Source organism: Solibacillus cecembensis, from assembly GCF_050272495.1.
GTDB lineage: Bacteria > Bacillota > Bacilli > Bacillales_A > Planococcaceae > Solibacillus > Solibacillus cecembensis.
The window spans coordinates 1-115,343 of record NZ_JBNNMF010000011.1 but is presented as its reverse complement, the minus strand read 5'-3'; the positions used below and the strand labels follow the sequence as shown (position 1 = coordinate 115,343).

110 protein-coding genes and 3 riboswitches (1 of these 113 running past the window's edge) are annotated in these 115,343 nt (G+C 36.6%); of the genes, 34 read left to right on the top strand and 76 right to left on the bottom strand.

All coding sequences use genetic code 11. The features are described 5' to 3' along the window. A protein-coding gene (gene motB, locus ACQKIH_RS11615; RefSeq protein ID WP_057984616.1) for a flagellar motor protein MotB crosses the window boundary here: on the bottom strand, positions 1 to 696 show its 5' portion. 69 nt of this gene lie to the left of the window's left edge; the window shows 696 of its 765 coding nt (coding positions 1–696); it begins with the start codon at positions 694 to 696; the stop codon falls past the left edge of the window. After that, entirely contained in the window at positions 680 to 1,480 is an 801-nt protein-coding gene (gene motA, locus ACQKIH_RS11610) for a flagellar motor stator protein MotA (RefSeq protein ID WP_057984617.1), read from the bottom strand. Before motA ends, motB begins: the two co-directional genes overlap by 17 nt. A 198-nt stretch (positions 1,481 to 1,678) precedes the next feature. Between motA and ACQKIH_RS11605 the strand changes: the two genes are divergently transcribed. The 3 genes from ACQKIH_RS11605 (at position 1,679) to ACQKIH_RS11595 (ending at position 3,989) form a co-directional block, all read left to right on the top strand. Then, positions 1,679 to 2,914, top strand: a complete 1,236-nt coding sequence (locus ACQKIH_RS11605) for an aminopeptidase (RefSeq protein ID WP_427766126.1) — start codon at positions 1,679 to 1,681, stop codon at positions 2,912 to 2,914. Positions 2,915 to 3,058: 144 nt separating this feature from the next. Beyond that, positions 3,059 to 3,256, top strand: coding sequence for a hypothetical protein (locus ACQKIH_RS11600; protein WP_057984621.1), 198 nt, complete (start codon positions 3,059 to 3,061; stop codon positions 3,254 to 3,256). A 160-nt stretch (positions 3,257 to 3,416) separates the two neighbouring features. Beyond that, positions 3,417 to 3,989, top strand: coding sequence for a beta-class carbonic anhydrase (locus ACQKIH_RS11595; protein WP_057984623.1), 573 nt, complete (start codon positions 3,417 to 3,419; stop codon positions 3,987 to 3,989). Positions 3,990 to 4,074: 85 nt separating this feature from the next. On the opposite strand, the gene ACQKIH_RS11590 is transcribed toward ACQKIH_RS11595, so the two are convergent. From ACQKIH_RS11590 to thiT, 6 genes are all read right to left on the bottom strand, one after another. Next, positions 4,075 to 5,007 (bottom strand): ABC transporter permease, encoded by a 933-nt coding sequence (locus tag ACQKIH_RS11590; RefSeq protein WP_427766123.1) that lies wholly within the window; start codon positions 5,005 to 5,007, stop codon positions 4,075 to 4,077. Beyond that, the gene (locus ACQKIH_RS11585; protein WP_427766178.1) at positions 4,991 to 5,899 is read right to left on the bottom strand and encodes an ABC transporter ATP-binding protein; all 909 of its coding nucleotides are present in this window, start codon (positions 5,897 to 5,899) and stop codon (positions 4,991 to 4,993) included. Before ACQKIH_RS11585 ends, ACQKIH_RS11590 begins: the two co-directional genes overlap by 17 nt. A gap of 92 nt (positions 5,900 to 5,991) precedes the next feature. Then, the gene (locus ACQKIH_RS11580; protein WP_057984899.1) at positions 5,992 to 6,546 is read right to left on the bottom strand and encodes a GNAT family N-acetyltransferase; all 555 of its coding nucleotides are present in this window, start codon (positions 6,544 to 6,546) and stop codon (positions 5,992 to 5,994) included. Positions 6,547 to 6,639: 93 nt separating this feature from the next. After that, positions 6,640 to 7,470 (bottom strand): polyphosphate kinase 2 family protein, encoded by an 831-nt coding sequence (locus ACQKIH_RS11575; protein WP_427766121.1) that lies wholly within the window; start codon positions 7,468 to 7,470, stop codon positions 6,640 to 6,642. A 345-nt stretch (positions 7,471 to 7,815) separates the two neighbouring features. Continuing rightward, entirely contained in the window at positions 7,816 to 8,568 is a 753-nt protein-coding gene (gene map / locus ACQKIH_RS11570) for a type I methionyl aminopeptidase (protein ID WP_057984633.1), read from the bottom strand. 388 nt (positions 8,569 to 8,956) lie between these two features. Continuing rightward, positions 8,957 to 9,568: an energy-coupled thiamine transporter ThiT gene (thiT, locus tag ACQKIH_RS11565; RefSeq protein WP_057984635.1), complete on the bottom strand. Its 612-nt coding sequence runs from the start codon at positions 9,566 to 9,568 to the stop codon at positions 8,957 to 8,959. Positions 9,569 to 9,653: 85 nt separating this feature from the next. Continuing rightward, a riboswitch (TPP riboswitch) is annotated at positions 9,654 to 9,761 on the bottom strand. Positions 9,762 to 9,862: 101 nt separating this feature from the next. Here thiT and ACQKIH_RS11560 point away from each other — a divergent pair. Further along, positions 9,863 to 10,189, top strand: coding sequence for a magnetosome magnetite crystal formation protein family (locus ACQKIH_RS11560; RefSeq protein ID WP_427766118.1), 327 nt, complete (start codon positions 9,863 to 9,865; stop codon positions 10,187 to 10,189). 62 nt (positions 10,190 to 10,251) lie between these two features. Then, positions 10,252 to 10,368, top strand: coding sequence for a hypothetical protein (locus tag ACQKIH_RS11555; RefSeq protein ID WP_427766116.1), 117 nt, complete (start codon positions 10,252 to 10,254; stop codon positions 10,366 to 10,368). Between the two features lie 69 nt (positions 10,369 to 10,437). On the opposite strand, the gene ACQKIH_RS11550 is transcribed toward ACQKIH_RS11555, so the two are convergent. The 6 genes from ACQKIH_RS11550 to nikC all read right to left on the bottom strand — a co-directional run bounded on the left by ACQKIH_RS11550 (position 10,438) and on the right by nikC (position 18,692). Next, positions 10,438 to 13,494, bottom strand: a complete 3,057-nt coding sequence (locus tag ACQKIH_RS11550; protein ID WP_427766114.1) for an AAA family ATPase — start codon at positions 13,492 to 13,494, stop codon at positions 10,438 to 10,440. After that, complete coding sequence (locus tag ACQKIH_RS11545; RefSeq protein WP_427766111.1) at positions 13,495 to 14,658, bottom strand: exonuclease SbcCD subunit D; 1,164 nt, start codon at positions 14,656 to 14,658, stop codon at positions 13,495 to 13,497. 132 nt (positions 14,659 to 14,790) lie between these two features. Beyond that, complete coding sequence (locus ACQKIH_RS11540) at positions 14,791 to 15,801, bottom strand: ABC transporter ATP-binding protein (RefSeq protein WP_427766108.1); 1,011 nt, start codon at positions 15,799 to 15,801, stop codon at positions 14,791 to 14,793. Continuing rightward, positions 15,773 to 16,810, bottom strand: coding sequence for an ABC transporter ATP-binding protein (locus ACQKIH_RS11535; protein WP_057984644.1), 1,038 nt, complete (start codon positions 16,808 to 16,810; stop codon positions 15,773 to 15,775). The genes ACQKIH_RS11540 and ACQKIH_RS11535 overlap by 29 nt, the downstream gene beginning before the upstream one ends. Positions 16,811 to 16,832: 22 nt before the next feature. Continuing rightward, positions 16,833 to 17,786 carry an ABC transporter permease gene (locus tag ACQKIH_RS11530; RefSeq protein ID WP_057984646.1) on the bottom strand — a complete coding sequence of 318 codons (954 nt, stop codon included), beginning with the start codon at positions 17,784 to 17,786 and terminating at the stop codon, positions 16,833 to 16,835. A 12-nt stretch (positions 17,787 to 17,798) separates the two neighbouring features. Then, entirely contained in the window at positions 17,799 to 18,692 is an 894-nt protein-coding gene (gene nikC, locus ACQKIH_RS11525) for a nickel transporter permease (RefSeq protein WP_057984648.1), read from the bottom strand. Positions 18,693 to 19,087: 395 nt separating this feature from the next. On the opposite strand from nikC, the gene ACQKIH_RS11520 reads away from it, so the two are divergent. Further along, positions 19,088 to 20,725 (top strand): glutathione ABC transporter substrate-binding protein, encoded by a 1,638-nt coding sequence (locus tag ACQKIH_RS11520; protein ID WP_427766104.1) that lies wholly within the window; start codon positions 19,088 to 19,090, stop codon positions 20,723 to 20,725. Between the two features lie 55 nt (positions 20,726 to 20,780). Here ACQKIH_RS11520 and ACQKIH_RS11515 read toward each other — a convergent pair whose 3' ends face one another. From ACQKIH_RS11515 to ACQKIH_RS11475, 9 genes are all read right to left on the bottom strand, one after another. Next, a complete protein-coding gene (locus ACQKIH_RS11515) occupies positions 20,781 to 21,662 on the bottom strand; it encodes an SGNH/GDSL hydrolase family protein (RefSeq protein ID WP_427766101.1) in 882 nt (293 codons plus the stop codon). A 24-nt stretch (positions 21,663 to 21,686) separates the two neighbouring features. Further along, positions 21,687 to 22,916 (bottom strand): aminopeptidase, encoded by a 1,230-nt coding sequence (locus ACQKIH_RS11510; RefSeq protein ID WP_427766099.1) that lies wholly within the window; start codon positions 22,914 to 22,916, stop codon positions 21,687 to 21,689. A gap of 3 nt (positions 22,917 to 22,919) precedes the next feature. Then, complete coding sequence (locus tag ACQKIH_RS11505) at positions 22,920 to 24,152, bottom strand: DEAD/DEAH box helicase (RefSeq protein ID WP_057984904.1); 1,233 nt, start codon at positions 24,150 to 24,152, stop codon at positions 22,920 to 22,922. A gap of 186 nt (positions 24,153 to 24,338) precedes the next feature. Beyond that, complete coding sequence (gene murQ / locus ACQKIH_RS11500) at positions 24,339 to 25,241, bottom strand: N-acetylmuramic acid 6-phosphate etherase (protein WP_427766096.1); 903 nt, start codon at positions 25,239 to 25,241, stop codon at positions 24,339 to 24,341. A gap of 1 nt (position 25,242) precedes the next feature. Continuing rightward, positions 25,243 to 26,223 carry an N-acetylglucosamine kinase gene (locus ACQKIH_RS11495; RefSeq protein WP_427766094.1) on the bottom strand — a complete coding sequence of 327 codons (981 nt, stop codon included), beginning with the start codon at positions 26,221 to 26,223 and terminating at the stop codon, positions 25,243 to 25,245. Between the two features lie 4 nt (positions 26,224 to 26,227). Further along, positions 26,228 to 27,271, bottom strand: coding sequence for a serine hydrolase domain-containing protein (locus ACQKIH_RS11490; RefSeq protein ID WP_427766091.1), 1,044 nt, complete (start codon positions 27,269 to 27,271; stop codon positions 26,228 to 26,230). Between the two features lie 10 nt (positions 27,272 to 27,281). Next, positions 27,282 to 28,106: a carbohydrate ABC transporter permease gene (locus ACQKIH_RS11485; protein ID WP_427766088.1), complete on the bottom strand. Its 825-nt coding sequence runs from the start codon at positions 28,104 to 28,106 to the stop codon at positions 27,282 to 27,284. A gap of 12 nt (positions 28,107 to 28,118) precedes the next feature. Next, positions 28,119 to 29,012: a carbohydrate ABC transporter permease gene (locus tag ACQKIH_RS11480; protein ID WP_057984664.1), complete on the bottom strand. Its 894-nt coding sequence runs from the start codon at positions 29,010 to 29,012 to the stop codon at positions 28,119 to 28,121. A 90-nt stretch (positions 29,013 to 29,102) separates the two neighbouring features. Beyond that, positions 29,103 to 30,494 carry an ABC transporter substrate-binding protein gene (locus tag ACQKIH_RS11475; protein ID WP_057984666.1) on the bottom strand — a complete coding sequence of 464 codons (1,392 nt, stop codon included), beginning with the start codon at positions 30,492 to 30,494 and terminating at the stop codon, positions 29,103 to 29,105. A gap of 468 nt (positions 30,495 to 30,962) precedes the next feature. Between ACQKIH_RS11475 and ACQKIH_RS11470 the strand changes: the two genes are divergently transcribed. Beyond that, the gene (locus tag ACQKIH_RS11470; RefSeq protein WP_057984668.1) at positions 30,963 to 31,535 is read left to right on the top strand and encodes a metallophosphoesterase family protein; all 573 of its coding nucleotides are present in this window, start codon (positions 30,963 to 30,965) and stop codon (positions 31,533 to 31,535) included. 52 nt (positions 31,536 to 31,587) lie between these two features. On the opposite strand, the gene ACQKIH_RS11465 is transcribed toward ACQKIH_RS11470, so the two are convergent. From ACQKIH_RS11465 to ACQKIH_RS11435, 7 genes are all read right to left on the bottom strand, one after another. Further along, positions 31,588 to 33,333: a methyl-accepting chemotaxis protein gene (locus ACQKIH_RS11465; protein WP_427766085.1), complete on the bottom strand. Its 1,746-nt coding sequence runs from the start codon at positions 33,331 to 33,333 to the stop codon at positions 31,588 to 31,590. 188 nt (positions 33,334 to 33,521) lie between these two features. Beyond that, entirely contained in the window at positions 33,522 to 34,418 is an 897-nt protein-coding gene (locus tag ACQKIH_RS11460) for a radical SAM/SPASM domain-containing protein (protein WP_057984672.1), read from the bottom strand. Between the two features lie 77 nt (positions 34,419 to 34,495). After that, the gene (locus tag ACQKIH_RS11455) at positions 34,496 to 35,545 is read right to left on the bottom strand and encodes an LLM class flavin-dependent oxidoreductase (protein WP_057984674.1); all 1,050 of its coding nucleotides are present in this window, start codon (positions 35,543 to 35,545) and stop codon (positions 34,496 to 34,498) included. 129 nt (positions 35,546 to 35,674) lie between these two features. Beyond that, positions 35,675 to 36,181, bottom strand: coding sequence for a YehS family protein (locus ACQKIH_RS11450; RefSeq protein ID WP_057984676.1), 507 nt, complete (start codon positions 36,179 to 36,181; stop codon positions 35,675 to 35,677). A gap of 78 nt (positions 36,182 to 36,259) precedes the next feature. Next, a complete protein-coding gene (locus ACQKIH_RS11445) occupies positions 36,260 to 37,804 on the bottom strand; it encodes a catalase (protein ID WP_427766080.1) in 1,545 nt (514 codons plus the stop codon). A gap of 84 nt (positions 37,805 to 37,888) precedes the next feature. Then, positions 37,889 to 39,166 (bottom strand): MFS transporter, encoded by a 1,278-nt coding sequence (locus tag ACQKIH_RS11440; RefSeq protein WP_057984681.1) that lies wholly within the window; start codon positions 39,164 to 39,166, stop codon positions 37,889 to 37,891. Between the two features lie 141 nt (positions 39,167 to 39,307). Continuing rightward, positions 39,308 to 39,874 (bottom strand): DUF4256 domain-containing protein, encoded by a 567-nt coding sequence (locus ACQKIH_RS11435; protein ID WP_057984684.1) that lies wholly within the window; start codon positions 39,872 to 39,874, stop codon positions 39,308 to 39,310. Positions 39,875 to 40,330: 456 nt separating this feature from the next. Here ACQKIH_RS11435 and hpaB point away from each other — a divergent pair, with 456 nt between their 5' ends. Next, positions 40,331 to 41,782, top strand: a complete 1,452-nt coding sequence (gene hpaB, locus ACQKIH_RS11430) for a 4-hydroxyphenylacetate 3-monooxygenase, oxygenase component (protein WP_427766077.1) — start codon at positions 40,331 to 40,333, stop codon at positions 41,780 to 41,782. A gap of 500 nt (positions 41,783 to 42,282) precedes the next feature. Here hpaB and ACQKIH_RS11425 read toward each other — a convergent pair whose 3' ends face one another. The 4 genes from ACQKIH_RS11425 to ACQKIH_RS11410 all read right to left on the bottom strand — a co-directional run bounded on the left by ACQKIH_RS11425 (position 42,283) and on the right by ACQKIH_RS11410 (position 45,933). Then, positions 42,283 to 43,335 (bottom strand): methyl-accepting chemotaxis protein, encoded by a 1,053-nt coding sequence (locus tag ACQKIH_RS11425; protein WP_427766074.1) that lies wholly within the window; start codon positions 43,333 to 43,335, stop codon positions 42,283 to 42,285. 41 nt (positions 43,336 to 43,376) lie between these two features. After that, the gene (locus tag ACQKIH_RS11420) at positions 43,377 to 44,090 is read right to left on the bottom strand and encodes a hypothetical protein (protein WP_427766071.1); all 714 of its coding nucleotides are present in this window, start codon (positions 44,088 to 44,090) and stop codon (positions 43,377 to 43,379) included. Between the two features lie 43 nt (positions 44,091 to 44,133). Further along, positions 44,134 to 44,508, bottom strand: a complete 375-nt coding sequence (locus ACQKIH_RS11415) for a hypothetical protein (RefSeq protein ID WP_427766069.1) — start codon at positions 44,506 to 44,508, stop codon at positions 44,134 to 44,136. A 129-nt stretch (positions 44,509 to 44,637) separates the two neighbouring features. Then, positions 44,638 to 44,724: riboswitch (cyclic di-GMP riboswitch) on the bottom strand. 621 nt (positions 44,725 to 45,345) lie between these two features. Further along, on the bottom strand, positions 45,346 to 45,933 hold the full coding sequence (locus ACQKIH_RS11410) for an NAD(P)H-dependent oxidoreductase (protein ID WP_427766067.1): 588 nt from the start codon (positions 45,931 to 45,933) through the stop codon (positions 45,346 to 45,348). Between the two features lie 119 nt (positions 45,934 to 46,052). Between ACQKIH_RS11410 and ACQKIH_RS11405 the strand changes: the two genes are divergently transcribed. Both ACQKIH_RS11405 and ACQKIH_RS11400 read left to right on the top strand, forming a co-directional pair. Next, positions 46,053 to 46,481 (top strand): MarR family winged helix-turn-helix transcriptional regulator, encoded by a 429-nt coding sequence (locus ACQKIH_RS11405; RefSeq protein ID WP_427766064.1) that lies wholly within the window; start codon positions 46,053 to 46,055, stop codon positions 46,479 to 46,481. A gap of 179 nt (positions 46,482 to 46,660) precedes the next feature. After that, a complete protein-coding gene (locus ACQKIH_RS11400) occupies positions 46,661 to 47,545 on the top strand; it encodes a patatin-like phospholipase family protein (protein ID WP_427766062.1) in 885 nt (294 codons plus the stop codon). A gap of 156 nt (positions 47,546 to 47,701) precedes the next feature. Here the strand turns inward: ACQKIH_RS11400 and ACQKIH_RS11395 are convergent, their stop codons facing one another. Further along, positions 47,702 to 48,955, bottom strand: a complete 1,254-nt coding sequence (locus ACQKIH_RS11395; RefSeq protein WP_152982947.1) for an NRAMP family divalent metal transporter — start codon at positions 48,953 to 48,955, stop codon at positions 47,702 to 47,704. After that, entirely contained in the window at positions 48,945 to 49,721 is a 777-nt protein-coding gene (locus ACQKIH_RS11390) for a LamB/YcsF family protein (RefSeq protein WP_427766058.1), read from the bottom strand. The genes ACQKIH_RS11395 and ACQKIH_RS11390 overlap by 11 nt, the downstream gene beginning before the upstream one ends. A gap of 274 nt (positions 49,722 to 49,995) precedes the next feature. Between ACQKIH_RS11390 and pxpB the strand changes: the two genes are divergently transcribed. Together pxpB and ACQKIH_RS11380 are read left to right on the top strand one after the other, a co-directional pair. Then, the gene (pxpB, locus tag ACQKIH_RS11385; protein ID WP_427766056.1) at positions 49,996 to 50,736 is read left to right on the top strand and encodes a 5-oxoprolinase subunit PxpB; all 741 of its coding nucleotides are present in this window, start codon (positions 49,996 to 49,998) and stop codon (positions 50,734 to 50,736) included. Beyond that, on the top strand, positions 50,727 to 51,725 hold the full coding sequence (locus tag ACQKIH_RS11380) for a 5-oxoprolinase subunit C family protein (RefSeq protein WP_427766054.1): 999 nt from the start codon (positions 50,727 to 50,729) through the stop codon (positions 51,723 to 51,725). Before pxpB ends, ACQKIH_RS11380 begins: the two co-directional genes overlap by 10 nt. A gap of 42 nt (positions 51,726 to 51,767) precedes the next feature. Here ACQKIH_RS11380 and ACQKIH_RS11375 read toward each other — a convergent pair whose 3' ends face one another. Then, complete coding sequence (locus ACQKIH_RS11375; protein ID WP_427766051.1) at positions 51,768 to 52,526, bottom strand: IclR family transcriptional regulator; 759 nt, start codon at positions 52,524 to 52,526, stop codon at positions 51,768 to 51,770. Between the two features lie 323 nt (positions 52,527 to 52,849). Here ACQKIH_RS11375 and ACQKIH_RS11370 point away from each other — a divergent pair, with 323 nt between their 5' ends. Together ACQKIH_RS11370 and ACQKIH_RS11365 are read left to right on the top strand one after the other, a co-directional pair. Next, a complete protein-coding gene (locus tag ACQKIH_RS11370; protein ID WP_427766048.1) occupies positions 52,850 to 53,338 on the top strand; it encodes a hypothetical protein in 489 nt (162 codons plus the stop codon). Between the two features lie 352 nt (positions 53,339 to 53,690). After that, positions 53,691 to 54,623: an urea transporter gene (locus ACQKIH_RS11365; RefSeq protein WP_427766046.1), complete on the top strand. Its 933-nt coding sequence runs from the start codon at positions 53,691 to 53,693 to the stop codon at positions 54,621 to 54,623. Between the two features lie 91 nt (positions 54,624 to 54,714). Here the strand turns inward: ACQKIH_RS11365 and ACQKIH_RS11360 are convergent, their stop codons facing one another. The 4 genes from ACQKIH_RS11360 to ACQKIH_RS11345 form a co-directional block, all read right to left on the bottom strand. After that, the gene (locus ACQKIH_RS11360) at positions 54,715 to 54,936 is read right to left on the bottom strand and encodes a hypothetical protein (RefSeq protein WP_427766043.1); all 222 of its coding nucleotides are present in this window, start codon (positions 54,934 to 54,936) and stop codon (positions 54,715 to 54,717) included. 335 nt (positions 54,937 to 55,271) lie between these two features. Further along, positions 55,272 to 55,877 (bottom strand): ABC-2 transporter permease, encoded by a 606-nt coding sequence (locus ACQKIH_RS11355; protein WP_427766040.1) that lies wholly within the window; start codon positions 55,875 to 55,877, stop codon positions 55,272 to 55,274. Further along, positions 55,870 to 56,739: an ABC transporter ATP-binding protein gene (locus ACQKIH_RS11350; RefSeq protein WP_427766037.1), complete on the bottom strand. Its 870-nt coding sequence runs from the start codon at positions 56,737 to 56,739 to the stop codon at positions 55,870 to 55,872. The genes ACQKIH_RS11355 and ACQKIH_RS11350 overlap by 8 nt, the downstream gene beginning before the upstream one ends. Next, positions 56,739 to 57,116 (bottom strand): GntR family transcriptional regulator, encoded by a 378-nt coding sequence (locus ACQKIH_RS11345; RefSeq protein ID WP_057984718.1) that lies wholly within the window; start codon positions 57,114 to 57,116, stop codon positions 56,739 to 56,741. The genes ACQKIH_RS11350 and ACQKIH_RS11345 overlap by 1 nt, the downstream gene beginning before the upstream one ends. 296 nt (positions 57,117 to 57,412) lie before the next feature. Between ACQKIH_RS11345 and ACQKIH_RS11340 the strand changes: the two genes are divergently transcribed. Genes ACQKIH_RS11340 through ACQKIH_RS11325 form a run of 4 tightly spaced genes read left to right on the top strand, consistent with a single transcriptional unit; the run spans position 57,413 to position 59,596 of the window. Beyond that, complete coding sequence (locus tag ACQKIH_RS11340; protein WP_057984720.1) at positions 57,413 to 57,631, top strand: helix-turn-helix transcriptional regulator; 219 nt, start codon at positions 57,413 to 57,415, stop codon at positions 57,629 to 57,631. Beyond that, positions 57,628 to 57,990, top strand: a complete 363-nt coding sequence (locus ACQKIH_RS11335; RefSeq protein ID WP_427766033.1) for a hypothetical protein — start codon at positions 57,628 to 57,630, stop codon at positions 57,988 to 57,990. Before ACQKIH_RS11340 ends, ACQKIH_RS11335 begins: the two co-directional genes overlap by 4 nt. Positions 57,991 to 58,003: 13 nt before the next feature. Next, on the top strand, positions 58,004 to 58,282 hold the full coding sequence (locus ACQKIH_RS11330) for a DUF3784 domain-containing protein (RefSeq protein WP_057984723.1): 279 nt from the start codon (positions 58,004 to 58,006) through the stop codon (positions 58,280 to 58,282). Between the two features lie 27 nt (positions 58,283 to 58,309). Further along, positions 58,310 to 59,596, top strand: a complete 1,287-nt coding sequence (locus ACQKIH_RS11325) for an alpha/beta fold hydrolase (RefSeq protein ID WP_427766030.1) — start codon at positions 58,310 to 58,312, stop codon at positions 59,594 to 59,596. A gap of 96 nt (positions 59,597 to 59,692) precedes the next feature. Here the strand turns inward: ACQKIH_RS11325 and ACQKIH_RS11320 are convergent, their stop codons facing one another. Beyond that, positions 59,693 to 60,679 (bottom strand): tRNA dihydrouridine synthase, encoded by a 987-nt coding sequence (locus tag ACQKIH_RS11320; protein ID WP_427766028.1) that lies wholly within the window; start codon positions 60,677 to 60,679, stop codon positions 59,693 to 59,695. A gap of 274 nt (positions 60,680 to 60,953) precedes the next feature. Continuing rightward, a complete protein-coding gene (locus ACQKIH_RS11315) occupies positions 60,954 to 61,580 on the bottom strand; it encodes a nitroreductase family protein (RefSeq protein ID WP_427766025.1) in 627 nt (208 codons plus the stop codon). A 133-nt stretch (positions 61,581 to 61,713) separates the two neighbouring features. Between ACQKIH_RS11315 and ACQKIH_RS11310 the strand changes: the two genes are divergently transcribed. Then, positions 61,714 to 62,046, top strand: a complete 333-nt coding sequence (locus ACQKIH_RS11310; RefSeq protein WP_427766022.1) for a winged helix-turn-helix transcriptional regulator — start codon at positions 61,714 to 61,716, stop codon at positions 62,044 to 62,046. Positions 62,047 to 62,108: 62 nt separating this feature from the next. Here the strand turns inward: ACQKIH_RS11310 and ACQKIH_RS11305 are convergent, their stop codons facing one another. Continuing rightward, a complete protein-coding gene (locus ACQKIH_RS11305; protein WP_427766175.1) occupies positions 62,109 to 63,443 on the bottom strand; it encodes a uracil-xanthine permease family protein in 1,335 nt (444 codons plus the stop codon). 48 nt (positions 63,444 to 63,491) lie between these two features. After that, the gene (gene guaD, locus ACQKIH_RS11300; protein WP_427766019.1) at positions 63,492 to 64,862 is read right to left on the bottom strand and encodes a guanine deaminase; all 1,371 of its coding nucleotides are present in this window, start codon (positions 64,860 to 64,862) and stop codon (positions 63,492 to 63,494) included. Positions 64,863 to 65,405: 543 nt separating this feature from the next. Further along, positions 65,406 to 65,497, top strand: a riboswitch (cyclic di-GMP riboswitch). Positions 65,498 to 65,630: 133 nt separating this feature from the next. Here guaD and ACQKIH_RS11295 point away from each other — a divergent pair. From ACQKIH_RS11295 to ACQKIH_RS11270, 6 genes are all read left to right on the top strand, one after another. Further along, positions 65,631 to 70,850, top strand: a complete 5,220-nt coding sequence (locus ACQKIH_RS11295; RefSeq protein WP_427766016.1) for an NPCBM/NEW2 domain-containing protein — start codon at positions 65,631 to 65,633, stop codon at positions 70,848 to 70,850. Between the two features lie 451 nt (positions 70,851 to 71,301). Further along, on the top strand, positions 71,302 to 72,903 hold the full coding sequence (locus ACQKIH_RS11290) for an ABC transporter substrate-binding protein (protein ID WP_427766013.1): 1,602 nt from the start codon (positions 71,302 to 71,304) through the stop codon (positions 72,901 to 72,903). Positions 72,904 to 72,962: 59 nt separating this feature from the next. Then, positions 72,963 to 73,904: an ABC transporter permease gene (locus tag ACQKIH_RS11285; protein ID WP_057984908.1), complete on the top strand. Its 942-nt coding sequence runs from the start codon at positions 72,963 to 72,965 to the stop codon at positions 73,902 to 73,904. Further along, positions 73,904 to 74,737, top strand: coding sequence for an ABC transporter permease (locus tag ACQKIH_RS11280; protein WP_427766010.1), 834 nt, complete (start codon positions 73,904 to 73,906; stop codon positions 74,735 to 74,737). The genes ACQKIH_RS11285 and ACQKIH_RS11280 overlap by 1 nt, the downstream gene beginning before the upstream one ends. A 29-nt stretch (positions 74,738 to 74,766) precedes the next feature. Further along, positions 74,767 to 75,690: an ABC transporter ATP-binding protein gene (locus tag ACQKIH_RS11275; protein WP_427766007.1), complete on the top strand. Its 924-nt coding sequence runs from the start codon at positions 74,767 to 74,769 to the stop codon at positions 75,688 to 75,690. Then, positions 75,680 to 76,324 carry an ABC transporter ATP-binding protein gene (locus ACQKIH_RS11270; RefSeq protein WP_427766004.1) on the top strand — a complete coding sequence of 215 codons (645 nt, stop codon included), beginning with the start codon at positions 75,680 to 75,682 and terminating at the stop codon, positions 76,322 to 76,324. The genes ACQKIH_RS11275 and ACQKIH_RS11270 overlap by 11 nt, the downstream gene beginning before the upstream one ends. 116 nt (positions 76,325 to 76,440) lie before the next feature. Here the strand turns inward: ACQKIH_RS11270 and ACQKIH_RS11265 are convergent, their stop codons facing one another. From ACQKIH_RS11265 to ACQKIH_RS11230, 8 genes are all read right to left on the bottom strand, one after another. Next, positions 76,441 to 76,920: a hypothetical protein gene (locus ACQKIH_RS11265; protein WP_427766001.1), complete on the bottom strand. Its 480-nt coding sequence runs from the start codon at positions 76,918 to 76,920 to the stop codon at positions 76,441 to 76,443. 67 nt (positions 76,921 to 76,987) lie between these two features. Next, positions 76,988 to 77,812, bottom strand: a complete 825-nt coding sequence (locus ACQKIH_RS11260; RefSeq protein WP_427765998.1) for an urease accessory protein UreD — start codon at positions 77,810 to 77,812, stop codon at positions 76,988 to 76,990. Between the two features lies 1 nt (position 77,813). Further along, positions 77,814 to 78,425, bottom strand: coding sequence for an urease accessory protein UreG (ureG, locus tag ACQKIH_RS11255; RefSeq protein ID WP_057984751.1), 612 nt, complete (start codon positions 78,423 to 78,425; stop codon positions 77,814 to 77,816). A gap of 32 nt (positions 78,426 to 78,457) precedes the next feature. Next, positions 78,458 to 79,144, bottom strand: a complete 687-nt coding sequence (locus tag ACQKIH_RS11250) for an urease accessory protein UreF (protein WP_427765994.1) — start codon at positions 79,142 to 79,144, stop codon at positions 78,458 to 78,460. Continuing rightward, the gene (gene ureE, locus ACQKIH_RS11245) at positions 79,137 to 79,592 is read right to left on the bottom strand and encodes an urease accessory protein UreE (protein ID WP_427765991.1); all 456 of its coding nucleotides are present in this window, start codon (positions 79,590 to 79,592) and stop codon (positions 79,137 to 79,139) included. Before ureE ends, ACQKIH_RS11250 begins: the two co-directional genes overlap by 8 nt. A gap of 10 nt (positions 79,593 to 79,602) precedes the next feature. Continuing rightward, positions 79,603 to 81,315 (bottom strand): urease subunit alpha, encoded by a 1,713-nt coding sequence (ureC, locus tag ACQKIH_RS11240; protein WP_427765988.1) that lies wholly within the window; start codon positions 81,313 to 81,315, stop codon positions 79,603 to 79,605. Further along, positions 81,312 to 81,635 (bottom strand): urease subunit beta, encoded by a 324-nt coding sequence (gene ureB / locus ACQKIH_RS11235; RefSeq protein WP_427765986.1) that lies wholly within the window; start codon positions 81,633 to 81,635, stop codon positions 81,312 to 81,314. The genes ureC and ureB overlap by 4 nt, the downstream gene beginning before the upstream one ends. A gap of 17 nt (positions 81,636 to 81,652) precedes the next feature. Then, a complete protein-coding gene (locus ACQKIH_RS11230; RefSeq protein WP_057984761.1) occupies positions 81,653 to 81,955 on the bottom strand; it encodes an urease subunit gamma in 303 nt (100 codons plus the stop codon). Between the two features lie 452 nt (positions 81,956 to 82,407). Here ACQKIH_RS11230 and ACQKIH_RS11225 point away from each other — a divergent pair, with 452 nt between their 5' ends. Further along, the gene (locus ACQKIH_RS11225) at positions 82,408 to 82,566 is read left to right on the top strand and encodes a DUF1540 domain-containing protein (protein WP_427765983.1); all 159 of its coding nucleotides are present in this window, start codon (positions 82,408 to 82,410) and stop codon (positions 82,564 to 82,566) included. A gap of 235 nt (positions 82,567 to 82,801) precedes the next feature. Here ACQKIH_RS11225 and ACQKIH_RS11220 read toward each other — a convergent pair whose 3' ends face one another. The 5 genes from ACQKIH_RS11220 to ACQKIH_RS11200 form a co-directional block, all read right to left on the bottom strand. Then, positions 82,802 to 83,308 carry a DUF2165 family protein gene (locus tag ACQKIH_RS11220; protein ID WP_427765981.1) on the bottom strand — a complete coding sequence of 169 codons (507 nt, stop codon included), beginning with the start codon at positions 83,306 to 83,308 and terminating at the stop codon, positions 82,802 to 82,804. Positions 83,309 to 83,711: 403 nt separating this feature from the next. Then, the gene (locus ACQKIH_RS11215; RefSeq protein ID WP_427765978.1) at positions 83,712 to 84,065 is read right to left on the bottom strand and encodes an ASCH domain-containing protein; all 354 of its coding nucleotides are present in this window, start codon (positions 84,063 to 84,065) and stop codon (positions 83,712 to 83,714) included. Further along, positions 84,062 to 84,631: a hypothetical protein gene (locus tag ACQKIH_RS11210; RefSeq protein ID WP_427765976.1), complete on the bottom strand. Its 570-nt coding sequence runs from the start codon at positions 84,629 to 84,631 to the stop codon at positions 84,062 to 84,064. Before ACQKIH_RS11210 ends, ACQKIH_RS11215 begins: the two co-directional genes overlap by 4 nt. A gap of 123 nt (positions 84,632 to 84,754) precedes the next feature. Further along, a complete protein-coding gene (locus ACQKIH_RS11205) occupies positions 84,755 to 85,540 on the bottom strand; it encodes a hypothetical protein (protein ID WP_427765973.1) in 786 nt (261 codons plus the stop codon). After that, positions 85,527 to 86,027, bottom strand: coding sequence for an RNA polymerase sigma factor (locus ACQKIH_RS11200; protein ID WP_057984772.1), 501 nt, complete (start codon positions 86,025 to 86,027; stop codon positions 85,527 to 85,529). Before ACQKIH_RS11200 ends, ACQKIH_RS11205 begins: the two co-directional genes overlap by 14 nt. 331 nt (positions 86,028 to 86,358) lie before the next feature. Here ACQKIH_RS11200 and ACQKIH_RS11195 point away from each other — a divergent pair, with 331 nt between their 5' ends. Both ACQKIH_RS11195 and ACQKIH_RS11190 read left to right on the top strand, forming a co-directional pair. After that, positions 86,359 to 86,904, top strand: coding sequence for a DUF6985 domain-containing protein (locus tag ACQKIH_RS11195; protein WP_427765970.1), 546 nt, complete (start codon positions 86,359 to 86,361; stop codon positions 86,902 to 86,904). A 15-nt stretch (positions 86,905 to 86,919) separates the two neighbouring features. Further along, complete coding sequence (locus tag ACQKIH_RS11190) at positions 86,920 to 88,260, top strand: DUF6138 family protein (protein WP_332464512.1); 1,341 nt, start codon at positions 86,920 to 86,922, stop codon at positions 88,258 to 88,260. Positions 88,261 to 88,354: 94 nt separating this feature from the next. On the opposite strand, the gene ACQKIH_RS11185 is transcribed toward ACQKIH_RS11190, so the two are convergent. The 10 genes from ACQKIH_RS11185 to ACQKIH_RS11140 form a co-directional block, all read right to left on the bottom strand. Further along, positions 88,355 to 89,077, bottom strand: coding sequence for a ferredoxin reductase domain-containing protein (locus ACQKIH_RS11185; RefSeq protein WP_057984776.1), 723 nt, complete (start codon positions 89,075 to 89,077; stop codon positions 88,355 to 88,357). 111 nt (positions 89,078 to 89,188) lie between these two features. Further along, the gene (locus ACQKIH_RS11180) at positions 89,189 to 89,941 is read right to left on the bottom strand and encodes an iron ABC transporter ATP-binding protein (protein ID WP_057984778.1); all 753 of its coding nucleotides are present in this window, start codon (positions 89,939 to 89,941) and stop codon (positions 89,189 to 89,191) included. Next, the gene (locus tag ACQKIH_RS11175; RefSeq protein ID WP_057984780.1) at positions 89,938 to 91,002 is read right to left on the bottom strand and encodes an iron chelate uptake ABC transporter family permease subunit; all 1,065 of its coding nucleotides are present in this window, start codon (positions 91,000 to 91,002) and stop codon (positions 89,938 to 89,940) included. The genes ACQKIH_RS11180 and ACQKIH_RS11175 overlap by 4 nt, the downstream gene beginning before the upstream one ends. Continuing rightward, positions 90,999 to 92,015 (bottom strand): ABC transporter permease, encoded by a 1,017-nt coding sequence (locus tag ACQKIH_RS11170; RefSeq protein ID WP_057984782.1) that lies wholly within the window; start codon positions 92,013 to 92,015, stop codon positions 90,999 to 91,001. Before ACQKIH_RS11170 ends, ACQKIH_RS11175 begins: the two co-directional genes overlap by 4 nt. Positions 92,016 to 92,034: 19 nt before the next feature. Then, positions 92,035 to 93,048: a siderophore ABC transporter substrate-binding protein gene (locus ACQKIH_RS11165; RefSeq protein WP_427765964.1), complete on the bottom strand. Its 1,014-nt coding sequence runs from the start codon at positions 93,046 to 93,048 to the stop codon at positions 92,035 to 92,037. 654 nt (positions 93,049 to 93,702) lie between these two features. Continuing rightward, positions 93,703 to 94,680, bottom strand: a complete 978-nt coding sequence (locus tag ACQKIH_RS11160; RefSeq protein ID WP_427765961.1) for an HD domain-containing protein — start codon at positions 94,678 to 94,680, stop codon at positions 93,703 to 93,705. An 87-nt stretch (positions 94,681 to 94,767) separates the two neighbouring features. Next, entirely contained in the window at positions 94,768 to 95,373 is a 606-nt protein-coding gene (locus tag ACQKIH_RS11155) for a hypothetical protein (protein WP_427765958.1), read from the bottom strand. 147 nt (positions 95,374 to 95,520) lie between these two features. Continuing rightward, positions 95,521 to 96,915 (bottom strand): glycoside hydrolase family 26 protein, encoded by a 1,395-nt coding sequence (locus ACQKIH_RS11150; RefSeq protein WP_427765955.1) that lies wholly within the window; start codon positions 96,913 to 96,915, stop codon positions 95,521 to 95,523. A 361-nt stretch (positions 96,916 to 97,276) separates the two neighbouring features. Next, positions 97,277 to 98,344, bottom strand: a complete 1,068-nt coding sequence (locus ACQKIH_RS11145) for a nucleotide kinase (protein ID WP_427765952.1) — start codon at positions 98,342 to 98,344, stop codon at positions 97,277 to 97,279. A 244-nt stretch (positions 98,345 to 98,588) separates the two neighbouring features. After that, positions 98,589 to 99,401: a MerR family DNA-binding transcriptional regulator gene (locus ACQKIH_RS11140; RefSeq protein ID WP_057984793.1), complete on the bottom strand. Its 813-nt coding sequence runs from the start codon at positions 99,399 to 99,401 to the stop codon at positions 98,589 to 98,591. Positions 99,402 to 99,515: 114 nt separating this feature from the next. On the opposite strand from ACQKIH_RS11140, the gene ACQKIH_RS11135 reads away from it, so the two are divergent. Then, positions 99,516 to 100,148, top strand: a complete 633-nt coding sequence (locus ACQKIH_RS11135; protein ID WP_057984794.1) for a GNAT family N-acetyltransferase — start codon at positions 99,516 to 99,518, stop codon at positions 100,146 to 100,148. 238 nt (positions 100,149 to 100,386) lie between these two features. Here the strand turns inward: ACQKIH_RS11135 and ACQKIH_RS11130 are convergent, their stop codons facing one another. The 8 genes from ACQKIH_RS11130 to ACQKIH_RS11095 all read right to left on the bottom strand — a co-directional run bounded on the left by ACQKIH_RS11130 (position 100,387) and on the right by ACQKIH_RS11095 (position 108,905). Beyond that, positions 100,387 to 101,982 (bottom strand): amidohydrolase, encoded by a 1,596-nt coding sequence (locus tag ACQKIH_RS11130; protein ID WP_427765948.1) that lies wholly within the window; start codon positions 101,980 to 101,982, stop codon positions 100,387 to 100,389. Between the two features lie 223 nt (positions 101,983 to 102,205). Further along, the gene (locus tag ACQKIH_RS11125) at positions 102,206 to 102,769 is read right to left on the bottom strand and encodes a TetR/AcrR family transcriptional regulator (protein WP_427765945.1); all 564 of its coding nucleotides are present in this window, start codon (positions 102,767 to 102,769) and stop codon (positions 102,206 to 102,208) included. Positions 102,770 to 103,071: 302 nt separating this feature from the next. Then, complete coding sequence (gene rlmD / locus ACQKIH_RS11120; RefSeq protein WP_427765943.1) at positions 103,072 to 104,436, bottom strand: 23S rRNA (uracil(1939)-C(5))-methyltransferase RlmD; 1,365 nt, start codon at positions 104,434 to 104,436, stop codon at positions 103,072 to 103,074. Between the two features lie 132 nt (positions 104,437 to 104,568). Further along, positions 104,569 to 104,673 carry a cytochrome bd oxidase small subunit CydS family protein gene (gene cydS / locus ACQKIH_RS11115; protein ID WP_427765940.1) on the bottom strand — a complete coding sequence of 35 codons (105 nt, stop codon included), beginning with the start codon at positions 104,671 to 104,673 and terminating at the stop codon, positions 104,569 to 104,571. A gap of 12 nt (positions 104,674 to 104,685) precedes the next feature. Then, complete coding sequence (locus ACQKIH_RS11110) at positions 104,686 to 105,711, bottom strand: cytochrome d ubiquinol oxidase subunit II (protein ID WP_427765937.1); 1,026 nt, start codon at positions 105,709 to 105,711, stop codon at positions 104,686 to 104,688. Continuing rightward, positions 105,708 to 107,045: a cytochrome ubiquinol oxidase subunit I gene (locus ACQKIH_RS11105; protein ID WP_427765935.1), complete on the bottom strand. Its 1,338-nt coding sequence runs from the start codon at positions 107,043 to 107,045 to the stop codon at positions 105,708 to 105,710. Before ACQKIH_RS11105 ends, ACQKIH_RS11110 begins: the two co-directional genes overlap by 4 nt. Before the next feature lie 193 nt (positions 107,046 to 107,238). Continuing rightward, positions 107,239 to 108,153 (bottom strand): diacylglycerol kinase, encoded by a 915-nt coding sequence (locus ACQKIH_RS11100; RefSeq protein ID WP_057984806.1) that lies wholly within the window; start codon positions 108,151 to 108,153, stop codon positions 107,239 to 107,241. Between the two features lie 194 nt (positions 108,154 to 108,347). Then, a complete protein-coding gene (locus tag ACQKIH_RS11095) occupies positions 108,348 to 108,905 on the bottom strand; it encodes a thioredoxin family protein (RefSeq protein ID WP_057984808.1) in 558 nt (185 codons plus the stop codon). Between the two features lie 419 nt (positions 108,906 to 109,324). Between ACQKIH_RS11095 and ACQKIH_RS11090 the strand changes: the two genes are divergently transcribed. The 5 genes from ACQKIH_RS11090 to ACQKIH_RS11070 all read left to right on the top strand — a co-directional run bounded on the left by ACQKIH_RS11090 (position 109,325) and on the right by ACQKIH_RS11070 (position 115,028). Continuing rightward, positions 109,325 to 110,971 (top strand): peptide ABC transporter substrate-binding protein, encoded by a 1,647-nt coding sequence (locus ACQKIH_RS11090; RefSeq protein WP_057984810.1) that lies wholly within the window; start codon positions 109,325 to 109,327, stop codon positions 110,969 to 110,971. A 223-nt stretch (positions 110,972 to 111,194) separates the two neighbouring features. After that, positions 111,195 to 112,124, top strand: a complete 930-nt coding sequence (locus ACQKIH_RS11085; protein WP_427765931.1) for an ABC transporter permease — start codon at positions 111,195 to 111,197, stop codon at positions 112,122 to 112,124. Beyond that, the gene (locus tag ACQKIH_RS11080) at positions 112,124 to 113,059 is read left to right on the top strand and encodes an ABC transporter permease (RefSeq protein WP_057984813.1); all 936 of its coding nucleotides are present in this window, start codon (positions 112,124 to 112,126) and stop codon (positions 113,057 to 113,059) included. The genes ACQKIH_RS11085 and ACQKIH_RS11080 overlap by 1 nt, the downstream gene beginning before the upstream one ends. Before the next feature lie 12 nt (positions 113,060 to 113,071). After that, complete coding sequence (locus ACQKIH_RS11075) at positions 113,072 to 114,130, top strand: ABC transporter ATP-binding protein (RefSeq protein ID WP_427765927.1); 1,059 nt, start codon at positions 113,072 to 113,074, stop codon at positions 114,128 to 114,130. After that, entirely contained in the window at positions 114,120 to 115,028 is a 909-nt protein-coding gene (locus tag ACQKIH_RS11070) for an ABC transporter ATP-binding protein (RefSeq protein WP_427765924.1), read from the top strand. The genes ACQKIH_RS11075 and ACQKIH_RS11070 overlap by 11 nt, the downstream gene beginning before the upstream one ends. Positions 115,029 to 115,343: the final 315 nt, after the last annotated feature.

Genomic DNA, 115,343 nt, shown 5'->3' with positions numbered 1-115,343 from the left:
TGCACGACCATCTTCTGTATCATTTGTAGCGATTGGTTTAAATTCACCATGGCCTTTTACACTGAAATAATTTGCATCCAGCTCTTCATTGCCACTTACTAATATTTTCATAAAGTTTACTGCACGCATTACTGATAATTCCCAGTTCGATGCAAATTCATTTGTTTGAATTGGTACATTATCTGTGTGCCCTGTTACAACGACGTTACGTGGTGGATCAAACATAATAATTTGTGATAAGTCAGTCGCAAGTGCCATATATTCGCTTTTTACTTCTGCTTTACCCATATCAAAAAGAATACTATCACGGATTGTTATTAGTAATCCTTCATCCGTCATTTTTGTTTCAAATAACTTCTCAAGCTCATTCACGGCAATAAATTCATCCATGCGCTCCTGAACTTCTTGTAAAGCTTTTTGATCTTCCAAATATTTCGTTGCACCCGATTGAACATCCGGTGACACGCTATCTGGTGCTTGAATAACTGCCGGGTAATCTAAAACACTAGTACCACTAGTGAACACGTCATTAAAAACAGCAGACATTTGTTCTAATTTCTTTTCATCGACTGTACTTGAAGCAAATAATACAATAAATAGGGCTAGAAGTAATGTCAAAATATCGGCATACGGTACTAGCCATGATTCGTCAACATGTTCTTCATGTTTTTTCTGTTTTTTATGCCTCTTTGCCAAGGCCACCCGCCCCGCTTTCCGTAATTTGCTTACGCTCTTCCATTGGTAAATATGAAGCTAGTTTTTGTTCAATTACACGAGGTGCTTCACCTTCTAAAACAGATAAAATCCCTTCAACCATCATGTATTTTTGCTTTACTTCCACTGCAGATTTACGCTTTAGCTTATTTGCAAATGGATGCCATAATACATAACCAGTAAAAATACCTAATAATGTTGCTACGAAGGCTGCTGAAATCGCAACACCTAACTTATCAATGTCAGTCATATCTTTTAACGCAGCAATAAGTCCTACTACTGCACCAAGTACCCCTAATGTAGGAGCATATGTACCGGCCTGCGTGAAAATGAGAGCACCACTAGTATGACGATCTTCCATTGCCTCTACTTCTTCTGTTAACACATCACGAATATAGTCCGCGTTTTGACCATCAATCGCTAATGTTAAACCATTTTTTAAGAAGGGATCTTCTACTTCTGATGCTTTACTCTCTAAAGCTAATAGACCTTCACGGCGAGCTAAATCCGCCCATTGGGAGAACATTTTAATCAATTCAATATCGCTCGCCAATTTTGTTTCTTTAAATAAAATCTTAAAAAGCTTTGGTACTCGCTTTAATTCCTTCATTGGGAATGCAATTGTTACTGCAGCAATTGTACCAAAAATGATAATTAAGATTGCAGCTGGGTTTAACAATGCGTCAGGTGTAACACCCTTCAGGAACATCCCTAGTAGCAGTGCAAAAAATGCGATAATTACTCCAACAAGTGATGAAATATCCATATGTAGTTCCTCCAATTACTTTGTCTATTTATTACTTCGGTCTATTTAACTTTTTATTAACTTCCTATACACTAGTATATAGGCAATTATTGTTTTTTTCGATGCAATTATACATTTTTCATCGTATTTTGCCATTTTTGATTACAATGTATCAAGGTTACCAAAATTTATAGGGAATAAATCGGAGGAATGATTCAAATGGACTTAGATTTTAAGAAAAATTTAACAAATTATGCTAGATTAGCAGTAAAAATAGGAGTTAATATTCAACCAAATCAATATTTATATATTGCAGCTTCTATTGATTCTGCAGCTTTTGTACAAATTGTTACAAAATTGGCCTATGAAATTGGTGCGAAACAAGTTTTTGTCGATTATACGGATGATCAAGTTGCTCGTCTTCGTTACGAATTAGCTCCTGAGGATTCATTTGACTTCTTCCCTCCATGGAAAATACAAGAGCGTGAATGGTTAGCTGAGCAAGGGGCAGCATTTATGCATATCGTTTCACAGAGCCCTGATTTACTAGCTGGTGTCGATTCAAAACGTATTGCCACATTCCAAAAGGCGTCAGGTACCGCTTTAAGTAAATATCGCCAATATGTACAATCTGATAAAATTAGCTGGACTGTTATTGCAGCCCCTTCCAAACAATGGGCGGCAAAAGTTTTCCCTGAATTAGCTGAAGATCAACAAGTTGATGCACTTTGGGATGCTATTTTTAAAGCAACACGTGCCGACTTAGAAAATCCAATCGATGCTTGGGCAAAACACAATGATACACTTCATGAAAAAGTAGATTATTTAAATGATAAAAACTATGCAAAATTACATTACACTGCTCCGGGGACAGATTTAACAATTGCCCTTCCAAAAGGACATTTATGGTGTGGTGCAGGCAGTGTCAATGAAAAAGGCGAGGAATTCATGGCCAATATTCCGACAGAGGAAGTATTTACAACGCCTCATAAAGATGGTGTCAACGGCTATGTTTCAAGTACAAAACCATTGAGTTATGGTGGCAATATTATCGATAACTTTAAACTGACATTTGAAAATGGACGTATAGTGAATGTAGAGGCAGAACAAGGTGAAGAAGTATTAAAAAACCTTGTCGCAACAGATGAAGGTTCTCATTATTTAGGGGAAGTAGCACTCGTTCCATTCCAATCACCTATTTCTCATTCAAATATTTTATTTTACAATACATTATTTGATGAAAATGCGTCGAATCACTTAGCCATTGGAAGTGCTTATGCCTTTTGTTTAGAAGGCGGTAAAACAATGTCACGTGAGGAATTATTAGAAAACGGGCTGAATCAAAGTATTACACATGTAGACTTTATGATCGGCTCTGCCCAAATGAACATTGATGGGATTACTGAAGATGGCAAACTAGAACCGGTATTCCGAAATGGCAACTGGGCCTTCTAAATTGTTCTGAAAATTTCAAGATGTTGTCAAACTTTCATTCTATTCTATAAAAATTACACAAATTCCCCTACAATGTTCTAATTGATTAGGTTATAATTGGGTGTAATCATTCTTAAATTATTGAATAGAGAGGAGTTTTCTACAATGTTTGATCACCATCATCCATTTTTATCTGATTACTATACAATAGTACTTGGATTCTCAGTTGTAATTCTTGTCTGTGTAGTATTATTCATCCAATATTTACGCATGGGATTACACTCACATGATTCTGTATTAGTAGATACAAAGGCAGGCGCTTTTGCTCCAAATGAAAAATCAAAAGATGGTCACCATCATTAATTTTTCGCAACCGCTTCTTCTAGCGGTTGTTTTTTTATGCTCATTTTCCACACAAGTTTCTCCTATTTTTAAAGTGTTTACTTTAGTTAACGCATTTATTATTTGAATTATCTAAATAAAAATATAAAATAATAACTGTAACGAAAGGGGTTTACAACATATGTCTTCATTAGGTGATATTTTAAATTTCAATGAAAAATTTGTCACAGAAAAACAATACGAACCGTTTATTACTACAAAATATCCAGATAAAAAAATTGTCGTTTTATCATGTATGGATACTCGTTTAGTTGAATTATTACCAAAAGCTATGAATTTACGGAATGGTGATGTAAAAATCGTCAAAAGTGCGGGTGCAATCGTCAATCATCCATTCGGTGGAATTATGCGTAGTTTACTTGTCGCAGTTTATGAATTACAAGCTGATGAAGTTTATATAATTGGACATTATGACTGCGGGATGAGTTCAGTTGACCCGAATGCAATGCTAGAGCATATGCGTGAACGTGGAATTAAACAAGAAATTATTGATCTTATTAATTACTCTGGTGTAGATTTAGAACAGTGGTTACGAGGCTTTGGTGATGTTACGACAAGCGTATTAAAAAGTGTCGATATAGTAAGAAGGCACCCATTAATGCCAGCTGGGGTTCCAATTCACGGATTAGTTATTGATCCAGGTACAGGTAAGCTCGATTTAGTTTCAGATGGCAATGCCTTTTCTATAAAATAACCACTTAATCAAAATAACCCCACCATTTTTGCATTTCTGTTAAAATGATGGGGTTTTATCTTTCGTACATCAAAAATACTTTTCCTTACGCAGTCACATCTCGTTTATTAAATACAATAAATGTAATGACTAAGAAAATAATGGCATAAACAAAATTAACTGTAAGACCTAATGTTAATGTTGTACCTGGTATCATCGGTGTATAGCCAGTTCCATACTGATTTAAGTTCACATGCGTAATCCATACATACTTAATAAATTCATAACGGCTTAGTAATAAAACAACCATATTGCTCATGAATGAAATAAATAATGTCAATCCAATAGCGAGTGAGCTTGATCTAAAAATAGTACCAATTAAAAAGGCAAAGAAAATAGACATGAAGAAGCTACCAAATGATAATAAGAACGTCTCAAAATAGCTTGACCATACATCCATTTGTACTACTTGTCCTTCAATGACTTCTAACGGCGTTGACATCGCTGTTCCCCATAATGAAGCACCGAGTATGGCAGACAATATAATTGCCGATAAATAAAGTGTTAATCCGAAAATAATGGTTGTCACTAATTTTGATAATAAAATTTTCCACCTTGCAACGGGTCTTGTTAACAGCATTTTAATTGTACCTGTCGAATACTCACTTGAAACAATTCCTGCTGCCACAGTAACGATAAAAATCGTAATAACCATTGATGCAACTTCTAACATATTTCCCATAAATTTATCCATTGTTGTTCCGTTTGGTGCGATATTATGTTCAAGACGATATTTCTCCATCATAATCCTTTCATAATAATAGCTACCTGTCGACTCGTCCAAATCGTCTTCTTCAATTATCTTCTCAAAGTCTTGAATCACTTGTTGTGAAGTTAGCTGCCAATTTTCACTGGATGATTCATCATAATATTTCATAACTCCTGCTGGAACAATGACTAAAAGTAACATCAATATAAGCATGACCCATGTGCTTTTTTTCGACCATAATTTAATCCATTCATTAACGACTAATTTCATCGATTGCACCTCCACCTGTCATTTCAAGGAATTGGTCCTCTAATGTTTTATTATTCGGTTGAACTGCATAAATCTCAACTTCACTAGCAAGTTTTTTCAATAATGCAGGGATTTGTTGCTTAGGGATTTCTACATTATAACCCTTGTCATAAGCTGATATTGTATAGCCGTCAAGCAATTGCATTAATTTTTCTTTTGGCTCTGCCTCGATATAATAAATGCTTGATTCGGATGCATTAATTTCTTTAATATCGATTAATTCCCCGTTTTGAATAATGGCCACACGATCACACATCAACTCTATTTCAGATAATAGGTGACTAGAAACAACAATTGAAACACCTTCTGTTTGGGCGATATGGCGTAAATGCATTCGAAATTCACGAATACCTGCTGGGTCCAAACCATTTGTCGGTTCATCTAAAATTAAAAATTTTGGTCGATGCAGAAGTGCCTGTGCTAGTCCTAAACGTTGACGCATCCCTAACGAATATGTGCCTACTTTTTCATGAATTCTTTTTTCTAGCCCTACTTGACGAATGACTTCATCGATACGCCCTTTTGTCACACCTTCATGCATGCGCGCAAAATGTTGTAAGTTTTTATAGCCGCTCATAAATTTATACATTTCTGGATTTTCGACAATTACCCCAACCTGAGTTATTGCAGCCTCATAATTTTTAGCCAATGACTTGCCATCAATAATAACTTCCCCTGCAGTTGGATGCATGAGTCCCGTCATCATACGAATTGTCGTCGTTTTCCCCGCGCCATTTGGTCCCAAAAAGCCTGTAATTTGCCCTGGGAAGAAATCAATACTCAAGTCTTTAATAATGCGCTTATTGTTAATCGTTTTTGATAAATTTTTCACTTGCACGATTGGTTTCACTATATAAAGCCACCCCTTCTAATAAATAGTAATTTTCAGGAAAATAAAACAACCCTTCTTAATCTACGTTCCAGATTAAGAAAGGTTGCATTTTTTTACTTTTTTTTGAAATCTTGTTGGAGCAATGCATACATATAATGGTCTTCCCATTTTCCATTAATAAATAGTAATTCCCTTAGCAGCCCTTCCTGTTCAAAGCCAGCTTTCTCTAATACACGAACAGATGCTACGTTTTGTGGAGAAACATATGCCTCCACGCGATGTAAATTAATCGTTTGAAAAGCAAATCTTAACACAATATTCAATGCCTCTGTCGCAATGCCCCTGCCTATAAAAGCTTTATCCATCGAATAGCCGATAAAACCACTTGAATAAGGTAGCCGTTTAATCGCATACAGCGAAATATGACCGATGAGCTGCTGTGATTGTAAATCATATATGCCGAATGAAAATTCTCTATTCGCTTGCAAAAGTTGGATACTTTCTAAAATTTTATTATACTGTGTGACCTCTGTATAATATTCGTCTCGATGTAGTGGCTCATAGATTGACCAAAAAAATTTATTATCTGAAAGCAATTTAGCAAGTGCCTTTGCATCGGATTCAATAAAGGTACGCAATAAACACTGCTGTCCAACAAGTCGAACCATTGGATCACCTTTCTTTTGAAATAAATTGAGTAAACTTTTCATCACAATTCACCTACATATTTACCAATATAAAGAGCGTTATTACTTTTTAACTTATTTCCTATTTTTATTTTTCTTTTGTTCCTTTGCATTTACTGGTAATTCAATCGTTGCCGCAGCTTCTTCCTCCGCTGCTCGTGTTTCAAATACATTTGTCATTTGCAAACCGCGGCGCGTAGCCTCTTTTTCAATATGCGCAATGATTTCTTTTAATACTTGAACACGCGCATGTAATTTATCATTTCCAGAAATTAAATGCCATGGTGCGTTTTCTGTATCCGTTTTTGCAAACATCTCATCTGCTGCTTCCCCATATAAATCGAATTTATCGCGGTTCCGCCAATCTTCATCCGTTAACTTCCATGATTTATACGGGTCTTCTGCACGGTCATTAAAGCGCTTTAACTGCTCTTCTGAATCAATGTGAATCCAGAATTTCATCACGATATAATCACCATCTGTTAATTGTGCTTCAAAACTATTTATTTCTTCATAAGCGCTTTTCCATTCATGCTCTGTCGCAAAATTTTCAATACGTTCCACGAGTACGCGGCCATACCAAGAGCGATCAAAAATTGCGATTTGACCGTGTTGTGGCAATTTACGCCAAAATCGGTGCATATAATGGTAACGATGTTCATGTGGCTGTGGCGCTGAAATTGGGTGTACAACTAAACCACGCGGATCAATACGCTCTGTTAAACGTTTAATCGCGCCCCCCTTACCAGCCGCGTCCATCCCTTCAAATGCTAAAATTAATCCAATTTTATTATTAAATAAAAATTGTTGGGCATTTAACATTTCATATTGTAGAACTTTTAACTTTTTCTTGTACATTTTTTTATCTAATTCTAATGACAAATCTAAATTCTTTAACTGCTTCATCCATTTCATCCTCCCCTAGTTCAACTACTATTAGTTTACTTGAAATAATCTGAATTTGGTATTTTTTGTTCGTTTGTGCTTTTTTGCACATATTTTTTTGATGAAAAGGGGATGCTTATGCTTTTTTTATATAAATGAAAATCGGAAAAAATTGCTATACATTGATTATCGGTCTTTTTTCACCTTCTAATTCCTTAAATTTTTTATAATTATTCTTCTTACCAATTTATGCTTTTAGCTTTTCAATTATTAGCATTTTCAATGTGCAATTCCCGATTAGAAATTTCTATAAAATAATAAATTGCAAAAAAATCGTAACAGCTAAAATTGCCGTTACGATTTTTATTAATCTTCTAACATTGTTAAAATAATTGGTTTATCTTTTGTTACAATAATTGAATGCTCAATTTGGGCAACTAATGATTTATCTGGTGTTACGAATGTCCAGCCGTCACCTGACTCTACAATATGCTCAGCTTTTGCCGAGATGAATGGCTCTACTGCAAGTACCATTCCCTCTTTCATAATTGTCGTATCCCATGCGTCGTAATAATTTAAAATATGATCCGGTGCTTCATGTAAAGATTTACCTAAGCCGTGACCTGTTAAATTCATAATAACAGTTAAACCGTGATCACGTGCTTCACGCTCTACCGCTTTACCAATTTGGTTTAATTTTGAACCAGCTTTTACTTTTGTAAACGCACGTTCAAGCGCTGATTTTGCTACTGCACATAACTTTTCTTTATCCTCATAGCCTTCACCAACTACGAAAGAAATCCCCGTATCTGCAAAATAGCCGTCTAAAGATCCTGAAACATCAATATTCACGATGTCACCTTCTTGGATTTGCTTTGAACCTGGAATACCATGTGCTACCTCATGATTGACACTAATACAAGTGTATCCTGGGAAATCATATTCTCCTTTTGGTCCTGAAATGGCTCCTGCTTCCGCAAACATGCGACCCGCAATCTCATCCAATTCCTTCGTAGTAACACCTGGAACTGTCGCAAGCTTCATTGCCTCACGAATTTCCGCGCAAATGCGACCAATCTTTTTAAACGCTTGGATTTCTTCTTTAGTTGTAACAATCATGTTAAACTTCCTTCCTCATATCAATATCTACCCTACACTATATCACACATCAATTACGCCATGGCATAATTAAGTCCAGATTTTTTTTCGAGCTTGCTCAAAAAAAACTGTGCCATCCGCTGGGGGATTTAACTTGATTTAGCCGGTGTTGGCCCCGGCTGAATCAAGTTAAAAAAGTTGTAAGTATTCAAATCCCACAACTTGCGGAGTCGCTATATTTCATTACTAAAAAAGCTGAACTAAAGAATTCCTTCTGCTATTGGAAGCTTTCTATTATGGATTCTAATAAAAGGAGTGTCCCATATTCGAGACACTCCTCTATTCTTAATTATTTAATTTATCAATTGCGTCTCAGCTGACATGATGTTGTCTCGCTGTCGTTATCCCATCAGCCAGACGTTGAACTTCCACTTTTAGAAGTAGAGGACATGTTCTGAAGCGAGTTAAATGTTTTTAATAATCTTGGTGCAGATGTGAATAATAATACTGCTATACCAGCTGTTATAATCGTCGCCGGTAGCATGTACGAAGCATTATAAAGGATTGAATATTTCCAGACATTTTCATCACCAGCATATTCCTTAAAGAATACAACACCTGCTAATAAGTGGGCACTGAATCGTAACAATCCACCGATGAAAATTCCAATGACAATATAAGTCGTCATTTTCGCTTTGTTTAATGCTTTTGTTGCTTCAAGTAATGGTTTACGTACAACAGCAGCTACTCCAACCGCTGTAAAGGCAATGCCGTAATCAAGAAGCGCCTGCACCCAGTGTAAAATATAGGCACCGAATACCATTTGTAAAACCCCAATTATTAATCCTGTTGCTAATCCCGCTGCTAAGCCCCAACGAATTGCCATTAATACGATAGGTAGCATAACAAAGCTGATGGATCCACCTTGTGCCCATAACTTAAATGCATATTGGTCTAGTACTAGCCCGATGGCAGCAAAGATTGCAATTTCCACCATCATTAATAATTTCTTTTTGTCCATAACAAATCTCCTCCATTTTCCGATGTAAAATGAGAAGGAATAGAAAAAAAACGATATCAGGACAGAGCCTGACTATCGTTTATTAGTCGGTTTCTATCCACATCCCTACGCAAGCATTAACTTACAGGTTCAAAGAGTCAGTACATTTCGTGCACAATCTCAGCCAACAAATTTGGCACCCCTTGTGGTTACATCTTTTTAATTGTTCTAACTATTCAATTATATCCAATTGTAGTAATATTATCAATATCCTAATTTATTGTCCCATATATAAAAGCAAAGGAGTTGACCATTTTGGATAATTCAAAAGGCTTGAGTGCAATTGGCTATTTAAGCATCTTCTTTGCACCATTCATTGTCCCACTACTTATATTTATAGTGAGTAAGGATACTGCTGTTCGCTTTCATGCCAAACGTGCATTTATTTCACATTTAGTCCCGTTCGTTTTAGGTATTTTATTTTTAGCATTCTTCGTTTCATCATCACTTTTCGTATCAAATGCTTTTTCTTTTAATGATAGCAGCATTTTAGTCCCGATTATTATCTTTATTTTATACTTACTTCTTTCTTTTACCATCTCCATTTGGAATTTAGTACAAGCCATTAAAGTAATGCGTTAATGTTTTGAAAAAGGGTATACTAATTTTACAAGCATTGATAGAAGTTAAAGGAGTGTTCTAGTATGAAGCTAAAGAATGTAATAAAAACTGCAATCAAATATGCGCCAATCGTTTATCCAATCGTCAAAAAATTAATTGATAATCGATTAAAATCAAAGCATGCCAAAATGTTAAAATAATTGCTGGATACAATTTATATATGCATTAAAAACCATTTTGCACGCAATCAAAATGTTTTTTTTATGTTTTTATTTTATAATAATTTCCGTACGGCTATGGCCTTCTTTTAGCTTTTGTACTTGTAATATGGCTGGCATTGCTGCTTTTAATTCTGCAACATGTGAAATGACACCAATTAAACGCCCAGTTTGTTGCAAATCGATTAAAATATCAATCGCTTTTCTCAGCGATTCCTCATCTAATGTACCGAAGCCTTCATCAATAAACATCGTATCAATATGGACACTGCCTTGCACACTTTGAATGACATCAGCCATTCCTAACGCAAGAGCAAGTGAAGCATTGAACTTTTCCCCACCTGAAAGTGTTTTCACATCGCGCGTTTGCCCTGTATTACTATCAAACACATCAATGCTTAACCCACTTTGTGCATTTCCTTCTTTACGTCCTGTAGACTTCAGGAAATATTGACCGTTCGATAAAATACGTAAGCGCTCGTTTGCCGCATGTGTCACTTTTTCTAAATAGCCAATTTGTGCAAAGCGTTCAAATGAAATTTTTGCTTCATTTTGACCACGTATGACATCATAAATTTGCTCAACTTGAATTAACTTCCCTTTAAATTGCTCAATTTCTGTTGCTACTTTTTGCAATCGAATTTTCGTTGATCGGCATTGCTCTACATAAGATTCAGCCTGTTTAAAATCGGCATATAGCTTCTCAAACTGGTCATTCAACTCATTCATTTGCTGCTCCCATGCCGTTAAATTGACCGATTCTTTTCCTGCTAATTGAGCAGAGTCCTCCGCAATTTGTACGGCAATTGTATGCATCTTTTGTCGGAACTGTTCAATTTCTTGACGCATTTGTTGCTGGACTTCAAGTACTAAAATCGATTTTTTATAGCTTGCCTCATCTATAAAATTAGCATTTTCAAGCGCTAATAAATAATCTGATTTCGCTTTTGATTCCTCTTGCAACTGGTCCATTTCTCGCTGTTTGGCATGTTCAAAATTAACCGCACACGTTTTTTCATTTAATTGTGCTTGCTGCAAATGTTGCGTAGCTCGGTCGATTTCCCCTTTTAACGATTCATACTTCAATTGCTCTTCCTGCAATGCCGCGTCCACTTGTTGCACCGTTGTAAATTGTGGAAGCATCGACTTTTCACTTTGCTCTAACTTGCCTTGCTCCTGCGCTAATTGCGTATTTACATTCGTTACATAAGTACGTCCTTTTTCTATGCGTGTTTGCAGTGCATCTAACTTTGTCATTAACTCTTCATTCATTTGCTTTTCTGTTACTAATTGTGCCTGCTGCTGTTTCATCTTTTGCAATGCTTGTGCTAACTCGCTAGTCGTTTGCTCATATTGCAATAGCGCATCAGTCGTAACTTGTTGCTCATCAAGATGTGTTTGCTTTAATTGTAAATTCCCTAACTCCATATCAAGCTTTGATTTTACTTCATAATATTGTTGCATCGCAATGTCAGCATTTTTTCGCAATTCATCTGCAACATGCTCTTCCACCGTGGCTGTTTGTTGATTATGCACAACTGGATGATCAACACTACCACAAACCGGGCAAGCCTCTCCAGCAATTAATGCAGACGCAATAAATGCAGCTTGGTTATGGCGAATTTGCTGCTCTACTTGCTTTACTCGCTGCTGTGCAGTATTAGCCACTTGTTGTTTTTGTGAAACGTCATCTTGCAAAGTTTGTACGCTATTCGTTAATTGAATTACTTCCTTTATATTGTGTATTTTCTGTACGTACTGAACATGCTCCTCAAATGTTTTCTGATAAGGAACAATATCGTCTTCTAACTGTTTAATGAGCACTTGTTGATGCGTTTTTCTTTCTAGTAAAATTTGCTGTTCAGCCGTTAATTCATTAAATAGCTTTTCTACTTTTCGCTTGTCCCCTTCCAGATTGCTGACAGCCAATTTAATTTCATCTATCGAACGATAAATCGGTAAAAGCTGCTCCAATTGTGAAATTGTTTTTGCGTACGTTGCAAGTAGGGGCTGCTGCTGTTGTTGCGCTTCATAGCTTTTGGAGGCATGTAATAATAGCTCCCCTGCATTCGTTTGGTCAGTTGTTGCGCGCATCAATAATTCCTTTGCCGTGGTCAATTGCGTTTTTGCTCGCTCATAATCACGTTCTAAAGGCATAATTTGACTCGCTTTTACTGCCAACTCAATTTGCTTAGCCTGCTCTTCAAAATGCGCTTCTTGCTGCTTCAATTGTGCTAGTTGTATTTGGCGTTGCTTAAATTTTTCAATGCGGTCATTTAAAATTTTCTGCTCGCCATATAGTTCATTTTGTTGTTTTAAATCATTTTTCAATGCCTCATAACGACTATTTAATTCAGCTGATAATGATACATAATGTTGCTCTTCCACTGCTAATGCACTTTCAACTTGATACATATTGATGGCATCACCGTTAATCATTGCAAAAAGCTCGGATTCACGCTCTGGCAGTCTATTTTTTATTTCGTAAATAGTCTGGTCCTGTTGCATTTTTGCCTGGTCGTACATGTTTTCTGCAAGCTTCTTTTTATCTTTTAGCAGCTCGACCATTTTTGTAAATCGCTCTGTTTTAAAAATTTTGCGAAAAATCTCTTCCTTGTGCTTCGATTCAGAAGTTAATAGCTTTTGAAACTCCCCTTGTGGCAACATGACAATTTGATTAAACTGTGATTGCGTTAATCCGATGAGTTCCTCTATCTTTGATTGAACAAGCTTCACTTGGAATTTCTCAACAGCTGGTACTTCTTTTCCATCGGTAATGTCATAGAACACCCTTTTTGCACTTGCTCCGTCATGTCCAAATTTACGCCAAATTCGATAAATTCGACTTCTCACTTCAAAAATAAGTTCAACTTCTGTATCCATCGTCTGTTCTGCAAAATCACTTCTTAAAAATAATGATTTCTCGCGATCCTCACCGCTCCCTGCATCGTAAAGGGCAAACGTAATCGCATCAAATATCGTCGTTTTCCCTGCACCCGTAGAACCAGAAACGACAAAGATGCCATGCTCATGAAGCTTTGTAAAATCAATGACTTCCTTTTCTTTATATGGTCCAAATGCACTCATAGACAGCTTTAGCGGCTTCATTTATTGAACCTCCTGTGATTCTCGTTCACCATCGAGTATTTGCTGCAACACTTCTGTATAAATTTCCTTCGCCTCATCACTTAACGGCTTCCCAGTCATTTCGTTATAAAATAATTCAAACAGCTCTGAGTCGTCCATTTCAACACGGCTCATTGTTGATGTTTGCTGTTCCATTTGGCGATAAACAGCTGTTCTTTCTATATGAAGGGCGTTCGGATACACAGTACGAACAAGCTCAGTTGCCCCTTTTACATAGCTTTCGTCTAATAATTTTACGAAAACATAATCCTCACTACGGGGATGCTGCAAAATAGCTTCTAACATACCTGTCACGATTTTCATTTCACGAATCGCTGTTAATGGGCGGCGTTGCAAAATTACTTCGCCATTTTCCTGTAAGTCGACAATCGTAAAGCCTTTTTTATGATTCACTTCTGATTCGGAATATTTAAGCGGGGAGCCGGCATATTGAATCGTTTCATTCGCAACGAAATGTGCCTGATGTAAGTGACCTAAAGCGGTATAACAAAACGGCTCAAATAATGCCGAGTTAATACACTCCGTCCCACCGATTGTTAGCTTACGTTCTGAATCGCTCGTGTTTGCTTCTGGTAAACCATCCTTCGTAATAAAAGCGTGGGCAACGATAATATTGCGCTTCGTAGGATCTAGTGTAAGTTTGATTTGCTCAATAATTTTAGCCATTGCTGCTTCATGCGTTGTAATCGTTTCATCCTCAAAAATAGCCCTTACTGTAGACGGCTCTGCAAAAGGTACTAAATAAAAATGAACATCCCCATAAGCATCCTGTAAGACGACTGGCTCTATTACTTTATCTAAATTGCCACTAATATGTAGTCCACTTGCCTTCATCAACTCGCTACCAAAGTTCAAACGTGTCGCGCTATCATGATTTCCAGCAATCGCGATAATCGGTGTTTTTTCTTCAATTAAAATTTGTTGCAATGTCGTATTTAACAATTGAATAGCATCCGTTGGGGGAACAGAACGGTCATATAAATCCCCTGCAATAATGATGACATCCGGTTTTTCTGTTCGAATTTCTTCAATAAATTGCTGCAAAATATGCTGTTGATCTGCAACCATTGATACACCTTGCACAAGCTTTCCTAAATGCCAATCTGCTGTGTGAAAAATTTTCATGAAATTACCCCCTCACTTCGTTATCCATAGTGTACACGACGTTATTGGCAACACACAACTCGCACAATAATAATGGAAGTTTTTTCGTAAAAAAATACACCAAACGAAATATTCATTCGTTTGGTGTGTTTCTTATTTTTCAGTCATAGTTCCAGCTGCAATTTCCTCTATATAGTGACATGCTGCTTCATGTTCACCTTTCATTGCGGATGTCGTGCGCAGTAGTGGTTCTTCCGTACGACATTTATCCGTTGCAAATGGACAACGCGTATGGAATCGACATCCTGCTGGCGGATCAATCGGTGATGGTACATCCCCTTTAAGGACAATACGATTTTTAACCGCATCTGGATCCGGCACTGGAATCGCTGATAATAATGCCTTTGTATATGGGTGCTGCGGATTTTCAAATAAGCTTGTTTTATCCGCTATTTCCACGATTTTCCCTAAATACATAACAATGATACGGTCTGAAATATGACGTACAACCCCTAAGTCATGTGAAATGAAAAGGTATGTTAGCCCATATTCATCTTGCAATTCTTCTAATAAGTTTAATACTTGTGCCTGAATCGATACATCCAGTGCGGATACCGCTTCATCACAAATAATGAGCTTTGGATCAACTGATAAAGCGCGTGCAATTCCAATACGCTGACGTTGACCACCTGAGAATTCATGCGGATAACGATCTGCTTGATACGGACGTAAGCCTACTGTTTCTAGTAACTCCTCAATGCGTGCACGGCGCTCATTTGCTGGCAATACATTTTGAATATGCATCGCTTCATTTAATAAACTTGCTACCGTTTGACGCGGGTTAATCGAAGCGTATGGATCTTGGAAAATAATTTGTAAATCTTTACGGAATTTACGCATTTCACGTGTAGAAATTTTCGTTAAATCTGTTCCTTGGAATGTAACAGACCCCTCTGTTGGTTCTTCTAAACGTAAAATCGCACGTCCGGTTGTAGACTTCCCACAACCAGATTCTCCTACAATACTGACCGTTTCACCTTCGTAAACTGTAAACGAGATGCCATCTAGCGCTTTTACGTGATTCACTGTACGGCCTAAAAAGCCACCTTTAATCGGGAAGTACTGCTTTAATCCCTCAACCTTTAATAGTTCTTTTTTCGCCATATAGCGTCACCTCCGAATCTCCATCCCACTCATCAGAGAACATCCAGCATCGGATTTGCTCTGCATTTGAATCATTTGTATTTAATAGTTGCGGCATTTTGTTATGACAAAGTTCTGTGGCAACCGGGCAACGCGGTGCAAAACGGCAACCAACAGGCATTTCATGCGGACTCGGCACCATCCCTTTAATCGGAATTAATTTCTCTTGCTCAATATCATGACGTGGCAATGAATTTAATAAGCCTAATGTATACGGATGCTTCGGATTTTTAAATAACGAACGCACATCTGAATACTCTACCACTTGGCCAGCATACATAACTGCTACATAATCACATGTTTCTGCAACGACTCCCAAATCATGGGTAATCATAATAACCGACATGCCTAAACGATTTTGTAAATCTTTAATTAACTCTAAAATTTGCGCTTGAATCGTTACGTCTAGTGCTGTCGTTGGTTCATCTGCAATTAAAATTTCTGGGTCACACGCAAGCGCCATTGCAATCATGACACGCTGTCTCATCCCCCCTGAAAGTTCATGTGGATATTGCTTCACACGCTTTTCAGGAGAAGGAATTCCTACAAGTTTCAGCATTTCAATTGATTGTTGGATCGCTTCTTTTTTGCCGACCTTTTTATGGATTTGAATCGTTTCTCCAATTTGCTGACCGACTGTATAAACAGGATTTAATGATGTCATCGGCTCTTGGAAAATCATCGAAATTTGATTTCCACGAATTTCTCGCATCGCTTTTTCGGGTAGTTTTAATAAATCTTTGCCCTTAAAAAGAACTTCCCCACCATTTACTCTACCGTTTGAAGCGAGTAAACGTAAAATTGTCAGTGACGTAATACTTTTTCCTGAACCAGACTCTCCTACAATTCCAATTGTTTTCCCTTTAGGAACCGTAAAGCTTACACCATCAACAGCACGTATGTCTCCTGCATCTGTTTTAAATGTTGTTTGTAAATTGTTGACGACTAAAATATTTTCCATTTCATTCATTTGCCACACCTCTTTTCTTCTACTAATTTAAGTCAATTCGTTTATTTAAGAACTTGTATGAAATATCTACGAGTAAGTTAACAACTACGAATAGCAGCGAAATGACGAGTACCGTTCCTTGAACAACCGGGAAATCTCGCTGTCGAATGGCATCAATCGTCAAACGTCCCATTCCGTTAATTGCAAAAATTGTTTCTGTTAAAACGGCACCACCTAGGAAGCCACCAAACTCTAACCCAATAATCGTAACAACTGGTATTAACGCATTTTTTAACGCATGGCGATAAATAACAACTCGCTCTGATACACCTTTAGCACGTGCAGTACGTATGTAATCTTGACCAATAACTTCAAGCATGGAAGAACGAGTCATACGCGCGATAATCGCTGCTCCCCCTGTACCGAGTGTAATAACTGGTAGCACCATTTGACGCCATGTATCTCCCCAACCCGATGGACGCATTTTTAAAAACTCTGGGAACGGGATGTCAAATGGCAAGTTACCAAGTGCAAACCACTGAATTAATAGTAGACCAAGCCAGAAGTTTGGCATTGATAAACCGAATAAGGCAATAATCATAATCGAAACATCTGTTAGCGTATAATGGCGTACAGCAGAGATAATCCCCGCAATCAACCCTATAAATACTGCTAAAATTGTCGAGTAAATAGCTACCTCGAGCGTTACCCAAAAGCGCGTTTGAATCTCTTCCATTACAGGACGACCACTACGAATAGAATTCCCTAAATCTCCTTGTAAGGCACTGCTTAAATACCGTCCATATTGTACATAGGCTGGATCATTTAAACCTAGCTTTTCACGTAAATTTTCAACAGTTTGTGCAGATGCACCTTCCCCGGCCATTACTTGCGCAGGGTCACCAGGAATAAGGAACATCAATGAAAATACTAAAATAGAAACTCCTAATAATACAGGGATCGTTTGTAGTAAACGACGGATAATATATTTAGTCATTCATCATTCCTCCTATTGCTTCATTTTTGGATCAAGTGCATCGCGTAATCCATCTCCGAATATATTAAATGCTAGTACAACAATGACAATCATCATCCCTGGGAACATAACCATATGGCTCGCATTATGCATGTAAGCGCGACCATCACTTAGCATTGCGCCCCACTCTGGCTCTGGTGGCTGTGCACCTAAACCTAGGAAAGCTAAACCAGATGCTGTTAAAATCGCTGTCGCAATACGCATCGTTGCTTGCACGATAATTGGAGACATAATATTCGGTAAAATGTGCTTAAAAATAATTCGTCCATCTGAAGCACCTAATGCCCTTACCGCATCAATGTACTCAAGTTTCTTCACTTGTAAGGTAGATCCCCGTACAATACGGGCAAATGCTGGAACTGAGAAAATACCTACTGCAATAATTACATTCGTTAAGCTACCGCCTAAAACCGAAACGATTGCTAAAGCTAGTAAAATACCAGGGAACGCTAATAATACGTCCATCACACGCATGATAAGCGTATCAATGATTCCACCGTAGTATCCTGAAACAATTCCTAATACAATTCCAACAACACCACCAATTAAAACAGATAAAAATCCAACTTTTAATGTCAGTTTCGTTCCAAACACGATACGTGTAAAGATATCTCGTCCAAAGTTATCCGTTCCAAACCAATGGTCTTTTGAAGGTGGTTGTAACTTGTTAAGAATATCCTGTGCATTAGGATCCGTTTTCGATAAGAAAGGACCGATTATTCCTACTAAAATAATGAACAGTATTACCAGACCGCCAATAACAGCTGCCTTATTTTTCAATAATCTCTTCATAAATGTTTTAAAAGCTTCCGAACGAGGACTACTTTTTTTCCCGATGACAGGACTTTTTTCTGTCTGTGTACTCAATATCAATCACCCTTTCTAATGTAACGTAAACTCAAAATTCTAATAATTTGTTATAGATTACAGTATATATAGTTAAAACATTATTTATCAACATAATATTTTTCTAATAAAATTCAGAAAATTTTATCATTTTTGTATTTTTAGACTTTTCATTATATTGAAATAACACATCCTCTCATATGAAATTCCAGCGAATATATATAAATCCTACGTTTCTGTGAACTTTCAGAATATAAAATTATTATATGATTATTCTATATAAAACTTATATTTTCTCTCTTAAATTTATTTTATCTATTTTATTATTGATGCCACTTAGGCGCTATGCTATTCTTTAAAAAGAGTTTACATTTTTGTAATATTCTAAAAAAAATTACATTAGGGGGATTTCCAACATGGCATTTTCAAAAAAATCTCTATGGATGATGCTACTTACATTCACATTAGTGCTAGTATTAGCAGCATGTGGAGGAGATGACAAAGACTCATCTACTAAAGATGCTGGTTCTGGTGACAAAACAGATTCTAGTAAAAAAGAAGACACTCCAGCAACTGCTGGTGGCGACTTAATTATCGCAGAATTATCAGATGCCAGCTCATTAGATCCACATGGTTCAAATGACGTATCTTCTTCAAACGTTCAATCAAATCTTTATGAGACTTTAGTTGTCCGTGATGCAAACGGTGACTTAGTTCCTGGTTTAGCAGAATCTTGGACGCAAGTTGATGATTTAACTTGGGAGTTCAAATTAAAACAAGGCGTAACGTTCCATGATGGTGAAGCGTTTAATGCTGAAGCTGTAAAAACTTCTTTCGACCGTATTTTGGATCCTAAAGTTGCCTCTCCTCGTGCATTCTTATTCGAGATGGTAACTGAAATTAAAGTAATTGATGATAGCACAGTACAATTCGTTACTGAATACCCATTCTCTCCATTACTTGCACACTTAACGCATAATGGTGGTGGCGTAATCAGTCCGAAATCAATCGCTGCTGACTATGCAGCAATGGAAGCAGATTCTGCTGTACTTGCTGGTTCAGTAATTTCAACAAATCCAGTAGGTACTGGTCCATTCAAATTTGTTTCATGGACTCCAGGTACTGAAATTAAATTAGAAAAATTTGCAGAATACGCTGGTACTCCAGCAAATCTTGATACTGTAACATTCAAAGTTGTTCCAGAAGGAGCTACTCGTGTTGCTGAATTACAATCTGGTTATGCAGATATTATTGGTACTGTAGAGCCAAGCCAAGTTGCAAACGTTAACTCTTTTGACGCAGCTGCTGTATTAGAAACAGCATCTTCATCTTTAACTTATATTGGTTTCAACACAAAAAAGAAACCATTCGATGATGCTAAAGTACGCCAAGCAATTTCTAAAACAATTGACCGTACAAAATTAATCGATGGGATTTATGAAGGTTATGGTGTTCCTGCAATCAGTCCACTATCACCTGGTATTTTCGGATATACAGAAGATGTAACTTCAATGGAATATAACGTTGAAGAAGCAAAAGCTTTACTTGCTGAAGCAGGTTATGCAGATGGCTTCACTACAACAATTTGGACGAATGATAATCCAGTTCGTCAACAAGTAGCAATCGTTTTACAAGAAGAATTAAAGAAATTAAACATCACAGCAAATATCGAAGTGTTAGAGTTTGGTGCGTACTTAGAGAAAACAGCTGCTGGTGAGCACGATATGTTCATCTTAGGTTGGTCTAACTCTACAGGTGATGCGGACTACGGTCTATATGCATTATTCCACTCTTCTCAACATGGTGACCCAGGTAACCGTTCATTCTACTCTAACGCAGAAGTAGATGCACTACTTGATAAAGGTCGTCGCGAAGCAGATCCAGCTGCTCGTGAAGCAATTTACAAAGATGCATTACAAAAAATCTCAGACGATTCTCCAATGGCATTCGTATTACACCCAGCTTACTTAACAGGTGTATCTGATAAAGTTACTGGCTTCAATGTAGGTGCAGACGGTATTTATCGTTTAGGCGATGTTAAAGTTAACAAATAATTAAAAGCAAAAAGACACATTCACTCCGATGTTATTCGGTAAGAATGTGTCTTTTTTATATCATTACAGGGTGGGGTTTATTATTATGCATATGAGGTGCTGTCACATACGGCTTGTACGCAGGCTCTTTCACCTCTACCTCATCATTTCTTAATAACAATATTTCCTCGAATGTTAAAGGATTTGGTGTTGGCATTGCACCCTCTCGCATCTCAAATGCATCATTACCACTATACTGCCCTAACATTTGATTGGCCATTAAGCGGTAGCCCTGTTGGATTGGATGTATGTCCTTGAGATTTGGTAAATACGACTGCGCATGTTCATTAAACGCATCATATACATCAACAAATTGCGCATTAGCTTGTTCTGCTTGTTGTTGTAAAATACGATTTAACAACTTTAACGATGTTATAGCCCCTTCCACTTGTTCTTCATGAACACTTACATATGGAAAGTAGTAGCCCATCACATAAACTTTCGCATTCGGTGCTTTTTCTCGTAATAGCTCCAGTAATTCTTTCATTTGAATACGCACTTCATTCAATGCAAAATTAGCGGATAACTGTGAAAAAGCGAGCGTCCCTGCATCGGCATTATACGTTAGGAGCGGTAATAAATTATTCGCCCCCGCTGAAATGGTAATGAGCGTGGCATCTTTTAATAGCGCATCTGCTTTTTCAGATTGCACACTTTCTAGCACGTTGCCAACTCGGTAGCCTGGGAAAGAAAGCTCTTTTGTAAAATGAGCTAACTTCCCATTTCGCTGGAGTTGCAGTGCAATAATGTCCGTATAACCTGCATCAATTTGTGAATATGGTGTTTGTCCTGCCGCTAAAGAATCACCAATGGCAATATATACTTCCTGTTCCTGAGCCTTGGTAGGAAAAGGCATAATGAATAAAAATACCGCTGTTAATAAGCAAAAACGACGCATGGACACACCTCCCGTATCACAAAATCAGAATGCCCAATTCCCTTTGCGGAAAATCGGTTCAACCGTTCCATCAGCTAAAACACCATCAATATCCATATTAGCGCTACCAATCATAAAGTCCTCATGCGTCAGTGATTGGTTAATGCCCAACGCTTCTAATTGGCCTGCTTCAAGTGCTTTTCCACCTTCATAGCAAGTTGGATACGCTTCACCAATCGCAAGGTGGTTCGATGCATTTTCATCAAACAATGTGTTGTAGTATAAAATATTCGAAGCTGAAATCGGTGACTCATGCGGCACTAACGCAACTTCCCCTAAATACGCTGAACCTTCATCCGTTGCAATCAGTTGTTGTAATAACGCATGTCCTACTTTTGCTTCGGCTTGAATAATTTTGCCGTTTTCAAATGTTAATGTGAAGTCATCAATAATATTGCCTTTATAAACAAGTGGCTTCGTATTCGAGACAACGCCATTGACACCAAATTTCGCTGGCAATGTATACACTTCTTCTGTCGGCATATTCGCGATAAACGTTGTGCCATCTGGAGATTTACTACTTCCGCTCACCCATAAATGCTTATCTGGAAGCGCAATTTTCAAGTCTGTACCTGGTGCTTTATAATGTAAAAACTGATATTTTTTCTTATTTAATTGGGCTGCACGGTTTTCTAAGCTTTCAATATGATGCTGCCATTTTGCAACAGCATCGCCTTCACCAATACGAACTGTTTTAAAGATGGCATCCCATAGTGCAGGTACTTGTTCTTCTGCTGGTAATTGCGGGAATACTTTTGCAGCCCATTTTGGTGACGGAACCGCAATAATTGACCAAGCAATATGATCATTCATGACAGCTTTTCGGTAATTAACAAGCGCTGTACCTGATGCTTTTTGCTGTGCACCGATTTTCTCGACATCAATACCAGCTAATGCATCTGGATTTTCCGCATCAATCCATAGAAGTGCTCCTTTACGCTCGATTAATTCCTCACGCTGCGTAACAACCCATTTCGGGAAATTCGCTGTTTCTTCTATTGATACATTTTCAAAATACGAACGCTCAAAGCTTGCATCCGTTAAGTTCACATGTACGCGACCCGCGCCCGCTTCATATGCCTTTTTCACAACAATTCTAGTAAAGTCTAACGTTTCAGTTGAAGTATTAATTAATACGTATTGCCCTTTTTGTACATTGATGCCGATACGTACAGCTAAATCTGCAAATTGCTCTAATTTTTCTGCAAATGTCATCGCTTATTTCCCCTTTTTCGTTTTACTGAATGTCATTCCCTTATTGCTTGATTTTGATTTGTAAGGCTTTTGCGTACTTTGGCTTTTAGGAGCCTCTTTTATTGCCGTCACGGTTTTTGAATTACCTTCAATAAATTCGCCCTTATGCCATACTTTTTGTACAGCTTTTTGTGATAAATCACGAACCCATTTTTTATACGTTTTCTCATCACGGTAAGATAATAATGTTAAAACTTCTCCATCTGCCCCTGCACGACCTGTACGTCCTGAACGATGCGTATATTGTTCAATCGTACGAGGTACATCAACATGGATAACATGTGTTAAGCCAGAAATATCTAAACCACGTGCTGCAATATCCGTTGCAATTAAAATGCGTGCCTCGCCTTTTCGGAAAGCATCTAATGCATTTTTACGTTCATCCTTTTTCATTTCTGAATGCAAAGCGACAATCGGTGCATCTCGGTACATTAATTTATTTTGCTTCATTAAAACTTGATCAATATTATTAACGAATGCTAGGCCACGAACACCTTCAATATTCGATAAACGGCGCAACATATCAGTTTTATCACGTTCTTCGATTTTTACAAAAGAATGCACAACTTTCCCAAACTTCACCATGTCTTCTGGTTTGATTTCAATTTCGATTGGTTCAAGCATGAAGCGCTCGGCAACCATTTTTATTTCCTCGGTAATTGTAGCTGAAACGACAACTACTTGGCGCCCGAAAGCAGCTCCTTCGATAAATGACTTCACAACTACTCGGTATTCACGACTTAATAATTGGTCACATTCATCTAATACAATTGTTTCAATTTCTTTTAATTTCAGCTTTCCTTGGCGCGCTAATTCATTTAGACGACCTGGTGTACCGACAACAATCGTTGGTTTTTTCTTCAGTTTTTCAATTTGACGTGCTGAGTTCGCTCCACCGATTAATTGTTGAACTGTAATATCTGTTCCCGCTGTCCACTCACGAATTACTTCGACAATTTGCATAGAAAGTTCTTGCGATGGTGCCACGATTAATGCTTGCGTTTGCTTTTTAGAGCCATCTACTTTATTTAAAATTGGCAATGTAAATGCAAGTGTTTTTCCTGATCCTGTTGGCGATTCTGCTACAACATCTTTTCCTTCAAGCATAGCAGGAATCATTTCTTCTTGGATTTTCATTGTTGTTTCAAACGACCATTTATTTTGTAATGTTTCATTTAATAAGTTAATTGCTGACATTTTTTTTACCACCTTAAGTTCATTGCGTTTAGTGTAACATATTCTATTGACTTTTAATGTGAATTTCGTATCACTTGCTTCATCTAATTTTTGAAAAACTGAAATTCCTGTGAATGAAACGAATCCATGCGAAATTTCCCACATCAAAAAGATGCTAGTACTACACGCTACTAACACCTCAGACAATTATGAACTTAGTTTAGCGATTGCCTTTTTCGTATTTCCGTTTACTTCTAATAAAGTTGCTTGAACCGTTTCAAAATCTGCGTTTGTTTTCAGCATGACAATCGCTGGTTTTACTGCAAAGTTCGTCGTGTTTAAAACTTGTTCTGCCTGTTCATAGTAGCAATTTGTGCCCATCATGACGATTCTTTTTGCGCGCTCCACTAACTTATTATTGCTTGCGTGAACATCGACCATTAAATTTTCATACACTTTCCCTAATTTCACCATAGTTGCTGTACTAATCATATTTAAAATCATTTTATGAGAGGTTGCTGCTTTTAAACGTGTTGAGCCCGTTAAAATTTCCGGACCGACATCTACTTCAATTGCTTGATCTGTATAACCGCTAATTTTTGAGCCTTTATTGCTCGTTAAACTGACAGTAAATGCCCCATTCAATCGCGCATACTTTACAGCACTAATTGTATAAGGTGTTGTACCACTTGCCGTAATCCCAATGACGGTATCCCATTTCGTAATCGCCTTTTCAGCTATATCTCGCTTTCCTGCCTCGGCATCATCTTCTGCATTTTCAACTGCTTGAAAAAATGCGGCATTTCCACCTGCCATAATTGTTTGGACTAAATTAGGATTTGTCATAAAAGTTGGGGGGCATTCAGATGCATCCATCATCGCTAAACGCCCACTTGAACCCGCACCTACATAAAAAAGGCGTCCACCATTTAAAAGGTTATCAACAATTTTCTCAATGACCTTTTCTAAAGATGGTAGCTCTTTAGCAACAGCTTGAATGACATGCTCATCTTGGCGGTTCATAATATTTAAAATTTCCACTACCGTTAATTCATCTAAATTCATCGTTTCAGAATTGCGTTTTTCAGTTGTTAATTGCTGGTCGTTCATATCATCCCTCCTTAATAGAATTCCATGAATTTTTAATATTTCCCTTTATCACTTCACCAATAAAAATTTGATTGGCATGCATGGCTAAAATATAGGCACCTACCTCACCAGGAACTTCTGGCTTCAAAAATTTCAACGTTGGAAATTGTTGTTTTAATTGTTTACAAAATGCTTCATAAAAAGGAACATTACTGAATAGTCCCCCATGTAAAACGAGTGGCTTTTCCATATCCATTTGGGACTGCGCTAAACGAATTAAACGAATTAATTCATTTAGGGTTAATTGAACAATTTCGCTTGCCAGTTCATCCCCTTTATCAAATGCCATCAGCACTTTGCTACAAATGGATGCAATAATTGAAACTGGCGCTTTTTGACTATAAATTTTCGATATGATGTCTGGCGGATGCTGTACATGAAAGTGCGCTAATATTTCTCGTTGGAACGGTCGCATTGGAAGCTTTGCATCATGGGATTCTAGAATAGAGCGCACAGCCAATTTTCCAAGATGAAAACCGCTTCCTTCATCACCTAATAAATAGCCCCAGCCGCCCACTCGAAAAGATTGCCCACCATTCCAGCCATAAACGATAGAACCTGTGCCCGCAATTAATAATGTACCTGAATCTCCCCATATCCCTGCTGCTAAAGCGGCATGCGCATCACTTTGAATCATTATTTTGTCAAACAACGCACTTCCCTCAAAGGATTGGTGGATTTTATCCTTTTCAGCTGAACGATCTGCACCAGCTAAACATATAAAAATTTTATGAATATCATGTAACGGAATTTTCGCCTTTGATAAAATCATTTCGATCATATTATTGAGCATATCATGTAACTGCGTTAGTGGAATCGCACTTATATTGCCAGAGGTACTTACTTTATAGCCAATGATATTCCCCTCTGCATCGCCAATAACACAGCGCGTTTTCGTTCCACCTCCGTCAATACCAATAAAATACTGTTTCGCTATGTCCATCACCTTATTTCCTACTGTTTTCTACTTCTAGCGCGATTAAATTATGAACAATCCTCCGAAATCTTTGAATATTACATTGTCTTCCAAAATGTACTCTGTTCGTTAGTAATATAATAGCAATTTCTTGTTCATCTGAAATCCACATTGACGTCCCAGTAAAACCCGTATGTCCAAAGCCATCCTGCAAATATTGCCCGGAAAATATCGGGGTGCTATACAATTGCCATCCTAAGCCTCGCTGTTCATCAAGACCACTCGTATACGTTTTTTTACTAATTCGTTTTGTTCCTTCTGTAATAATAGAAGGGTGCCCTTTCATAAAAGCCTGTGCGTAACATGCTAAATCTTCAGCCGTTGAAAATAGCCCCGCATGACCACTCACACCACCAAAATAATTGGCATTTTCATCATGAACGTCGCCCCACTGGTAATCTTGTAAATGATCGCGATATTCAGTGGCTGCTATTTTTGCTTGCAAATCGGGTGGAGGGTCAAATAATGTATGCTTCATTTTTAATGGTAGAAAGATATTTTTCTCTGCAAAAATGTGGAGTGATTCTTCAGTAATCTGTTCTACAAGCTTGCCAAGTAAAATATAATTCACATCACTGTAAATCACTTCTGAGCCAATTGCCTTACGATTTTGTATTTGTGCAATTACTTCTAATGGACTTTTTTGCACATTGGATTGTAAATAAAACCTCACTTCTGGTTGAAAGCCACTCGTATGCGTCAGTAAATGTTTAATTGTCACCTCTTCATGTTGTCCTTGTAACTCCGAAAAATAATGTGCGACGGAATCATCCAAATCGAGTAATCCTTGTTCTAAAAGTATTAAAATTGCTGGTGTTGTTACAACAACCTTCGTTAAAGAAGCAATATCAAATAACGTATTTTCCTTCATTACAATATCCTTTTTTACATGCGCCTTGCCAAAAGCCTTTTTAAATAAAATCTCCTTCTCATTGGCAATACAAAGAACCGCACCTGGCAATACATTTTGTTCTATAGACTGTTCTATAAATTTTTGAACCGCTCGGAACTCCATATGAATCCTCCTATTTGATCGCACCTTCTGTCATTCCCTTTGTAATGGAACGTTGGAAAATCGTATAGAAAATAATGACTGGAATAACTGCAATACATAAACCTGCAAATAATACACCCCACGCACTTTCGTATTGGGCTTTCGTTTTCAATAAGTTCATCGCAACTCCTAGCGTAGTATTACTTTCTGTTTGCAATAATATAAGAGCCATAAAAAACTCATTCCAATAAGAGATTGCATTTAAAATTGTGACCGTCATAATGCCCGATTTGATTAACGGTGTAATAATTTTAAACAAAATACCATATTGACTCATTCCATCTACGGTTGCTGCCTCTTCAAGCTCTTTTGGTATATTGCCAATAAAGCCGATTAATATGAAAATCGTAAAAGGGACATGTGAAATGGCGTATATAAGAGATAACGCCCATAAATTATCTAGTAAATTAAGCTTCATTAATAAGAAAAATAGCGGAATCCATCCTAAAACAGCTGGTATCATCATCGAAGCTAAATAAACATTGATAAGCACCTCGCCCATTTTTGAGCGAATTCTTTCTAATGCGTAAGCCGTTGGGATTGATAGTGCTAACGTTAAGATAGAACCTAAAGCGGTAACGAAAAAGCTATTCAAAAAGGCACGACCAATATTAAAGTCATTCCATGCACGTGCAAAGTTTGAGAAGTTAAAATTTTGTGGGAGTGCCCATGGAGAAGTGAAAATTTCAGCGTTCGTTTTAAAAGCGCCCATAAACATCCAAACGAGTGGGAAAATTACGATTATAGCCCATAGTATAAGCGGAATTCGCACCATAATTTGTGAAAAAGCTTTCATCATAACCCCCCTTTAATATTCAACTTTTTCCTTTTTCAAAATTAATTGCGAAATTAAAACAGTTATTAGTGACACGACTAAAATTAATACGCCAATCGCCGCACCATAACCAAATTGAAAGTCTTCAAATGCGCGTTGGTATAAGTATGAGCCCATTACTTCTGACGCGCTCCCTGGACCACCGCCCGTCATTACTTGAACTAACACGAATGAGCCATTTAATGACGTAATAATAATATATAAAATCGATGTTTTTATTTGAGGCCAAATTAACGGAACCGTGATTCGCCAAAATTGTTGCCATTCTGAAGCACCATCTATATCTGCTGCTTCATATAAACTTTTAGGTACATTCGAAATACCTCCCATAAGCAATAGCATGAATAGACCAATCCCCGCCCAAATTGCAGGAATCGCAATACTTGGTAGAACCCATGTCATATCCCCTAGCCATGGACGTGCCCATTCTGATAACCCAACTTTTGTTAAAAGACTATTGACAAGTCCGATACTTGGATCATAAATAAATTGCCAAAGGATACCTATTACTACAACAGACATAATGTTTGGAAAGAAAAATACGATGCGATAAAACGGTGCCTCTTTAATACGAAGCTGCGTTAGCGCTACCGCAAAAAATAAGGAAAGTATCATAATACCGATTACTTTTACAAATACGAAGAAGAAGTCATTAAATATCGCCTGTTTAATAATCGAATCATTCCAAAGCTTTATATAATTATCTAAGCCGATAAATGTTTTTACTGAGCTCGTACCTGACCATTCAAAAAAGGAATAATATAAACCGCCGAGCATTGGATATATAGTAAAAACGAGAAATAATAAAAACGTTGGAAGTAAACAAAAGGCTAAAAATAAATAACGTTGTTTTGCAGTTTGCGCCATTCTATTCCTCCCCCTCCCATTTAAATGATTATAGAAAGGAAGGGTTGCCTAGAAAATTTTCTTCCTAGTCAACCCCATCCTTTTGCTTACTTATTTCCGTAATTCTTGTGATTTTTTCGTCATGATGTCGATAAATTGCTCTGCCGTTTTCTTACCTAATAAAACTTCAATCAGTTGTAGTTTTATTTCATTTGTAATTTCAACAGCAATTTTTTGTTCCTCTGCATTTGGTGTATGGTGTTTATAAAGTTTGACCGCGCTTGGATTATTAATCATGTCATTAATACCTGTTAAGAACTCTGGCACATTCGTATTTGCTGACAGATCTACATTTTTCAAGTTCATAATAGCACCTGTTGATGCTGCAAAGTCTTGTGCGTATTTCTCAGTGAAAATGAACGCAAGAAACGCTTTTGCTGCTTCTGGATTTTTTGCTTTTTCAGCAACGGCAATTGTACGAATATCTGGTACTAACGCCAAAGGCTCCCCTGGATTATTCATCGGTGTTGGCGTGAATCCGAATTCAAGGTCACTTGGTGTGTCATTTTTCATTTCATTAGGTAACCAGAAGCCTACTGGAATGTATGCATTTTTATGCAGTAGGAAATTCATTTGTGATTGCGTATGGTTATATGCCGCAAATCCAGGATCCACGACTTTAGCATCGGCCATTTTTTGAACTTTTGTCATTACTTCTAATGCTTCTGGTCTTTGCCATGCTTCTACTACACCATTTCTTAAATCATTTAAAAATTCTTCCCCACCAGCTGCTGCAAAGGCAGGATTTAATACACCACGTTCAAAGTATTGTGGGTGTTGACCCGTCGTAATAAATGGTGAAATATTTGTTTCTTCTTTAATTTTCTCCATTGAACTTAACCAAGTGTCAAAGTCCGTTGGTGGAGCCCAATTATTATCTTTAAACCATTTTGCATCATACCAAATGCCCCATGTATCAAATACAAGTGGTAACGAGTAAATTTTCCCACCATCAATTTCTTCAGCTGGTGAAATGAAACTGTCCAATAATGGTGTGTCATCTTCCATTTTTAAATCTTTTACAAAACTACTAATATCCATTAATTGACCTTCTGCAATCATTTGCGTTTCATTTGCGCCAGCCCCATCGATATAAACAACATCTGGTGGATCATTTGAAATCCAACGCGTATTCATTTCTGTATTAATATTTGGACCCGCATGTTCAACAATTTCTAAATTCGGGTTCTCTTTTTTGAAATCGCCAATTACTTGTTTCCACCATTCATCTCCGTAGCCACCTACGAAATATTGAATTTCTAATTTTCCTGATAACCCGTCCTCTGTTGCTGGTTCTGTCGTTGGACTATCTGTTTTCGTACTTTCATCTGTTGTTGCTACGTCCTCTGTCGTATCATCACCTGAACAAGCTGCTAACAACATTAATAATCCCACTAATGTGAATAATAGCCAAAATTGCTTTATACCTTTTTTGTGGTTCATTAGTAAAACACCCCTTATTGATATTTATGTAAACTAAATAATTAGTTTCCACCACATAATCAATTACGCCTCGGCGTAATTGCGTCCAGATTTTTTCGAGCCCGCTCGAAAATATTCCTTTAAAAATCTGTGACATCCGCCGGGGGCATTAACTTGTTTCAGCCGGGGAACGGATCCCAAATTAATTAAGGAAATACTTGCAGTTCTCTTCCCACTTATAGAAGTGGAGGACTTCTGCTGAAACAGGTTAATGAAAATAGGTTGCGATTGTTTTCCTCGTACTGTCTAGCACTTCAATTAATCTTTGAATTATTATGTTCAATATATATAGTATGCCTAGCAAGCAAAGTTTAGTATTCTCTCTACCAAATTTCATTAAACTATAGTAACAAGAAAATCTCCCTCTACTTTTTCCCGTTAATTCTGCTATACTTCAAATTAGATTTTCTAACAATGGTGGTGACAATTATGCAATATGCATTATTAGGTGATTTACATTCACATTATAAACGTACAAAATCGGTGCTCGAACATATAAAAGAAGTAGCTCCTCAGGCGAAAATAATCGGGTTAGGTGACTTATTTGAATGCACAATTGGCAAAAAGAAAGCACAAGTAATCCGTAATGTACAAATAGAGGATGCTGCGATTATCGAAAAAAAATTCCTTAGTTTATTAACGTTTCCTTCGATTATTGGGAATCAGGAAGAGCGCATCGCCCTTGTCACAGGAGATGCGCGTTTTTTACAATATGAAGAAGTGCGTAATATCGAACATGCCACATTAATGCATGGACATCAATTCGAATGGGATGAAGACTTCAACCCAACATTTCCAACAATCCATACACCGCTATTGTTTTTCGGTCATAGCCACAGTGCAGCGATTTATGTCAATGGGCAAAGACAAACAGTGCCTTATAATACGCCACTGGTAGTCGATGATAAATGCTATCAAATTAATGTTGGTGCTGTTGTTGAAAACAAAGAATGGTGCCTTTATGATAGCGAGGCAATGACTGTTACTTTTATGCAAGCGTAAAAAAGCGAGCAATACGTAGTCCCATTGACTATGTATTGCCCGCTAATAATGATTATATATATTGTGCTTTGTTCTTTATTAAAGTTTGTTGCAGTAGCTGCAGTTGATCAATGACAATTCGTGAAGTAATCGTCAAATCTTCTAAATAGGTTTCTGCCAGTTCATTTTTGTTTTGAACATGTGCTTGAACTGCTTTTTTCGCGATTTCATATACTTCTAAAAATGGCGCTTCTAATTCTCTGTATGCTTTTTCATCCCCTAGAAGTTCGCGTCCTATTCCGTAATACCATTGTCCTAAATTGGATTCGCTCGGTGATCCCAAATTTAAGTTATCCATTTCTTCAAAACCTAATAATAAATTGTAGATTTTCCAGCGCCATAATAGGTGATCTGTAATCGCAACTTCGATAATATCCTCTTGGCTAATGATTAAGTTTTTCGAAATCGTTTGCGAACGATAGTCATCAATCATTTTACTTAAACGGTAAATAGCCGTCCCTGTCTCAAAAGCGATATCTTTACTGCGAATCGTACTTTCTGACATGCTACGATTGCGTTCTGAAATTTCACTTGCTGATTGAGCTTGATGCCTCGTTGTTGCAGCAATTTCTTCAAATCTAGCACCCTGTGTTTGTAATGTTTGGTTGAGCTCCGAAAGTGTTCCTGTAATTTGAATGACATCGGTAACACCTATATGTAACTCTTCTGTAGATTTTTTCGTCAGCTCATCAATATTCCCTGTAATATTCAGTAATTCTTGAATATCTGTATGAATCGATTGTACAGAACGTTTCGTATCATCTGCTAATTTACGAACTTCCTCGGCTACTACTGCGAAACCTTTCCCTGACTCTCCTGCACGAGCAGCTTCAATCGACGCATTTAACGCAAGAAGATTCGTTTGATCGGCAATCCCCTGGATAAGGCCCATTACTTTTGATACACTATGCACACGATCTACTAAATTAGCGACGTTTTGGCGAACAGACTTCTGGCCCTCATCTGTATTTTGTAGAATAGTCGATACTTTTTGTAAAGACACTAAATCATCATTTAATTCAGTTAATGAAACTTGTGTATGTGTCGAAATGTCTCCAACTGATGCGGCGATTTCCTCAATACCCGCATCTAGCTCTAACATTAAACCCGTTACTAACTTCACATCATCATGTTGAACTTCTTGGAATTGAATTAGCTCTTTAATTTGGTCTAGCTGTGTATTATAATGAATGATTTCGCCTAAACCATTTACAACCGAGCCACCTTGAATTTCGATATATGTCTCCACAATAATTTGTATATCAAGTGTCACCAAACTATCGTAAGCTAATAATGTATCTAATAGTTTTTTGCTATCTTTACCGCATTGTTTTGAGATTAACGGGATAATCAGCTGGTTAATTAATGTGTACGCTGAAATCATCCAGTTTGGAAGCACACCGATTCTTGCATGGGTATACGCAATTCGACGACGCTTAAATACATATTCAATCGTCAGTTCATCTGAAAATAAGCTTGTAAAATGTCGATCAAAAGATACTTTTAAACGTTCAACACTTGAGTTGTCCAGAATAATTTTTTTAAATTCTGGAATCGCTAATAAACGCGTATAAAAGCTATCCAAAATTTCATGGCGGTTTTCAACATAAATTTTATGTAGTAATGATACGGAATCTCGGCGCACTTTTGATAGTGCAAGGAAATCTAATTTTTCTTTAAAACGTTCATTTGTTTGAATATCTGATTCGGATTGTTCATTAAAGTATTCGTAATTATCATTTTTCTTCTTACCGAACATGATTTTCTCTCCCTCTAGTCTTCTATAAATAGCGCCATCTACTTATATAGAAGTGAAATATATAATATGAAGCATTTAATTTCAACTTACTGTTAATATAAACAATTATTAGAAAGTAATAAACATAATTTTCATTCTACTATATTCTCTTCATAAATAGATGGGCATACTCATAAAATTCACTAAATTTACATTTCCGGTAACTCATGATCTAATCCAAATTTTTGACGGAAGCCACATTTTTTACATAGTTCTTCCATTGCTTCTCGACGTGAAAAGCCTTCTACTAAATTTTGTGCACGTTCACTTTCAATAATGTCACCAAATTTTTGCTCATGAACATTTCCTAAATTAATAACCCCTTCACCATCCAAACAGCATGGGACTACTGAGCCATCTACTAAAATCGCGGCATGGGTACGCAATGCATGGCAAAATCCCTTTCCTTCATCTGCCTTTTCAAGCAAACTCGGCCAACGGAATTCATGATCCTGATTTAAATAAATATTTTTAGCAATTTTGACGCCTTTCCCCATCTCCACACGCTCTTGAATTTCGTAATCAAGACTATACTCCGTTTCTAGAATTTCAAGCGTTTCGCGATTTCTACGATTTGCTTCCTCTGAAAGGTGACTGCGCTGTAAATTCCACAGGCGATATGAAATAATGACGTTGTGTTCACGAACTTCACGAACGAATTGTAAAATATCATCCAAATATTTCTCCCGGTTTTCAGAGCCTTCATGTCCATCAAAGCTATGCAGTGAAAAATTAATTTGTCGCAGTGCGGGCTTTCCTAGTAATTTTTCACGATTTTTTTTAATTAATGTACCGTTCGTCGTAATATTCACTTTGAACCCTTTTTCATGCGCAATGTCCAATAATTGACCAATGCGTGGATGTAATAATGGTTCTCCTTTTACATGTAAATAAATATATTTCGTATAACCACTAATTTCATCCAATATATTAGCAAATTGGTCGACTTTTATTAAACCTTTTGCGCGCTCAGTTGGCGGACAAAAACTACATGCCAAGTTACAAACACTTGTGATTTCTATATAAACTTTTTTAAATGTTTTCAACGCTCGTTCACCAATCCTTTTTCTACTCAGTGCTCTTTATTGTATCAAATTTTTGATAAAAAAAGGACAGAAGCGACTTACTGTTCACGCTCTAATCTCGCTACTTCTTCACGGACAATAGGTGCAACCTCTTTTCCAAATAACTCGATTGCACGCATTACATCCTCATGTGGCATCGAACCAACTGGCATATGAATCATAAAACGATTAATGCCAACATGCTTTCTCAGGAAAATAATTTTTTCAGCTACTGTTTCCGGGTCTCCAACATAAAGTGCCCCTTCCAACTCAGCCATCGAATCGAATGTATGGCGGGTATACGGTCCCCAACCGCGCTCTTTTGCTAATTGATTCATAACGAGTGCAGTAGATGGATAAAATTTCTCTCTCGCCTGTTCATTTGTTGGCGCAATAAAGCCATGTGAATGAGAAGCGATTGTCAGCTTGCTTACATCATGTCCTGCCTTTGTTGCCGCGCGTTTATAGTATTCTACTAACGGTGCGAATTGCAGTGGACTTCCTCCGATAATTGCGAGTACAAGCGGCAACCCTAATAACCCTGCACGAACAACGGATTGAGGCGTCCCTCCACTTGCAATCGTCACAGGTAATGGATTTTGCACAGAGCGCGGGAACACTTGTAAATTTTCGATTGATGCTCGGTGCTTCCCTTGCCAGTTGACCACTTCATTTTGACAAAGTTGTAATAGCAACTCTAATTTTTCATCGAATAACTCATTATAATCGTCTAAATCATAGCCAAATAACGGGAAAGATTCGATAAATGAACCACGCCCAGCCATAATTTCTGCACGCCCATTTGAAATCGCATCTAACGTTGAAAAGTTTTGAAATACTCGTACAGGATCAGCAGATGATAAAACCGTTACAGCACTCGTTAAACGAATATTTTTCGTTTGAGATGCTGCCGCTGCTAAAATCATTTCTGGCGCAGATGCTGCAAAATCTTCACGATGATGTTCACCAACACCAAAAACATCAAGTCCTACTTGGTCTGCCAAAATGATTTCCTCGACGACTTCCCGAATACGAACATCATGCGGGATTGTCCCACCATTCACTGCATTTTTCGTTGTTTCGACAAATGTTGTAATTCCTAATTCCATCCTACATCACTCCTTTTATATACTTATCTTAAATGATATTTATCTCGAATTGAAAGCATTAGCTTATTTGATGCAAAAAAACCATCATTCCAACAAAAGTTGAAACAATGGAATATTTTTTTATGCTGTTTAATCGTTTTTACCGCGATATCGAATAGAGAGTCCTTTAATGAACTTGCGCGCAAAATTATCGCCACATTCTTTATAATTGCGATGACCAGGCTTACGCATAATCGCACCTAACTCTCCTTTTGAAACAGCGATGCCACCATCATCGAGAACATCAAGCATCTGTTCTGTTGTTAGCTGACACGCAACTTTTAGTTTTTTCAATACCATATTATTTATATGGTCGGGCTTTTCTTGAACAGGTGGCGCTTGCCCTTCTTTTACTGGCATTGGCCCCCGTTTCAGCGTAATAAGTCCATTGAAAAATGCTTCTAATGTTTTGTGATTCACCTTTATTTGCTCATAATCAGCCGGAATTTCCTCATCTTTTTCAAGTGATTTTATTAACATTTTAGGCATTTCTTCTGGTGTAACTTTTATTCCACCAAGTTTAAAAACTTCAACCATATCTCTATTTTTCAAATCCAATGCGTAACGCACGCGAATTAAAATATCATTATTATCCATTACAAACCTCCACAGTTCTACTAGCACATATTATAACAGAGGTTATGCTGTGAATGTTAGCTTGCACTATTGGATTTTTTACAGTGGGTCGGTTTCTTTACTTTCGTCAATTGCTTGCTGAACACCTTCATCACTTGTTGCATTGCCAAGTGGTCCTGCATTTTCACTACTTGTTTTCAAATTCTCTCGTAACCGTCTACCATACTCAGCATCTGCTTGCTCGGCATAACGAATCATTGTTTCTTGAATTGCTGGGGCACATTTTGCTAAATCGGTCGTTAAATTCAAAATTAAATCATCCTGCTCCCACTTTTCAAACTCTCGATACGTTTCTCCTGCTTGTTTCGTGTCATTCGTTCGGCCAAGTGGTGCACGTACGAGATTCCCTTCAACAAATGGTGTATATTCCTTGCCAGCTTGCTTTGCTTCTTTCAGTCCACCTAACAAAGATGGTTCATAATTAATATGTGGATTTCCGTTTTTTTGTATGTTGTATTGCATTTGTCCTCCACGTTGATTTGTCGCAACATGTTTTTTCGGTGCATTGATAGGTAATTGTAAATAATTCGTCCCTACGCGGTGTCGTTGCGTATCCGAATAACTAAATGTACGACCTTGTAACATTTTGTCATCGGAAAAGTCGAGCCCATCTACAAGAACCCCCGTCCCAAATGCCACTTGTTCTACTTCTGCAAAATAGTCTTCGGGATTTTTGTTTAAAGTCATTTTGCCAACTGCTTGCCAAGGAAATTGCTCTTTCGGCCAAAGTTTCGTATCATCAAGCGGATCAAAATCGAGCTCCGGATGCGGACCATCTTCCATTATCTGAACAAATAACTCCCACTCTGGATACTCCCCTTGTTCAATCGCATCAAATAAATCTTGCGTGGCATGATTAAAGTTTTTACCTTGAATTTCCTGTGCTTGTTGCTGCGTTAAATTGCGGATGCCCTGTTTTGGTTCCCAATGATATTTGACAAGTACCGCTTCTCCTTTAGCATTGACCCATTTATACGTATTCACTCCTGAACCTTGCATCATACGATAATTGGCAGGAATTCCCCATGGTGAATAAACGAGCGTCACCATATGGAAACTTTCTGGCGAGGCTGCACAAAAATCAAAAAAGCGTTCTGCATCTTGTCGGTTCGTAATTGGGTCTGGCTTAAACGCATGAATCATATCTGGAAACTTCATCGCATCTCGAATGAAAAAGATTTTTAAATTATTTCCGACTAAATCCCAGTTGCCATCTTCCGTATAAAACTTCACCGCAAAACCGCGCGGATCACGTAACGTTTCTGGTGAATGCCCACCATGTATCACACTTGAAAATCGTACAAAAACAGGCGTTTTCTTGCCTTTTTCTTGAAATAACTTAGCTCTCGTAAAGTTAGCAATTGGCTCGCCTTCAACTGCCCCATAAGCCTCAAAAAAACCATGGGCCCCCGCACCACGCGCATGAACAACACGCTCTGGGATACGCTCTCTGTCAAAGTGACTAATCTTTTCAATAAAATCGTAATTTTCTAGTGTAGCAGGACCTCTATCACCAACAGATCTAAGTTGCTGATTGTTTGTTATCGGATGTCCTTGCCCATTCGTTAAAATTTCCTCTTCCATGCTCACTCACTCCCTTTTTAGTTAGCATGGGCAATTTGGGAGGGGGCTATACAGTATGGCTTCATTTGTATTTTTAACCTATAACTATGAACTATGGATATTCGTATTCTCTTGTGCCCCTTGATGATTTTCTTTTATAAAAAATACACCAACTAAGCCTAAAACAGAAAAAATAACGGGTGCGATGAAACCATAGTAATAGCCATTTTCAACATTACCTGAAGTAGCTTGAAAATAATCTAATATATAGCCAAAAATAATCGGCAATAATACCGCACTTAAAAAGCCACCCGTATTGGCAAATCCTGAAACAATACCAGAATCTTTTAGCGGGAATGATTGACGTACAGCTGCAAAAGTTAGTGCACTCGCCCCGTAGCCAATACCAATAATGAAGAAAAGAGTAATGAGCAAGTAAAGCGAAGGCTGCCCTTTACATAACAGAAATGTAAACCACCCAATTAATACCGCAATTTGTACAACAATATACGGTCGCTTTATCATTTCTAATCGGCTAGAAATCCAGCTTGATAGGGGCGCTCCAATTAACGCGCCAATCAAACCGATCATAATGAGCTGACTGGCTTCCGAACGTGTCATGTCATACATATTCATCCCGTATGGTACTGCCCACGAACTAATAAACCCAACATAACCACCGACTACACCAAAATGACAAAAAAATAGAGCCCATGCTTGCCGACTCGAAAAAATTCTTCGGAGTATAACAGCCATTTTTTCGCGTTGAATATCTTCAACTATAATTACCGGTTCCTCTATAAAAATTTGCTTTGTTTTTTTGACAAGTACAAAATAGAGCAGCACGCCACATAAACATAATAATAAGCCCGCAGAGAAAAATGCCGTCCTCCAACCAAGCAACTGTATCCATGCAGAGAAAGGTACGGTTGCTAGTAAGAAACCAAGACTACCTGTCATACCTGCAAAACCAATTAATCGAACAAACTCCCTTTTATGAAACCAACTTGCCAAAATGAGCACCATATTCACCCAAATGGTAGCATCCCCAACAGCTGTAAGTATTCTAGCTAAAAACAAAACGATTTCATGTGTCCCTAAACTATAAATAATTGTTCCTAAACCTGTAAGTGTGGCTCCCACAATGAGAAATAAGTTTGGACCATAACGATCGGCCAAAATCCCCATCGGAATTTGCAAACTCGTATACACTAAAAATTGGATACTCGTCAATAGCCCAATCGTTGATGCTGTCACATGAAAATCTCGCATCAGCTGTTCTGTAATTAGTCCTGGAGCAGTTCGTTGGCTCGCCATTAACAAATAAGAAAATAAAACCGTGACAAATACAATCCATCTGTATTTGCTATTTCGTTTGTCCAATGTGCCCCACTCCCTATTAGCTTTTACAATATGTATATGAAGTTGCCCAGTAAATGTATACGAAAGGGGATGCCCAATTAATTTTTGGACACCCCCTTTTCAATATTGATGAACTTAACCGCCGACCATAAATGCAAATCTTTATACTTTTAGCGCTCCACGAAAGCCCCTCGCAGCATAGTAGGAATCTGCTCCATTATGGTATACAAAAACTTTGTCATAGCGACGGTCACAGAAGATTGCGCCACCTAGTTTTCTAATATCGGATGGTGTTTCTACCCAGCTTGATGTTTTCATATCAAAATTCCCGAGATTTTGTAACTCTCGGTATTGTTCTTCTGTTAACATCTTAATACCCATGTCCCTTGCCATATCGATAGCACTCGTTTGGGGTTTATGTTGTTTTCTTGATTCTAGCGCTTCTCGGTCATAACAAACACTTCTACGACCTTTAGGGCTTTCCTTTGAACAATCACAAAAAATATATTGACTTGTTTGTTCATCAAAAGAAACCACATCGGGTTCGCCTTCAGTTCTTTCCATCTCGAAAAGAGACCATAGTTTATCAGGATTCGCTTCTAGCTTTTCTTGAATGTTTGTCCATTCAAGCTCTGGATGACGATTCATATTTTTTTTAAAACGGTCTTTCAATAGGGTAAGTAATTCTTCCTGTTGCACCGGTGATAATGTCATCATATTGTTTTCCATACTAAACCTCCAAAAATATATATATAAATATTTTTTACTCCCTTGTCTGATCTTGCGTATTCAGTAATCCTATAACATACGTTTTCATCATATTCGCATAATGTTTCTTTCTAAGTGCAATTGAACTAGGTTCTGCTTATAAATACATTATCTTTTAACATCGATTTCATTCCGACTTTAACATTTTTAGCAAAGATAATCTAGAAAGTTTTATTATGTGTACGCAACAATTTAGTCTTATAAAGCTTAAATCAAAAATATAGTTGGAATAGGTGCACGAGGAATTAAACTACCGCCACCATCCAAATAACTGCGATTTAATTTCATACCATGTTAATTTAGTTACAATATTTGCATATATTGCGTATATATATGTAAATATGAGTAGTACTTTTTTTATTTGGAACTTACAGTTGCATATACCCGTTTTATACTAGTTCATAAAGGAGTCGACACATGGGGGCTATTAATGGGGAAGATTTTATTAACCGATTAAATCAGTTAAATAATGAAATTTGGTTTGACGGTAGCAAAGTTGAAGGTTTGCTGTCTGAACATCAAACTTTTAAAGGACTTATTCAGACAAAAGCTTCTCTTTATGATTTGCAACATGACCCAAACATAAAAGATGAAATGACTTTTATATCACCGTTATCAGGTGAACCAATTGGGCTTTCCTATTTACAACCAAAAACGAAAGAAGATTTATTGAAAAGACGAAAGATGATGGAACATTGGGCAAGGTATACTGGTGGTATTTTAGGAAGAAGCCCCGACTATTTAAACACTGTTTTAATGAGCTTTGCCTCTTCAGTATCCTTATTAAAGGATAAAGAGAACTGTTTCCCAGATAATCTGCAAGCATTTTTTGAATTGGCCAGAGAAAATGATTTATCGCTTACACATACATTTATAGCACCACAAGTGAATCGCTCTCAAATTTATATTGAAGATACGGAAGAGCCAATCGCAGCAAAGGTTATTGCTAAAAATGAAGAAGGAATCGTGATAAAAGGTGCACGTCTTCTAGCTACACAAGGTGGTTTAACCGATGAGTTATTTGTATTTAGTGTTGGTAGCTTTCTTTTTAATGAAGATGAAGCTTTTGCATTTGCCATCCCCTCGAATACGAAAGGGTTAAAATTCATTTGTAGGGATACATTTATTGGAGGAGATTCTTCCTTTAATCATCCGTTAAGCTCAAGGTACGAAGAGATAGATTCAATTGTCGTCTTTGACAATGTATTAGTTCCGTGGGAGCGAGTATTTTATTATAAAAACGATGAAGTAGCTGAAAAATTTCCAATTCAAAGCTCTTTTCACCATTTTGCTAAACATCAAGTATTGACTAGACAAATAGTAAAAACAGAATTTATTCTAGGTATTGCTGAGCTTCTTATAGAAACGATAAACGTTAGTGAGTATCAACATATACAAGAAAAGATGTCGGAAATCATCATTGGTTTAGAAACAATGAAGGCGCTGTTAGAAAAATCGGAGAATGACGCAGCTCTAGATGAATGGGGTTATATGCGTCCTGATATTTTATCACTGAAGGTTGCCGGTAACATTTTCCCGAAAATTTATCCACGTTTCATTGAAATTATCCAGTTAATTGGCGCCAGCGGTATGATAACATTGCCAACGGAAAAGGCATTTCAATCTGCTATTAGAGCAGATTTAGATCAATATCTTCAAGGAGCAAATAAAACAGCAGAGGAACGAATGAAAATATTCCGATTAGCCTGGGATTTAACGATGAGTTCATTCGGAACGAGACAAATGCAATATGAGAGGTATTTTTTTGGTGATCCAATTCGCTTATCCAGTGATTTATATAAAACTTACCCCAAAAAGGAATATGTCGAGGTAATTAATAATTTCTTAAATCTTAAAAAGAATGATTAATTGAAATCTAATATTTACACAATCTTGAGATGTACTCGAATAAAAAATAGTCTTTCCCTATAGCCCATGTGTAATTTTTTATTGCCATGGGCTACTCTTTTAGGTAAAGTACCTGGTATTCTTAAATTATTCGAGTAATCGTTCCTCTAGTTGTTCAAAATTAATGAATGACCTAAAGTCGCTAACCTATACTTTAAAGAAGAAAGCATAGCCCCAATTTCAAAAAAAAGTTCAAAAATAATTAGCACCAAATTCAGAAGAAGCTCATACTGAATTTGGTGCTATAAAAGTTTAAATTATTCCAATGTTAATTTAACAACTACTTCTTCGTGTGGTAAGTGTTGATGGAAAACAAATTTATAATATTTAGATGTAATAGCAATTCTCTGCTACTTCAATTTATGTTCATATATACTCTATCTTTAATGAAATTTTTAATTTCTGGATTCAGATTCATTATATGTACATCTATAAATTCTTGATAGTTTCAAAATCTTGAATCAATGAAAAAATTTTTTGTTGTTTTTTAATTCTGTAATACTTTTTGCTTCTCGAACTAAAGCTTCCATTGTTCTTAATTCATCATCGCTAATTCCAACTAGCTCTTCAAACATTTCAACTGATTCTCGAGATATGAAAGAAATCTCTTGCATTGCCGCTGAAATTTGCTGAGAGCCTGAAGATAATTCTTCTGTACTTGCAGATGAATTCGCATTATTTTCAGCAATTACTTTTGTAATTTCTACAATCTGTTCAAACATCGTCCCAATTTCTAAAATTGTTGTGTTCGTTTGTGCAAATTCTTCCGTACCTAGCTTCATTGAAATGACAACTTTATCTGTCTCTTCTTGAATGTTCCTTACAATATTCGATACTTCAGAAGATGATTGACGTGATTGTTCAGCTAATTTACGAACTTCACCAGCAACTACAGCAAACCCTTTACCGTGTTCACCTGCACGAGCCGCTTCAATCGCTGCGTTCAATGCTAATAAATTGATTTGCTCTGAAATCCCCGTAATTACTTTAACAATCTTGCCAATTTCGTGTGATCTTTCACCAAGAATATTAATCGCACCAGATGTTGTATTGATTGTTTGATTAAACTTCTCCATTTTAACCATCGAATCTTTTAACTTATCGTTACCATCTTGCGTCAATTCTAACGTCGTATTCGATTGTTCTGAAATTTGGTTTGACCTTATAGATAGCTCTTCAATGGCCACTGTCATATCCTCAATTGAAGTAGAACTTTCTTCAGTAGCGATTAATTGTTTTTTTAATCCTTTACCTACTTCATCTATTGCAGCCCTTACAATATCAGCCTTTTCAGCTGCGTATTCTCCTTGTTCAGTCAGCTTTTCGCCTTTTTCATTCATGATTTTGGCAAACAACTGAATTTGCTCTTTTACTTCACTTGAAGAATGTCCGGTCATTTCACTTGTAACCTCATTATTTATATGAGATTGGCGTTTAAGCGTAAAATATTGGTACGAAAAATACAGAGAGGTACACAATAAAATGATAATAATTCCTATCATTATAATTTCCATGATTAATCTCCTAATCTTCTAATTTATTTTATAATGAATTCTTATAAATCCTTTACAACTATATAAATTCCATCAGCTATAGTCGCTGGAATTTTGCTTAGTTTTTCATTGTCCTCATATTTATGAACAATATAATTCCCTTCAACATCTACATATTTCGTTAGGCCATGATACTTCTCCAGCACGCGAATTGATTTTGGATTTGTCGCTTCAGCTAGTACAAGTTTTAACCCTTCTTCTCTTGCCTTGTTTAATAAAACATCACCTAAGCTTTGTACAATTTCATGACGGCTATGTTCTGCAATGATGCCTAGTAAAAAGATATGTAATGCTTCCCCATCTTCCAAGTCTTTTCCGTTACGTTTTTTATAATCATCTAAGAAACGTTGATCGATATCCGCTAACACACGCATGACAACGTTCATATCAGCAAACGTGCCTTCAAAAATATCCTCTTCAATAATTTCAAAAGCATTTGTATCCCCAACTAGTGCACCTAGAACATTTTGTTCGTTATCTAACGCTACAGCACAGTAACCTTGGTGAGCATATGTCTCGATATATTCCTTCGTAAACTGATACCAATCTTCATAAGGTAATTGTAATGCGTATCCGATTATTGGCTCTTGTATCCACGTCCCACCAACTTCTACCCCAACAAAAGTCTTAGCTAAACATGCTGCGGCCTTTTCAATTAATTCTGGTTGATCTTTTGTAAGGATTTCAATTGTATATAAATCTGCTGTTGTTTGCATCGTGATATTATTCCTCTCTAATTTAAAGCTGTTTATTTTGAAATTAGCGTGAAGTTGTTTCAGAAACATGATTGACTAGTCTTCCAGGGAAATTAACTGTCTCTAGTGCATTTCGAATTTGTACTGCTGAAATTTTAGATTTAGAACTTACAATGGCAATATCATTAAATCCAAGAGACGCGTAAAACATGAATGTATCTCCTAGTCCTGCCGCAACTTTTGAAGGAAGCGGTGATTGGTGGGTTGCATCAACAACTAATCGATAATTCTTTTTCTGTACCATTCCACTTGTTTTGTCCAAATGATTTAAATAGCCTTCAACAAGATCATCTTTAATAAACCCAATTATTTGAACATGTACTTCTTTCTTTGCTTCATATATTGCCATTTTATATTTTGGCTCATCAACAACTATCATTTTAAATCTCCTTCTTCATAACCATATTTTAGCTACTAGATAATGTACACCTTTGTTCGTTACAGCATTTCTTTCAAATAAAAAACTACCCCAACGAAAAATTGGGGTAGCAAAATAACCACTTCTTTTCTTGGCAACCCGACTGTCTTGATCCAATGGGATTTTAGACTCGTAGCTTTGCGTCCTTACCTTTCGATAAGTTTGCCTTTTCATTTTAAGGGATTCTAAGCAAAACATCACATATTCATGTCACTATAACAGTATAAATTACTCGTTTGGTTTTTTCAACGATAGTACTTTTTTCTAAAAGATATTGTATTAACTCAAGTTCTTTTTGGAAATGATTAGAATTATTTGGTTAATCTGATTAGATTCATTCAGTATGTCTCCTTCTTTCGTATCAGCATTAAGCACTAGCTGAAAAAATAATTACTGACTCATGTATAAAAATTAAAAAATGCTCCATACTATTAAAGATTTCACTTCGAATCTAAATGACTAGGAGGGTTAACCCGATGAGTGCGAATGATCAATAACTCAGAAGGACCATCAATACTGAGTGCAGCTAAGCAACGTTTTCTTAGGACATTCTTAAGATTCAATGCGAAAGCGAGGCAGTGTGTCATGGAGTTTTCAATGTAAGTGCTAATCAAACCCGGAATTTAATTTCCGGGTCTTTTTTTGTGTATCATGAATAATTCAAGGTCTTTAACTCGAAAAAGAATTTTTATTTGACCACTTAAACAATTATTATTAGCTGCACTTATGATACAGTTCTCCGTAATTTAACTAAATACAGTTTCATTTTTAACCCTTTAAAAGTTGCAATCGCTTTACTTAATTACCCACTTTTTTAAAGTAATCATAAATTTTATCTAATTTCTTTATTTGGTTCCCCTTTGAACTTTCCATATTGCCAAATTCAAAGAACTTAATTTTCTTAATACCTACAAAATTAAATAAAGCTCTTTTCATCAAAACTTTATGCGCGTTATTCAACCAGAGAAACGGATAGTATGTGGGGCCCTTCATAGTCGATACACATACAACGGACTTGCCTTTCAAAAGCCCTTCTGGGAAAAGCCCTTTCTTATCCTTGTAAGCAAAATTAGAAGCAAATAATTGATCTATGTATCCCATAAGCATCGCTGGAGGTCTTCCCCACCAAATTGGGTAAATAAAAACAATTTTATCCGCCCATTTAATTTGATCTCTATACTTTTCAAGGTACGGATCTGTATGCATATCACGTCTTCGTTTATGTGCATTAAAGACGAGGACCGGATTAAAATCCTCCTCATATAAATCTAAAACTTGTAATTCCTTAATGTTAGGATTTTCATTACTCCCTTTAATGACTTGCTGTAAAAAAGTATAATTTAAGCTTTTATGATTTGGATATGTATAAACAACTAGCGTTTTCATAAAGCACCCCTTTAGTTATCATTTGATAACTAAAGTTTACCACTCTATATTTTTAGTTGTCAAATGATAATTGTATTCTGATAATATCTTTGCTATCTTGTCAGTAAGAGGTGAGAGAAATGGACGAAAATGCCCTTTTTACTAAACTTGTGTCATTTACAACTTCCGTTCATCGTGTGACACAGGAATTATCACAAAACGCCAAGGCGGATTCAATCACACCCATTCAATATAATATTCTTGAATATGTCACAGTCAGTCAGTCTGTGACACCAAGCGAGATTAGTGATTGTCTACATATGTCTATGCCTAATACTAGTCGTGAACTCCGAAAGCTAATTGAAAAAGGATTAATTGAGAAAATTGGGGATTTGGGGGATCGACGAAAGCACTATATACGTCTTTCTAATGAAGGTGAAACTATGATGAAAGAAGCCTTTGCAACTATAGAATATCGTTTCCAAGCTCGAATACAAAATGCATCGAAAGAAGATTTAAAGGAAATAGACCGAGCACTAGAAATTCTTCAGACAAAATTGTTTTATTAAAAGCAATAAATTCTAGAATAAATGCTCCATCAAATGAATGTTGATTATTTAAAACAAATTCACTTTTTAAATAACGGAGCATCGCGAGGATTATTTGATAGATGGAAACTTGTCGATTTTTAGTTCTAATTTCTCCCTTTTACTCTTACAGTGTATAAAAGCATTAAAGGAGAGAACAAATGATTGTTGATGGGGTGTTCTCTGGCGGTGGCATTAAAGGTTTTGCTTATGTAGGAGCAATACAAGTATTAGAGCAACGCGGAATACAATTTAGGCGTGTAGCTGGTACTAGTGCTGGCGCTATTTTGGCAGCTTTTATCGCAGCGGGTTTTAATGCCAAAGAGCTAGAGGAAATTTTTGATGAGCTCAACTTGAAAGTATTACTCGACCCACCAAAGTTTTGGATGAACATGCCGTTTTTAAAATGGATTAATTTATATATGCGACTTGGAATGTACCGAGGTAAGGCGTTAGAAAAATGGCTTTATCAAAAATTAGCAACTAAAGGGATACGATCCTTTGGTGATTTACCAAAAGGTTCATTAAAGCTCGTTGCTTCCGATTTAACAAACGGTAAAATTGTAGTCTTGCCAGATGATTTAAAGGATTATGGCATTGATGGCAGTACATTTCCGATTTCCCGTGCGTTACGCATGAGCTGTGGTATACCGTTTTTCTTTGAACCCGTTTATTTAAAAAATGGTAAGGAAAAATGCGTCATTGTGGACGGTGGAGTACTGAGCAACTTCCCACTTTGGCTTTATGATAATCACAAGCAAGTGCGACCTGTTCTCGGTATGAAATTAAGTAGTTCCAACGAAGAGATGGCACCACATAAAATCAATAATGCCATTCAGCTATTTGAAGCGCTGTTTTCAACAATGAAAGATGCACATGACAATCGCTATATTTCACGAAGGCATGAGAAGAATATTATTTTTATTCCGGTTGAAAATTATAGTGCCACGCAATTTGATATGGATGAAGAAACGAAGAAAAAATTAATTAGCATTGGTAGAGAACGGACCATTCAATTTTTAAAAACATGGTCACCAATTTGGTGAAGTTTGAGAATAATTGCAAAACGACGAGCAGCTATTATGAATAGTTACTCGTCGTTTTCATTTAGGATATTGTTGCAATTTCTAATTTGCAAGCCACAAATTAATTATACAGGCCAAACCAATCTATATTAAAGACGCTCACGGATGATAGTTTGATTAACCAAATAACTTCTGCATTTGTTCCATCAGTGTGATGACGCTTAAATAGCCCATAAGAACAATTACCATTACACCCGTCACAGTTAACCAGCGAGGGTGCTTATATGTACCCACAATGTCTTTTTTATGTGCCGCAATTAACATAATACTAAGTGCTAATGGTAAAATCATTGCATTTATTGCTCCAACGATAATTAACACATTAACAGGCTGTCCGATGAAGGCAAATGTTGTTGTTGAAACAAGGATAAATGTGATAATCACCCAATTATGATATTTTTCAATCTTTGGATGGAATGAACGAATAAAAGAAACCGATGTATAAGCAGCACCTACAATAGAAGTAATCGCTGCAGCCCACATTATCATACCAAACATGCGGTAACCAATATCACCAGCAGCAAGTTGGAATACAGATGCAGGTGGATTAGCAGGATCGATTGCTAAACCTTGTGAAACAACACCAAGAACTGCTAAGAATAATGCAATTCGCATCACACCTGTAATTACAATCCCAGTTACAGAACTTTTTGTTACTGCCGGTAAAGATTCTACTCCTTTAATGCCAGCATCTAAAAGACGGTGACCACCAGCAAATATGATATATCCGCCAACTGATCCACCAACCAAAGTTACAATTGCAAACAAGCTAATTTCTTGAGGCATAATAGTACTCACAATCGCTTCCCCTACAGGAGGTGACGTTTTAAAAGCAACAAATAGCATAAGTAAAATCATGATACCACCAGCCATTTGCGCTACCTTATCCATTATCTTCCCAGCTTCTTTATAGAGAAAGATAAAAACGGCAAATAGTGCACTTAAAATTGCGCCGGTAATTGGATCTAAACCAAGCATGGCATTTAAACCTAGACCTGCCCCAGCAACGTTCCCAATATTAAATGCTAAACCGCCAATAACGATCATGATGGCAAGAACAACACCTAACCCTGGCAATACCTTATTGGCAATCTCTTGCCCTCGTAACCCAGAAACAGCGATAATTCGCCATACATTTACTTGTGCGACAATATCTAAAATTAAAGAGATTAAAATAACAAATCCAAAACTAGCAGCTAATTGCTGTGTAAATATCGTTGTTTGTGTTAAAAATCCAGGTCCGATAGATGACGTAGCCATTAAGAACGCTGCACCTAGTAACACACTTTTACTAGCTGTTTTTTTCACAAACTTACTTTTATTCTTTTGCTCAAGTTCTTCTTTATTTACTTTGATTTTATTAGCTTCCATTTAGTTCCTCCTTGATTGCACATATTACAATTTGTTGTTCCATTAAATTTGCATGAATTTCTTTCGCAAACTGTACCGCATGTTTTCCGTCTCCATGAATACAAACCGTATCTGCTCGTAAGGAGAATTCAATTTGCTGCTGCGACAGTACTTTTCCTTCTTTCACCATTTTCACTACTTGCCCGACAGCTTGTTCGTTATCCGTAATCAATGCATCAAATTGTTTACGAGAAGTTAACGAACCATCTTGCTGATAAGTACGATCTGCAAACACTTCATGCGCTGTTTGAAGTCCAATCTTTTCACCAGCTTTCGTTAATTCGCTACCCGCTAGACCGAATAACACAATTGATGGTGAAATATCATACACAGCTTGTGCGATGGCGTCGGCAATTGCTGGATCTTTAGCCGCCATATTATAAAGTGCTCCATGTGGCTTCACATGCTGCATCGGTTCATTATGAATTGTTAAAAAACCTTGTAATGCGCCTACTTGATACACGACCATATCATAAGCTTCTTGCGGCGTAATATTCATCTCACGTCGCCCAAAGCCATTTAAATCTGGTAATCCTGGGTGTGCCCCAATCTTCACACCATATCCAATCGCTAACTTAACGGTTTCACGCATAACTGTTGGATCTCCACCGTGAAAACCGCAAGCAATATTAGCAGATGTTACATATTTTAAAATTTCCTCTTGCTCACCAAGCTGATAGCGACCAAAACTTTCTCCTAAATCACAGTTTAAATCAACACGAAACATCTTCTTGCCCCACTTTCTTTTCAGTTCCGCACGATAATGAATGCGTTTCCAATTATTTGGTACCGATATTCGGAACTTGAGTTTTGAAATGTAAAAAAATTTTAGCATATTTTATTATTGTAGGAAAGGAAAAATTTAAAATGTTAAGAAATAATGCAATTTTTTCACTTTTAATAACATTCCGCTTGTTTTTGCGCATTCTTAAAATATAATATGTATAATCCGTAATTTAAAACCTCGATACCGAATTACGAAACTAAAGGAGGTGGGTTTCATGCTAAATTTATTAGAAACTATTCAAATAAGACCTTTGAGCGATTCTACCGTTGTTATTCAAGTCGGCGAAGGAATCAATGAGGCAACCCATACAAAAGTAAAAACGATTTTAAATTTATTAGAAACAAATCCATTTAGCGGATTTATCGAGGCTGTGCCTGCCTATAACAGTTTGACGGTTTATTACAGCCCGATTGATGTATACTTTTCAAATTTAGATAAAGGTGTCCAAACGCCATACGAAATTGTAAAAGCAAAAATTCTTGCTTTAATGAATCAATCTAACATAACTGAAACAACAAATAATCGCATCGTAAAAATACCTGTAGTATATGGTGGTGACATGGGACCAGACTTAGAATTTGTAGCTTCTTATAACGGTTTAACACCTAGTGAAGTTATTAAAATTCACTCTTCTACTGAATATCTTGTCTATATGTTAGGCTTTGCTCCAGGCTTTCCTTTTATGGGCGGAATGGATGCTCAAATTGCAACGCCACGAAAAGAATCGCCACGTTTAGCAATTCCACCTGGATCGGTTGGAATTGCGGGTAGTCAAACAGGGATTTATCCATTAGAAACACCAGGGGGATGGCAAATAATCGGGCGCACACCCTCTCGTTTATTTCTACCTGAACAATCCCCTCCGACGTTATTACAACCAGGAGATCGCATTCAATTTGTTCCCATTTCATTGGATGACTATACAAAAGATTTTGGGGTGAAGACATGGGAGTAAGAGTATTGCAGCCGGGTATGCTGGCAACGATTCAAGACTTAGGAAGATATGGTCTACAAAAGTTTGGTGTTATCGTAGGAGGAGCGATGGATTCAAATTCCTTACGAATTGCCAATCTACTCGTTGGGAATGTGGAAGGAGAAGGCGCTCTTGAGGTGACACTTTTCGGCACTAGCTTGTTGTTTGAAAGTGATGAATTGATTGCGATTACGGGTGGAGATTTGAAGCCGACAATAGATGGAAAATCAGTTCCTATGTGGCAACCACTTGTTATTAGAAAAGGATCGGTTTTAAAATTTAACGCTGCGATTAGTGGTAGCCGCGCTTATGTATCATTTGGCGGTGGTGTTCAAGTACCTGAAGTGATGGGCAGTAAAAGCACTTACATACGTGCGGGCATTGGTGGGTTTCAAGGGAGAAAACTGCAAAAGAATGATGTTTTTGAATGCAATACTCGAACAGAATCAGGAGAGGACCTTTTTAATCAATTACAAAAGAAAACCTCATATCTTTCTTGGTCCGTTCATTACACACCTTTTGTTACATTTAAAAAAACACAAACAATCCGTATTATTAGAGGGTCTGAATATGAACGTTTTGATGAAGATAGTTTAAAAAAATTCTTTTCAACACCTTACACGATTTCAACACAGTCTGATCGAATGGGCTATCGGTTAGAAGGACAAAACATCCAATTAAAAGAGCCGTTTGAATTATTATCTGAAGGGGTTACTTTTGGTACAATTCAAGTCCCTTCTAATGGGCAGCCGATTATTTTAATGGCGGATCGTCAAACAACTGGCGGTTATCCAAAAATCGGGCAAGTCATTTCTGCCGATTTACCAGCCTTAGCACAAATGCAAGCAAGTGGTCAGGTATTTTTTAAAGAGGTCACACTTGAAGAAGCGCAGTGGGCATTAATTCATCAAGAAAAAGAAATGAATGAGTTGGCATTTGGGCTCCGAATTAAAAGATTGCATCAACTATAATGAAAATAGGGCGTCTCAATTGATTTTGAGATGCCCTATTTCTTAAAGCGGGTCAAAGCCCAATTGCTTAGAAATTTCTGCTGTAGCTTTCTTTAGTTCCTCAATAAAGACTTCCGCATTGCCCCCTAGGTAATTGGCTTCTAAACCTGCGATACTCATAGCCGCAATTACTTCACCTTTATGATCGAAAATCGGTGCTGCAATAGCCGATGTATAATTTTCCAATTCTGAATGGCTAATTGTATATCCATGCTCCCTTGCATGTACAATTGCTTCATAAAGCCCTTCCTTATCGGTAATTGTCCCCTTTGCAAATGATTTAAATTCGACCGATTCAAAGTATTCTTTTATTTCATAGTCTGGTAAAAAAGATAAAACAGCGCGAGGACATGCTCCTGCATAAAGTGGACTTTTTCGACCGATTGCTGTATAAAGTCGTACTTTTTGCTTCGAGTCCACTTTTTCGATATAAATGGCTTCGTCACCATCACGCACAATTAAATTAATCGCCTCTTTTGTATCATTATGTAAATCATTCATAATCGGATAAGCAATTTTTCGTATATCCAAACGCATAGAAACTAAGTGTCCAAATTTCAGAAACAGAATACCCAATCTATATTTTGCATCCGTCCCCTTTTCTAGTAACTCCATTTCCTCTAATGACTTTAACATGCGAAAGGCCGTCGTTTTAGGGATTCCTGATAACTCAATTACTTCTTGAAATGACAGTTCTGTATGATCGTTAAATAGATTTAAGATGTCCATTGAGCGGACAACTGTTTTATTTTTATTTGTCAATTCAGGTTTGTCTTCCTTTCGTTATAAGCTTTAATTTGTATAAATACCTATTCCACTTAACTTCCGTATTTATCCTTCTAGCCAAAACTGTTTTTATTATACCTAATAACTTACTGTTTTTGTATACCTTGTATATTGGACGTAATAAATAAATGGTTTGATTCGCACTGTTGGGAAAAGCCATTGTTAATCTTTCGGTTATCCAGTTATGGAGTCCTTTTACTTCTTCCCATCATATACTGTGGAGGAGCTAACTTATTGGGGCTTTCATGTGGATTTTCAACTTGATGGATCACATAATCTTTTAATTACGGAGGTATTATATGACAAATTTTCATTCGTTTCACGGAACGATAACGGAAATTACTGATTTTAATGCAGGGCAGAGCGGAAAAAAGGGATGTTATAAACTTTTTACAGTACGAAATAGTATGGGGGTAATTGTAAATTTCGTCATTTCACCTTCAACTTACTTCGTTGACCATGAAACGTTAGTGGTAGGAGATCGCGTGACGGGTTATTATGATGCAAATGCACCAACTGTCATGATTTATCCACCACAATACCAAGCGCTTGTTATGGTAAAAGATAACCCAAATCAAAATATAAAAGTGGACTTTTTTAATAACCAATTGCAAAGTAGTGATGGGCAATTACAGTTAAATATATCTACCAATACCCACATCATTTTAACAAATGGGCAATTCTTTTCAGGACATCCAGGAAATCGCGATTTAGTTGTGTACTACGGCCCTACGACAAGAAGTATTCCAGCTCAAACTACACCTTATCGCATTATTGTTTTGTGTTAAGGACAAAATTAATTAGCATTGAAACTCGTTTAATTTTTGACGAGTTTTTTATTTTTCATTTTACATAAGCTCGGAAAATCTTAACCACATCTCTTTTCACTAGTGCGTGCATGAGTACTGTTGTAAACTGATTTTAAGGGAAGGGCAAAACTAAAAATTCATGTGGTCCTGTAGCATGTTTCTGTTATTAAAATTTAATTAGTTGAAGTATTGTCTTAGTTTAGGGTGAAAATGGGAAATGTCTATTAAACGAAGCTATTTGTCTATTATCATTGAGCAAGTTCAAATCTCTAAAAATGAAAATTGATGCAAGGAGTATATATAATATCCAATCAAAGGAAGGGGTGAATTTATGGTTACTGTTAATAAAAAGATGAATTTGAAGCAAATTTTAGTTGCATCTTTTAAAGGGATTTCACAAGTGCTGTTTATTGAAAATACGATTACAGGCATTATATTTTTACTGGCAATTACGATTGCATCACCTCTAGTAGGTATTATTGCATGGTTATCTTCTTTAATTGCTGTACTGATCGGGATTGCTGGAAAAGCAGATGAAAAATTGATCCATCAAGGTTTACTAGGGTTTAGTCCCGTTTTAACTGGAATGGCACTGACGTTATTTTTAACAGGGCCGTACCACTGGGTGATTGCTCTTTTAGGAGCAGCTATAACTACACTGTTTGCCGCTGCTATGATGCACTTCATGAGAAATACCGAAATACCTGTGCTAACCTTTCCATTTATTATCGTAAGTTGGGTTATATTATTGGCATCCTATCAATTAGACTTCATTCAATTATCAACAAATTTAGCTCCTCAAGATTTAACACATTGGAGCTTAGAAGTTGAAGGTACAGTAAGCTGGTTACAAGCGACGTTGCATGGTTTAGGACAAGTTGTGTTCCTTCCAAACCATACTTCAGCTATTCTACTTTATATTGGATTATTCTTTGCAAGTTGGAAATTTGGCGTATTTGCGTTAATTGGAAATGCATTTGCCATTCTGACTGCTTTTTCTCTAGGTGCTGCACATGAATTAATCGATTCTGGACTATACGGATTTAATGCGATTTTAACAATTCTTGCTGTATCAGTTGTTTTTAAAGAATCTACTAATCGTTTCCGCTATGTAACAGGAATTGTCGGAGCGTGTTTAAGTGTACCGCTTACTGCCACTGTCACAACATGGCTAATACCATATGGACTGCCAACCTTCACTATGCCATTTGTCCTTTGTACATGGTTGCTATTAGGTGCTAGGAAAGTGTTTCCACGGTTTTAATGCTTTATAGTGGGATATAGAACTATTATGTACCATTTGATTATGGGTATACTATTATTCTACAAAAACCAAAATACGAGTTTATTATTTTTTAACACAATAAAAACTGTGGAAATCTCTCCACAGTTTTTATTGTGTTCGATATTCCAGCTAGCACTAATGCAAATACCAAAAATGCAAACATGAAGCTTCCTAATAATACCTGAACCGTAGTCTCCTTTTCTCCGTCTTTAACATCGCGAAGAATCCCGATGAAGTTCAGAAAAAATATAAAAGCAACAACTGGTGTCACATAAATTAGAAATGCGTTCATTACTATCCCCCTGTCTAAAATAACGTTTATTGTCACAACTTAATTCTTTTTCCCTATCTTAATATGCATTATTTAAATTGTTTCTCTAGTTTTTCTGAGTAAGTGGTAGTTTAAAGTTAACCTTCACAAGATAGATAAACCTCAAAGGGAATTTGATTTTCTGTACATTAATTTTTACTTTACATACATTTGAACATGCATTATCAATTGCCCCAATAATATGTCCTCATTGACTCACTTTAAACCTACTCATTTCTCAATTAAATGAGTAGGTTTATCTTCCTATATTGGTTGTACATCAATATGCAAACTTACAAATAATTTAATCGATACCTTTAAAAAATCTTTTTACTATAAATGCGAATCGACAGCAACCATGAGCAAACGTAAAGAGCAGTAACAATAAATCCAACTAACAAGTATAATTGAGAACTTTGTAAAGCTAATAGCATTCCCACAAATTCTCTAATTTTATCGTTTATATTTTGGAGGATAAAGCTTACAACTGTCAGATAAAGCACAAATAATACGAGCGTTCCGATCAGCAAATATTGACTTTTAAATTTATAAGAAAAAGGGAAAAATAATGAGATCGTTACCATAACTAGGCAAACAATAAATAGTATTTCTTTCCATATCGTTATTTCCTTATGAATAACTAAATTTCCAATGAAAATCGTAAAAACAACTAGAGAAAGAAAAATAAATGCGCCAATGTATTTTGAGCTGACAATTTCTTTGCGTGTATATGGCAAAGAATTTAGTAGCGTATTGATTGAGGTTTTTTCATCACTTGCAAAAGCACTCATTATAATCGCAATACTAAATAAAAAACCTATATAGATTGAAGGCCCTTGAAATAAAGACAAAACTAAAATCGGCAACATAATCATTAACGTTGGTTTTACTAAAACGATATCTTTACGTATTAAATTAAACATACTGCTCTGCCCCTTTCTTTGTATAGAACATGATATCTTCAAGTGTTGGCTTCTCAAGCATAACCATTTCTCCAAAAATATTTTCTATGCGCTTTTTATTAGCTGTTAATGCTTCAAATCCATGATTCGATTTGCGGATGGATACGAATTCTTGTTCAGTATCCCGATCCAATAACTCATTTCCACCTTTTACAATGGCATATTCTTCCTCAATTTTATAGAATTCCTTCGTAAACATATGCTCCCCTTTATGAATAAAAGTGATATAGTCCGCGATACGATCTAAGTCCGTTGTTATATGAGTAGAAAAGAAAATCGTTTTTTCCCCATCTTGCATTAAATCATGAAGTATATCTAACAGTTCCCGACGAAAAATGGGATCTAATCCTGACGTTGGTTCATCCATTATAATTAATTCTGCGTGATGCGATAAAGCCATTGTTAACGAAGCTTTCATCATCATCCCTTTCGAAAATGTCTTAATCTTTTTATTAAGAGGCAGTTCAAATGTTTTTACATATTGAGCGAATATATTATCATCCCAATTTTTATAAGCTGGTTTTATAATCTTTTTCATTTCTGCCAATGTCAAATTTTCATAAAAGATATTTTCATCGAATACAAAACCAATTCGCTGTTTGATTTCTTTTTCATGCTCTTTATAATTCAGGCCAAATATTGAAACTGTTCCATTATCAGGTTGTAATAAATTCATAATAAGTTTAATCGTTGTTGACTTCCCTACCCCATTTCCACCGATAAACCCCGTTACAAACCCTTTTTTAACAGTCAATGAAAGGTCCTTTAGTTGAAATCCATCAAATGACTTTTGAATATGTTGTAATTCAATTACGTTTTCCATCATGCTTCCTCCCTATATAACAATGTCAGCAATTCCTTTAATTCTGTAAGACTGATGCCAATTTCTTTACTATTTTGAATGGCTGTAAACAATTGTTCTTCAATTACTTTCATTTTTCTTTCTTTAATCATTTCATTATTTTGTTCAGATACAAAAGAGCCTTTCCCAACTACAGAATAAATGAATCCATTTTTCTCTAGTTCTTCATAGGCACGCTTGGTCGTAATCACACTTACGTCTAAATCCTTCGCTAACTGACGCATTGAAGGCAAAGAATGTCCCGCTTGAATTTCATTCGTCAAAATATGTTTCTTAATTTGGGCATAGATTTGCTCATAAATCGGCTCCTTTGAATTATTTGAAATTAAAATTTGCATGCAAAAACCTCTCTCGCGAAATATTGTATATATACTTTATATACAATATACACAAAGGGAAATAACTTTGCAACATTTTTCCATAAAAATTCGCTACTTGCCTTCCTTCAATAGAAGCGAGTAGCGATATAAGTTACACGATTAACTACAATTCAGCACAATTTTTCCATTAACCCCCTTCCTACCGCAGGAGCTATATTAGCCTTTTTCAAAACAAAAGTGTAATATATATATGACAAAGTTAATTTATATGTTACAATTCATTTGTAATTTGATTTTAGGAAAGGAGTCTTTCATTGAAAAATATCCAGGTAATAAACAGTGTCAAAGTCCGAAGAATTGAAATGGGGCACTTAACGCAAGGTGATTTAGCAAAAGTTGTTGGGGTTACAAGACAAACAATGAATTTAATTGAAGCCCAAAAATATAACCCAACAATTAAAGTTTGTTTATTAATTGCTGCAGCATTAGAAACATCAATTGATCAATTATTTTGGATGGAGGATGAGGAATGAGCAAATTATTTACTTATGTACCACTTGTCTGTCTTATAATCGTACTTTTCGTAATAGATAGCACCATGTTAAAGGGAATCTTACTCGGCATTATCGTTCCCTTATTGGTTTTAGCTAAATACAAGCGCGTACAAATGCAAAAAGAAGAAATTGAATTTGATGATCGCGTAAATGCAAATATTTCAAAGTGGTCACTTAGAATCTTATTTGGTTTGAATACTGCTATGTTGTTGCTCTTAGCTACTAGTCAACAAGGATTATTCGATTTCAAATTAAATCAGGAAATGTTATTGCTCTATTTAGCGCTAACATTATTTATTCCGTTTTATGTAGTACCAGCGATTGTAAAACAATATTAAGGGGGATGGTTATATGGATACGAATTTACTAATTATTGGTGGTATTTTTTTAGCTTTTGGTTATTTAGTTGGTGTAAAAAAGATGACTTGGTTATTAGCAGGTTTCAATGAAAAAAGAGTCACAGACAAAACGAAATTATCCCATTTAACAGGAAGTACTATGGCGATTTTAGGAGTCATTTTACTTAGTTGTGGATTTATTGGTATGCCCAATCCGGAGTATATCGTTATGGCTGTAACTGGTATTTTATTATTGGAAATCGTCTATGTGAATATGAAATTAGTCGAATAAATTTGGATAAACAAAGGGGTTTGTGAGATGAAACGATTGATTTGTATAAGTATCTTTGCGTTAAGTTTAGTAGCTTGCAATAATGAAGAATCAAAACAACCTTTAGATTTAGAGAATGAGATTATTAGTAGTGAAACAGCTGTGGATCCAACCTTATTTGGTGAGTGGAAAGGGAATATTGAAATTCCAAATAGTCCACTTGAAATCATTGTTTCATTAAATGAAAAAACAGGAGCATTATCAGTACCTATACAAAGTATTTCAGATTTACAAGCAGAGAGTCTTCAATTTAACGGGAATAAATTTGAGATGACCATTATGTTTAAAAATCAGAAAATCGAAATAGATGGAACCGTACAAAAAGGGCAGATAGAAGGAACATTCACACAAAATGGCAGTACATTTCCTATCTCTTTATCTCATGTTGAACAAGAACTAGTTGCTAAAGAAACATACGAAATGGTTGATGTAGCAGTAGAAGGTGGCAAATTGAAAGCAGCTTTGCAATTGCCTACTGATACGCCAAAAGCCCTTGCCATTATTGTCGCGGGATCAGGTCCTACAAATAAAGATGGCAACGCAATGGGTATGACAACGAATAGCTATAAAATGTTAGCAGAAGGGCTGGCTGAAAAAGGTATAGCGTCCCTTCGATATGACAAACGAGGAATAGGTGATAATACTTCGTTAATGAATGATCCAACTGCTCTTATTATCGATGACTTTGCCAATGATGTTGCGAGTATTGTCCAGTATGCGCATAATGACCTTCGCTTTTCAGAGGTACATATTATTGGTCATAGTGAAGGCGCATTATTAGCTTCGATTGCCGCTCAGCAACAGCCGGTCGAATCCATTATATTACTAGCAGGTGCTGGGCGTACAATTGATGAGGTCATACTTGAACAGCTAAGTGCTCAACTCCCCCCCTCTTTGTTAGAAGAAAGTCAGTCAATCTTTTCAACATTAAAATTAGGGCAAACTGTAGATTCGTTTAATGATGAATTACAGTCCCTATTTGCGAAAACAGCACAACCCTATTTAATTTCATGGTTAAAATATAATCCCGTAACTGAATTAGAAAATGCCAATACGAAAAAATATGTGTTACAAGGAACAACTGATTTGCAAGTATCTATCGCGGATGCAGAGAAGTTAGGAAACGTAGCTGATGAGGTCATATTAATCGAGGAAATGAATCATTTGTTGAAAAAGGCGCCATTAAATAGAGTAGAAAATTTGGCTACATACACCAATGCAGAGCTTTCTCTCCATCCAGATGTTTTGCCAATCATCGTGGGTTTAATTGAATAATTATTGAACGGCATTCTACAAACAAGCTGTACTGGGTGCAAAACAAAAAGAACGAATTCCCCCAATGGAAATTCGTTCTTTTCATATTTTAATTCCTCACAAATTATCGTTATCTTCGTCGATATGATTCGCTTCAAAAGCATCCAGTAATGCTCGTACTTCATCCGTCGTTTTTGTGTTCATCAATTGATTTCTTAATTCCCCTGCCCCGCGGAAACCTTTAACATAGATTTTGAAGAAGCGATGAAGCCCTGTAACTGAACGTGGCAATTCTTCTGCATATTGATCTTGGAGATCCAGCTGCAATCTTAGGAGATCAAGATATTCCTCACTACTATGCTCTTTCGGTTCTTTTTCAAAAGCAAACGGATTTTTAAAAATACCGCGCCCAATCATCACGCCATCAATACCGTATTTCTCTGCAAGCTCTAGACCCGTTTGACGATCAGGAATATCACCATTAATTGTTAGTAATGTATTTGGTGCGATGCGATCACGTAATTCTTTAATTTCCGGAATTAGCTCCCAATGTGCATCCACTTGGCTCATTTCTTTTCTTGTACGCAAATGAATAGAAAGATTCGCAATATCTTGTTTCAAAATATGCGTTAACCATTCTTCCATCTCATCTAAATCCGAGTAACCAAGTCTTGTTTTTACACTGACAGGCAGTCCTCCCGCTTTTGCTGCTTGGATAATTTCTGCAGCAACGTCTGGACGTAAAATAAGACCGCTCCCTTTTCCTCTCGTAGCGACATTTGGTACAGGGCATCCCATATTAATATCTACACCTTTAAATCCAAGCTCTGCCATACCAATACTCATTTGGCGGAAGTTTTCGGGTTTATCTCCCCATATATGCGCAACAATTGGCTGTTCATCTTTTGTAAAAATTAATCGTCCGCGTACACTTTTCATGCCCTCTGGATGACAATAACTTTCCGTGTTTGTAAACTCTGTAAAAAATACATCTGGGCTCCCTGCTTTACTTACGACATGACGAAAAACAACATCCGTCACATCTTCCATTGGAGCAAGTACAAAGAACGGTTTCGGTAAATCGTTCCAAAAGTTTTCTTTCATCTATATTCAAATCCTCTCATTATTGGTTCATAGTCAAACGCTCGTCCTATAATTGATAAATGAAGGCTGCGAGCTTAGGTTTTCAAATCATTTATAAATTATAACCTAGCTTTATTCATTTATGTTCACCAATGTCCTCGAAGGCGATATTTTTTGCTAAGGAATTGTAGAAAAATTACGTTTTCATTTTACACTCCCGATTAATTTATATGGAAATGAAATGCGAAAACAGCAGAATCATATAAGATTCTGCTGCTTTTTAGTGACCACTTATTTAGATAAAACGAGAAATATCTTCTAACGGTAAACGTGATGAACCGTATGCTGGAGCCGCTGCTTTACCAATTGCAATTAGTACGATAGGAAATTGATTTTCTGGTAATTCAAATCGCTCAGCAAATTTCACTTTATCAAAGCCACCCATTGTTACGGTATCAAAACCTTTTTCTTTCGCAATCAGCATAAGCTGCATTGATATTAGACCAGCGTCAAATGAAGCGATGTTTTGTCTTACTGCTAAAGGTAATGATGGGTATAACCGATGCGTATTGTTAATCGTTAAATCTTTTAGCGTATCATCCATATGACCTTCAGTTACGTTTTGCGTGTAGATTTTTTCTACGTTTTTGTACATTTCAGCATCACCTAAAACGGCAATAACTGCTGAAGATGTTTCAATTTGTTCTTGATTGTTAGCAATTGCACGAAGTTCCTTTTTCGTTTCTTCATCTTGAATGATAAGGAATCTCCATGGTTGTAAGTTACTTGAAGATGGTGAAGTAGTAGCTTCTGTAATGATTTCTTCAAGTTGTGCTTGCGTCATTTTAAAAGTAGGTTCGTATCTACGCACAGATTTTCTTTCCTGCATAATTGTATATAAATCTTTAGATGTTGTTGTCATTGTATTTCCTCCTAAAACTTACTTAAGGTAAGTTGATAAATAGAATCTTACCATTAGTAAGTTTAATCGTCAAATAAAAAATTTTCTGTGTTACAATGTAAGAAAATGAATTCACAGGCGGGAGGTTATTAGTATGACTCAACCGAATTGTACACATACATGCAGTAGCTATCATCAAGCGATTGAATTTATAGGGAAACGATGGATGGGTATGATTATTTATACCTTATTGCCAGGACCAAAAAGGTATCACGAAATTCACACGTCTATCCCAGGCATTTCTGATCGTTTATTAACAGAACGTTTAAATGAACTTGTCAACGCAGGTTTTATCAAGAAGAAATTCATTGATTCTTCTATAAAAAAAGTGGAATATGAATTAACACCAAATGGCATAGCATTTCAAGAAGTCATTAAGTCAATTCAAAAATGGATTGATTTATGTGATTTTGAAAAGACAACATAAGAATAACAACGAAAAAACTAGTTAGAATATTATTTCTAACTAGTTTTTTCACTAAATTAATATTATCTAGCACTCGGCAATATTTTATTCAACAAGATCGCTACAATCGCAGCTGTTGCTATTGGAGAGCCGAATAAATATTGTACAGTTGTTGGTAAAGTATATAAGAAATCCTTTGGAAGTAATGTTAGTGCTAGCGTTAAAATCATTGGAACTGCAATAACATACATTTCTTTTTCACCAATTCGTTCATTTTTGATGACTTGCAAACCGCTAATCGCGATAATGCCACAAACGATAACGAACACACCACCAATTACCGCTGATGGAATGGCTGAGATTAAGGCAGCTAGCTTACCAGAAAATCCGAATAATACAAACCAAATTCCTGCGGCTATAAAAACACGTCGACTTGCAATACCTGTAATTGAAATAACACCTGCATTTGTTGAGTATCCTGTTACTGGTGTAGATCCTATTAAAGAAGCCGTTAAGCAACCAATCCCTTCACCAATAACCCCACGATTAATTTGTTTGTCTGTTAATGGTTGATCAATGACATTACTAACAGCAAACCAAGTCCCTGTTGTTTCAGCCATCAGTACAATATAAATAATGACCATCGTGATGATAGCAGAAATATTAAAAGTGAAACCAAAATCAGCAAAAGGAATTTGCGGCATGCTAAACCATGTTGCTTGTGAAACAGCCGATAAATCTAATACACCCATAAATTTTGCTACAAAGCTCCCTACGATTAATGCAATAAGGACCGATCCAATACGGAATACGCGACCTTTTCGACCAAAGAAAGAACCTAGCATAACGCAAATGATTAATACAGTAGCTGTAATTAGCGCTAAATAGATGTTTTGGTTGATTGTAGCACCTGCACCGTTATAAATATTACTACTTAAACCGACCGGCATTAATGCAAGGCCAACGACAAAGATAATTGTACCTCCAACGATTGGCGGAATGAAAACTTTCACAATCTTATTGAAAAGACCTGTAAAGCCTAAAAGAATGACTAAAATAGCTCCTACTAAACTTGCTCCTAACACAGTACTCCAACCAAGGTCGCCCCCACCGCTAGCAGCATAAATACCGACGATGGCACCAATTGGTACGTAAGACGGGCCTTGCGCAATCGGTAATTTCATACAGAAGTAAGTTTGAATAATTGTTGCAACCCCCGCTGCAATAAATGTCGCTTGAATTAGTGCTGTTGATTGCTCTGATTGTAAACCGATTAACATCGCAATAAGGAAAGGTACTACATAGACGTCCATTGCCATTACATGTTGTAAACCTAGTAAGGCTGTTTGACCAAATGAAACTTTTTCATCGGGTAACACGGTTAATCTTTGGCTATTGCTTTTATCGTTAGCTTGCATGTTATTTTGCGTTTCCACTGAATTGCACACCTCTAAGTTGTAGTTTGTTTAATTAGTTCTGTTATGAACTTTATTTCCTTGCACCCATACTTCACGAATGTTTTCTGGTCGTACAAGATACATTACTTTTTGAAAAATATCACTTAAATCTTCATTCGCATCAAAGATCGGTAGTTTTGCAGATGGTATTTTTGTATCGATTATTTGGACATCCCATGTATAGTTTTCCTGTAAACGACCGATTGGCAAGCTTAAACTTTCCCCACCACCAGCAGTTGCTAAATAAAATGCTTCATTAATTGTCACACGTGAATTTGGTAAACCGCGCTTGTCAGCAGAAAGATTCGGGTCTACACCGTCCTCTAACATTCTAGATGACATGACCGTTTGGCGCGCATTATCGTAAAGGCTTGGTGAAAAACCACCTGAAACATCTGTGCCTAAACCAATATCGACACCTTTTTCATGTAGATGTGCAACCGGAAGAACACTGTTGGCAAAGTAAGCATTCGAAATCGGACAATGACCAATAGCCGTACCAGTTTCGGCAAAAAGTTGTGCATCCTCATCGTTTAAGAAATTACAATGTGCCATAACCGCTTTGTCGCCCAATAGACCGAAATCATTTAATGCAAACGCATCATTTTTATTGAAGCGCTCTTGTACGTAACTATGAGCCCAATCACTTTCACTGCAGTGAGACTGAATATGTGTATCGTACTTCGCAGCTAATTCCCCTAACCCTTTCAAAGCACCATCCGTACAACTTGGGATAAAGCGTGGTGTAACAACTGGATAAACCCCTTGTTTCGTCGATTTTGCTAATTCTTTAACAGCTATAATAAATTCCTCGGTATCCGCTAATGCCGTTTGCGTATTCGCATCACGGTAAAATTCTGGTGTTTGTTCAGGATCATCCATCACAACTTTCCCTACTAAACCACGTTGACCTTTTTCTGCACAAATTTCAGCTAATAATAAGCTCGCTTCTTTATGAACCGTTGCAAAATAAAGTGATGTCGTTGTGCCGTTTGCTAATAAAGTACTAACTAAGTCTTCATACACTTCCTTGGCAAAATCTAAATCTGAAAACTTAGATTCAATCGGGAACGTATACGTATTTAACCAATCATACAAAGGAATGTCTAATGCAGTTCCAGATTGTGCCCATTGTGGTGCATGGACATGTAAATCGATAAAGCCTGGTAAGAAATACTGTCCATCTGCTAATTGATGAAAGTTTTCTTTCTCTTGGTATCTATTTAATAAAGATTGATAGTCCACATGCTCTGGTGCAACGGCTTTTTCAATCATTCCGTCCGCATTAATACAAAACAGATAATCTTTTAAAACTAGTACTTCTTTAGGTGACTTACTTGAAAAAGCAGTCCCTCGGAAAATTTGCGTATATTCAGACATAAAATCCACCTTAATGTTCGTATTTAATGAATAATAGGGATTATTATAGGTCATAAAGATTATTAAGTCTATATAAAATACGAATATATTAATGAAATTATTAAAAATTTGCGCAAGGCATTGGCTTGTATTGATAGAAAATATATTTATTTGAAATAAAGTTGTAAAATTCCATTCGCAGGAGTGAGAATTCCCACCATTACATGTTTACAGTATTTATTAACCTAACTTTTATAATAATGACAAAAGAGGAGGTGTAATAATATGGCGCAAGAAATTCTTTGTGAAGTGAAGAAATAGATTGCAGAACATTTACTCCAACAGAGCACTAACTTTCTTAGGGGATTCTTATATTTATATATTAAAATAATATCCTTTTTTACTACCCTATAACTATTCGATGCCCTATAAACATAATTAACTAAAGCTTTTCGTATAATCCTTGTATGTAAAATTAGCTAATTTATCCTTATTGGAGGGGGATTTTTTAGTGCTAACTGTTCTTTGGAAATAATATTTATTATGCTATTCTTTAAGGTAGCATAATTGAATAGGCAAACCTAAAGAAATTTAGGGACGCAAAGCTATAGGGACTACCGTAATTGATTTATTTACTATGTCAGCCAGTTGCCGAAGAGTACAATCTACTTTTTGTTTTTAAATCTCCCATAAAGCTTTTTTATGGGCATTTTTTAGAGAAGATAAACACTCTTATTAGGGTGTTTTTTTTATGTTCTTTTTAGGAAAAATCAGTAGGAGGAATTGATTATGAAAGTAATAAAAATTGCAACAGCTGCTGCTATGGCTTTAAGTTTAGCTGGCGCACCAATCAATGTATTAGCAAGCCCATTTCAAGAAAAAAAGGTGATGACAGCTTCAGTTGGAAAAACAACTACACAAGCAAATATTGCTCATGTTCGTAAATTTAATTTATATGGGACTGACTTACTAAATACATATAATGAAGTTTTTAAAATGACAAACGCCAATATCGCATCCATTACAAACAACGGTGGCAACTACCCAGGCTCCCCTCTTGCACAGGCAATTGATGGCGATATGAACACGCATTGGGAAACGAACAGAGATAATAAAACAACATTCACGAATGAGGTAAACTTTACATTCAACGAAATAACTTCATTAGATCGAATTGTTTATGCCGCCCGTCAAATAAGCGCAAAAGGTAAAGGTTTTGCACAACAGTTTGAGATTTATAGCTCCAACACAGATGAAGGCGATAACTTTACACTCGTTTCGTCTGGTGAGTATACAGGTTCAACGGGAGATATTGTTGAAATCCAATTTACACCGACAGAATTTAAGCGTTTAAAATTTGTCTTTACAAAGGCAAACCAAAATTGGGCAAGTGCTGCAGAATTCCAATTTTATAAAGAAGACCAAGTTTCTAATAATATGAAAAACTTATTCACAGATGATACTTTTAGTTCGGTTAGTAAAGAATTTAATACAATCGAAGCATTACACCAATTAGAAACAGAAGTAAATGACCATCCACTATATCCCCTATTTAAAGATGATATAGAAAATGCAAAAGCCATTCTTAATCAAAATGAAGTTCAAACAACTACAGCTGCAACAAAAACATTTGATCTTTATTCAAATGAAAAGTATTCAAAATTATTTAAAATGGGTTCTGAAAATATCCTAAGTATCCGTAACAATGCAGGGCATTGGAGTTCTGCTGTAATTGGAAATGCCATTGATGGAAACTTAGATACTTATTGGGAAACGAATAAAGGAAACTCCTCTCAATTCACGAATGAAGTAGAACTTGAATTTAAAGATGCGGTCAAATTAAACCGAATTATATACGGGGCAAGGAATTCCGACCGCAAAGGGTTCGCTGAAGAGTTCGAAATCTATGGTTCTCAAACGTCTAAAGGTAATACTTATCAGCTTGTAGCTACTGGGAAACATAATGTTGTTACTGGATTAGTAGAGGCTAAATTTGAACCAACGACATTTAAACGAGTGAAATTCAAGTTCAATAAATCCACTCAAAACTGGGCATCTTTAGCGGAAATAGCCTTTTATAAAGAAGATACATTAACAGAGCAAATTAGCAATATTTTCACTGATGGAACAATGAGTGAGCTCGTACCACAATATAATCATGTACAAGCAATTAATGAACTCGATGCAAAAGCTAAAAATCACCCATTGTATTCAACATTAAAAGCTCAATTAGAGATAGCTAAAAACATAATCGCTAACCCAACAGATATAAAAAATAGCGTATGGTCATTAGAAAGCAGAGGCGATTCGATAAAAGAATCCCAAAAAAGACGTGTTTGGAACTTCCAAGATTGGCAACCTACTGGATTAGCCGTTAAGTCAGGACAAGAAATAAACGTTTTTGTTGATGTTGCTTCTGGTGAACCTACACCGAAATTAGTATTTAAACAAATGGAAAGCAAACACAATGGCAATATGGATATACCGTTAAGTCCGGGAATGAATAAAATCATTGTACCTGAACGACCTGATGATGAAATCAAACCAGGCGTTGCAAAAGCGGGCGTATTGTATACCGTTAATCCATATACATTTAATGAGCAAAGTAGAGCACCTAAAATCCGTGTAGAAGGGGCATTTTCATATCCACATTTCATTAAAGGTGTAGATAATGACGCGGAAGTATTAAAAGAACTAGAAGAATATGTTGAGCTACTAAAAGTGGATGCTTCATTACCTAACGTATTTGAAGTATTTAGTGATAAGGCTTTAGTCAACGTAGAAGCAACATATGCGCTTGATTGGTTTAAAGAAAATAACAAATTACCAAGTGAAACAGCGGATAAATCGGATGAAGTACTAAAAGAAACGATGAAATTCTGGGGCTTTGATAATTCTTCAGAAATAAATTCTGACTTCGATTATCGTTACGTTACAATGGTTAAGCATCTAACTGGTGGTGCATTTATGAATGCGAATAATGGGATTACAGGTATTCGCCCAGGTCAACAAGGTGGCGCACTGGATGTTAACATGGGTTGGGGATTTGCTCATGAAATGGGGCATAACTTCGACACAACAAATAGACGAATTGTAGAATCATCAAATAATATACTGCCATTACATTTCCAACGAATAAATGGGGTTGCAACGAAAATAACGGAGCAAAACGGTTGGGATGCGGCGATTCTTCCTAAAGTTGCGCTTGATGATTATTCACAGAATGAACTTTATCCAGGTGATGACTATATGCAGCTATCACATATCGCACCGTTATGGCAGTTACAACTATATGATGAAACGTTCTATCCAAGATTTGAACAAGGATTTAGAAGTACTTCATTTACTGGAGGTAGCCGAGAACAAATTCACCAAGAATGGGTGAAAGTCTCATCGGATGTATTACATTTTGACTTAACGGAATTCTTTGCAAGACATGGTATCCGTGCAAGTGATGAAGTGAAAGAATACACGTCTAAATACCCTAAACCTACTAAAAAATTATGGTATATGAATGATAAAGTATATTTAGATAACGGTGAGAAATTTACCGAAGATGTAAAATATTCAGCTACAGTAAGCAAAAATTCGAATCAAGTAACATTAAATTTTGAAATGAATAAAGAAAATATAAAAAACACATTAGGCTATGAAATTATAAGAGATGGTGAAACAATTGGATTTACTTCTGGAAATGTATTTGTAGATAAAAATGCAGATCCAGACATCAACTATTCTTATGAAATCAGTGCATATGATAAAAAACTAAATCCAGCAAAATCAGTGAAAACAAATGCCTTTACACCAGCAATATCTGTAGAAAATTATGTCACGTTAAAATTACATAGTGAGTTTAATCCAATGGACTATGTGAAAGCTTTTAGTTATAAAGGTGAAGATATAACACAGGACGTAAAAATTAAATCGAATACTGTTGACGTTACTAAAAAAGGAAACTATGAAGTCGTATATGAAGTAACAAATTCGGACTTAGTAGAATCAAAAACAATAAATGTTACGGTAACAAGTGATTTTGCATATATTTCTGATTTAACTGCTCAATCTGCAAAGGTTGGTTGGGGTTCATTCCAAAAAGATAAATCGGTATCTGGTGGAACAATCACTTTAATTAGACAAGGAATTGATGCAACTTACGCTAAAGGTATTGGTGTTCATGCGAATTCAGAAGTGGTATATGATATCGAAGGTAAAGACTTTAACTTCTTTGAAAGTTATATCGGCATTGACCAGGCGATGAAAGAAAAAGGCTCATCTGCAACATTTGAAGTGTGGGTAGATGGTGAGAAGAAATTCGAGAGTGGCGTATTCAGATCGGATACAGAACATGATTTTGTCAAAATTCCTGTAACTGGAGCAAAAGAAATAAAACTAATCACTACGGATGCAAACAACGGGAACGGATCGGACCATACCGTATGGGCCGATGCGAAGTTTACGCAAGATTCTAGTAACCCTACATTAACAATCACGAAATCAACGGCAACTAAAGTAGGAGTTCCTATTGACTTGACTGGGCAATATACTGCATTTGATGCAGAAGATGGCGATTTAACACATGCTGTACAAATGACAGGAGCCGATCAAGTAAACTTTGACCACGCTGGGAAATACGAACTTACTTATACTGTAACGGATAACGATGGAAACGAAACAACTGCGAAAAGAGCAATTTCTGTCGTAGATATGGATGATTTCAACTATTTATCTGATTTCGATTGGAAATCTACTCAAAACAGCTATGCCGCTCCTAAGAAAGATATCTCTATGAGCGCAAAAACTTTACGTTTAACAGCTGAAGATGGTAGCGAAGTCGCTTATGAAAAAGGGATTGGCGCACATGCTAATTCAACAATTGTCTATGATTTAACGGATAAAGATGTTGATTACTTTACTTCATTCGTTGGTGTAGATCGCCAAATGTATGGTACTGTTGGCTCCGTTATATTCCAAGTGTTTGTTGATGGAGAAATGCAATTCAACAGTGGCTTAATGAACTCTAGAGATCCTCAAAAGTTCGTGGAAGTTAATATTAGTGGTGCTCAAGAATTAAAGTTTGTCGTTACTGACGGTGGTAATGTAATTGGCTCTGACCACGCGGCTTGGGGAAATGCTAAATTGCATTTCGCTAACGCAGATAGAGTATTTATACAAGATTTAGTAGCGGCTATTGAAGAAGCGAAAACAATCAATTCTGAAGATTACACATCAGAGAGTGTAGCTGATTTACAAGTAAGCATTGCACAAGCAGAAGAAACGCTTGCTAATAAGCAAGCTACTCAAGCAGACATTGATCAGGCAGTAGAAATATTAACACAAGCAATCGACGCATTAGTAGCCATTGACTTCGATCAAGTTATTACGATTCAAGACAACACGCTAAAAATAGCGATCCAGCAAACGCTTGGACTTACAGATGAAATTACATTACGTGATATGCACAATCTTACAAGCTTAAGTAGTCCAGGCGCTCATATCACAAGTCTAGATGGCTTACAACACGCAAAAAATTTAGTTTCACTAGACATTTCAGGAAATTCAATTACTGATTTCTCGCCATTAAAAGAGCTAAGTAAATTAGATGACATAAACGCGCATCCACAAATTGTCGAAGTAACAAGTTTAACAGGACCTGTATTGACAGTGGAAAACTTAGTAAAAGGCTTAGACGGCAACTATTTAAACCCATATCAAATCGGTTTAAGACATATGAAAACAGGCAAAGAAATCTTTGTCGAAGTTGATCAGCTTGCACCAAATGCAGAACAGTTTACAATCGATCTTTCAGAAGAGGATTCTGGCATTTATATGCTTGTTATTGCCTATACATTAAAAGATGAGGACCTTATCCAATTAATGTATTTCGTAGACAATCCAACATTAATACAAGATGAACAGAGCAAATCATCTGAAGATATTTCTGAAGTTGTTCCTGAAGAAGTGATGGAGCAAGATGAGGAAGTTTATGAAAAATTGGATGAAAAAGAGTAAGAAATAAAGTATTACAATAGGCATGTTCTGTTCATATCGAACCGAACATGCCTTATTTTTTTTCTAAAATTAAAGCTATTAAACTACCAAGGCACACTATTAAAATATCCCCCTATTGTATTGTTTAAAGTTGCCAACTACTGGTCGAACACTTAAAATAGGATAGACACAAAATAATACGTAATCCATCGTGTATTCTACTTGTCAGAAACTAATTTATAGTCTCGCAATACTTACCCCCTACCTCGCTTGTCATCCTGTAAAAGTTTTAACTTCAATGTAGGAACAATTAATAAGACCTCTACTAACAACCTTTAAAATAAGAAAGTTGTTAGGGTCATTTTAGTTTTTTTACTTATTTATTGAGCGATATATAAATGCAAAGTTATTCCTTACAATGTGATATAAGTAAGGTTTTTTTGGGTAACAATTTTAATTATGAGGTGAAATGATGAAATTATTTAAAAAAATCGCGTTCATTACGCTTATTGCTTCTCTTTTGTTAGCGGGATGCAGTTCTTCTAAAGATAAGAGCAATAAACATAACGAAAGAAATAAGGAAGAACTTGTGTTAGCTTTTGACTCTGAGCCAGAAACTGGGTTTGATCCAACAACCGGTTGGGGACGTTATGGATCACCGTTATTCCAAAGTACGCTACTAAAAAGAGATGACAAACTTAACATTGTCAATGATCTTGCAACGAGCTATGAAGTTAGTGAAGACGGTAAGGTTTGGACGGTGAAACTACGTGAAGATGTAAAATTTTCTGATGGTGAACCATTAACGGCAAGCGATGTTGTATTTACATTTGAAACTGCTACAAACAATGGGTCAGTTGTAGACCTTAATGGTATGGAAAAAGTAGAAGCGGTGGATAACTACACCGTAAAATTTACACTTAAAAAAGCACAATCTACATTTGTTAATTCTTTAGCCGCAACAGGTATTGTCCCAAAACATGCCTATGGTGCTGACTATGCCGAGAAGCCTATAGGTTCAGGACCATTTGAACTTGTTCAATGGGACAAGGGACAGCAATTGATTGTAAAAGCTAATCCGGAATACTATGATAAACAGCCGAATTTTAAAAAGATAACACTCTTATTTTTAAATGAAGATGCAGCATTTGCAGCTGCACAAGCAGGCACCGTTGATCTTGCGTATATTCCAGCAGCATTTAGTAATCAGAAAATACCTGGAATGAAATTAGAATCAGTACAAACAGTAGATAATCGCGGAATTGTCTTCCCGTTTGTAAAATCTGGTGGCGCAACAGCAGATGGTTTACCTATTGGGAACGATGTAACAGCTGATCCGGCAATTCGTCATGCTATTAATATCGGTGTAGATCGTCAAGCATTAGTCGATGGCGTTTTAGAGGGCCACGGTACCCCAGCTTATACGTCGGTGGATGGCTTACCTTGGTGGAATCCCGATACAATCATTAAAGATGCTGATTTAGAAGGTGCAAAGACATTATTGAAAGAAGCTGGATGGAAAGATACAGATGGAGATGGCATCTTAAATAAAGGTTCTTTAAAGGCAGAGTTTACTCTTTATTACTTAGCTAATGACGCAATTAGACAATCTCTAGCTATTTCTGTTGTTGATATGATGAAACCATTAGGCATTAATATTAAGTTAGAAGGCGGAAGCTGGGATATGATTGCTAAAAAAATGTACTCAAATCCAGTTTTAATGGGATGGGGTAGTCATGACCCCCATGAAATGTACAATATTTATAGCGGGGAATCTGCAGGAATCGGATATTACAATACAGGGTTTTATGAAAACAAAACAGTAGATGACTATTTTACAAAAGCGCTTAGTGCTACTAGTGAACAAGATGCCATTGAGTTTTGGAAAAAGGCACAGTGGGATGGCACAACTGGTTTAAGTGCAAAAGGTGATGCTCCATGGGCTTGGTTAGTTAATATTGATCATTTGTACTTAGTGAAAGATGGACTTGATATCGGAGATCAAAGAATTCACGTTCACGGGCACGGTTGGCCAGCTACAGATAATATTGTGGAATGGAAATGGGCTAACTAACTGTGCGTAAATTTAATGGTGGCAAGCTTGGATTATTTATATTGATGAAAAGTGTAAGAATGGTCACGTTATTAGTGGCCATTTGTTTAATTTCCTTTCTATTAGTAAAAAACTCTCCGATTGATCCAATTCAAGCATATATTGGCGCAGACATGTTGAAGGTAGGTCCTGAACAACGGGAAAAGATAGCCGAGTATTGGGGATTGGATGAGCCAGTTATAGTGCAATTTTTTAACTGGGGTTCAGCTGTACTTGCAGGAGATTTAGGCACTTCGATGATCTATCGACAGCCAGTAATTGAAGTGATTGGCGAACGTTTTTTCAATTCCTTAGCACTTATGTTATCGGCATGGCTATTATCAGGTGTCGTTGGCTTTGTGATGGGTGTTGTAGCAGCGATGAAAAAAGGTACTTGGATTGACCGTATCATCAAGTGGTACTGTTTTACATTAGCTTCAACCCCCACTTTCTGGATGGGTCTCCTTGTTCTAATGGTTTTTGCTGTATGGCTAGGATGGTTCCCTATTGGAATGGGCGTTCCTGCTGGAGTCTTAGCAGAAGATGTTACCTTAATGGACCGCATTCAACATCTTATTTTACCAGTATTGACACTTAGTATATTAGGTGTTGCAAATGTAGCGCTACACACACGACAAAAATTGATTGATGTCATGGCGAGTGATTATGTGTTATTTGCTAGAGCAAGAGGCGAAAAGGGTTTTGTATTATTTTGGCGACATGGATTACGTAATGTTGCATTACCTGCGATCACATTACAATTTGCTGCTTTTAGTGAATTGTTTGGTGGTGCCGTGCTAGCTGAGCAAGTATTTTCTTATCCAGGTTTAGGACAAGCAACGGTAGAAGCAGGTCTTAGAGGGGACGTCCCCCTTTTATTAGGACTCGTAATATTTAGTACGATTTTTGTTTTTGTCGGCAATTTATTAGCGGATTTGAGCTATCGTGTATTAGATCCACGGACTAGAGAGGTGAGGAAATAATGATTAAGAAATTTCCTCTAAACCGAAAGCAACGAACTTTAGTGAAAATAATTATTTCAATTATTTTCTTAGTTACCGTTATATTGGGCGGTGTTCTATTAGATGAGGATAACATTGTAACAAATTTAAGCGAACGAAATTCCGCTCCATCGTTAGAGCATCTCTTTGGTACGGATTGGTTAGGACGAGATATGTTTACAAGAACCGTAATGGGGCTTTCTTTAAGTATCGGCGTAGGATTAATTGGAGCAATAGGTAGTGCTTCAATTGCTTTACTACTAGGTATGGCTGCAGCAACGATGGGGAAAATGGCTGACCGAATTATTTCGTGGGTCATTGATCTGTTTCTAAGTGTGCCACATCTTGTAACCCTCATTCTTATTGCTTTTACGCTTGGGGGAGGGTTTAAAGGCATTGTTATCGGACTTACCCTTACACATTGGCCGAGCCTTGCGCGTGTTATTCGGGCAGAGGTGATGCAAATTCGTTCAGCTGAATTTGTTCAAGTGTCGCAGAAAATGGGGAAATCTCGATGGTGGATTGCCGTACATCATATTCTTCCGCATATCGTTCCACAACTGCTCATTGGTTTTATGCTACTATTCCCTCATGTTATTTTACATGAAGCGGCAGTAACATTTTTAGGCTTAGGTTTATCACCACATGAGCCAGCAATCGGTATTATTTTATCGGAATCAATGAAATATTTATCTTCTGGTATGTGGTGGCTTGCTTTCTTCCCAGGGCTTTGTTTGTTAATCGTTGTGAGAACATTTGACCAGATTGGGGAAAATTTACGCGTGCTCATGGATCCTACTAGAAATCATGATTAGTCACGAATACTATTAGGAGGTGTGAACGAATGTCTATTCTTGAGGTAGAAAATCTATCTGTATCTTTTAAATCATATACAGATGGATTTAAAGAAATTAATCATAAAGTTATATCGAGTTTAAGAGTAGCGCTCGAAGCTGGTGAAATTCTAGCTGTTGTTGGTGCAAGTGGATCGGGGAAAAGTTTACTGGCACATGCCATACTAGGAATTCTTCCAAGCAACGCAAGTATAAGTGGCTCCATCAAGTATAAAGATGAAGAACTAACAGCTGCTCGTCTAGCTACATTAAGAGGTAAGGAGCTGGCCCTTGTTCCGCAATCCGTCAACTTTTTAGATCCATTAATGCGTGTCGGGAGCCAAGTTCGTACAGCTGCTAATGGCGGAGATGCTGTATCGGCGCAACGTAAAGTCTTTGAACGTTATCACCTTGGAAAAGAAGTGGAAAATATGTATCCATTTCAACTTTCAGGTGGGATGGCGAGAAGGACGCTTTTATCAACCGCTATGGTAAGTGGCGCAAAAGTAATTATTGCAGATGAGCCTACGCCAGGACTCGATCCGGTTGTAATCAAGGAAGCGTTAAGCAACTTTAGGGAATTTGCTGATAACGGATGCGCGGTTATGCTTATCACACATGATATTGAATCGGCTCTTCAAATTGCAGATAAAATCGCTGTATTTTATGCTGGAACGACGGTAGAAATCGCTTCTGTAAAAGACTTTGTAGGTAAAGGCGAGGCGATACGACATCCTTATACGAAAGCATTATGGAGAGCGTTACCTCAAAATGAATTTATACCAATTCCAGGATCGCAACCGCACCCAAGCTCATTGCCATCAGGATGTTTGTTTGCACCACGTTGTGAAATGGCAACACCGGAATGCGAGCAAGCACAACCTGAAATGCGAGAACTTAGAGATGGAATGGTGAGGTGTATTCATGCAACTTGAAGCAAAAGACATTGGGTTCCGATACGGTGACGGTCCATGGTTATTTCAAGGAGTCAATATAACGCTAGAGCCTGGAGAAATTGTTGGAATTACGGGTCCAAGTGGACGTGGGAAAACGACTTTTTGCCGGATATTAGCGGGTTTTGAATCACCGATTGAGGGAGCTGTGCATATGAATGGTGCTCCATTACAGAAAAATGGGTATCATCCTGTTCAAATGGTTCTTCAGCATCCTGAAAAAGCGATTAATCCAAGATGGAAGATGCACCAGATTCTTAATGAGGGATATCAACCTGATCAAGAATTATTAAACTTATTAGGGATTGAGCAAGAGTGGCTAACACGCTGGCCTCACGAGTTATCTGGGGGCGAATTACAGCGCTTTTGTGTCGCTAGAGCATTAGGACCGAATACGCGTTTTTTAATTGCAGATGAAATGACTACAATGCTCGATGCAAACACGCAGGCTCAAATTTGGCATGCCATCATGGAAATCGCCAAAAAGAGAGAAATGGGCATACTTGTTGTTACGCATGAATCGAAACTAATGCAAAGACTTTGTCATCGTGTGATCAACTTTGACTTGCTTCAGCAGAAGCAAGTCAAAGCCCCGGCGGATGTCACAGATTTTTAGAGGAGTTTTTCGAGCAAGCTCGAAAAAAATCTGGACGCAATTACGCCGAGGCGTAATTGAATAATTTCGATTAAAAAAGGAGGTTTCTTTAAATAGAAACCTCCTTTTTATATTATTTAGTTTTCGTCTTTACTATCCTGTTCTTGCTCTGCTACTTTTTCATGAATTTCAGATTCAATTGCTTGTACAAGTTCATCCTCTAGTTTTTGCTGAGGCTGTGGATGGAACCACTGGATTTCTCCCTCATGAACAAATCCATTGTACGACTCACCTTGTACTTGCAAAGAAAAATGATGACGTTCATGTATCCGGTCTTCGAAAGCTGGTTTTATTTCAAGATCTTTAATCTCTTTTGAAATACCATGAAGTATCATCGTAGATTGAATAGTAGCTTCAATTGAGTCCACTTTGCTTTCACCGATTAATTGTCTTGGATGAGGATGGAGCCAAAGAATTTCATCCTCATGAAAATGTCCCTTGAATTCGTCCCCATCAATCTTAAAAGTAAAGGCAAGTCGTTCATGAACACGATTTTCAAACACTGTTTCAACTTCAAAATCTTCAAGTTTGGGTTTTGCATTCTTATTATCAGGCATACTTTTTCCCCTCTCATGAAAGTTTTTATTTTTGGTTAACCATTTCAATGACCATCGTGCATGGGCATTAATATTTCCGTAAAGAATTTGGTGTACGATTTAGCCATTTTTCACTAATTAATTTATGACAATTATTTAAAATCCGCTCGATAACTTGGGTAGAGTTTGCTAGAATACGTATGCTAAACCCTGATACGGCTAGCTTCGAAATACCCGCTTTAAACTCGGCTTGTTCCAGTTGAATCGCTTCGTATAATTCATCAATAAACGCATTATTTGTATATTCACTAACTACAAGCATCGAACCTAAATGTGTATACCCTTCCATAAATCCTAGTCCAGACACTGATTGCTGTTTCGGCACTAACTTAATATGGTCAAACACACCAATTTGTCCGTCTACATAAATCTCACTAACTAACTGAATGGTATCATAACTGAATTTCCCACCACTTGGCGACCAACCAGGCGTAAGGATATCTGTAGAAAGAAACGTCGCGCCACGATCCATATGCACCACATTTTTCTGCTTGTAATGTGCATTTTCATAAGCAATGAGAGGATCTGGTAGGTATTCTAAATAGCTGTCTTTTTTTAAGTGAATCGTTGTTTCTTGATAGGCATGGCTTTTTGGTGTTTTATATACTTTTGTTGCAGATTGTGTAGTTAATGTAACTTTCGATCCTTCATCTGCTGTGAACTCCAGTTTGTATCGATCACCATCTAAATAGCCACCACCTGGATTTAGAAGATAATAGCAAACTTGTCCCGAATCATCCAAGTAAATCGGTCGCATCACTTTAAGTGCGCCTTGAAAATACACTCTTTTTGCAACGGTTTTTCCTTTTCGATCTTCGAGGTCCAAAGATAAAGAGCCAGTCCAATTGGTCATATTAATCTAATCCTTTTAGTAAAGCGTGCTGCTTAATCCATTCAATTACTTCTGGAAGACCATCATCATTTTTTAAGTTTGTAAACACGAAAGGTTTATTACCGCGGAATACTTTCGTATCCTCCGCCATTACTTCAAGGCTCGCACCAACATATGGAGCAAGGTCTGTCTTATTAATGATAAATAAGTCAGATTTAATCATCCCCTGTCCACCTTTACGAGGAATTTTTTCCCCTTGCGCAACGTCGATAATATAAATAGAAAAATCAACTAGCTCCGGGCTAAAAGTAGCTGCAAGATTGTCTCCACCACTCTCAACAAAGATTAGTTCCACATCAGGATGACGTTCTACTAATTCATCAATGGCAGCAAAGTTCATAGAAGCATCTTCACGAATAGCAGTGTGAGGGCAACCGCCTGTTTCAACACCGATAATTCGATCCTCAGGTAGAACACCATTTTGTATTAAAAACTTTGCGTCTTCTTTTGTATAAATATCATTTGTAACAACCGCCATTTTTATTTCATCTTGAAGATGGCGAGTTAGTTTTTCTACAAGCATTGTTTTACCTGCTCCAACAGGTCCTCCAACGCCAATTCTTATTGGTTCCATTAGAACACGTCCTTTTATAATAATCTTTTATGTTACGACATAAATATTCGAATATTTACACGTTCATGTTGCATTTGAGACAGCTCAATTCCTGGTGAAACAATACCGAAATCATCCTTCGATAGTTGCAGGATTTTGTCTACTGCCGCGTTTAATTCTGGTATAAAATTATGAGTAATCATTTGTCCAGCTGTTTGTCCAAGTGGAATTGCACGAACCGCATTTTGAATTTGACTAGAAATAGAAGAATACAAGTAGAAGCGGATCGTATCCTGTTTTTCCACCTCTAGCCCATGAGCTACCATTGTAAATACGATAGCTGGATGGCCAAATGCATTCTTTTTCTTAATTTCCGCTCTATATTGTGAGAGGATCGGTAGCTCGTATAGTGCTTCAGTAAGTTTTAGCATGCGATCACCGATCATTTGAGTGCCTTCTCGCGTCTCTCTCGGCAAGTTTTGGACAGTTAATAAACGATCCAAATGCCATATTTCTTGAATATTCCCTTCTGTAAGAGCTTCATAAACAAGGAGAGAAGCTAGCCCATCTGTGTAGATGAGCTGTTCATGTAAATAAACTTTAAGCCACTCAAAAAACGTCTCTTTGTCATGAACTTTATCTTCCTGTATATAACTTTCCAAGCCAAAAGAATGGCTGAAGGCTCCTGTAGGAAGATTTGAATCGCATAGTTGAAACAAAGAGAGAATGTTGTTAGTCATGACTATGGCCTATATGACGGAATGCTTGTTTTACTTTTCGATCTTCTCGTTTATATGGAATTTCCATTTGTTGCAGTAATTCTTCAACTAAATAGTCATACTGAACTAACATATCATTGTCCTCAAATTGGGCAGGAAGATGGCGGTTACCTAATTGGTGAGCGATTGTACCCATCTCCTTAATGTCTCTAGGACTGATTACAATTAAATCATCTGATAATACATCAATGACAATCATATTTTTTTCATCCATATATAAAACATCGCCTGCTACAAGGTCTATATGCTCTTTTAAGCGAATGCCTAGTTCATTGCCGTGATCCGTTTTAACACGTTGAATTCGCTTCATTAAATGGGCGCTTTCCAAATATACTTTTTCCATATGACGTTTTTTTATTTCATTTGAATCCATTTGCTCAATATTTGTAACGATTTTCTCTATTATCATAAAATTCACCTCAGAATAAGAAATAACGCTGACCCATTGGTACCGTATCCACCGGATCACATGTCAGCAATTCTCCGTTTATTTTCACTTCATACGTTTGCGGATCAACCGTAATATTAGGCGTTTCAGAATTTAACTTCATATCTTTTTTCGTTAGTGTTCGAATTCCGCCAACTGGTAAAACTATTTTTTGAAGTCCTAATTTTTCATGGACACCTGCATCATAAGCTGCTTGAGAAATAAATGTAGCTGAACTTTTTGCTAATGCTTTCCCAAATTGAACGTACATTGGGCGATAAATATAAGGCTGTGGTGTCGGGATAGACGCATTTGCATCACCCATTAATCCAGTAACTGCAAGACCGTTTTTAAGGACCATTTCTGGCTTCACTCCAAAGAACTTTGGATTCCAAAGAACTAAATCGGCCATTTTCCCAACTTCAATAGAACCCACATATTTCGAAATACCATGTGTAATAGCTGGGTTAATCGTGTATTTCGCAATATAGCGCTTAGCTCGGTTGTTATCAGCATGCTGACTATCACCTTCTAAGGAACCTCTTTGTTTCTTCATTTTATCGGCAACTTGCCATGTGCGTAATACGACTTCCCCAACACGACCCATTGCTTGGGAATCGGAGCTCACCATACTAAATACACCCATGTCATGAAGGATATCTTCAGCTGCAATTGTTTCTTTTCTAATTCTAGAATCGGCAAAAGCAATATCTTCCGGTACAGAAGGGTTTAAATGATGGCAAACCATAACCATATCAAGATGTTCGTCAATCGTATTTACCGTATAAGGAAGAGTAGGATTCGTTGATGAAGGTAAAATGTTAGAGTAACCTGCTGATTTGATTAAATCAGGTGCATGTCCCCCACCTGCCCCTTCAGTATGATACATATGAAGAACTCGATCTTTTACCGCAGCCATCGTAGTTTCCATAAAGCCGCTTTCATTTAATGTATCTGCGTGCAATGCAACTTGAATATCATATTCATCTGCAACTTGTAGTGCATAGTCAAGAGATGAACCAGTAGCTCCCCAGTCTTCGTGTACTTTTAAGCCGATGACACCTGCTTTTACTTGCTCGATTAAAGGTTCAACAGATGCTGCATGTCCTTTACCTGTAAAACCAATATTAATCGGAAGACCTTCAGCCGCTTCTAGCATGCGGTGAATATTCCACTCACCTGGTGTAACAGTAGTAGCCTTAGAACCAGCTGCTGGACCTGTACCACCACCGATTAGTGTTGTCGTACCAGCTGTTAGTGCTACCTGTACTTGTTCCGGGTTTATAAAATGAACATGTGTATCGATCGCTCCAGCAGTCACAATTAAACCTTCACCGGCAATTATTTCCGTTGATGTACCAATAATGAAATCTACATTATCTGTAATTAATGGATTACCGCCTTTACCAATGCCAAAAATCTTGCCATCGCGAAGAGCTAAATCGGCTTTACAAATGCCTGTATAATCTAAAATAATGACGTTTGTTATAACTGTATCGGGCACACCTTCATCGCGTGTAGCAAGCGGATGTTGACCCATACCATCACGAATAACTTTCCCGCCTCCAAAGACTACTTCTTCACCATATGAAGTGTAATCTTTTTCGATTTGAATAAATAACTCTGTATCTGCAAGACGGACAGAGTCACCAGTAGTTGGTCCGTACATTTCAGCGTATTGCTTTCGGGACATTCTAAAACTCATACTTCATCCCCACTTTCTAATTTGCCGTCAACTTTATTGTTGAATCCATAAATACGACGCTCTCCGGCAAAATCAATTAACTGTATTTCTTTTTCATCTCCAGGTTCAAAACGAACAGCTGCTCCAGCAGGCACATTTAAACGCTTCCCGTAAGCTTCTTTTCTATTAAATCGGAGTGCATCATTTACTTCATAAAAATGAAAATGTGATCCTACCTGAATTGGGCGGTCACCTGTATTTGTAACTGAAATAGTAGAAACAACGCTACCTTCGTTACAAATAATGTCTTCTTCTTTCAAAATATATTCACCTGGTAACACTTAGCAATCCCTCCTATTTATCGTATCGGGCTATGAACAGTCACTAATTTCGTCCCATCTCGGAAAGTCGCTTCAACCTGTATATCATTGATCATTGCAGGTATACCTTCCATCACATCATCTTGCGTCAAAATTGAAGCTCCATATTCCATTAGTTCGGCAACAGTTTTTCCGTCCCTTGCCCCTTCCATTACCTCATATGTGATGAGGGCGACAGCTTCTGGATGGTTTAACTTTAATCCTCTGTCTCTCCGGCGTCTTGCAAGGTCTGCTGCAACCACTATCATTAGCTTATCAATTTCTCGCGGCAATAAATGCATAGTTCATTCCTCCTAATAAAATTTCAAGTAACAATTCTTTACATTGGAAGAAAGGTTATTTTTATTAATCAAAACAAATAAAAATAACCTTTACTTATCCTCTTTAAAAGCCCAGTACTTTAACCTTCCTATAGAATTTTAACATAAATATACATGAAGCAAAAGTTTAACGCAATGCAGAGAATTTTAACATGAAATCCTTTATTATAGTCAGGAAGTTATATGTAACCCTTCATTTGAGGACTGTTTTTAAACTTCTAAAAATCTACTTACACATGTATGAAATCCACTTATTTTATACAGTTTTTACTATGGCCTTTTTTAGTGATATTCATAAAATAATGATGATTCCCTTGAATTTTTTTCTCCATACTAACATGCCCACTATTACATGTTTATAGTATTAACTCATCCAAATTTGTTAATAATAGCAAAAGAGGAGGTGATATAGCATGGCTCAAGAAATTCTTTGTGATGTTAATAACTGTACGTATTGGGGTTCTGGAAACAAATGCACCGCAGAAGCTATTTATGTTGTTAGTCAAAAAGGGGATCACGCATCAAATAGTGAAGAAACCGATTGTAAAACATTCACCCCAACACAGCACTAATTTTCTTAGGGTAATCATAATTATGGTTCCCCTCTTTTAACACTTTAATAACAAGTGAATCTTATGATAAAGAAGTTGGAAATAACCCGTTTTGGATGCAAAAACTATCCAGAACATTAACTGCAATTCAAAAAGCTGTGCTGAATAGTCCAATGAAAATTGGTTTTTCGGCACAGCTTTGTTTTTTCATTCATACGTAGTTAACAGTAGTTCATGAGTATTTTGGAACGAAGAATCATGTATCTAAATCTTCATCCTTTAATGCCAGTAAGATAGCAAATCCAATCCACACGATCGTAATATCCATAGCGGTCTCTTTCCCATTCCAAATTTGAGATTGCCACATTGCAAACCATTCGCTACCGATTACGATAAAGCCTAAATACCAAATAGCAAATCCAAGCATAAATGCATAAAATCCAAATGATTTAGCTTGGTTAAATTGACGTCCAGTTGCTCGAATATTTTTTAACATATGATATACACCGATGAAAGCAAGTAAACTAAAAGTTCCCTCTGCTATAATTAATCCCCAATAGGCAATCGTATATAAGATCGGACTTTCAATCGCACGCCACATCAAGGCATTCCCTTCAAAAGTTGTATCCATTGAAAGTACATGAAGAACGAATTCATAATTTGAATTATAATCCATTAAATTTCCTGCGAAAACAAATAGACCAAAGAGCCCTGCAAGTAATAATACAACTGTTTTTAACAATCTTAATGCAATTGTATTCATAATAATATCACCTTCCGTTATTTTTTATAAACTGAAGTAAGTTATCCATATGCCCAAATTTCCGATTTCCTAAAACATTACTTATGAAATGAACCAACTATTACAGCCCATTATGAACAAATAAAATTTTTTCTAATCATAAGTCAATCGTAATCGCAACAACATCTTCTTCCTGTAGCAAAGGCAATTTTCAAATTCATTTTTCTCAAAAATGCTACATCGTTTGTATGATTAAATGAGCTCCTTAACGTTTTCCATAAAACCTTTTCCTAAAGAATCGCTTCAGAGTATCATTTAGCTTTTTAATCCTTTAGTTAGTTTTACCTCTTATGCTTAGGAAATAAACCAACAAAAAAAAAACGAATTCCATCATTGGAAACTCACTCTTTTTTCATAATGCTATTTATTTCAAGTGTTTTATTGTAATAGCCAATGTGCCCCACCTATTTTCTTGTTCAGGTGTATAAATTTCATAGGTTCCTTCTACCATTTCCTTCATAGACCAACCTTCACAATCGAAATCTTGAAACGGAATATTTTCATACATCTCTTTAAATGTATCGTATTTCCTCAAATTAGTAACTTGCACTTGTAATGTTTCATTTTGTTCAGGTACTCTTATGAATTCAATTATATCCCCTATCTTAATTGTTCTCCTCTTCTCATCGTTTAAACGTACCTCAACCGTCTTTTTGCCTTCTTTAATTGCTGTGAAGTATTCTCCATATAGCCCCATTTGATGTACGATTATATTCACCACCTTCGCACAATAAGTGATTCTTTATTAATTTTTTTAAGAGATGAATAAATGAATTCCCCTGATTGAGAATATCCGCTAATATTGACTGGCATTACTAGCTTTCCCTCAGCTCTTTTTAGGAAAAAACGACTTCCCTCATAATTTATGAATGGAACATCTTCAAAAATCCCTTTCCCAGTCTCTATCGTTATTTTATGTATTTCAGAATCTGTCACCATTCCAAAATAATAAGCTTCATTCTCGCTTTTTCCCGAAGCGCTCCACGCAATTTGGTTTTCTAATACAGGAGGATACTCAATTGAGGATAAAGTAACATTATTTTTGAATTTCCATGTTCCAAGCCAATTTTGTTGTAATTCCGCAATTGATATAGCTTGCTGCATTCTAAATAGCGTTAACCACTTACCTTCAATTTCTCTAACAAAAAGGACTTCCTCTATTGATTCAGACCATTTTTCAGTAATTTTCAATACATCCTTTTCCGTTGGTTGTTGAAGACGATTGTAAGTTATCATAAAAAATATTATCGATATTAGAGCAATTCCTAGCGCTACTTTTTTCATATTAATCCCCTTTACCACGTACATTCATTCAATACATATCTTCCACAAAAATAGCAATAATCCTTTTTTAAAATAGCAAAAACGAACTCCCCATCGGAAATCCGTTCTTTTTTCGTCCATCATTTATTTAAGCGCAAGTGAAATAGAATCGGATTCTTGCATAACAATAATATCTTGTTGTTCAGAGTTTCCATCTGTATAGTTTACAATTGCGCTTAGGATTATATCATCTTCCACTACCCAATCATCATGAGGAATGGCAAGTGTGTATTCATATTGATCCTGTTCATTATACGGAACTGTGTAGGTATTTCCGATTTCCTTTATACCTTGATATATATCTGAACCAGGCTCACGAAGCATAATATATATCTTGTCTAATACTAACTGGTCTTTGTTGTTAGCTTCTTCAACTGTAAGTATAACATCCTCTATAAACTTTCCTTTGTTCATCGTATAAGTGATTGATTCAATCTCTTCTCCGGTTAGTTTTAGCTTAACATTTGTAAAAATATAATTAGGTCCGTCTCCACCTACACCACCTAAAGTATCCATTCTGTCTCTAGTTGCCACACCACCTATATTATCCAATCTGTCTTCAGTTCCTAATTCAAACGTAGCTTTTTCTGCTGAAAGATTTGTATGAAGCTGACTATCATCATTTAAGTCTGCATAAGCTGTAATCGTAAAATTTGCAACTTGCAGGTCCCCACCATTATTGAAATAAGGGATGCCGATTATCATTAACAGGACGATTCCAAATGCACATGCGACAGAAATCCAGCTTTTATAATGAATTTGTTTTGATTTTTTCATTCCCGCATTTTTGCAATTCGCTTTCACACGGTTTTCCATCTCTTTAGACATTTCAATCGATTTAACGGCATGTTTCATTTTATCGAAGTCCATATTCAGTCTCCTTTTCATATCGATTTCGAATCAGTTCTCTTCCACGTTGCAATCGTTTTTTTACTGCCGAAGAAGTAATGCTAAGAATTTTTGCTATTTCATCTACTTTATAACCCTCGACATAATGAAGTAATAGTACAAACTTATGTTTATCCGGCAATTTCATTAAATCGTCGAGCAAACCATAGTTTTCTTCATCTTGACAATATAGTTGCAAATTACTAATATCCATATGCTTTCGAATAAAATTGTACCTTCTCATATTTTTGCAGCGGTTCGTAGTAATTGTAATTAACCATGCTTTCTCATGTTCAGAATCATTAAAAGTTGGGGATTTCGTTAAATATTTTATAATCGTGTCTTGTACAACATCCTCTGCATCCTGCTCGTTGCATAATATGACGAGACATATTCTAAATAGCATATGGCCATATGTATCAACAACTCGTTCTATATCTCGCTCCGCCGACCAAACTAATTGTTGCACCTTCCATCAACTCCTTTCATTTATAACACACTTGAAATTACCATTTGGTGAAGTTTTATGTGAAATACATTTATTACACTAAAAACGATTGTCTATAGAAAATCAATTCAAAAAATATGGTCACGCTAAAATCATTTTGATAAACTTAACGTATAAAGCGAAAACTCTTATCATGACTTGTCTCAACAACAATTACGATATTTTGGTTTTCGCTTTTATTTTACACTTAAATGTAATATTATTGAATTTTCAATAAAATAAACCTAATTTAAAATAATTTAATTATGCTAGAAAAATAAAAGACTAATGGATGAAATGGAGTTGTTGTACTGTGGATAAAAGTAGATTTGAATCAATTCGTATAGAGGATTTTGACATGGATGAGGACTTTTTAGAAGGAGAAATTCTATTAGATGAATGGAATACTTTTTTTAATAAAGAGGATTCCATCTGTTTATCAATTGTACTTGAAGAAGATACTATTTTAGAAGAATTATTGCCAGAACATGTGAATGGTTATAACTATATCCTCCATAATCAATCAAAAATGTTACATGCCATTTTGAATGAACTTTTGAAACAATATCCTAAAATGCAGTTGCAATATGGTTATGACGAAGAAGAAAAAAACGAATATATGCATGATGTTTCACATATTCAAGACTTCTCATCATTACTTTCACCATTGACGATGTATATTTTGGATGTTTCAAGGGATGGTTTGCCGTATATCGGATGTATTTTTTCTTGCAAGTGGGATGATGAACATGCTTTTGGTGCAATGCTTCACAAAGACCGCGTTGTTGAAATCGGTGGAGCAGACACAGCTTTCTTATCTTGGATAGCACAAAATGATTTAGAAAAATATGAACAATAAAGGGCGGGGTAAAAAATGCAGTACTTAAAGTCTTCCAATTTCACTACACATGAAGCAACTTTCCAACAAGCAATTACTGAAATTCAAACAGATCGCTGTAAGTTTATTAAAGAGTACCCTACCACAATTACGTTATCTACAGGGGAAAGTATTTTAGCTGATGCTGCCTTAGAATTTTACTTAAATAATCAACTAAAGACGCCATTTAGTTATACCGATTCCAAAGCTTTTTGTGAAAAAATACGAAAGAAGATAGGATTCGAACCGATTCGTTATACTCTGCAAGTTTGGATTGAAAAAAATATTCAGCAGCCCAATTTCACTACCGAAAAGAAAAATTGGGAAACTACTTATACATTAATAGAAGGAATAGAGCTCTCATATATTCGTGAGGACTTGCTCGATTTTGTGTGCTATGTCGCTGTTTGTTACATGAAGTTTGGCGCTGATTTTGATTCTATTTCAGCAGAGCGACTTTTTAATTTGGTTGAAGCAACTGGATCAAACAAAGTCGCAAATCTTCGAGAAAATGGTTCGGGTGGTCTTTCTTTAAACGAATGTTCTTATCATGACATTGACGTTGATTGTTTTGCGAATGACGCTTTTGCCATTATTAATATTAAAATCAAGAACGAAAAATTGGATGCATATGAAAAGTCTTTAGATTTTATTAACCATTTACTAAATTTAGATTTTCCAAGAAGTTATCAAATTCAATTTTCAAGTTCTATAAATGAATGCTTACCAATTGAAAACTTACCACTTGCACCTGTTCATCACTTTTTTGCCAATGCCCTCACGTATCCTGAGCTACATCCGAAAATTAAAGTATACGCTGAAAAATCGATGAGAAGATACGCATGGTATACAGATTTAGAAGATGAGAATTGTGCAATGCCTTCCACATTTGCCGTGTTAGGTTTAGGTTTAGTTTCCTCAGAATACTGGCCATTAGTACAAACTTATATGGATACTTGCGATGATGAACATTCATCCATCCAAACAGCTTTCACAGCAGAATTCATAAAAAAATTCGGCATTACTTCTGAAACACTACCTATTTTCATTAGTTGTGTGCTTTCTGTTCAGGAACATGAACCTCATGCTATTTTTGAAGAAAAAATGAATGATAAATCCAATTTGGAACTGCTATTATCATGCAAAAACAATTTTGTGGACTATCTAAGTGAAAGCCAAAAAGAAGCGTGGAAAAATGACCTTGAGGGTATGATTGACTATGTCTGGCAAAACGTCATTTATGCCATTTGGGGCGTTTGTTTTAGTAAACCAGCTACCGAAGTAATTTACCGCGCACCAGAGGAATTAAAACAGCTTTACCGAGAGATATTGCAGTAAGCATATTTCTCTATCGGATGCAAACGATTCGAACAATTAAAAAGCTGTGCCGGAAATTCCATTAGAAATCAGAACTTTCGACACAGCTCTTTTTTTAATCAACCTTTGACATATCTAATGATAAAAACTCAGTCAATTGTTGTTCATGCTTATCGAGAATAATCTGTTCCGCTTTGATACCTTGCTCTAGAAGTACTTCAATATTCTGCACGATGAATTCGTCACTACCAACAACATAGAATAGCCCGTCCTTGTCACTAGCAAGATTTTTTACTTCTTCATAGTAGTCTTTACGGTTATCAACGAATTGTGATGTAAACTTCTTTTCTGGTGACGTTTCAAAAATATCGGTAAATAAGAAATCTTTTGATGAGTCGATGTTTAAGGAATGAATTCCATTGACGTTGTCAGCACGTTTAAAATAATCAAGTGCAAGTGATCTGAAAGTTGCTAGACCAACACCTGATGACAACAGGTAAATATTTTTCCCTTCTCTTTTCAGCGGTACATTTGTATGTGTTTTAAATATTGCAACTTTATTACCTACTTCTAGATTTTTTAAAATCGTTTTGAACTCCGAGCACTGTTCTTTGATGCGTGTTGTGATTCCAATCGCATCTTCATCCGGTACAGTGGAAATTGACATATGGCGAATCAGGCTACGGTTTGGTTTATCTCCTGCATTAAAACCCTCTAGTGCAAAGTGAGTGTGAGAACCTTCCTCCCATGTAAAGTCACTCGGACGGTCGAGTAGATACGTTTTAACTTCAGTCGTTTCTTCAATAATCTTATTTATTTTCAGCCAATATATTTGCATTATAAATCCTCCTTAATTATTTTTCTCTTCGTTATCTACTATATAATAATTGAAAACGTTTCTCATTTAAGTATATCAAGTAAGCCGATATTATTATTTGTAATATTTTGGCTAATATATCGCTATTGGCCCATATGGACCCTGGAGAATTTCTATTTTCGTTTCAAAAATATTTGTCAAAACTTCTGGGGCCATAATTTCTTCTACTGTTCCAAAAGCTGCAATTTGTCCATCTTTCATAGCACAAATTCTATCAGAATATTTGGCTGCGAAATTTATATCATGCATCACAGTCAAAATAGTTCTTCCAAATTCATTAGCAGCCTGTCTTAAGTGCTCCATCATTTGAACAGAACGAGCAATATCAAGATTGTTCAAAGGCTCGTCCAAAAGTACATATTCAGTCTCTTGGCACAAAACCATCGCAACATATGCCCTTTGCCTTTGACCACCTGAAAGCTCATCTAAATATCTATTTTCTAGATCAGTCAAATCTAAAAAATCAATATACTTAGAAATAATGGTCTCATCCTCTTTCGTTAATCTACCATTTGAATAAGGAAAACGCCCAAATCCAACTAGCTGCCTAACAGAGAGCCTCGTTACAAAATGATTTTCTTGTCGCAAAATAGTAATAATTTTCGCCAAGTCTTTTGACTTAGATTCAGACACATCCATATTCGCCACCATAATTTGACCTTCATCCAAATCCAAAAGTCTTCCAATCATCATAAGTGTCGTAGATTTCCCAGCACCATTTGGCCCAATTAATGAAGTAAAACCTGCTTTTGGTATTTCTATATTCAATGGTCCAATTTTTACGTTATCAGTATACAACTTTCTAGCATTATCAATCTTTATCATAGAGACCTCTTCCTTAATATTACAATTAAAAATAATATTCCACCAAACAATTCAATAATAACTGACACTACAGCTTGAGAATCGAATACATGATACATTAAAAAATATGCACTCGTAAGGATAAAGAACCCTATAGCAAGAGCCATTGGAAAAATATATCTGTGATCATAAGTTGGAGCCGCTTGGTAACTCAAAGTTGCAACTAAAAATCCATAGAAAGTAAGTGGTCCAATTAAAGACGTTGAAATTGCCATCAAAATAGCGACTAATATAAGGGTATAAATTATACTAGATTGATATTTAACGCCAAAAGTAGTAGACACATCTTTTCCAAGTGACAATACATTTAATTTCTTAGAGTAAGCAAAAATTAATATTGCTACAATTATTACCATTGGAATGACAATTGGAAAGTATTCCGCATCTGCATTATTGACAGATCCAAATAATCTTGCCTGTAAAAGATCAAACTCTGACGGCGCAAGAAGCCTTCTCATAAACGTTGATACAGAATTCAGCCCAGTACCAATAATAATTCCAACTAAAAGCATCAGTTGTAAATTCCCATACTTCCCTGAAAGCAACCACCCATAAAGGATCAAACTCATCATGACCATCGCAATAACTTGAAATAGAAATGATCCAATACCACTAAAGCCAATCAATGCACTAGCACCAAAGAAAAACATTGTACTAGTATGAATTGTTGAATAGAGTGATTCAAAACCTAACAGAGAAGGCGTTATAATCCTATTGTTCGTAATCGATTGAAAAGCAACGGTCGATAAACTGTGACAAATCGCTGCAATAATCATTGCCACAAGGGCTACTATCCTTCTCATAACAACTGGGATAAAAGAAGGCGAATCTACTGGAACTGGATTGTTATAAACTAAAAGTCCGTACGAAGAAAGAACACCTAAAGAAATTAATGTTATTAGCAAAATCCAATAACGTTTTTCCTCTTTTTTAGAACGAAAAGCTCTAGCTGATCTCTTTTCATTATGAAGGCTAGTCTCGATTTGGACATTTTCTTTATTTCTATATTCCAATGCGTTCATCTTAGCCTCCTTGGTTTTCTTTGTCTCAATAAAATAGTAGTAAATACGACTGCTCCCACTGTCCCAAGTATTAAAGAGACAGGTACTTCAAAAGGCATAATTATTGTTCGAGAAATTATGTCACAAAGAGTGATAGTACCCATTCCGATCACACAAACCCAAGGCAAATTACTTCTAAGATCATCCCCTCTAAACATTGAAACAATATTTGGGACGATTAAACCTAAAAAAGGTAGGTTTCCAATAACAGCGGCAACAATTCCAATTGCAACAGCAATAAGACCATTAGCCAAAAGAATGAGCCTGTTATAATTTACGCCAAGACTTGTTGCAACATCTTCCCCTAGTCCAGCTAAAGTCAATCGATTTGCATACATGAAAATAAGGATAGTAACAATAACAATGATCCATAAATATTCATATCTTCCAACTTGTACACCCGCAAAAGAACCAACAAACCAACTTTCAATAACTTGTGTCATTTGAAAAAAGAGTCCCATAAAAGTGGACACTGCAGAAATGACTGCTCCAAGCATCAGTCCAATGATCGGGACAATTAAAGACGAGCGAAGTTTTACTCTTCTTAAAAATAAAAAGAAAATCATAGTTCCTATAAAAGAAAAAATGATTGCACCCGTCATTCTAAGAACTAAAGTTGGGGCTGGAAATACTAAATACACAACGAGGAGTCCCAAGCCCGCCCATTCAATTGTTCCTGTTGTGGTAGGTTCTACAAAACGATTTTGTGTTATAAGTTGCATTACGAGTCCTGCCATTGCCATAGCAGCTCCTGTAAGCATTAGTGCAACCGTTCTTGGAACACGAGTGATGAAAAACATTTCCATTCCATCTTCTTGTCCACGTATATCATAAACCCCAGTAAACAGCGATATCGTCCCTAAAATAATTACGACGATAACTGCTAATATAAAAGGTTTTGTCCAAATTTTATTGTAGTTATAAAACTGGGGCTGAGAAAATTTCTCAACCCCGGTTATGACATTTTTCGGCACTATGTTATACTCCTTTACACTACTTAGCTAAAGATTCAGCAATGTTGTCAAATAACTCTATAAAAGTTTGCAGTGATTCATTTGTGTAAGTGTCATTTGGTGCATAAATGATTTTACCTTCAGTCACTGCCTTTGTATTTTGAAGAGCAGGTGAATTATCAACTACATCCTTAGCAGGAATTTTCTCGTCTGTAGAATTTATTGAAGCATCACGATCTAGTACAAATAGCCAATCAGGATTACTCTGTGCAATAGCTTCAACAGAAACTTCATCACCTTGGTGGTTTGTAGAAGAATCTTCAACTTCTAATGCAGGAGTCCATCCAAAAATGTCATACATTGGTCCCCAAACACGTCCAGAGTGTGGAGCTGAAAAACCAATATCCCCTCCAGAAACAATAATACTCATAACTTTATCTTTTCCATTATATGCAGACTTAGCTTTTTCGACAGCTTGATCAAAATCAGCCGTCATTTTTTTAGCCTCTTCATTTTTATCAAAAATTTGTCCCAAAGTAATTGTCGAATCTTTAAGTCCATTTACCAAATTTTCTCCAGGTGCACCAGCTTCCTTAGAAACATCAAAGCTTAGATCAATAACAGCTGCATTTGGTACTAGTTTTTTTATATCTTCATAATAACTACCAAATCTTTGACCAACAATTACAAGTTCAGGGTTTACAGCTGCAATAATTTCAAGTTTTGGTTCACCATGGTTCCCAATATCTTGAACTTTCTCATCAGCTACATATGGTGAATCTGCAGGCATTACACCCTTTGGAACAGCCGCTAACTCAATATCCCAATTAGCTAAAGTTTCAAACGTTCTATTATCTAAAGCAACTACATTTTTAGGATTTACAGGAACCGTAACAGTTCCATGTGCATCAGTGATTTCTACTGTTGTAACCTCTGTAGTTTCTTTTTCTTTCTCCTTAGCTTCAGTTTTAGCAGGTTCATTACTTGAATTTGAACAAGCTGCTAACACCAAAACAAACATTGCCGTGATGACAGTTAATTTAAACTTTCTCATATTCTTATACCTCTCTCCTTGTGTGTAAACTTTATAGATTATTGAGTTGATAAAAATACTATCTATGTTTTATTTTTTTGCGCAATTTAAATAATAAATTTTTTTTATTTCACATAGTGCACAGTGACGACACAAAAAAATAACAACAACACCTAAATGATAATGATTATCAATTTCAATAACCTACTTAAGAATACCGAATTTAAAAATATTGTCAACCCCTATAATTTTTACCAAATTATAATTCCATCATTTCAACTGATTTTAAAACAGTATTGCGCTCTCTAAATCCATTACTTCAATACAAGGTTCAAATCTTGCTACACCAACTGTCAAACAACTTTTATTACTATCTGCAATGAAAAAAGCTGTGTAGAAAATTCCAATGAAAATTGGAATTTTCTACACAGCTTTTTTATTTTTTAATCAAACCAATTTCAATCACGTGGCAGCTTCACAATGGTACATTATTCATTCTCTATATAAATTCGCAATACTCTTATCAAAAGAATGTCATTATCCCCTGAAGAATATTACCGTTCTCAAACATTTTAATTACATAAAACAATACGGAAATAGCAATGGAAAAAATTGATATCCAACTAGATTTCCTCACGTTTTATATATCCTTTTCGTTGAAGTAAAACATTTTAACTAATTTGTAATTATTTTTACATACATTCCTTTAGTAGCTTTTTCACATGCTGTTTGGTTCATTTTCCTAACTTCTTCTGAAAGTAAAGATGCTTTAATTAACTCTTTACCATTGAAAACAGCAGGGTCAATCAAACGAATTTTATTTTTTCGATGGAAATCGTAATTAGTTATATCCTCTTGTACTTTCACGTTTTGATTAAGTCTTCTAAAATGTTCTTGTATCTCTTTATCTTTTGATGATTTTATTACTTCAATCAGTTCATCATCTTCCCCAAGAAAGTCATCAAGCTTAATAACCTCTTTGTCTAAAGCTAATCTTAATGTCTTTGCTAAAGTGTCATTTCCATATATATTTAAAGGATCCATAAAGAAGCCAATCACTTCTTTATAATACGTTTCAACAAACCATTCCGCTATTTCAATACTTTGGACATACATTTTTCCTTCAATAACTGTTAAATCACTTAAAAATGTTTGAATATCTTTTAAAGAAATATGCCCATATTCATACATATCTCGCAAAGTAGAATCCACTCTATCTGCACATAATTCAGGGGCAGGCTGTTCAAGTAATGTCCACCTTGAATCATCAAATAATATATCCTCATATTTGTAATGATATTTCTCCAAAATAGTTGGTATTTCAGAGTTTATAATCACAGATTTATAAATTGTCTCATGATAATCCTCCTTTTTATTATCAAAAACAAAATCAACCACATGGGAAAAAGCGGTGTGCGATACATCATGGAGCAATCCAGCAATTTGCTCCTCAATTGATCCACCGAGTTTTTTAATAAGCAGCATTACGCCAACTGAATGATCAAACCGAGTTTCATTCCACTTTTCATTAACTAAATAACTTGCTCCTCCTTGATGAATCCCCTTTAACCTTTGCATAGGTTTACTTGCTATTAAATCTTCTAATACCTTTTCTATTTCAAATTTCCCGTAAATTTTATCTGTAATAATCACACCAATACTCCTTTTCAGTACAATAGCTTTTTATATTCCCTGATTAAATAAGTGAATGGCATCTGTAAGTACTTATCTATTTAATATTCATTCCAGCTGCAGGACAACCTCAAGACCTGTTGGCTTTTCTCTAAAGGTATCGTTATATTCTCTAAAAACTAATTCAAGTTCCGAAACATCATCTGGTAACGGTGGAGTAACTATAAATTTGTAGGCGTCCGTTCCTATTGAACCTTTTCTACCATCCGCGCGACAATCGTAGTCTCCTTTTAATAACAATTCAAATACATTTCGTTGACTATGTATGTCCATTGGCAATTCATCTGTACCATCCCAATCAACATTAAGACGGAGAACGCTGGCATTTTCATACTGTCGAATGAACATTACTGAGTAAAAACGGTCATTTATTTCAACAGACTTTAAAACGGGTATGTGCTTTCGAAAGCCGATTGGATCTACACGCGGTTTAAAGTAGTCCACTAACCTCACAGATCCAAATAATGAACTTAAATATTCTTCGTATAGGTCATATTTTTCAGCCCAATTTGCGATGACTTCTTTTGGTGGAAATCCTGAATAATTATTCGAAATGTCCTTACGTTTTTTTAGCATTTCACAAATTTGTTCATCTATAGAAAAAAGTCTTTCATCATATTTATCTGTTGGGCGTTCAAACGGTGATGGTTGCATTGTTTTCCTCCTCAAATTTCATATTCAAACTAAAACCATACGAAATTGCACCTTTCGTTCAATAACTTCAACAAAGATATCTTTAATCCTTTTTTGAACAACAAAAAAAAACGAATCCCTTAATGGAAATTCGTTTTTTAACTCAAGCTACAGCGATCCCTTTTTAAAAGTAATCGTTTTTCTTACTGCCTCTCGATTTTTGGAGTCAAATACAATTACATCTAATTTATTTTCCCCTTTTAACAGAGTTTGATGCTCTAGCTTAAATGAAAATGGGTATTGGGTACTTTCAGATAAAAATTTATTATTTAATTTATACACTACTTTGCTAATGTATGGGTCATATGTTTTTATAAAGCCTTGGCCCGTAACGGTTTGTTTCACACTTAAACCTTGCAATGAAACAGCGGTATTGCCTACATCTTCACCTTTCTTTACATAGGGTCCATTAACAATATCAGACTGGAAATAAGGATTTTGTACGATATTTTTATATGCTTGGAGAACGGCTGGTTTTTCCGTCAAACTAAAGTTGTTCAAGCGACGATCTGCCGCTACATATGGTGCTTGCAACGTATTCACATTGAACCAATGAACAGCTTTCACTCTTGGATACTTCATTCGTAAACCGTGATAGAACATATTCATTTTCGTAATTCCGAATTTTGTCTTATCATTATTGCCAACAGAAGTAAAATGACTCGCTCCGAATTCCCCAATCATGATTGGCTTGCGTTTGGCATACGTTTCATAAATCGGATCGAGTAAATTCAAAGGATTGACTTGCTCTGCTGGTTCACTAGATTTTCCATTGAAAAAAGGTACGCTGTATAAATTGACGCCAACCCAATCTACCCATGCATCGCCCGGATAGTAAATGTCAATCTTATCAGCAGGAACACTATTAGGAACCCAAGCCATTGCTACATTTTTGGCATCTTCCTTCATTATTTTTGAAACAAGTTGGAACTTTTGTTTATATAGCGTAGGATCACCATTCCATTTCACCCATGGCCCATTCATTTCTGAGGCAAACCGTAAAAAAATCGGTATGCCGGATTCATTTGCATCACGAGCAAATTTACGTAAATATGCATCATCCTTCACTGCATTCAAACCTGATCCTGGCTCTAAAGCTAGATGAATGGCACCACCAGCCTCTTTTACTGCCTTTGCAAATTCAGTTGGGAAGTCCTGACCGTATTTGTGATAATTATAGAAAATCGCATGTTTCTTGCCTGTTACATTGTTGAAATTGGTATATTTATTGCCACCCTTTTTCAGGCTTTCATCCTGCTCAACATAAGCACCAAAATACATCCCTGTTGCAGGCTCATATTTTGCCAATGCACTCGAAGGCGCTTTCGTCTTTGCGTCTATATAAATATTTATTTCAGAATTCAGAGCATCCGCTTTAGCCTTTACCGCTAAATAGGTTTGCGTATCACCGCGCTTTTTATGTATGTTTGCCTCTTGATAATAAGTATTTGCGGCTTTTTGGAATTCATTATTTTTCTCATATGCTTCGCCAAGTTTTCGCAATGTACTCGCTATCGGAGAAATTTTCGCGGCTTTTTCCAGCTTAACAATCGCTTCCTTGACCTTCCCTTTATTGAGTAAATCAACCCCCTGTTGGTAAAGTTTCCAGTCACTTGCCTCCGCATTTGAAGTGGGTATAAAACTGATAAATAAAACAATTGTTAAGATTAATGCACTATACTTTCTAATTGTAACGCACCCTTTCTTGAAAATATTTCAAATAATATGGTATCACAAAATAATTAGGTATGTTTCATAGTTCGGAAAATTTTCCACAAAAAAAAGACTGCACCAAAAACTCCGATGATAATCGAAATTTTTGGCACAGTGTAGCTAAATCAGCTATTTCACACTTTCAACCTTATTAATATTGAAATAACTCAGCCGTTCGTTTATTAAATTCATCTAAATTTAATGCAGCATCAATCGCTTCACGAACTTTTCTTTCTTCCTCGGTAAATAACTTGGCGAAATGTCTTGCCTCAGCGATTGCAGCTTTATATTTAATAGTAATGTCATTAATATTATTTTCTTCTGCTTCTGTTGGATGGCAATGCTTGGCGATATCAAAAATCTCATCGCCGGAACGTTTTTCTTCCGGGAAATATACATGCGGCTCTGTGCTATCAAATATACAGAAATTCAATTCAGGCAAAATCACCATATCAATGGAATTGGAGTCTAAACCACACCACACAAGCTGTGCGTCATACCCCCGCTGCAATGCTTCGTTCGCCAATTTTTTCATCATCGAAGACTTTCCTGTACCTGGATAGCCCTTGATGAACAATCGTTTTTCAAGATTTTGCGTGATACTTTGAAGTGTATCACGAGCCCCTTCTGGCGTTAATGTCCCAAGCAAGCGATGTGTTAACTTTGCGGACTTCCCTAATTGGGTCTCTCCAAAAAGCCGCTTTGTTAAATCCGCATACTGTTGATTTAATCCATTCCAATCCATACTTCTTCTCGTCTCTACTTCCCAATCATCATGAATGCGAATGGCTTTTGAAAGTGAGCTAAAACATTTCTCATAATGCGCTTGCTTTAATTTGGTGATCGAATGCAACTGTATATTTGAAGAAACCTTTTGCTCATCTAAACAATCATATAGGGAGACTACATGATCCCTATCACCAATAATTATTGGTTCAAGCGATGGATTTGATGCCGCAAGAAATAATATGGAAAAAGGCGCTTTTACAAAAGTCGCTTCAATGGACTGTTCAAATAAAGGGTCATGGAAATATTCGATTTCAGCACCCTTATCATGATAGTAGGACCCTAGTTTTTGGAGTAGCTCAGAAATTTTAAAGCCATGTGCACCTTTAAGAAGATACACTGTTTTTGCTTCATTCATAACTTCTTTATATACATTTTTTATTCCCTGCCCCGTCATCGCCTGCCCAAAGAAATGGGTAATTGTACTACTCAAAACTTCATCCTTCCATCATTGGCTTATACCTATTTTTATGTTAAGTACCTGAAAAAGGTGCCACGATGAGATTGTTGAATGGCTGCCTATGTTTTGTTCAGGTGCGGTTTTGATAATTTATTTTATTTTTCGTGCAAAATAAAGAAAGCTGATGTGCTCATCTATACGAGAATTTTTCTGTTCTGTACATTTTTAGTCTTACATAACACCTTTTCTTGATGTTCTATTAGTTCGATTAACTAAACTAGTTTTCTTCTATAAGCATTTGAAGCTGACAATTATAGTTTTCTGTATCAAAAAAATCATTAAATAACTCTACTTCAATACAGCTTTTAACATTTATATTTTTTGCTTTTATATACTTAATTATTTTGCTTATACTTTCCTTCTCATCGTCCTTACTATAGGCTATGGTTACATACTTCCCCTTAGGTATTATCATTACACTGTCATCGACTTCTATCCTTTGATTTTGCCTTAGTCCATTAAACACATATTTCGGTTCTGTATTCCCATTCATATCAAAACTATATATTATGCCTCGCTCCATCGTCATTTCTAAATTTTTCTCTGTTATAACTTTGTCTAAATCAGAATAAGAAAGTAACTCTTTTAAACTCCCTACTTCTTTACATGGAGAAAAAATTATGTACCGCTCTTCTAAAACTTCAATATTTACTTCATTATTATTTAATATATCCTTACAATGTTCTACAAAAACATTAATATCATCAATATTTGCAATTACTTCTTTCATCTTATTAATATTTTCTTGTGCTTCATGCTTCTTTATTTTTAGAAACTCTAATAATCCGTCCGTATTACATTTCCTAAAAACTTCTTGTAGTTCCGCAATGCTAACACCGATTACTCTGCACCCTTTAATAATATCAATCGTAATAAATTGGTCTATGGAATAATATCTAAAACCTGTAGTATCATCAATATATTTAGGTATAAGAATGCCCACCTTATGATAATATCGTAACGCTTTTATCGTAATTCCTTTGATTTTAGCAACTTCTCCAATAGAAAATAAATTTCCGATTACAAACATCTCCTCTCAAGTACTTTATTATAGACTCTCCCCTTAGAGTATATTTTATACTTTCTATTAGCTAGTAATGATAGCGTACAAAATTCTAATATTTGAAAAGGTCGTGTATATAACATGGATAATTTAACATATAGAGAGTTAGCAAATAAAGATCATGAACGTGTGAAAGAAATGATTCGTGATGCATTTGGATTTGGTGAGTTTATTGAGGATAAGAAGTTTTTGGATTCTATATTAAATATGTATCTCCATATGTGTATTTTAGATAGTTCCTTTAGTAAAGTTGCTGTAAAAGATAACAAGGTCATCGGTATTATTTTAGGTAGTGCAAAAAAGGATAAGATTCGCCTTCCTAAATCTCGTAGCCTTTTAATCATGGTCTCTACATTATTCAAAATAATGATCACAAGCAAAAAGAATAAAAAATTATTTAAAGCATTTTCAAAAATTCAAGGTATTTATAAAGAACTTATCCAAGGAAAACAGGATTCTTTTCAAGGATGTATTCAATTATTTATTGTATCTGAAGAATCTAGAGGGCTTGGGGTTGGTAAAAGTTTGATAGCGGATGTATCTTTTTATATGCAAAGTATGGACGTAGAATCTATGTATCTATATACAGATACTAATTGTAACTACGGGTTTTATGATAGCCAAAACTTTAAACGCTTAAATGAAAAGGAAATTTATATGGATGCAGCTAAAGAAAAATTTACTGTATTTTTATATGGCTACGACTTTAATTGATTTTAAATACAGTAATCTAACATTCGGCTACTATCAATGAAGAGGAACTTAATAGCCTGCACCAGATACAATTACTATTTAAAAAGCCGTGCCGAAAATCCTAATAAAAATCAGATTTTCGGCACAGCTACAACAATAAATTGTCTTATGAAAGATGTATAGATATCTATTGTAGTCTATCTAGCTAACATGAACTTTGTTACTGAAGAGAGCTCGCTAGCCCTTTCTCCGTTCCTAATTAAAACACCATATATTCTGTCAGTCTCGCCTTAAGTCCTCGTTCAAAGACAAGGTTTCCGTTCATATAGGTTTTCAATACTTTAGCCTTTAGTAATTCTTCTGGATTCAATTCGAACAAATTATCATCTAAAACAATAAAATCTGCTTTTTTCCCAACTTCGATGGATCCAACTTTCTCTTCCAGCCCAAGCTGATAAGCACCATTTATCGTATAGCCTTTAATTAACGTTTCAAGCGAAATTTTCTCCTCTACTGGAGGTAATACGTCCTTATCTTCGCTCCAAACATCTTGTCTCGTTAAACCAACTGCCATATTATTGAACGGATTAGCACCAGCGAAGAATGCACTAGCTGGAAAATCACTACCGAAACTTAGTGGGACGCCCGCACGATCAACACTATTCAAAAGCATTTGTTTTTCATATCGCTCTTCGCCCAATGTATCAAGCGTGCCTTCACTCGGAGTAGCCCAAATAGGTGTTGTTTGTACTACGACATCTTTCAAATTAGTTAATCTTTCTATCGCCTGATCTGAATAAATTTGCACATGGCCAATAGATTTTCTTGTTGGCGTATTCCCTTTATTTGATTGTAAATACTCAAAAGCCTCAAGCGAATTGTTCAGCGCCTTATCCCCTATGGCATGTATATGGGTGTTGAATCCAGCTTCGTCAATTTGCGTTACGAATGATTTTAACTCATCAACTGGGAATAGAACATGACCATTCGATCCATCACTGTATGGTTGCTCCATTGCAGCAGTTTTCCCCTCAATTGTCCCATCATAATGAATCTTCATCGTATTTACATCGACCAATTCCGAGTCGTACTTCTCTTGAAGCTTCTTTAATGATTCTACCGCAGTAGGGACAACGGTAGGCGATTGTACCATATAACTACCCGAGATACGAAACGGAAGTAGGCCCTTCTTCTCAAGCTGGCTAAGTCCCTCGAACCCTTCATTTTCTAATCCCATCATCCCTGCATCATAGACTGTTGTAATGCCGAGTTGAGAGATTACAGGGAATAAACTTTCTCCCCCGCTAACTACAGTATCCTCCGTGACCACTGACAGTTTTCTCAAAAGAGGGTTATATGCCTGGGATTCCATAAGCAACCCCGTTGGATTTCCGTTACTATCTCTTACAAAATAGTGGGCTCCCGGAATAGGGTCAGGTGTATCTTTATTAATACCACCGACCTCCAGTGCTTTACTATTGACCCAAGCCGTGTGACCTCCCTCATCGAGAATGAATATCGGACGTTCACTATCAATTTTATCTAAATCAGCAGCAGTGGGCTTATCATTTCCGAATACTAATAAATCGTATCCCATAGCTGTTATTACTGGCAAATCTTTGTTTTTGTCCGCATGTTTTTTGAGCGTCTCCAAGACATCTGCCTTCTTCATGCTAGGATCCACTTGTACGATATCCGATAGAGCAGCGGCTATCGTAGGATGCGCGTGAGAATCAATAAATCCAGGTAAAATCATCTTACCCTTTAGATTATGTACTTTCGTATCTTTATCAATGTACTCCTCAGCATCGGTTGTACTTCCTACGAATATGATATTATCTCTCTCGACTACCATCGCTTCCGCCCATGGTTGCTTGGAATCTACAGTATAAATTTTCGTATTGATAAAAGCTTCTTTCTCATGTTGTGCTGGCACCTTAAAATAAGAATAAGCAAGATACCCTACTACTGCAATTAGTAACAAAAGTACGGCAAGCGATACCTTTGTCATGGTCTTCATTGTTTTCATTACATCAAACTCCATTTCAAACACTTATTCGTAATTCTAAACAAGGTGTTTATTTGTTATTTTCTGATACAATACCGTTCATTATCGTATCAATTAATGACTGGATACCTTCATCTGTTGTAATTTGATTGGCAAGTAGAAATCGGTGGTCTAAAAGTTCACGCAATAAAACATTCATCATTTTGATCAAAAGCGTTACATTAATAGGACGGATACTTCCGTTTTCTATCCCTTCTTCCAAGACCTGCTTAACAAAATTCCATTCGTCATCAAGATACTCTGTGATTCTCTTCCATTCTTTGGGGTGATATCGTTTCAATTCTTCTAAAAATCTCGGATTAACAACAACACTTTTTTGAGGCATAATCGCTAATATCGCTTTTAATTTATCAACCGTAGCTAATGTTGTATCATGATAAATTTGCTCCTCTTTTACTGCTACCTCTTCCAAAATACGACTGACGATTGTAGCGACAATTTCCTCCTTTGAAGAAAAATGTTCATAGAGCGTTCGTTTACTTACTCCTAATGCGCGGGCCAAATCACTCATTGTAAACTTTAAGCCCTTTAAATTTATTTCTTCAATGGCTGCTTCCAAAATTCTTATGTACATACGGCCTCCGTCCCACTGGTACTCAAAAGGTTTTTCCGGTACCAGCAAATCGAATTATACCCTTCGAAATGTACAGTGTCAAAGTAGTTCCTGGGACAAAAACCTCAATTTCAGCGCAGGAATGGAATTCAGGCATCTGGATAGGCTAGATTAAAATGTACATATAGATTCCAAAATCTCAATAAATAATCTGCAGGATTGCAAATACAATTTTTACAGTTAACTATAATTCAAAAAGCTGTACTGAAAAATCCAATGAGATTCGGATTTTTCAACACAGCTACTTTTTATCTATTAATAAATCAAACCAACTCCAACCAAGCCACAGCTTCACAATGCGTCGTATGCGGGAACATATCAACCGGCTGTACTTCCTGCGTCTTATACCCGCCATCTTCTAAAATGCGTAGGTCGCGAGCTAGTGTTGCTGGGTTACAAGAAACGTAGACAACACGTTTTGGTTTTTGCTCGATAATTGTTTGAAGCAGTGCCTCGTCACAGCCTTTACGTGGTGGATCGACTACTAACACGTCTGCTTCTTTTCCTTCTTTATACCAGCGAGGGATAACTTCTTCTGCTGGGCCGGCCTCAAAATACGTGTTTGTAAAGCCATTAAGTTCTGCATTGCGCTTGGCATCTTCAATTGCTTGTGGCACAATTTCAACGCCCATTACATGCCCTGCTTGCTGCGCTAAAAATAAAGAAATAGAGCCGATACCGCAGTACGCATCAATGACACGTTCATTTCCTGTTAGCTGTGCATAGTCAAGCGCTTGCTTATATAGTACCTCTGTTTGGAGCGGATTTACTTGATAGAATGAACGTGCCGAAATTTCAAAGCGCACATTACCAATCGTATCTTCAATCGTATCCTTGCCCCAAAGCGTAATTGTTTCATTGCCAAAAATGACATTTGTTTTTTCACCATTAATATTTTGGACAATCGATGTAACATTTGGTACAAGCTCGCGAAGCATTTCAATTGCTGCTTCTGCTTGTGGGAATTTGCGTGATTTTGTGACAAGTACAATCATCACTTCTCCCGTTGCGCGTCCTTTACGTACAACAACATGGCGCAGCATGCCTCGATTTGATTGCTCATCATATGGTCGAATGCCTAAAGTCGCTAATTTCTCTTTAAAATCAGCCATCATAACATCGGCTTCATCTGTTTGAATTAAGCAACGTTCCATATCGACAATCGCATGAGATTTCATTTTATAGAAGCCTGCCACTGTTTGTCCCGAATCGCCTAATCCAAAAGGAATTTGTGATTTATTACGATAATGCCAAGGCTCGTCCATTCCTTTTACAGGAAGTACGGGTGCGTCAATTTTCCCTAAACGCTTCATTACATTGGCAACCATGTTTTGCTTCCATTTTAATTGTCCTTCATAAGAAAGATGCTGTAATTGGCAGCCGCCGCATTGTGCGAAATATTCACATGGTGCATCTACTCGGTCCGGTGATTTTTCAGTAATGTCTATAATTTTAGCAAAGCCATAATTTTTCAATGTTTTTACTACATGTACTTCCATCGTTTCACCAGGTAGTGCCCCTTGAATGAAGAGCGGGTAGCCATTTATTTTTGCGACACCATTGCCATCATGTGTTAAATCTTCTATATAAACTGTCGTACGGTCATTTTTATTAATTGGTGCAGTCATTTCATATTCGTCCTCTCGTTTTTCAATTCTTTTATTGTACCATGTGAACGACCTTTTGCACGCTTAACCCGCATTTACGAATAGTAAAAAACCTCCCTTTCACACTTGTTTATGCGTGAAGGGAGGCGCTCGTTATTGTTTGTTACTTAATTTATCTTTCGGTGCTGTATAAAATGCAATAAATAATGCGAGTATGACGACGATAAATGGTGCGACAAAAATTAGAAATTCGCTCAATGTTGCTCCCTCCTATACATGCTCATCATGGATTCCTCGAACATAGTCTTTATTAAATACAAACAGTTTGAATAATAAAATGAGTGACGGAATTAATAGAGCCGCGCCCAATATAAACACGATAATTAATGCAATCGCCATTTCTTTATTCGTGAAGCTATCATGAATCGTCAAATACGGATACAATAAATACGGGTAATGTGAGATACCGTATGCAAAGAAGGCTAACGCAAATTGGCTAAATAGTAAAATGACCATCATACCGTAGTTTCTCTTCATCCATAATAACCATGTCGTAACAAAAAAGAGAATAGCCGAAATCGCAAATAACCACCATACACTAACCATTTTTTCAAAGCGGAATGGATTATGCCCGCGAAACTCAATAATAATTCCAACCGCGGAAATTGCAAGTGGTGCCGACCAAATTAATGCAAATTTGCGCATTAAATTCGAAGCTTTATGATCCCTTGCTTTGTGCGCATACCATGTTAAAAACACCGCTGAAATATAAAGCACAGCAACAATACTTAAAACGACAATACTCCACGTTAACGGACTCGTAAATAACGCCTTATAATTCAACTGGGGATAGTTGTTGACCATTTCCACAAATCCGCCCTCAGAAATGGTGAATACGACCGAAAATGAAGCAGGTATTAATAATCCAGCTAACCCATAAGCTGTGGCATAACCTTTTTGCCCCGCCATTCCATACGATTCAAACGCATAATAGGCACCGCGAATGGATAACAGGATTAATGAAATACTGACTGGCACAAGTAAAATCGTGCCATAATAAAAGGCAGTTTGCGGAAAAAAACCGACCATCCCAACAAAGAAAAATACGAGAAAGACGTTCGTTACTTCCCACACAGGTGATAAATAACGTTTAATGACATCACTTAAAATATCCGAGCGATTCGTTAACACACTATATGCATTATAAAATCCAGCACCAAAGTCAATGGAAGCGATAATAACGTAGCCGAAAAGAAAAGCCCACAGTACACAAATTCCAATAAGCTCTAAACTCATACGAAGTCCCTCTCTTTCCTTTTCGCTATTTCATTTTCAATTGGATTGTTTTTAAACATGCGTTTCAATGCGAGAATACTACCAATGGCTAAGATAAAATAAAGTCCCGAGAACAAAATTAACATGAGGTCGACATATTCACTCGTTGTTGCACCCTGTTCTGTTCGCATAATCCCTCGCAATAACCAAGGTTGTCTTCCTACCTCAGCTAGCCACCACCCTAATTCAATGGCAATGACTGATAATGGTCCTCCCGCGACAACAATCCACCTGAACCATTTCGTTTGGATAAACGCCCAGCCGCGCCATAATGCAAGTAAATAGACGAGAGAAAGTGCCACCATAAACATCCCAATCATCACCATGCTATCAAATAAATAATGAATATAGTATGGCGGATGTTCGTCTACGGGGAACTGATCGAGTCCAATCACCTCTGCTGTTGGATTATTATGTGCCAAAATACTTAAAGCATATGGAATTTTCAATGCATATTTCACTTCACCATCATCCAGTACACCGAGCAATACAAGCGGTGCATTCGGTGTCGTTTCAAAATGCCATTCTGCTGCCGCCAGCTTCTCTGGCTGGTACTCCGCTAAATATTTCCCCGAAAAGTCACCGACAATTGCCGTAGCAACCGCAAATATAAAGCCTAATTTCATCAGTAAATAAAGTGATTTCTTATGATATTCATGCTTTGAGCCGCGCAATAAACGGTATGCTGCAATGGATGCTAGTAAAAATGCACAAGTCATATACGCAGTCAGTAATACATGCGCTACTTTCGTTGGCATAGCTGGGTTGAACATTGCGACAAGTGGCTGAATATTGATGAGCTGTCCATCTACAATATCGAAACCTTGTGGTGCATTCATAAACGCATTTAACACGGTAATAAATACTGCAGACATCGATGCCCCGATTGCTACTGGAATAAGTAATAACATATGTTTTTTTTGATTTTCAAAACGATCCCATGTGTATAAATAAATACCTAAAAATATCGCCTCAAAAAAGAACGCAAATGTTTCCATGAACAGTGGCAACGCAATTAATTGACCTGCCACTTGCATAAAGTTCGGCCATAATAACGATAATTGTAGACCGATTACAGTACCTGTCACGACGCCAACCGCAACGGTAATTACAAAACCTCTCGCCCAACGTCTCGCCATTAAAATATAGTGTTCATCATTATTTTTAATCCCAATCCATTGAGCAATCATAATTAAAATTGGAACACCAACGCCAATCGTCGCGTAAATAATATGAAATGATAGCGTAACTTCTGTTAAAATACGACTCCAAAATACCGCAGAATCATTGATCACTTTATTATCTCCTTTCATTAATCAAATTCATTTCATAATTTGTAACATCCGCCTCTACTCCAAAAAAAAAGTACTCATTCCTTTACTATACCCATCCCATAACATTTCGAACGCATAATTTCAGCAATATTCATGTACAGAAAAAAAGCCTGTAAAGACATTATGTCCTCACAAGCTCTAATTGATTAGCGTATTAGATTCTATCTTCTTCACGAATTTCATTGATTGGTACAAATACTTCAATATGGCGCTTTAAATTTTGGAATACCGCCGGAACATCCCCTCCGTACTCACCGTCTAAATTTAAGTGCACCTCTTCATCAGAAGTCACTTTGACACGGCTCGCTTTACGATAAATCACGCGTTCATCATTCAAATGCTCGCCACGTAAAGCAAGTGACGCAATTCGAATAAAGTCAGCAATATTACATTCCTTTAAAATCATGACCGTAAATAATCCGTCATTAATCGATGCATCTGGAGCAATTTTTTCAAAGCCACCTACAGAGTTCGTTAATCCACATAGGAACATCATGGCATTGCCATCATACACTTCGTCGTCCATTTCAATTTTCATATGCGTTGCTTTAATGGAAGGAATCATTTCAATCCCTTTTAAATAATAAGCTAACTGCCCTAGCATTGTTTTCATTTTACTTGGCACTTCGTATGTCAGCTCAGTAATCCTTCCTCCAGCGGCAATATTAATGAAATAACGTTCACCATTTAATATTCCCACATCAACTGGAATTGTTTCACCAGCAAGTATAATGTCTACTGCTTCATCAATTTTACGTGGAATATGGACAGCTCGTGCAAAATCATTCGTCGTTCCCATTGGAATTAATCCAAGTTTCGGTCGTTTTTCGCATTGACTGACTCCTGCAACCACTTCATTTAATGTCCCATCACCACCAACAGCAATGACAATATCGAACTCACGACTTACTGCTTCCATTGCTGCTTTCGTTGCATCTCCCGCACCTGTTGTTGCATGGCATGATGTTTCATACCCTGCTATTTCTAGTTTTTCTAATACTTCTGGTAAATGTTTTTTAAAGATTTCGCGACCAGAAGATGGATTATAAATAATTCTCGCTCGTTTCATTATTATCGCATCCTGATTTAATATTTTTCATCTTAGTACACTTTTCCAACCTGTTAAAAGTATACTGTTGAATGTTTCAAAATTGCAACTGCTGCTTGTTATTGTAGTTTCATTCTTTTTAATTATACGTTCTAATCACAAATAAGTTCCTACTATTATAATATAGTAGGAACCTCCATTCATACGTTCTATTTTTATAAGATTGCTGCTACGGTCTTTTTAAAATCTTCATATACATAAACCCACATTTGAGGATTTTCTGTATATTGTGTACGGAAGTTTCCATACATCGCTTTTTGTGCTTCTTCAAAATTAGGGTCTTCTTTATCTGGTAGCTCTGCGCGACTTTCCATAACGAATTGCTGTAATTGTGGTGCACGCGGTCCCCATTGTCCAACTACTTCTCCCGCTTCATTTAATAGAACATAAATCGGGATCGCTCGTCCACCATTTGTTAAATAGCGATCGATTAAATCGGTATCGGCATCACGCAATGCTGTGCGAATTTCAACATTAGCAGCTTCTGCAACTTTTCGAATAACTGGATTGTTTAGCATCGCATCGCCACACCAATCTTCAGTGATTGCTAAAATATGAATGTTGGCATTTTTTAATTGTTCGATAAACGGATCTTCCAGTTGCACTTCAAAGCCTTCATATATAGTAAAACTTGGCTCTTTTAGCTGCGACATATCTTCCATGTAACTTTTCATGTCTTTGCTTTCTTCAAAGTATTGCTGTTCTGTTTTCATTTCAATTCCCTCCTTATACGTATAAATCTATTTTGACGCTTTTAATGGAAAAATGGAAGATTAATTATGCCGAATCATCATTTTATCTAGAATCACAAAAGTTTGAATATTTGATGATTCCAGATAAAATGTGTCTATTTTGTGACAGATTTAAATATTATGAATATTCATAATATAAATCCTTATTTAGCATTTTTCTCTTGATTTCTAAGTAATTTGAGGTGTGAATAGTATATATGAAAACTATTTTTAAAATATAGTGAAAATCTTAGATTATTCTTAATTATTAGACTTATTCGATTTCACACTTTTTTTGCTAAATAGTCTTTTTTTTTAAATAATATTTTGCTATATTGAATTAACGCACCAAAATATTATCAGAAAATTTAATTTACATGATTTTCTAGGGGGACTATTTAATGAAGTATAACAAAGTGGTATTACCAGCAATGGCTCTTTCTCTATCTGCATTTTTAGCAGCATGTGGCAGCGATGAAGGTACAAAAGACACAGACAAAAATGCATCAGGTGAAGTTTCAAAAGATTTAAATGTATTAATTACATCTGAACCACCTAAATTACATCCACAGTTAGCAACAGATACAACTTCTGGAGTAATTATCGAAAACGCATTTGAAGGTTTAACAACAACTGTGAATGGCGAACCGATTTTAGCAGCTGCCGAAGACTATAAAGTTTCTGATGACCTACTTACTTACACATTTACGTTGCGTGATGCGCAGTGGTCAAATGGGGAGCAAGTAACTGCTGAAGACTTTGCCTTTGCATGGTTATGGGGTTTAAATCCAGAAAACGCTTCTGAATATGCATCAATCCTTTATGCAATTAAAGGTGCAGAAAACTATAATAACGGATTAGGTACTGCTGAAGAAGTTGGGGTTAAAGCGATCGATGAAAAAACGCTTGAAGTTACTTTAGAAGCGCCTACTCCTTATTTCTTAGAGTTAACAGCTTTCAAAACTTTCTTCCCAATCCACAAAGCAACAGCTGAAGCGAATCCAAATTGGTTCACAGAAGCAGATTCTTATGTATCAAATGGTGCATACAACTTAGCATCTTGGAAACACTCAAGCGAAATCGTATTAGAAAAACGCGATACGTATTGGGATGCTAAAAATGTAGAAATCGAAACAGTAAACGTTGCAATGGTTGAGTCTGAAACGACACAAATGACAATGTTTGATAATGAAGAAATTGACTTCTTAGGCGCACCATTCGGCGGAATCTCTCTTGATTCAATCGAACGCTTAAAATCTGAAGATAAATTAAACGTATCTGATTTATCAGGTGTTTACTGGTATAAATTCAATACGAAAGATAATGTAATGCAAAACGAAAATATTCGTAAAGCGTTATCTTTATCAATCGACCGTAAAGGTTTAGTGGAAAACATTACTAAAGGTGAGCAAGAGCCAGCACTTGGTGTAGTTCCAAACTCGGTTGCAGGTTTCGGCAATGATGAAGGTTACTTCCAAGATGCAAACTACGATGAAGCTAAAAAATATTTAGATGCGGGTCTTAAAGAATTAGGTCTTGCAAGCGCTGCTGATTTAGAAATTAAAGTTTCTTATAACACTTCTGAATCACACTCAGCAATTGCACAATTCATCCAACAAGGTTGGACGAAGAACTTAGGTATCAAAATTAAGCTTGATAATGCTGAATGGCAAGTATATTTAGACAAAATCAACAATGGCGATTTCCAAGTTGGTCGTATGGGTTGGTCTGCTGACTACAACGATGCTTACTCATTCTTAGAAATGTACAGCAGTGCAGAAAATGGCAATAACCAAACTGGCTGGAGCAATCCAGAGTATACGAAGTTACTTAAAGAATCTACTACAGAAACAGATTCTGCTAAACGTTTAGAAAAATTACTAGAAGCTGAAGCTATTTTTATGGAAGAAATGCCAGTAGCTCCTATCTACTTCCAAACAAACTTAAATGTTGTTGCGGATAAAGTTAAAAATATGGCTCCTAATGCATTAGGTAGCATCAATCTTAAATACGTTGACATTCAAAACGTTGAAGAGGACAAGAAATAACATCTTGTAAACCTCATAAAATAACTCATGTAAATACATGAGATGCTTGTCTTTTTCAAGTAGGAAGGCTGCTGAAACAATCATTTGTTTCGAGCAGCCTTTCCTGCTATATAAGAATTTTCAAAATAGTATAACTTAATTTCTGTAGGGGTTTTCTACCATTAATATAGTAGCAACTTTGGCTAAAAAAGCCGAGATGTAATTAATAAAGGAGGTAAGGACATTGGTAAAATTTATTATTAAACGATTACTTTATATCGTTTTAGCAATGTATTTAATTATTACAGCGACATTCTTCTTAATGCAGCTTGCACCAGGTAGTCCATTCGCGAGTGAACGAGACCTACCACCTGCAATTGAAGAACAACTAAACGCAAAATATGGACTAGATAATCCTTGGTATATCCAATATAAAGATTATTTAGTTGATACGATTACTTTTGATTTTGGTGAATCGATGAAGTACACAGGACGATCAACAAATGACATCATTGCTGAAGGTTTCCCTGTATCTCTTGCTTTAGGTCTTCAAGCAATGATTTTGGCAATTGGCCTTGGGATTTTACTAGGTGTCATTTCCGCCCTGTACCACAACAAATTTGCAGACTATGCGGCTACGATTTTTGCCGTTTTAGGGATTTCGGTTCCGTCATTTATTTTGGCTGGATTGCTCCAATATTATTTATCTTTCAAGTTAGGAATGTTCCCGGTAAGCGGTTGGAAAGGTTTCGCTTATACGATTTTACCGTCGTTTGCGATTGCCATTACACACGCAGGCTTCATCGCCAAATTAACGCGTTCAAGCATGTTAGAACAGAACAATAGTGAGTACGTGAAACTAGCTCGTGCAAAAGGTCTTGGCAAATGGACAGTTGTGTTCAAACATACACTGCGTAATGCACTTTTACCAGTAGTGACATACTTAGGTCCTCTTTTTGCAGGAGTTATTACAGGTAGTTTCGTAATCGAGCAAATCTTTGCCGTTCCTGGACTTGGTCGCCACTTCGTAACAAGTATTACGAACCGTGACTATACAGTAATTATGGGAACTACTGTGTTCTATTCACTTATTTTATTATTTGCTGTATTAATTGTAGATATTTTATATAGCGTCATTGACCCACGTATTAAATTGAAAGGAGCGAAAAAATAATGAATTTAGACAAAAAGCAAATTCCAAAAATTGCACCTGAAATGTTTGAAGTGGTCGGAAATCAATCGCAGGAAACTGATGCACTTGCAAAAAAACAAGTGTCCTTTTGGAAGGAAGTATTTTATCGCTTCTCTCATAATAAACTGGCGATTGTTGGCTCAATCATATTAATCTTCATTGCATTAATGGCGGCTTTTGCTCCAGTATTTTCATCTTACAACTATGAAGAAAGTGTAGGATTATATAATAGTGCACCATCTGCTACACACTGGTTTGGTACAGATGACCTTGCTCGTGACATATTTGTTCGTGCATGGGAAGGCGCTCGAATTTCACTATTTATCGGTATTACTGCTGCGATCATCGATTTAATTATCGGTGTATTATGGGGGAGTATTGCTGGTCTTGCAGGTGGACGTGTCGACAACATAATGATGCGTATCGCTGACGTGTTAACTGCCATTCCTTATTTACTTGTTGTTATTATTTTACTTGTAGTTATGGAACCTGGTTTAGTGCCAATGATTATTGCCCTGTCAATTACCGGTTGGGTGAATATGGCGCGTATCGTTCGAAGTGAAGTGCTAAAAATTAAAAACCAAGAGTACGTATTAGCTGCTCGTACGTTAGGTGCAAACAATTGGCATATTATTAAGCGCCACCTGGTTCCGAATGCGATGGGTGCGATTTTAGTAACAATGACAATGACAATTCCAAGTGCAATTTTCACAGAAAGTTTCCTAAGTTATTTAGGTTTAGGCGTTCAAGCTCCTTTAGCCAGCTGGGGTACAATGGCCTCTGAAGGTTTCAAGGCTTTAACATCTGCTCCGTGGCGATTACTGTTCCCTGCCATATTAATCTCAGTAACAATCTTTGCGTTTAATGCAGTTGGAGACGGGCTCCGTGACGCACTTGATCCGAAATTACGTAAATAAGGAGAGTGTACGATGAAGAAAAAAGTATTAGAAGTAAAAGACTTACGTATTAATTTCAAAACGTACGCTGGTGTAGTCCAAGCCGTACGAGGTGTAAGTTTCGAGTTGTTTGAAGGGGAAACTTTAGCCATCGTTGGAGAATCTGGTTCTGGTAAATCGGTAACGAGTAACGCTTTAATGAAGTTAATTCCACAGCCACCTGGTATTTATGCAGGTGGACAAATTAATTTCAATGGCAAAGACATTATCCCTTTAACAGAAAAAGAAATGATGTCGGTCCGCGGAAATGATATCGCGATGATTTTCCAAGATCCGATGACTGCTTTAAACCCAACAATGCGTATCGGTAAGCAAATTACGGAAGTGTTATTAAAGCATAAAAAAGTGAATTCACGCGACGCGGCAAAAGTACGTGCAATTGAATTGCTAGACCAAGTAGGTATCCCTTTCCCAGAGAAGCGTTACCGCGCATACCCACATGAATTATCTGGTGGGATGCGTCAACGTATTGTTATCGCAATTGCCCTTGCTGCTGATCCGAAGCTATTAATTGCAGACGAGCCGACTACTGCTTTGGACGTAACGATTCAAGCTCAAATTTTAGAGTTAATGAAAGAAATCCAAAAGAAGTCAAACACTTCGATTATTTTCATTACCCATGATTTAGGTGTTGTGGCGAATATCGCAGACCGCGTTGCCGTCATGTACGCTGGACAAATTGTAGAGTATGGCACAGTAGAAGATATTTTCTACAATCCTCAACACCCTTATACTTGGGGTTTACTTGGTTCAATGCCAGATTTAAACAATAGTTCAGATGAGCTATTACGTGCAATTCCAGGCTCACCACCAAACTTAATCGATCCACCAAAAGGCGATGCATTTGCCCCTCGTAATGAGCAGGCAATGAAAATTGACTTTGAAATGGAACCGCCAATGTTTAAAATATCGGATACACACTCTGCGAAAACATGGCTTTTACACCCGGATGCACCAAAAATGCCACTCCCTGATGCAATAGCACGCCGCATCAAAGGCTATGAACTGGAGGGCAAAGCAAATGGCAAATAAAATTTTAGAAGTACAAGGCTTAAAACAACATTTCGGTACAGCAAAAGATCCGATTAAAGCAATTGATGGTATTAGCTTTGATGTTTATGAAGGGGAAACTTTAGGATTAGTTGGAGAGTCTGGCTGTGGTAAATCAACAACTGGTCGCTCTATTATCCGCCTTTATGACATTACGGAAGGGCAAATTACGTTCAAAGGTCGCAATATTTCAGAGCTCAAATCACGTAAAGATTTAATGCAGTTTAACCGTGAAATGCAAATGATTTTCCAAGATCCATATGCATCGTTAAACCCACGTATGACTGCTGGTGAACTTATTGCAGAAGCTTTTGATATTCATGGTCTTTATAAAAATAAAGCAGAGCGTCGTGAAAAAGTTGGTTCATTACTTGAATCAGTAGGTTTAACACGTGAGCATGCATACCGTTATGCACATGAATTTTCTGGTGGTCAACGTCAGCGTATCGGCATTGCCCGTGCCCTTAGCTTAGACCCTAGTTTCATCATTGCGGACGAACCGATTTCAGCACTGGACGTTTCGATTCAAGCGCAAGTTGTTAACTTATTGAAGCAACTTCAAAAAGAGCGTGGCTTAACGTATTTATTTATTGCCCATGATTTATCAATGGTTAAATACATTTCTGACCGTATTGCCGTAATGTATCGCGGAAAGATTTTAGAACTTGGCTCAGCGGATGAGATTTACAATAATCCAATCCACCCTTATACAAAATCATTACTATCAGCGGTTCCTCAACCAAACCCTGAGTATGAGCGCAATCGTGTACGCATTCCATACAAACATACAGAACACGATCCTGCTGCAAAAGTAATTGAAGCTCGCCCTGGTCACTTCGTCTTCGGTACAGAAGCACAAGCGAAAGAATGGGCTAAATAATTCGCTACAAACGTTAAAAGCACATCTCGTATGAAACCGAGATGTGCTTTTCTTATTTAATCAATTACGCCTTGGCGTAATTGCGTCCGGTTTTTTTTCGAGCTTGCTCGAAAACTCCCCTAAAAATCTGTGACATCCGCCGGGAGCTTTAACTTGATTCAGCCGAGTTTAAACCCACACTGTAATTAGGTCACTCTCGGCATTCATCCCCCACTTATATGAGGGCACTGAAAAACTTGCGTTTTTTATATCCCATTGGCGAACGTAAATTAAAAAAGACGCTATTTTGTTCGATTCGAACAAAATAGCGTCTTT

What these genes read in the sequence shown, in the direction of transcription:
- map (WP_057984633.1), bottom strand. Translation starts at nt 8,568, where the DNA reads ATGATTGTTACAACTAAAGAAGAAATCCAAGCGTTTAAAAAGATTGGT.
- ACQKIH_RS11510 (WP_427766099.1), bottom strand. Translation starts at nt 22,916, where the DNA reads ATGACATTTGCAGAAAAATTAGAGCAATTTGCAGATTTAGCTGTACGT.
- ACQKIH_RS11475 (WP_057984666.1), bottom strand. Translation starts at nt 30,494, where the DNA reads ATGAACCACAAAAAAGGTATAAAGCAATTTTGGCTATTATTCACATTA.
- pxpB (WP_427766056.1), top strand. Translation starts at nt 49,996, where the DNA reads ATGCTAAATTTATTAGAAACTATTCAAATAAGACCTTTGAGCGATTCT.
- ACQKIH_RS11425 (WP_427766074.1), bottom strand. Translation starts at nt 43,335, where the DNA reads ATGGAAATTATAATGATAGGAATTATTATCATTTTATTGTGTACCTCT.
- ACQKIH_RS11265 (WP_427766001.1), bottom strand. Translation starts at nt 76,920, where the DNA reads ATGCCTGATAATAAGAATGCAAAACCCAAACTTGAAGATTTTGAAGTT.
- ACQKIH_RS11395 (WP_152982947.1), bottom strand. Translation starts at nt 48,955, where the DNA reads ATGGAAGCTAATAAAATCAAAGTAAATAAAGAAGAACTTGAGCAAAAG.
- ureE (WP_427765991.1), bottom strand. Translation starts at nt 79,592, where the DNA reads ATGATAATAGAGAAAATCGTTACAAATATTGAGCAAATGGATTCAAAT.
- ACQKIH_RS11345 (WP_057984718.1), bottom strand. Translation starts at nt 57,116, where the DNA reads ATGCAAATTTTAATTTCAAATAATTCAAAGGAGCCGATTTATGAGCAA.
- ACQKIH_RS11125 (WP_427765945.1), bottom strand. Translation starts at nt 102,769, where the DNA reads ATGTACATAAGAATTTTGGAAGCAGCCATTGAAGAAATAAATTTAAAG.
- ACQKIH_RS11455 (WP_057984674.1), bottom strand. Translation starts at nt 35,545, where the DNA reads ATGGAATTAGGAATTACAACATTTGTCGAAACAACGAAAAATGCAGTG.
- ACQKIH_RS11190 (WP_332464512.1), top strand. Translation starts at nt 86,920, where the DNA reads ATGCAGTACTTAAAGTCTTCCAATTTCACTACACATGAAGCAACTTTC.
- ACQKIH_RS11280 (WP_427766010.1), top strand. Translation starts at nt 73,904, where the DNA reads ATGATTAAGAAATTTCCTCTAAACCGAAAGCAACGAACTTTAGTGAAA.
- ACQKIH_RS11275 (WP_427766007.1), top strand. Translation starts at nt 74,767, where the DNA reads ATGTCTATTCTTGAGGTAGAAAATCTATCTGTATCTTTTAAATCATAT.
- guaD (WP_427766019.1), bottom strand. Translation starts at nt 64,862, where the DNA reads ATGTCTGAATATACGCAAATTTTCCGAGGGACTGCTTTTTCAAGTAAG.
- ACQKIH_RS11545 (WP_427766111.1), bottom strand. Translation starts at nt 14,658, where the DNA reads ATGAAAATTTTTCACACAGCAGATTGGCATTTAGGAAAGCTTGTGCAA.
- ACQKIH_RS11270 (WP_427766004.1), top strand. Translation starts at nt 75,680, where the DNA reads ATGCAACTTGAAGCAAAAGACATTGGGTTCCGATACGGTGACGGTCCA.
- ACQKIH_RS11090 (WP_057984810.1), top strand. Translation starts at nt 109,325, where the DNA reads ATGAAGTATAACAAAGTGGTATTACCAGCAATGGCTCTTTCTCTATCT.
- ACQKIH_RS11445 (WP_427766080.1), bottom strand. Translation starts at nt 37,804, where the DNA reads ATGGAAGAGGAAATTTTAACGAATGGGCAAGGACATCCGATAACAAAC.
- ACQKIH_RS11365 (WP_427766046.1), top strand. Translation starts at nt 53,691, where the DNA reads ATGGTTACTGTTAATAAAAAGATGAATTTGAAGCAAATTTTAGTTGCA.
- ACQKIH_RS11295 (WP_427766016.1), top strand. Translation starts at nt 65,631, where the DNA reads ATGAAAGTAATAAAAATTGCAACAGCTGCTGCTATGGCTTTAAGTTTA.
- ACQKIH_RS11450 (WP_057984676.1), bottom strand. Translation starts at nt 36,181, where the DNA reads ATGGATAATAATGATATTTTAATTCGCGTGCGTTACGCATTGGATTTG.
- motA (WP_057984617.1), bottom strand. Translation starts at nt 1,480, where the DNA reads ATGGATATTTCATCACTTGTTGGAGTAATTATCGCATTTTTTGCACTG.
- ACQKIH_RS11135 (WP_057984794.1), top strand. Translation starts at nt 99,516, where the DNA reads ATGGATAATTTAACATATAGAGAGTTAGCAAATAAAGATCATGAACGT.
- ACQKIH_RS11505 (WP_057984904.1), bottom strand. Translation starts at nt 24,152, where the DNA reads ATGTCAGCAATTAACTTATTAAATGAAACATTACAAAATAAATGGTCG.
- ACQKIH_RS11520 (WP_427766104.1), top strand. Translation starts at nt 19,088, where the DNA reads ATGGCATTTTCAAAAAAATCTCTATGGATGATGCTACTTACATTCACA.
- ACQKIH_RS11165 (WP_427765964.1), bottom strand. Translation starts at nt 93,048, where the DNA reads ATGAGAAAGTTTAAATTAACTGTCATCACGGCAATGTTTGTTTTGGTG.
- ACQKIH_RS11410 (WP_427766067.1), bottom strand. Translation starts at nt 45,933, where the DNA reads ATGAAAACGCTAGTTGTTTATACATATCCAAATCATAAAAGCTTAAAT.
- ACQKIH_RS11220 (WP_427765981.1), bottom strand. Translation starts at nt 83,308, where the DNA reads ATGAATACAATTGCATTAAGATTGTTAAAAACAGTTGTATTATTACTT.
- ACQKIH_RS11260 (WP_427765998.1), bottom strand. Translation starts at nt 77,812, where the DNA reads ATGACCAATTGGACTGGCTCTTTATCTTTGGACCTCGAAGATCGAAAA.
- ACQKIH_RS11485 (WP_427766088.1), bottom strand. Translation starts at nt 28,106, where the DNA reads ATGAAAGCTTTTTCACAAATTATGGTGCGAATTCCGCTTATACTATGG.
- ACQKIH_RS11390 (WP_427766058.1), bottom strand. Translation starts at nt 49,721, where the DNA reads ATGTTTCGTGTTGATTTAAACTGTGATTTAGGAGAAAGTTTTGGTCGC.
- ACQKIH_RS11470 (WP_057984668.1), top strand. Translation starts at nt 30,963, where the DNA reads ATGCAATATGCATTATTAGGTGATTTACATTCACATTATAAACGTACA.
- ACQKIH_RS11400 (WP_427766062.1), top strand. Translation starts at nt 46,661, where the DNA reads ATGATTGTTGATGGGGTGTTCTCTGGCGGTGGCATTAAAGGTTTTGCT.
- ACQKIH_RS11465 (WP_427766085.1), bottom strand. Translation starts at nt 33,333, where the DNA reads ATGTTCGGTAAGAAGAAAAATGATAATTACGAATACTTTAATGAACAA.
- ACQKIH_RS11580 (WP_057984899.1), bottom strand. Translation starts at nt 6,546, where the DNA reads ATGGTTCGACTTGTTGGACAGCAGTGTTTATTGCGTACCTTTATTGAA.
- murQ (WP_427766096.1), bottom strand. Translation starts at nt 25,241, where the DNA reads ATGAACGACCAGCAATTAACAACTGAAAAACGCAATTCTGAAACGATG.
- ACQKIH_RS11420 (WP_427766071.1), bottom strand. Translation starts at nt 44,090, where the DNA reads ATGCAAACAACAGCAGATTTATATACAATTGAAATCCTTACAAAAGAT.
- ACQKIH_RS11325 (WP_427766030.1), top strand. Translation starts at nt 58,310, where the DNA reads ATGAAACGATTGATTTGTATAAGTATCTTTGCGTTAAGTTTAGTAGCT.
- ACQKIH_RS11185 (WP_057984776.1), bottom strand. Translation starts at nt 89,077, where the DNA reads ATGCAAATATATTGGCTGAAAATAAATAAGATTATTGAAGAAACGACT.
- ACQKIH_RS11080 (WP_057984813.1), top strand. Translation starts at nt 112,124, where the DNA reads ATGAATTTAGACAAAAAGCAAATTCCAAAAATTGCACCTGAAATGTTT.
- ureC (WP_427765988.1), bottom strand. Translation starts at nt 81,315, where the DNA reads ATGAGTTTTAGAATGTCCCGAAAGCAATACGCTGAAATGTACGGACCA.
- ACQKIH_RS11595 (WP_057984623.1), top strand. Translation starts at nt 3,417, where the DNA reads ATGTCTTCATTAGGTGATATTTTAAATTTCAATGAAAAATTTGTCACA.
- ACQKIH_RS11205 (WP_427765973.1), bottom strand. Translation starts at nt 85,540, where the DNA reads ATGGACTTCGATAAAATGAAACATGCCGTTAAATCGATTGAAATGTCT.
- ACQKIH_RS11495 (WP_427766094.1), bottom strand. Translation starts at nt 26,223, where the DNA reads ATGGACATAGCGAAACAGTATTTTATTGGTATTGACGGAGGTGGAACG.
- ACQKIH_RS11310 (WP_427766022.1), top strand. Translation starts at nt 61,714, where the DNA reads ATGACTCAACCGAATTGTACACATACATGCAGTAGCTATCATCAAGCG.
- ACQKIH_RS11110 (WP_427765937.1), bottom strand. Translation starts at nt 105,711, where the DNA reads ATGAGTTTAGAGCTTATTGGAATTTGTGTACTGTGGGCTTTTCTTTTC.
- ACQKIH_RS11130 (WP_427765948.1), bottom strand. Translation starts at nt 101,982, where the DNA reads ATGGTAGTCGAGAGAGATAATATCATATTCGTAGGAAGTACAACCGAT.
- ACQKIH_RS11370 (WP_427766048.1), top strand. Translation starts at nt 52,850, where the DNA reads ATGACAAATTTTCATTCGTTTCACGGAACGATAACGGAAATTACTGAT.
- ACQKIH_RS11535 (WP_057984644.1), bottom strand. Translation starts at nt 16,810, where the DNA reads ATGAATGAAATGGAAAATATTTTAGTCGTCAACAATTTACAAACAACA.
- ACQKIH_RS11415 (WP_427766069.1), bottom strand. Translation starts at nt 44,508, where the DNA reads ATGATAGTTGTTGATGAGCCAAAATATAAAATGGCAATATATGAAGCA.
- ACQKIH_RS11480 (WP_057984664.1), bottom strand. Translation starts at nt 29,012, where the DNA reads ATGGCGCAAACTGCAAAACAACGTTATTTATTTTTAGCCTTTTGTTTA.
- ureG (WP_057984751.1), bottom strand. Translation starts at nt 78,425, where the DNA reads ATGGAACCAATAAGAATTGGCGTTGGAGGACCTGTTGGAGCAGGTAAA.
- ACQKIH_RS11530 (WP_057984646.1), bottom strand. Translation starts at nt 17,786, where the DNA reads ATGACTAAATATATTATCCGTCGTTTACTACAAACGATCCCTGTATTA.
- ACQKIH_RS11095 (WP_057984808.1), bottom strand. Translation starts at nt 108,905, where the DNA reads ATGAAAACAGAACAGCAATACTTTGAAGAAAGCAAAGACATGAAAAGT.
- ACQKIH_RS11175 (WP_057984780.1), bottom strand. Translation starts at nt 91,002, where the DNA reads ATGAACGCATTGGAATATAGAAATAAAGAAAATGTCCAAATCGAGACT.
- hpaB (WP_427766077.1), top strand. Translation starts at nt 40,331, where the DNA reads ATGGGGGCTATTAATGGGGAAGATTTTATTAACCGATTAAATCAGTTA.
- ACQKIH_RS11250 (WP_427765994.1), bottom strand. Translation starts at nt 79,144, where the DNA reads ATGACTAACAACATTCTCTCTTTGTTTCAACTATGCGATTCAAATCTT.
- ACQKIH_RS11140 (WP_057984793.1), bottom strand. Translation starts at nt 99,401, where the DNA reads ATGTTTGTAATCGGAAATTTATTTTCTATTGGAGAAGTTGCTAAAATC.
- ACQKIH_RS11490 (WP_427766091.1), bottom strand. Translation starts at nt 27,271, where the DNA reads ATGGAGTTCCGAGCGGTTCAAAAATTTATAGAACAGTCTATAGAACAA.
- thiT (WP_057984635.1), bottom strand. Translation starts at nt 9,568, where the DNA reads ATGGACAAAAAGAAATTATTAATGATGGTGGAAATTGCAATCTTTGCT.
- ACQKIH_RS11155 (WP_427765958.1), bottom strand. Translation starts at nt 95,373, where the DNA reads ATGCAACCATCACCGTTTGAACGCCCAACAGATAAATATGATGAAAGA.
- ACQKIH_RS11225 (WP_427765983.1), top strand. Translation starts at nt 82,408, where the DNA reads ATGGCTCAAGAAATTCTTTGTGATGTTAATAACTGTACGTATTGGGGT.
- rlmD (WP_427765943.1), bottom strand. Translation starts at nt 104,436, where the DNA reads ATGACTGCACCAATTAATAAAAATGACCGTACGACAGTTTATATAGAA.
- ACQKIH_RS11575 (WP_427766121.1), bottom strand. Translation starts at nt 7,470, where the DNA reads ATGAAGCAGTTAAAGAATTTAGATTTGTCATTAGAATTAGATAAAAAA.
- ACQKIH_RS11550 (WP_427766114.1), bottom strand. Translation starts at nt 13,494, where the DNA reads ATGAAGCCGCTAAAGCTGTCTATGAGTGCATTTGGACCATATAAAGAA.
- ACQKIH_RS11075 (WP_427765927.1), top strand. Translation starts at nt 113,072, where the DNA reads ATGAAGAAAAAAGTATTAGAAGTAAAAGACTTACGTATTAATTTCAAA.
- ACQKIH_RS11605 (WP_427766126.1), top strand. Translation starts at nt 1,679, where the DNA reads ATGGACTTAGATTTTAAGAAAAATTTAACAAATTATGCTAGATTAGCA.
- ACQKIH_RS11285 (WP_057984908.1), top strand. Translation starts at nt 72,963, where the DNA reads ATGGTCACGTTATTAGTGGCCATTTGTTTAATTTCCTTTCTATTAGTA.
- ACQKIH_RS11100 (WP_057984806.1), bottom strand. Translation starts at nt 108,153, where the DNA reads ATGAAACGAGCGAGAATTATTTATAATCCATCTTCTGGTCGCGAAATC.
- ACQKIH_RS11350 (WP_427766037.1), bottom strand. Translation starts at nt 56,739, where the DNA reads ATGGAAAACGTAATTGAATTACAACATATTCAAAAGTCATTTGATGGA.
- ACQKIH_RS11405 (WP_427766064.1), top strand. Translation starts at nt 46,053, where the DNA reads ATGGACGAAAATGCCCTTTTTACTAAACTTGTGTCATTTACAACTTCC.
- ACQKIH_RS11355 (WP_427766040.1), bottom strand. Translation starts at nt 55,877, where the DNA reads ATGTTTAATTTAATACGTAAAGATATCGTTTTAGTAAAACCAACGTTA.
- ACQKIH_RS11515 (WP_427766101.1), bottom strand. Translation starts at nt 21,662, where the DNA reads ATGCGTCGTTTTTGCTTATTAACAGCGGTATTTTTATTCATTATGCCT.
- ACQKIH_RS11435 (WP_057984684.1), bottom strand. Translation starts at nt 39,874, where the DNA reads ATGGAAAACAATATGATGACATTATCACCGGTGCAACAGGAAGAATTA.
- ACQKIH_RS11230 (WP_057984761.1), bottom strand. Translation starts at nt 81,955, where the DNA reads ATGCATTTATTGCCGCGAGAAATTGATAAGCTAATGATAGTGGTTGCA.
- ACQKIH_RS11180 (WP_057984778.1), bottom strand. Translation starts at nt 89,941, where the DNA reads ATGATAAAGATTGATAATGCTAGAAAGTTGTATACTGATAACGTAAAA.
- ACQKIH_RS11210 (WP_427765976.1), bottom strand. Translation starts at nt 84,631, where the DNA reads ATGAAAAAAGTAGCGCTAGGAATTGCTCTAATATCGATAATATTTTTT.
- ACQKIH_RS11555 (WP_427766116.1), top strand. Translation starts at nt 10,252, where the DNA reads ATGAAGCTAAAGAATGTAATAAAAACTGCAATCAAATATGCGCCAATC.
- ACQKIH_RS11335 (WP_427766033.1), top strand. Translation starts at nt 57,628, where the DNA reads ATGAGCAAATTATTTACTTATGTACCACTTGTCTGTCTTATAATCGTA.
- ACQKIH_RS11290 (WP_427766013.1), top strand. Translation starts at nt 71,302, where the DNA reads ATGAAATTATTTAAAAAAATCGCGTTCATTACGCTTATTGCTTCTCTT.
- ACQKIH_RS11360 (WP_427766043.1), bottom strand. Translation starts at nt 54,936, where the DNA reads ATGAACGCATTTCTAATTTATGTGACACCAGTTGTTGCTTTTATATTT.
- ACQKIH_RS11315 (WP_427766025.1), bottom strand. Translation starts at nt 61,580, where the DNA reads ATGACAACAACATCTAAAGATTTATATACAATTATGCAGGAAAGAAAA.
- ACQKIH_RS11600 (WP_057984621.1), top strand. Translation starts at nt 3,059, where the DNA reads ATGTTTGATCACCATCATCCATTTTTATCTGATTACTATACAATAGTA.
- ACQKIH_RS11070 (WP_427765924.1), top strand. Translation starts at nt 114,120, where the DNA reads ATGGCAAATAAAATTTTAGAAGTACAAGGCTTAAAACAACATTTCGGT.
- ACQKIH_RS11330 (WP_057984723.1), top strand. Translation starts at nt 58,004, where the DNA reads ATGGATACGAATTTACTAATTATTGGTGGTATTTTTTTAGCTTTTGGT.
- ACQKIH_RS11320 (WP_427766028.1), bottom strand. Translation starts at nt 60,679, where the DNA reads ATGAAAGAAAACTTTTGGAACGATTTACCGAAACCGTTCTTTGTACTT.
- ACQKIH_RS11540 (WP_427766108.1), bottom strand. Translation starts at nt 15,801, where the DNA reads ATGGCGAAAAAAGAACTATTAAAGGTTGAGGGATTAAAGCAGTACTTC.
- ACQKIH_RS11590 (WP_427766123.1), bottom strand. Translation starts at nt 5,007, where the DNA reads ATGAAATTAGTCGTTAATGAATGGATTAAATTATGGTCGAAAAAAAGC.
- ACQKIH_RS11305 (WP_427766175.1), bottom strand. Translation starts at nt 63,443, where the DNA reads ATGCAAGCTAACGATAAAAGCAATAGCCAAAGATTAACCGTGTTACCC.
- ACQKIH_RS11380 (WP_427766054.1), top strand. Translation starts at nt 50,727, where the DNA reads ATGGGAGTAAGAGTATTGCAGCCGGGTATGCTGGCAACGATTCAAGAC.